Annotated in this window: 114 protein-coding genes and 4 tRNA genes (2 of these 118 running past the window's edge); 65 read left to right on the top strand and 53 right to left on the bottom strand. The window is 60.9% G+C overall.

Annotated elements, in window-relative coordinates:
- On the top strand, positions 1–668 hold the final stretch of the coding sequence (locus tag ROS217_RS18010) for an OmpA family protein (protein WP_009819229.1). It extends 1240 nt beyond the left edge of the window; only the last 668 of its 1908 coding nucleotides appear in the window; its start codon lies off the left edge, out of view; it ends in the stop codon at positions 666–668.
- Complete coding sequence (locus ROS217_RS18005; protein ID WP_009819228.1) at positions 665–1000, top strand: hypothetical protein; 336 nt, start codon at positions 665–667, stop codon at positions 998–1000. Before ROS217_RS18010 ends, ROS217_RS18005 begins: the two co-directional genes overlap by 4 nt.
- A 319-nt stretch (positions 1001–1319) precedes the next feature.
- On the opposite strand, the gene ROS217_RS18000 is transcribed toward ROS217_RS18005, so the two are convergent.
- The 5 genes from ROS217_RS18000 to ROS217_RS17980 form a co-directional block, all read right to left on the bottom strand.
- Entirely contained in the window at positions 1320–1796 is a 477-nt protein-coding gene (locus ROS217_RS18000; protein ID WP_009819227.1) for a copper chaperone PCu(A)C, read from the bottom strand.
- Positions 1797–1839: 43 nt separating this feature from the next.
- A complete protein-coding gene (locus tag ROS217_RS17995; RefSeq protein ID WP_009819226.1) occupies positions 1840–2166 on the bottom strand; it encodes a hypothetical protein in 327 nt (108 codons plus the stop codon).
- Between the two features lie 125 nt (positions 2167–2291).
- Positions 2292–2582 carry a 50S ribosomal protein L28 gene (gene rpmB / locus ROS217_RS17990; RefSeq protein WP_009819225.1) on the bottom strand — a complete coding sequence of 97 codons (291 nt, stop codon included), beginning with the start codon at positions 2580–2582 and terminating at the stop codon, positions 2292–2294.
- Positions 2583–2885: 303 nt separating this feature from the next.
- Positions 2886–2961, bottom strand: a tRNA-Ala gene (locus tag ROS217_RS17985).
- 84 nt (positions 2962–3045) lie between these two features.
- Positions 3046–3372, bottom strand: coding sequence for a TIGR02300 family protein (locus ROS217_RS17980; RefSeq protein WP_009819224.1), 327 nt, complete (start codon positions 3370–3372; stop codon positions 3046–3048).
- 113 nt (positions 3373–3485) lie between these two features.
- On the opposite strand from ROS217_RS17980, the gene ROS217_RS17975 reads away from it, so the two are divergent.
- Positions 3486–4178, top strand: coding sequence for a M48 family metallopeptidase (locus ROS217_RS17975; RefSeq protein ID WP_009819223.1), 693 nt, complete (start codon positions 3486–3488; stop codon positions 4176–4178).
- A gap of 30 nt (positions 4179–4208) precedes the next feature.
- Positions 4209–4856 (top strand): GntR family transcriptional regulator, encoded by a 648-nt coding sequence (locus ROS217_RS17970; RefSeq protein WP_009819222.1) that lies wholly within the window; start codon positions 4209–4211, stop codon positions 4854–4856.
- A gap of 4 nt (positions 4857–4860) precedes the next feature.
- On the opposite strand, the gene cbiB is transcribed toward ROS217_RS17970, so the two are convergent.
- The 3 genes from cbiB to ROS217_RS17955 are packed head-to-tail and all read right to left on the bottom strand — an operon-like array spanning position 4861 to position 7117.
- Positions 4861–5742 (bottom strand): adenosylcobinamide-phosphate synthase CbiB, encoded by an 882-nt coding sequence (cbiB, locus tag ROS217_RS17965; protein ID WP_040651687.1) that lies wholly within the window; start codon positions 5740–5742, stop codon positions 4861–4863.
- 14 nt (positions 5743–5756) lie between these two features.
- Complete coding sequence (gene cobD / locus ROS217_RS17960; protein WP_009819220.1) at positions 5757–6740, bottom strand: threonine-phosphate decarboxylase CobD; 984 nt, start codon at positions 6738–6740, stop codon at positions 5757–5759.
- Positions 6737–7117, bottom strand: coding sequence for a DUF1636 family protein (locus ROS217_RS17955; protein WP_040650727.1), 381 nt, complete (start codon positions 7115–7117; stop codon positions 6737–6739). Before ROS217_RS17955 ends, cobD begins: the two co-directional genes overlap by 4 nt.
- 488 nt (positions 7118–7605) lie before the next feature.
- Here ROS217_RS17955 and gpmI point away from each other — a divergent pair, with 488 nt between their 5' ends.
- Genes gpmI through ROS217_RS17940 form a run of 3 tightly spaced genes read left to right on the top strand, consistent with a single transcriptional unit; the run spans position 7606 to position 11597 of the window.
- On the top strand, positions 7606–9120 hold the full coding sequence (gene gpmI, locus ROS217_RS17950; RefSeq protein ID WP_009819218.1) for a 2,3-bisphosphoglycerate-independent phosphoglycerate mutase: 1515 nt from the start codon (positions 7606–7608) through the stop codon (positions 9118–9120).
- Positions 9117–10256 carry a murein hydrolase activator EnvC family protein gene (locus tag ROS217_RS17945; RefSeq protein WP_009819217.1) on the top strand — a complete coding sequence of 380 codons (1140 nt, stop codon included), beginning with the start codon at positions 9117–9119 and terminating at the stop codon, positions 10254–10256. The genes gpmI and ROS217_RS17945 overlap by 4 nt, the downstream gene beginning before the upstream one ends.
- Positions 10257–10259: 3 nt before the next feature.
- On the top strand, positions 10260–11597 hold the full coding sequence (locus ROS217_RS17940; protein ID WP_009819216.1) for a S41 family peptidase: 1338 nt from the start codon (positions 10260–10262) through the stop codon (positions 11595–11597).
- 159 nt (positions 11598–11756) lie between these two features.
- Here ROS217_RS17940 and ROS217_RS17935 read toward each other — a convergent pair whose 3' ends face one another.
- The 5 genes from ROS217_RS17935 to ROS217_RS17915 are packed head-to-tail and all read right to left on the bottom strand — an operon-like array spanning position 11757 to position 15864.
- Positions 11757–12371 (bottom strand): hypothetical protein, encoded by a 615-nt coding sequence (locus ROS217_RS17935; protein WP_009819215.1) that lies wholly within the window; start codon positions 12369–12371, stop codon positions 11757–11759.
- A gap of 34 nt (positions 12372–12405) precedes the next feature.
- Positions 12406–12594 (bottom strand): aa3-type cytochrome c oxidase subunit IV, encoded by a 189-nt coding sequence (locus ROS217_RS17930; protein WP_009819214.1) that lies wholly within the window; start codon positions 12592–12594, stop codon positions 12406–12408.
- A gap of 36 nt (positions 12595–12630) precedes the next feature.
- On the bottom strand, positions 12631–13083 hold the full coding sequence (locus tag ROS217_RS17925) for a DUF6173 family protein (protein WP_009819213.1): 453 nt from the start codon (positions 13081–13083) through the stop codon (positions 12631–12633).
- A gap of 19 nt (positions 13084–13102) precedes the next feature.
- A complete protein-coding gene (locus ROS217_RS17920) occupies positions 13103–14146 on the bottom strand; it encodes an MBL fold metallo-hydrolase (protein WP_009819212.1) in 1044 nt (347 codons plus the stop codon).
- Entirely contained in the window at positions 14146–15864 is a 1719-nt protein-coding gene (locus ROS217_RS17915; protein ID WP_040650724.1) for an acyl-CoA dehydrogenase, read from the bottom strand. The genes ROS217_RS17920 and ROS217_RS17915 overlap by 1 nt, the downstream gene beginning before the upstream one ends.
- A gap of 130 nt (positions 15865–15994) precedes the next feature.
- Between ROS217_RS17915 and ROS217_RS17910 the strand changes: the two genes are divergently transcribed.
- Positions 15995–16936 (top strand): L-threonylcarbamoyladenylate synthase, encoded by a 942-nt coding sequence (locus ROS217_RS17910; protein ID WP_009819210.1) that lies wholly within the window; start codon positions 15995–15997, stop codon positions 16934–16936.
- Here ROS217_RS17910 and ROS217_RS17905 read toward each other — a convergent pair.
- The 3 genes from ROS217_RS17905 to hisF are packed head-to-tail and all read right to left on the bottom strand — an operon-like array spanning position 16933 to position 18302.
- Positions 16933–17223, bottom strand: a complete 291-nt coding sequence (locus ROS217_RS17905; RefSeq protein WP_009819209.1) for a Dabb family protein — start codon at positions 17221–17223, stop codon at positions 16933–16935. The genes ROS217_RS17910 and ROS217_RS17905 overlap by 4 nt on opposite strands.
- Before the next feature lie 3 nt (positions 17224–17226).
- Entirely contained in the window at positions 17227–17541 is a 315-nt protein-coding gene (locus tag ROS217_RS17900) for a phosphoribosyl-ATP diphosphatase (protein WP_009819208.1), read from the bottom strand.
- The gene (hisF, locus tag ROS217_RS17895) at positions 17538–18302 is read right to left on the bottom strand and encodes an imidazole glycerol phosphate synthase subunit HisF (RefSeq protein ID WP_009819207.1); all 765 of its coding nucleotides are present in this window, start codon (positions 18300–18302) and stop codon (positions 17538–17540) included. The genes ROS217_RS17900 and hisF overlap by 4 nt, the downstream gene beginning before the upstream one ends.
- A 102-nt stretch (positions 18303–18404) precedes the next feature.
- Here hisF and ROS217_RS17890 point away from each other — a divergent pair, with 102 nt between their 5' ends.
- Entirely contained in the window at positions 18405–18857 is a 453-nt protein-coding gene (locus ROS217_RS17890; RefSeq protein ID WP_040651683.1) for a DUF302 domain-containing protein, read from the top strand.
- Between the two features lie 19 nt (positions 18858–18876).
- Here the strand turns inward: ROS217_RS17890 and hisA are convergent, their stop codons facing one another.
- Positions 18877–19599, bottom strand: coding sequence for a 1-(5-phosphoribosyl)-5-[(5-phosphoribosylamino)methylideneamino]imidazole-4-carboxamide isomerase (gene hisA / locus ROS217_RS17885; protein WP_040651680.1), 723 nt, complete (start codon positions 19597–19599; stop codon positions 18877–18879).
- A 133-nt stretch (positions 19600–19732) separates the two neighbouring features.
- On the opposite strand from hisA, the gene ROS217_RS17880 reads away from it, so the two are divergent.
- Positions 19733–20122, top strand: a complete 390-nt coding sequence (locus ROS217_RS17880) for a DUF2147 domain-containing protein (RefSeq protein ID WP_009819204.1) — start codon at positions 19733–19735, stop codon at positions 20120–20122.
- A gap of 68 nt (positions 20123–20190) precedes the next feature.
- Positions 20191–20625 (top strand): VOC family protein, encoded by a 435-nt coding sequence (locus ROS217_RS17875; protein WP_009819203.1) that lies wholly within the window; start codon positions 20191–20193, stop codon positions 20623–20625.
- Positions 20626–20656: 31 nt separating this feature from the next.
- Here the strand turns inward: ROS217_RS17875 and ROS217_RS17870 are convergent, their stop codons facing one another.
- From ROS217_RS17870 to ROS217_RS17855, 4 genes are all read right to left on the bottom strand, one after another.
- Positions 20657–21607 (bottom strand): glutaminase, encoded by a 951-nt coding sequence (locus ROS217_RS17870; protein WP_009819202.1) that lies wholly within the window; start codon positions 21605–21607, stop codon positions 20657–20659.
- Entirely contained in the window at positions 21608–22246 is a 639-nt protein-coding gene (gene hisH / locus ROS217_RS17865) for an imidazole glycerol phosphate synthase subunit HisH (protein ID WP_009819201.1), read from the bottom strand.
- Between the two features lie 3 nt (positions 22247–22249).
- Positions 22250–22837 (bottom strand): imidazoleglycerol-phosphate dehydratase HisB, encoded by a 588-nt coding sequence (gene hisB, locus ROS217_RS17860; RefSeq protein WP_009819200.1) that lies wholly within the window; start codon positions 22835–22837, stop codon positions 22250–22252.
- Positions 22838–22959: 122 nt separating this feature from the next.
- A tRNA-Gly gene (locus ROS217_RS17855) sits at positions 22960–23034 on the bottom strand.
- Positions 23035–23241: 207 nt separating this feature from the next.
- Between ROS217_RS17855 and ROS217_RS17850 the strand changes: the two genes are divergently transcribed.
- Positions 23242–23568: a DUF1330 domain-containing protein gene (locus tag ROS217_RS17850; RefSeq protein ID WP_009819199.1), complete on the top strand. Its 327-nt coding sequence runs from the start codon at positions 23242–23244 to the stop codon at positions 23566–23568.
- 62 nt (positions 23569–23630) lie between these two features.
- On the opposite strand, the gene ROS217_RS17845 is transcribed toward ROS217_RS17850, so the two are convergent.
- The 8 genes from ROS217_RS17845 to ROS217_RS17810 all read right to left on the bottom strand — a co-directional run bounded on the left by ROS217_RS17845 (position 23631) and on the right by ROS217_RS17810 (position 32824).
- Positions 23631–25202: a GMC family oxidoreductase gene (locus tag ROS217_RS17845; protein ID WP_009819198.1), complete on the bottom strand. Its 1572-nt coding sequence runs from the start codon at positions 25200–25202 to the stop codon at positions 23631–23633.
- A gap of 27 nt (positions 25203–25229) precedes the next feature.
- The gene (locus ROS217_RS17840; RefSeq protein ID WP_009819197.1) at positions 25230–25754 is read right to left on the bottom strand and encodes a hypothetical protein; all 525 of its coding nucleotides are present in this window, start codon (positions 25752–25754) and stop codon (positions 25230–25232) included.
- A gap of 56 nt (positions 25755–25810) precedes the next feature.
- Complete coding sequence (locus ROS217_RS17835; RefSeq protein ID WP_009819196.1) at positions 25811–26206, bottom strand: VOC family protein; 396 nt, start codon at positions 26204–26206, stop codon at positions 25811–25813.
- A gap of 89 nt (positions 26207–26295) precedes the next feature.
- A complete protein-coding gene (locus ROS217_RS17830; RefSeq protein WP_198134900.1) occupies positions 26296–26589 on the bottom strand; it encodes a ribbon-helix-helix domain-containing protein in 294 nt (97 codons plus the stop codon).
- Positions 26590–26722: 133 nt separating this feature from the next.
- Complete coding sequence (locus ROS217_RS17825; RefSeq protein ID WP_009819194.1) at positions 26723–27112, bottom strand: MAPEG family protein; 390 nt, start codon at positions 27110–27112, stop codon at positions 26723–26725.
- Positions 27113–27128: 16 nt separating this feature from the next.
- Positions 27129–27929, bottom strand: a complete 801-nt coding sequence (locus ROS217_RS17820; RefSeq protein ID WP_040650723.1) for a phosphodiesterase — start codon at positions 27927–27929, stop codon at positions 27129–27131.
- Between the two features lie 161 nt (positions 27930–28090).
- Positions 28091–31531 (bottom strand): pyruvate carboxylase, encoded by a 3441-nt coding sequence (gene pyc / locus ROS217_RS17815; RefSeq protein WP_009819192.1) that lies wholly within the window; start codon positions 31529–31531, stop codon positions 28091–28093.
- 153 nt (positions 31532–31684) lie between these two features.
- Positions 31685–32824, bottom strand: a complete 1140-nt coding sequence (locus ROS217_RS17810; RefSeq protein WP_198134899.1) for an alpha-hydroxy acid oxidase — start codon at positions 32822–32824, stop codon at positions 31685–31687.
- 109 nt (positions 32825–32933) lie between these two features.
- On the opposite strand from ROS217_RS17810, the gene ROS217_RS17805 reads away from it, so the two are divergent.
- A complete protein-coding gene (locus ROS217_RS17805; RefSeq protein ID WP_009819190.1) occupies positions 32934–35273 on the top strand; it encodes an ATP-dependent helicase in 2340 nt (779 codons plus the stop codon).
- Positions 35274–35369: 96 nt separating this feature from the next.
- Here the strand turns inward: ROS217_RS17805 and ROS217_RS17800 are convergent, their stop codons facing one another.
- Genes ROS217_RS17800 through ROS217_RS17780 form a run of 5 tightly spaced genes read right to left on the bottom strand, consistent with a single transcriptional unit; the run spans position 35370 to position 39124 of the window.
- Entirely contained in the window at positions 35370–36512 is a 1143-nt protein-coding gene (locus ROS217_RS17800) for a saccharopine dehydrogenase family protein (RefSeq protein ID WP_009819189.1), read from the bottom strand.
- A gap of 14 nt (positions 36513–36526) precedes the next feature.
- A complete protein-coding gene (locus tag ROS217_RS17795) occupies positions 36527–36775 on the bottom strand; it encodes a SemiSWEET family sugar transporter (RefSeq protein WP_009819188.1) in 249 nt (82 codons plus the stop codon).
- Positions 36776–37831 carry a saccharopine dehydrogenase gene (locus ROS217_RS17790; protein ID WP_009819187.1) on the bottom strand — a complete coding sequence of 352 codons (1056 nt, stop codon included), beginning with the start codon at positions 37829–37831 and terminating at the stop codon, positions 36776–36778.
- Between the two features lie 9 nt (positions 37832–37840).
- A complete protein-coding gene (locus ROS217_RS17785) occupies positions 37841–38455 on the bottom strand; it encodes a glutathione S-transferase family protein (RefSeq protein WP_009819186.1) in 615 nt (204 codons plus the stop codon).
- Between the two features lie 18 nt (positions 38456–38473).
- Positions 38474–39124 (bottom strand): histidine phosphatase family protein, encoded by a 651-nt coding sequence (locus ROS217_RS17780; protein ID WP_009819185.1) that lies wholly within the window; start codon positions 39122–39124, stop codon positions 38474–38476.
- A 286-nt stretch (positions 39125–39410) separates the two neighbouring features.
- Here ROS217_RS17780 and fdhF point away from each other — a divergent pair, with 286 nt between their 5' ends.
- The 6 genes from fdhF (at position 39411) to xrtE (ending at position 47017) form a co-directional block, all read left to right on the top strand.
- Positions 39411–42185 (top strand): formate dehydrogenase subunit alpha, encoded by a 2775-nt coding sequence (gene fdhF, locus ROS217_RS17775; RefSeq protein ID WP_009819184.1) that lies wholly within the window; start codon positions 39411–39413, stop codon positions 42183–42185.
- 98 nt (positions 42186–42283) lie between these two features.
- Positions 42284–43333, top strand: coding sequence for a cobalt-precorrin-5B (C(1))-methyltransferase (locus ROS217_RS17770; protein WP_009819183.1), 1050 nt, complete (start codon positions 42284–42286; stop codon positions 43331–43333).
- Positions 43330–44058 (top strand): cobalt-precorrin-6A reductase, encoded by a 729-nt coding sequence (locus ROS217_RS17765; protein WP_009819182.1) that lies wholly within the window; start codon positions 43330–43332, stop codon positions 44056–44058. The genes ROS217_RS17770 and ROS217_RS17765 overlap by 4 nt, the downstream gene beginning before the upstream one ends.
- On the top strand, positions 44055–44684 hold the full coding sequence (locus ROS217_RS17760; RefSeq protein WP_009819181.1) for a DNA-3-methyladenine glycosylase family protein: 630 nt from the start codon (positions 44055–44057) through the stop codon (positions 44682–44684). Before ROS217_RS17765 ends, ROS217_RS17760 begins: the two co-directional genes overlap by 4 nt.
- Positions 44681–45346 (top strand): alpha/beta hydrolase, encoded by a 666-nt coding sequence (locus ROS217_RS17755; protein ID WP_009819180.1) that lies wholly within the window; start codon positions 44681–44683, stop codon positions 45344–45346. The genes ROS217_RS17760 and ROS217_RS17755 overlap by 4 nt, the downstream gene beginning before the upstream one ends.
- A 66-nt stretch (positions 45347–45412) precedes the next feature.
- Entirely contained in the window at positions 45413–47017 is a 1605-nt protein-coding gene (xrtE, locus tag ROS217_RS17750) for an exosortase E/protease, VPEID-CTERM system (protein WP_040650722.1), read from the top strand.
- A 10-nt stretch (positions 47018–47027) separates the two neighbouring features.
- Here xrtE and ROS217_RS24750 read toward each other — a convergent pair whose 3' ends face one another.
- The 3 genes from ROS217_RS24750 to ROS217_RS17740 form a co-directional block, all read right to left on the bottom strand.
- Complete coding sequence (locus ROS217_RS24750; RefSeq protein WP_254656488.1) at positions 47028–47120, bottom strand: VPEID-CTERM sorting domain-containing protein; 93 nt, start codon at positions 47118–47120, stop codon at positions 47028–47030.
- A 284-nt stretch (positions 47121–47404) separates the two neighbouring features.
- A complete protein-coding gene (locus tag ROS217_RS17745) occupies positions 47405–51196 on the bottom strand; it encodes an efflux RND transporter permease subunit (protein WP_009819178.1) in 3792 nt (1263 codons plus the stop codon).
- A complete protein-coding gene (locus tag ROS217_RS17740; RefSeq protein ID WP_040650721.1) occupies positions 51193–52419 on the bottom strand; it encodes an efflux RND transporter periplasmic adaptor subunit in 1227 nt (408 codons plus the stop codon). Before ROS217_RS17740 ends, ROS217_RS17745 begins: the two co-directional genes overlap by 4 nt.
- A 202-nt stretch (positions 52420–52621) precedes the next feature.
- Here ROS217_RS17740 and ROS217_RS17735 point away from each other — a divergent pair, with 202 nt between their 5' ends.
- The 5 genes from ROS217_RS17735 to ROS217_RS17715 all read left to right on the top strand — a co-directional run bounded on the left by ROS217_RS17735 (position 52622) and on the right by ROS217_RS17715 (position 58096).
- Entirely contained in the window at positions 52622–53311 is a 690-nt protein-coding gene (locus ROS217_RS17735) for a hypothetical protein (protein WP_040651677.1), read from the top strand.
- Between the two features lie 48 nt (positions 53312–53359).
- Entirely contained in the window at positions 53360–54703 is a 1344-nt protein-coding gene (locus ROS217_RS17730) for a PQQ-like beta-propeller repeat protein (RefSeq protein ID WP_040650720.1), read from the top strand.
- 48 nt (positions 54704–54751) lie between these two features.
- Complete coding sequence (gene der / locus ROS217_RS17725; RefSeq protein WP_009819174.1) at positions 54752–56215, top strand: ribosome biogenesis GTPase Der; 1464 nt, start codon at positions 54752–54754, stop codon at positions 56213–56215.
- Between the two features lie 121 nt (positions 56216–56336).
- Entirely contained in the window at positions 56337–57350 is a 1014-nt protein-coding gene (locus ROS217_RS17720; RefSeq protein ID WP_009819173.1) for a fatty acid desaturase, read from the top strand.
- 179 nt (positions 57351–57529) lie between these two features.
- Complete coding sequence (locus ROS217_RS17715) at positions 57530–58096, top strand: hypothetical protein (protein ID WP_009819172.1); 567 nt, start codon at positions 57530–57532, stop codon at positions 58094–58096.
- Between the two features lie 224 nt (positions 58097–58320).
- Here the strand turns inward: ROS217_RS17715 and serS are convergent, their stop codons facing one another.
- Positions 58321–59613 carry a serine--tRNA ligase gene (gene serS, locus ROS217_RS17710; protein ID WP_009819171.1) on the bottom strand — a complete coding sequence of 431 codons (1293 nt, stop codon included), beginning with the start codon at positions 59611–59613 and terminating at the stop codon, positions 58321–58323.
- Between the two features lie 160 nt (positions 59614–59773).
- On the opposite strand from serS, the gene yajC reads away from it, so the two are divergent.
- The 9 genes from yajC to ROS217_RS17665 are packed head-to-tail and all read left to right on the top strand — an operon-like array spanning position 59774 to position 66608.
- The gene (yajC, locus tag ROS217_RS17705; protein WP_009819170.1) at positions 59774–60055 is read left to right on the top strand and encodes a preprotein translocase subunit YajC; all 282 of its coding nucleotides are present in this window, start codon (positions 59774–59776) and stop codon (positions 60053–60055) included.
- A 40-nt stretch (positions 60056–60095) separates the two neighbouring features.
- Positions 60096–62732: a protein translocase subunit SecD gene (gene secD, locus ROS217_RS17700; RefSeq protein ID WP_009819169.1), complete on the top strand. Its 2637-nt coding sequence runs from the start codon at positions 60096–60098 to the stop codon at positions 62730–62732.
- Positions 62725–63486 (top strand): sulfite exporter TauE/SafE family protein, encoded by a 762-nt coding sequence (locus ROS217_RS17695; protein WP_009819168.1) that lies wholly within the window; start codon positions 62725–62727, stop codon positions 63484–63486. Before secD ends, ROS217_RS17695 begins: the two co-directional genes overlap by 8 nt.
- A 3-nt stretch (positions 63487–63489) precedes the next feature.
- Positions 63490–63843: an Mth938-like domain-containing protein gene (locus ROS217_RS17690; RefSeq protein ID WP_040650717.1), complete on the top strand. Its 354-nt coding sequence runs from the start codon at positions 63490–63492 to the stop codon at positions 63841–63843.
- A 56-nt stretch (positions 63844–63899) separates the two neighbouring features.
- Entirely contained in the window at positions 63900–64517 is a 618-nt protein-coding gene (ccmA, locus tag ROS217_RS17685; protein ID WP_009819166.1) for a heme ABC exporter ATP-binding protein CcmA, read from the top strand.
- A complete protein-coding gene (ccmB, locus tag ROS217_RS17680; RefSeq protein WP_009819165.1) occupies positions 64514–65170 on the top strand; it encodes a heme exporter protein CcmB in 657 nt (218 codons plus the stop codon). The genes ccmA and ccmB overlap by 4 nt, the downstream gene beginning before the upstream one ends.
- 16 nt (positions 65171–65186) lie before the next feature.
- Positions 65187–65927, top strand: coding sequence for a heme ABC transporter permease (locus ROS217_RS17675; RefSeq protein WP_009819164.1), 741 nt, complete (start codon positions 65187–65189; stop codon positions 65925–65927).
- A complete protein-coding gene (gene ccmD, locus ROS217_RS17670) occupies positions 65924–66082 on the top strand; it encodes a heme exporter protein CcmD (protein ID WP_009819163.1) in 159 nt (52 codons plus the stop codon). The genes ROS217_RS17675 and ccmD overlap by 4 nt, the downstream gene beginning before the upstream one ends.
- Positions 66075–66608: a DsbE family thiol:disulfide interchange protein gene (locus ROS217_RS17665; RefSeq protein WP_009819162.1), complete on the top strand. Its 534-nt coding sequence runs from the start codon at positions 66075–66077 to the stop codon at positions 66606–66608. The genes ccmD and ROS217_RS17665 overlap by 8 nt, the downstream gene beginning before the upstream one ends.
- A gap of 55 nt (positions 66609–66663) precedes the next feature.
- On the opposite strand, the gene ROS217_RS24145 is transcribed toward ROS217_RS17665, so the two are convergent.
- Together ROS217_RS24145 and acnA are read right to left on the bottom strand one after the other, a co-directional pair.
- Complete coding sequence (locus ROS217_RS24145; protein ID WP_157046630.1) at positions 66664–66810, bottom strand: hypothetical protein; 147 nt, start codon at positions 66808–66810, stop codon at positions 66664–66666.
- 202 nt (positions 66811–67012) lie between these two features.
- Complete coding sequence (gene acnA, locus ROS217_RS17660; RefSeq protein ID WP_009819161.1) at positions 67013–69775, bottom strand: aconitate hydratase AcnA; 2763 nt, start codon at positions 69773–69775, stop codon at positions 67013–67015.
- A 247-nt stretch (positions 69776–70022) separates the two neighbouring features.
- On the opposite strand from acnA, the gene ROS217_RS17655 reads away from it, so the two are divergent.
- Positions 70023–70742 (top strand): DUF1223 domain-containing protein, encoded by a 720-nt coding sequence (locus ROS217_RS17655; RefSeq protein WP_009819160.1) that lies wholly within the window; start codon positions 70023–70025, stop codon positions 70740–70742.
- A gap of 64 nt (positions 70743–70806) precedes the next feature.
- On the opposite strand, the gene moaA is transcribed toward ROS217_RS17655, so the two are convergent.
- On the bottom strand, positions 70807–71814 hold the full coding sequence (moaA, locus tag ROS217_RS17650) for a GTP 3',8-cyclase MoaA (protein WP_009819159.1): 1008 nt from the start codon (positions 71812–71814) through the stop codon (positions 70807–70809).
- An 85-nt stretch (positions 71815–71899) separates the two neighbouring features.
- Between moaA and ROS217_RS17645 the strand changes: the two genes are divergently transcribed.
- From ROS217_RS17645 to ROS217_RS17635, 3 genes are all read left to right on the top strand, one after another.
- Positions 71900–72352 carry a hypothetical protein gene (locus tag ROS217_RS17645; RefSeq protein WP_040650714.1) on the top strand — a complete coding sequence of 151 codons (453 nt, stop codon included), beginning with the start codon at positions 71900–71902 and terminating at the stop codon, positions 72350–72352.
- Positions 72353–72427: 75 nt separating this feature from the next.
- The gene (locus ROS217_RS17640) at positions 72428–73093 is read left to right on the top strand and encodes an HAD-IA family hydrolase (RefSeq protein ID WP_009819157.1); all 666 of its coding nucleotides are present in this window, start codon (positions 72428–72430) and stop codon (positions 73091–73093) included.
- Between the two features lie 90 nt (positions 73094–73183).
- Positions 73184–74380, top strand: coding sequence for a DegT/DnrJ/EryC1/StrS family aminotransferase (locus tag ROS217_RS17635; protein ID WP_040650712.1), 1197 nt, complete (start codon positions 73184–73186; stop codon positions 74378–74380).
- A gap of 213 nt (positions 74381–74593) precedes the next feature.
- Here ROS217_RS17635 and ROS217_RS17630 read toward each other — a convergent pair whose 3' ends face one another.
- Positions 74594–75982 (bottom strand): M20/M25/M40 family metallo-hydrolase, encoded by a 1389-nt coding sequence (locus ROS217_RS17630; protein ID WP_009819155.1) that lies wholly within the window; start codon positions 75980–75982, stop codon positions 74594–74596.
- Positions 75983–76215: 233 nt separating this feature from the next.
- Between ROS217_RS17630 and hemA the strand changes: the two genes are divergently transcribed.
- The 4 genes from hemA (at position 76216) to eno (ending at position 81388) form a co-directional block, all read left to right on the top strand.
- On the top strand, positions 76216–77445 hold the full coding sequence (gene hemA, locus ROS217_RS17625) for a 5-aminolevulinate synthase (RefSeq protein ID WP_009819154.1): 1230 nt from the start codon (positions 76216–76218) through the stop codon (positions 77443–77445).
- Between the two features lie 116 nt (positions 77446–77561).
- Positions 77562–78815, top strand: a complete 1254-nt coding sequence (locus tag ROS217_RS17620) for a helix-turn-helix domain-containing protein (protein ID WP_009819153.1) — start codon at positions 77562–77564, stop codon at positions 78813–78815.
- 90 nt (positions 78816–78905) lie between these two features.
- Complete coding sequence (ispG, locus tag ROS217_RS17615; protein ID WP_009819152.1) at positions 78906–80033, top strand: flavodoxin-dependent (E)-4-hydroxy-3-methylbut-2-enyl-diphosphate synthase; 1128 nt, start codon at positions 78906–78908, stop codon at positions 80031–80033.
- Positions 80034–80113: 80 nt separating this feature from the next.
- Entirely contained in the window at positions 80114–81388 is a 1275-nt protein-coding gene (gene eno / locus ROS217_RS17610) for a phosphopyruvate hydratase (RefSeq protein WP_009819151.1), read from the top strand.
- Positions 81389–81620: 232 nt separating this feature from the next.
- On the opposite strand, the gene ROS217_RS17605 is transcribed toward eno, so the two are convergent.
- Positions 81621–81694, bottom strand: a tRNA-Cys gene (locus ROS217_RS17605).
- A 171-nt stretch (positions 81695–81865) separates the two neighbouring features.
- Here ROS217_RS17605 and ROS217_RS17600 point away from each other — a divergent pair.
- From ROS217_RS17600 to ROS217_RS17590, 3 genes are all read left to right on the top strand, one after another.
- On the top strand, positions 81866–82519 hold the full coding sequence (locus ROS217_RS17600; protein WP_009819150.1) for a protein-L-isoaspartate O-methyltransferase family protein: 654 nt from the start codon (positions 81866–81868) through the stop codon (positions 82517–82519).
- Between the two features lie 37 nt (positions 82520–82556).
- Entirely contained in the window at positions 82557–83963 is a 1407-nt protein-coding gene (locus ROS217_RS17595) for a TolC family outer membrane protein (RefSeq protein ID WP_009819149.1), read from the top strand.
- A 72-nt stretch (positions 83964–84035) separates the two neighbouring features.
- Positions 84036–84905 carry a hypothetical protein gene (locus ROS217_RS17590; RefSeq protein WP_009819148.1) on the top strand — a complete coding sequence of 290 codons (870 nt, stop codon included), beginning with the start codon at positions 84036–84038 and terminating at the stop codon, positions 84903–84905.
- On the opposite strand, the gene ROS217_RS17585 is transcribed toward ROS217_RS17590, so the two are convergent.
- The gene (locus ROS217_RS17585) at positions 84890–86356 is read right to left on the bottom strand and encodes a cobyric acid synthase (protein WP_009819147.1); all 1467 of its coding nucleotides are present in this window, start codon (positions 86354–86356) and stop codon (positions 84890–84892) included. The two genes, ROS217_RS17590 and ROS217_RS17585, sit on opposite strands and share 16 nt — an antisense overlap.
- Positions 86357–86510: 154 nt before the next feature.
- The gene (locus tag ROS217_RS17580; RefSeq protein WP_037248548.1) at positions 86511–86831 is read right to left on the bottom strand and encodes a DUF6280 family protein; all 321 of its coding nucleotides are present in this window, start codon (positions 86829–86831) and stop codon (positions 86511–86513) included.
- Positions 86832–87048: 217 nt separating this feature from the next.
- Between ROS217_RS17580 and efp the strand changes: the two genes are divergently transcribed.
- From efp to ROS217_RS17565, 3 genes are all read left to right on the top strand, one after another.
- Positions 87049–87612 carry an elongation factor P gene (gene efp / locus ROS217_RS17575; protein ID WP_009819145.1) on the top strand — a complete coding sequence of 188 codons (564 nt, stop codon included), beginning with the start codon at positions 87049–87051 and terminating at the stop codon, positions 87610–87612.
- Positions 87613–87813: 201 nt separating this feature from the next.
- Positions 87814–88530 (top strand): c-type cytochrome, encoded by a 717-nt coding sequence (locus tag ROS217_RS17570; RefSeq protein WP_083781561.1) that lies wholly within the window; start codon positions 87814–87816, stop codon positions 88528–88530.
- A 76-nt stretch (positions 88531–88606) separates the two neighbouring features.
- On the top strand, positions 88607–89197 hold the full coding sequence (locus tag ROS217_RS17565; protein WP_157046717.1) for a NapC/NirT family cytochrome c: 591 nt from the start codon (positions 88607–88609) through the stop codon (positions 89195–89197).
- Between the two features lie 27 nt (positions 89198–89224).
- Here ROS217_RS17565 and ROS217_RS17560 read toward each other — a convergent pair whose 3' ends face one another.
- Together ROS217_RS17560 and ROS217_RS17555 are read right to left on the bottom strand one after the other, a co-directional pair.
- Complete coding sequence (locus tag ROS217_RS17560) at positions 89225–90832, bottom strand: peptide chain release factor 3 (protein ID WP_009819141.1); 1608 nt, start codon at positions 90830–90832, stop codon at positions 89225–89227.
- 41 nt (positions 90833–90873) lie between these two features.
- Positions 90874–91887, bottom strand: a complete 1014-nt coding sequence (locus ROS217_RS17555) for a Hint domain-containing protein (protein WP_009819140.1) — start codon at positions 91885–91887, stop codon at positions 90874–90876.
- A gap of 213 nt (positions 91888–92100) precedes the next feature.
- Between ROS217_RS17555 and ROS217_RS17550 the strand changes: the two genes are divergently transcribed.
- The 3 genes from ROS217_RS17550 (at position 92101) to ROS217_RS17540 (ending at position 94979) form a co-directional block, all read left to right on the top strand.
- The gene (locus tag ROS217_RS17550) at positions 92101–92880 is read left to right on the top strand and encodes an SDR family oxidoreductase (protein WP_009819139.1); all 780 of its coding nucleotides are present in this window, start codon (positions 92101–92103) and stop codon (positions 92878–92880) included.
- Between the two features lie 136 nt (positions 92881–93016).
- Positions 93017–94384, top strand: a complete 1368-nt coding sequence (locus tag ROS217_RS17545; RefSeq protein WP_009819138.1) for a sodium:proline symporter — start codon at positions 93017–93019, stop codon at positions 94382–94384.
- A gap of 64 nt (positions 94385–94448) precedes the next feature.
- On the top strand, positions 94449–94979 hold the full coding sequence (locus tag ROS217_RS17540; RefSeq protein WP_009819137.1) for a DUF3833 domain-containing protein: 531 nt from the start codon (positions 94449–94451) through the stop codon (positions 94977–94979).
- 283 nt (positions 94980–95262) lie between these two features.
- Here ROS217_RS17540 and ribA read toward each other — a convergent pair whose 3' ends face one another.
- On the bottom strand, positions 95263–96351 hold the full coding sequence (gene ribA, locus ROS217_RS17535; protein WP_009819136.1) for a GTP cyclohydrolase II: 1089 nt from the start codon (positions 96349–96351) through the stop codon (positions 95263–95265).
- Between the two features lie 157 nt (positions 96352–96508).
- Between ribA and ROS217_RS17530 the strand changes: the two genes are divergently transcribed.
- The 5 genes from ROS217_RS17530 to ROS217_RS17510 all read left to right on the top strand — a co-directional run bounded on the left by ROS217_RS17530 (position 96509) and on the right by ROS217_RS17510 (position 100078).
- Positions 96509–97195 carry a response regulator transcription factor gene (locus tag ROS217_RS17530; protein ID WP_009819135.1) on the top strand — a complete coding sequence of 229 codons (687 nt, stop codon included), beginning with the start codon at positions 96509–96511 and terminating at the stop codon, positions 97193–97195.
- Positions 97196–97454: 259 nt separating this feature from the next.
- On the top strand, positions 97455–98243 hold the full coding sequence (locus ROS217_RS17525; protein ID WP_009819134.1) for an exodeoxyribonuclease III: 789 nt from the start codon (positions 97455–97457) through the stop codon (positions 98241–98243).
- A gap of 52 nt (positions 98244–98295) precedes the next feature.
- Complete coding sequence (locus ROS217_RS17520) at positions 98296–99213, top strand: tetratricopeptide repeat protein (RefSeq protein ID WP_009819133.1); 918 nt, start codon at positions 98296–98298, stop codon at positions 99211–99213.
- Positions 99214–99239: 26 nt separating this feature from the next.
- The gene (locus tag ROS217_RS17515; protein ID WP_009819132.1) at positions 99240–99887 is read left to right on the top strand and encodes an LON peptidase substrate-binding domain-containing protein; all 648 of its coding nucleotides are present in this window, start codon (positions 99240–99242) and stop codon (positions 99885–99887) included.
- Positions 99884–100078 (top strand): Trm112 family protein, encoded by a 195-nt coding sequence (locus ROS217_RS17510; RefSeq protein WP_009819131.1) that lies wholly within the window; start codon positions 99884–99886, stop codon positions 100076–100078. The genes ROS217_RS17515 and ROS217_RS17510 overlap by 4 nt, the downstream gene beginning before the upstream one ends.
- On the opposite strand, the gene ROS217_RS17505 is transcribed toward ROS217_RS17510, so the two are convergent.
- Positions 100075–101289, bottom strand: coding sequence for a cytochrome b/b6 domain-containing protein (locus ROS217_RS17505; protein WP_009819130.1), 1215 nt, complete (start codon positions 101287–101289; stop codon positions 100075–100077). The genes ROS217_RS17510 and ROS217_RS17505 overlap by 4 nt on opposite strands.
- A gap of 194 nt (positions 101290–101483) precedes the next feature.
- Between ROS217_RS17505 and fabD the strand changes: the two genes are divergently transcribed.
- The 4 genes from fabD to ROS217_RS17485 all read left to right on the top strand — a co-directional run bounded on the left by fabD (position 101484) and on the right by ROS217_RS17485 (position 106204).
- Positions 101484–102431: an ACP S-malonyltransferase gene (gene fabD / locus ROS217_RS17500; RefSeq protein WP_040651671.1), complete on the top strand. Its 948-nt coding sequence runs from the start codon at positions 101484–101486 to the stop codon at positions 102429–102431.
- Between the two features lie 33 nt (positions 102432–102464).
- Complete coding sequence (fabG, locus tag ROS217_RS17495; protein WP_009819128.1) at positions 102465–103202, top strand: 3-oxoacyl-[acyl-carrier-protein] reductase; 738 nt, start codon at positions 102465–102467, stop codon at positions 103200–103202.
- Between the two features lie 229 nt (positions 103203–103431).
- Complete coding sequence (locus ROS217_RS17490) at positions 103432–103665, top strand: acyl carrier protein (RefSeq protein ID WP_008282321.1); 234 nt, start codon at positions 103432–103434, stop codon at positions 103663–103665.
- 250 nt (positions 103666–103915) lie between these two features.
- On the top strand, positions 103916–106204 hold the full coding sequence (locus tag ROS217_RS17485; protein ID WP_009819127.1) for a glycosyl hydrolase family 28-related protein: 2289 nt from the start codon (positions 103916–103918) through the stop codon (positions 106202–106204).
- A 24-nt stretch (positions 106205–106228) separates the two neighbouring features.
- Here ROS217_RS17485 and ROS217_RS17480 read toward each other — a convergent pair whose 3' ends face one another.
- Positions 106229–106888: a hypothetical protein gene (locus ROS217_RS17480; protein ID WP_009819126.1), complete on the bottom strand. Its 660-nt coding sequence runs from the start codon at positions 106886–106888 to the stop codon at positions 106229–106231.
- A 112-nt stretch (positions 106889–107000) separates the two neighbouring features.
- Here ROS217_RS17480 and ROS217_RS17475 point away from each other — a divergent pair, with 112 nt between their 5' ends.
- The 6 genes from ROS217_RS17475 to ROS217_RS17450 all read left to right on the top strand — a co-directional run bounded on the left by ROS217_RS17475 (position 107001) and on the right by ROS217_RS17450 (position 109923).
- The gene (locus ROS217_RS17475; RefSeq protein WP_009819125.1) at positions 107001–107321 is read left to right on the top strand and encodes an antibiotic biosynthesis monooxygenase family protein; all 321 of its coding nucleotides are present in this window, start codon (positions 107001–107003) and stop codon (positions 107319–107321) included.
- Positions 107318–107605: a DUF5665 domain-containing protein gene (locus ROS217_RS17470; protein WP_009819124.1), complete on the top strand. Its 288-nt coding sequence runs from the start codon at positions 107318–107320 to the stop codon at positions 107603–107605. The genes ROS217_RS17475 and ROS217_RS17470 overlap by 4 nt, the downstream gene beginning before the upstream one ends.
- A gap of 77 nt (positions 107606–107682) precedes the next feature.
- Complete coding sequence (locus ROS217_RS17465) at positions 107683–108090, top strand: universal stress protein (protein ID WP_009819123.1); 408 nt, start codon at positions 107683–107685, stop codon at positions 108088–108090.
- A gap of 82 nt (positions 108091–108172) precedes the next feature.
- On the top strand, positions 108173–108436 hold the full coding sequence (locus ROS217_RS17460) for a TFIIB-type zinc ribbon-containing protein (RefSeq protein WP_009819122.1): 264 nt from the start codon (positions 108173–108175) through the stop codon (positions 108434–108436).
- A 43-nt stretch (positions 108437–108479) separates the two neighbouring features.
- Positions 108480–108806, top strand: a complete 327-nt coding sequence (locus ROS217_RS17455) for a VanZ family protein (RefSeq protein ID WP_009819121.1) — start codon at positions 108480–108482, stop codon at positions 108804–108806.
- A 229-nt stretch (positions 108807–109035) separates the two neighbouring features.
- Positions 109036–109923, top strand: coding sequence for an FAD:protein FMN transferase (locus tag ROS217_RS17450; RefSeq protein WP_009819120.1), 888 nt, complete (start codon positions 109036–109038; stop codon positions 109921–109923).
- A gap of 36 nt (positions 109924–109959) precedes the next feature.
- Here the strand turns inward: ROS217_RS17450 and ROS217_RS17445 are convergent.
- The 3 genes from ROS217_RS17445 to ROS217_RS17435 all read right to left on the bottom strand — a co-directional run.
- A tRNA-Arg gene (locus ROS217_RS17445) sits at positions 109960–110036 on the bottom strand.
- Positions 110037–110192: 156 nt separating this feature from the next.
- Entirely contained in the window at positions 110193–110966 is a 774-nt protein-coding gene (truA, locus tag ROS217_RS17440; RefSeq protein WP_009819119.1) for a tRNA pseudouridine(38-40) synthase TruA, read from the bottom strand.
- 88 nt (positions 110967–111054) lie between these two features.
- On the bottom strand, positions 111055–111566 hold the final stretch of the coding sequence (locus tag ROS217_RS17435) for a replicative DNA helicase (RefSeq protein ID WP_009819118.1). 976 nt of this gene lie beyond the right edge of the window; 512 of the gene's 1488 nt are visible here — the last part of the coding sequence; its start codon lies beyond the right edge, outside the window; it ends in the stop codon at positions 111055–111057.

Raw genomic sequence — 111566 nt, 5'->3', positions numbered from 1 at the left:
GGCTCGAGGTGCTGTCTTATCTGTCCAACGGGGTCGTCACTGTCACCCCCGACAATCTCAGCGTCCAAGGCAACACAGGCCGCAAAAGCGCCAGCGCCGAAATCGCCCAGTTCCTCTCGGACAAATTGGGCGGAGCCGAGAAATACTCGATCGACGTGACCTATAAAAAGGCGCTCGATCCGGTGGCAGGCCTGCCAACGCCAGACGAATGCGAGGCGCAGATCGCCGAGATCCAATCCACCCGCAAGATCAACTTCGAACCGGGATCGGCCACCATCGACGCGCAGGGTGCCGCGATCATGGATGACATCGCCGACATCCTCAAAGACTGCGGCGAAATTCCCATGGTGATCGGTGGCCATACCGACAGCCAGGGCCGCGAAGAAATGAACGAGCAGCTCAGCCTCGCCCGCGCCCGCGCCGTGCTGGATGAATTGCGCCTGCGCCGGGTGCTCACCTCGTCGATCGACGCCAAGGGCTACGGCGAGAGCACCCCCATCGCCGACAATGAGACCGAAGCGGGCCGCGAGACCAACCGGCGCATCGAATTCCGCCTGATCCGGCCCGAGCCGGTGCCAGATGAGCAAACAGCGCTTGAAAGCCTCGAAGAACCGGGGGAAGAAGGGACTGAGGCCGAAGAGACCACGCAGGACCAACCCACCGAATGAACAGAACCGAATTTATCATCGCGACCGCCATCGTCCTCTTTGTGGCGTTTTGCATGGGCTGGTTCGCCAATTGGCTGGTGCATCGCTTCATCCGTGTGCCGGGGTCTGATGTCGGCGAACTCGAACGCATGGCGCAGGAACTTCACGAGGCTGAAGAAACCCGCGATCAGGCGATCACCTATCTGCAACAGCGCGAGGCGGAGCTGACCAACCAGATCAGCCAGACCGAGGCCGAATTGGCCGCCACAATGGACGGTCTGCGCGAGGCCCGCTACGAGGCCGAGCAATTGCGCTCCCATCTCGACAAGGTCGCCGGTCGCGCGGTGGGCTGATCCGCGAGAGTGTCCCGGCGCGCATGGGACTTCTCTGGTCAGTCTCGGCGTGTTGCTGACGATGTCCCCATGCGGTAAGCCGCGCGGTCGCTGGGCCGGGGACTAGCGATGCAACGGCGGCAACTGCCCCTTAATGCAAGCAAACTCCGTATGACTTCAAAGAGATGCACTACATCTCAAAATCGCTAGGCCGCGGGACGGCCCAGCGATCGCGCGGCGCCCTTCGGGCTTGATTCCGCGCATAAGCGCTTGAGGCCAACGTCAGCAACAGGCCCCTCTGCGCCCACTCACCCTTGACGCTCACTCAGGTTGTCGTGGCTCAGTTCCCGGTCCCATGGCCTTTGCCATGACCGTCTTCCGGCTTGCGCGTCAAATCGACAGGCACATCAACCACGATCTCTCCGGACTTTTCAAAGACCAGCGTCAGCGGCACGATCATGCCCTGCTCGAAACTCTCCGTCAGACCCATCATCATCACATGCGCCCCACCACGCTGCAACACCAGCATCTCTCCGGCTGGCACCGCAAAGCCTTCCTCGACATGCACCATCTTCATCACGCCACCCTCTTCGATATGGGTGTGCAACTCCACCTTCTGTGCGGCGGGAGAGGCAGCGCCGATCAAACGATCATCGGCATCGCCGATATTCTCGATCAGCATAAAGGCCGCGCCGGTCTTGGCCGTCGGGCTGGCGCTGCGGGCATAGGTGTCAAGCACGTGAATTTCCTGCGCCAGAGCGGGCGCGGCAAGGGCGGTTGCGGCAAGCGCCGCGAATAGCTTGGATGTGAGAGACATCAGTCGCTCCTTTCAGGTCTGTGTGTCAGTAGTGGCGTGGGGGTCAGACCGCCAAGGGCGGTGCCCGTGCGACGCCCGCAGGCAGGCTGCGTGTCACCACATCCGAGATGACCGTCGTGAGCGAAAGACGCCGCGCGGGCGCGTGCCACTCCGTCAGGACAGGGCGCGCCTCCAGAACCACGGCAAACCCCGGCAGGCAATCCGGGCAGAGATGCGGTGTGACGACGGGCTGGCCCTCACCATCCACTGTGACCGTCACAGGACCAGTTCCGGTGCAGAGCACGATCTCGCCCACGGGCTGTGCGGCCCCGCGCGCCACGGCAAGGCTCTGGCTCGTCAGTGCCAGAAGCAGGCAAAGGCCCAAGGCCATTATCGGGCGATGCTGTCTCATGGGACCGAGATATAGGCCCGCACCGTCACGCTCGGCAAGCGACAAACGCAAACAGCCCCGCCACATTGGGCAGGGCTGCACGCCAGTCTTCTAGATCACAGGCCTCAGGCGACGACGGCCTGTGCCTTTGCAATCTCTTTCTTGACCTTCAGCGCGGTGGCCGACAGCTCGTCGTCCTTGGCCTTGGCCAGAAATGCATCCAGACCACCACGATGATCGACGCTGCGCAGGGCATGCGCCGAGATCCGCAGCTTGATGCCGCGATTCAGGGTCTCGGATTGCAGGGTCACGTCGTTCAGGTTCGGCAGATACCGACGACGTGTCTTGTTATTGGCATGGCTGGAGTTGTTGCCAACCATCGGGCCTTTTCCAGTCAGTTCACAGCGGCGCGACATGGGGTCATCCTCGTTCTTGCTGAGGGCGCGTGCTGGCCCTTCTTAACACAAACGGGCACCACCACAGGCAGCGCCCCGAATTCCGTTTGGGGTCTTTAGGCCCAAACCGCAGGCGCGTCAAGGGATTCTCCCGCCGAATTTCCCGCAATTCCACGTCTTTCGTGGACTGTATTTCAGCGGCTCGCCCCAGACGCGTTTGACGAGAGCGTTTATCGCAGGATGAAACGCAATTGGCAAAGAACCGCCCGCGCGCCTGTGTCGCCCGCTGACTTATGTGCAGAAAAAAGTGTGGAGTTGCGGAATTGGTGGAGCCTAGGGGGATCGAACCCCTGACCTCTTGCATGCCATGCAAGCGCTCTCCCAGCTGAGCTAAGGCCCCAATTCCGTATGGCCCTCAGGCCGTGCGCCGCTCTCTAAGCAAAGCGGCGGGCGGGATCAAGTGGAAAATCCCGCCCCAGGATCATTAAAGATCGTTGTCGTCCGAGGCCACATCGGCGATGTCGTCAAGCGACACATCCTCGTCCTCGTCATCCTCGAGCAGATCATCATCCAACTCGACATCGACGTCATCATCATCCAGCAGATCGCCATCATCATCAATGACGCTCCCGGACTTCAGCTTCTTCGTTTCCGCATCCTCGGCATCGGGTGTCATCGAGCGGGTCTTGCTCGTGGACAGCTCCACAACCTCGCCCGTGTAGGGGCTGACGATCGGGGTCTTGTTCAGGTCGTAAAAGCGTTTGCCGGTGGTCGGGCAGATACGCTTGACGCCCCATTCTTCTTTGGGCATGGGTGATCCCCTTTGAATCTCTGGACTTGTCGATGATCCGCGTCCCCTGCCATAACATTCAACAGCTGTCAAAGCCTTTGACAGAGACACCCGGACCCTAATCAGGAGGTCATATGGGCCATCACGTGCTTGCGGGCAACCCCCCTGTTGAGCTCTGCCTGCGCCGCAGCCCAAGAGCGCGGCGGATTTCGCTGCGCGTATCGGGTCTCGACGGGCGGGTCACGTTGACGATTCCGCGCGGCGTGACCGAGGCCGAGGCACTGGCCTTTGCCCGCTCACGGGCGGATTGGCTGCGCAGCCACCTGTCCGAGCGGCCCGATCACAGGGTCGTGGGGCTTGGCTCCGATCTTCCCGTCGAAGGCGAGACTTTGCTCATCGTGCCCGGCACCGGGCGGCGGGTGACGTGCGCGGCGGCGCAGATCTGCGTGCCCGGCCCGGCTGATACCGTCGCCGCGCGTCTCGAAGGCTGGCTCAAGGCGCGCGCCCGCGACCGGCTTGCGGCGGCCTCGGATCATTACGCGGGCCTCTTGGGGCGGCGCTACACCCGCCTCACCCTGCGCGACACGCGCTCGCGCTGGGGGTCGTGCTCCTCCACCGGCGCGCTCAGCTATTCCTGGCGCCTGATCCTGGCCCCGCCCAAGGTTCTAGAGTATGTGGCCGCCCATGAAGTGGCGCATCTGGCGCAGATGAATCACTCGGCCGCGTTCTGGTCCGAGGTCGCGCGCCTCATGCCCGACTATGAAACCCCGCGCGGCTGGCTGCGCCGCGAAGGCAGCGCGCTGCATCGCTATCGTTTCAGCGATTGACCGACGCGCGATTTGTGATCACATAGCGCTATGTTGCTCCCACCGCGCCCCGATCCCTCTCCCTCGGCCCATGACCGCGTCTATCGCGGCCTGCGCTCGCGCATCATGCATGGCGAGATCGCCCCCGGTCAGGCCCTGACCCTGCGCGGCATTGGTGCCGAATTCGGCGTCTCCATGACCCCGGCGCGCGAGGCCGTGCGCCGCCTCTCCGCCGAGGGGGCGCTCACGATGTCTAGCTCGGGTCGCGTGTCCACACCGGAACTCAACAGCGAGCGGATCGAAGAATTGGCCGCCCTGCGCTCTCTGATCGAGGTGGAGCTGGCCAGCCGCGCCTTGCCACGCGCCCATATCGCGCTCATCGACCGCCTCCAGAGCATCAACGCCCGCGTGTCCGAGGATATCGCCCGTCAGGACGCGGTGGCCTATATCCGCCGCAATCTTGAATTTCACCGCACGCTCTATCTGCGCGCCCAAGCGCCGGCCATGCTGGCTATGGCCGAAACAGTCTGGCTTCAGCTTGGCCCCACCATGCGCGCCCTCTATGGCCGTCTGCGACGCAAGGATCCGCCGCATTATCACCGCCTCATCATCGCCGCGCTCAAGGCGGGGGACGAGCCCAGCCTGCGTCTCGCGGTGCGCTCTGACGTGACCCAAGGGCTCAAGATGCTGATTGGTTGACCGTCTAGATCGCCAGGGCCAGCGCGCCCGCCACCACCACCGCAGCGCCCCATGTCCGCCAGAGCGCACGGCAGGAGGCCTCGATCTCGACGGCCCCGATGTCGCGCTGTCCGTCCGCATTGACATAGGGAAACTCCTGCCGCGCGCCGTGATAAGAGCGCGGGCCGGACAGGGCCACGCCTAGGGCCCGCGCCATCGCCGCCTCTGGCCAACCGGCATTGGGCGAACGGTGGTGCCGCGCCTCCTGCGCGACCTGATCCCACTGCGACCAGATCCCATGCGTCGCAAGAATGAGCCCCGCCGTCAGCCGCGCGGGAACCAGATTGAGCAGATCGTCAAACCGCGCCGCCGCCCAGCCGAACGCCTCATGCCGTGGCGTCCGATACCCGATCATACTGTCAGCGGTGTTGGTGATCTTGTAGAGCAAGAGCCCCGGCAGCCCCCCGATGAGAAACCAGAATGCCGGGGCAATGACCCCGTCGCTCAGATTTTCCGCCGCTGATTCGATGGCTCCGCGCGCCACATCGGACGCCTCCATTGCGCCGGTATCGCGCCCCACGATCTGCGCCACCGCGCGGCGTCCGTCCCCCAAGGAGATCCGCAGATCGCGGGCCACCGCGGCGACATGATCCACCAGCGACCGTTGCGCCAGCACGATCGCAGCGACGATGACCTCCACCACCGGACCCGCTTGCGTAAGGGCCCAGCCCAGTCCGAGAGCCAGCAGTCCGAGGCCGGCCATCGCCGCCACGCCGCGCGCGCGCCGCAGCGCCCCGCGATTGAGCACCCGGTCGCACCAGCCCACCGCCCGCCCCATCAAAACCGCCGGATGCGGCACCCTGTCCCAGAGCAAGCGCGGCTCCCCCAAGGCCGCATCAAGCAGCATGGCCAGCACAAGCGTCACAGCGCGGCCTCAAGCCGCGCCCAGCCATCCGGCCCTGGCAGGCCCAGCCGAATCAGATCCTCCGCATAGGGAAACACCCGGCCCAGAATCCGCCGCTCCGCCAGCCGGGTCTGCCACTGCGCCGCCGACCTCACCCGGTAGAGCCGAAACAGGGCACAGCCGCCCACCGCTTCGGCCCCCGCGCGCCACATCAAGGCATCAAGACGCGCCGCCTCTTCATTCAGCCGCACCCGCGTCTCGCGCGCCCAAGCTGAATCGCAGAGCGCCCGCGTCCCGATCTCCAGCGCCGGACCGGAGACCGCCCAAGGTCCCTGCATCTCTGCCAAACGCTCCAGATCCCCCGGCGTCCCGATGGCAAAGCCGAGCCGCAGACCAGCCAAGCCCCAGAACTTGCCAAAACTCTTGAGCACGATCACCCCCGGCACCGTCGCATGGCGCAGCAGCGACCGCTCCGGGGCCACATCACAGAAGCTCTCGTCGATCACGGTCAGGGCGGCACCCAGATCCTCCGTCCCGTAAAACTGTCCTGTCGGATTGTTCGGATGCACGATCACCCGCGCCTGCACGGGTTCCTCGGTGTGGCGCTCCTCGATCACCTGCCACCCATGGGCGCGAAAACTGGCGGCATGTTCATTATAGGTGGGGCCGGGAATATGCACCACACCCGGCGCGTGCAGCCCCGGCAACCGCGCGATCAGCGCCGAGGCGCCGGGGGCGGCCAACACCGATACCCCGTCCGGCACCTGCCAAAAGTCGCGCGCGGCGCGGATCAGCGCCTCTTGCGCGCTGCGGTCGGGCAGGGCGCTCCAAGCCTCCGAGGATACCTCACCCACCGGATAGGGCAGGGGATTGATCCCGGTCGACAGGTCGAGCCACTCCGCCCGCGTCCCGCCGTATTGCGCCAGAGCCGCATCAATCCCCCCGCCATGATCCCGGCCCACATGGTCCCGGCCCCCATGATCCCGACCCAAGGACGTCATGTCTCGGGCTCAGAGGGCAAGGGCGGGTGGCGGGTCACGAAATGCCCTTTCACGCCCTGCGGCCATTGTTTGTAGCGCACTTGGCCGGTGCTGCTCTCGGCATGCAGGCCGGCATAGGTCACAATCGCCTCCGCCGCCTCGGCGTCAGGGGGGAAATTGCCCAGCGTATAGGCCAGTTTGCCCGCGCCTTGGATGGCCACATTGCACCCTTGCCCACAGCCCATCAGGCAGGAAACCCGCCGTGTGCGAATATCCGCGCGCCCCTGTGCGGCGCGTTCGATCAGTTCGGCCAGATCTTCGCCATGCGGGCGCGCATCTGTGGTGGCGTCCCAATCCTCGCGCTTGCAGGTGTCGCAGATGGTGATCCAGCTTGTCATCGGGCGCCTTTCCTTGTTCGCAGGCCCGTTCAAGCGGAATTCCGCACAATCCGCAAGGTCTCCGCGCTGCAAAGCCTTGCCAGACGATGGCCCGTTCCGCCTTGGTAAACCATGCGAGGGTCATGGCCGGACAGGCGGCGACATCTTCAGGCACGATTGCGTCGCGATCCCGGCGGTCAAGGTCAGACCGGGACCGGGCCGCATAAGCGCAGCCACCCTTTGCCGGGTGGACCGACATCAGCATCAAGACGCCGCAAATCCAGAAGAGGAGAATCGCTGTCATGGTGCCAGCTTGATGGGGTCAGGTTAACATCAGGTTAGCGCGGCGGGCATGGCGCGCTTTTGCCTCGTGGAACGCGGGCTGCCGGATGTGTACAAAACCCGCGTACACAACGGACATCCTGTACACACAGACACAGGGCCGCAAAGCCGCTTCACCCTGCGGTCCCAACAGGCTAGAAGGCGGCAACACCACGCTTGGAGAGAGTATGCCCAAACCCGTCGTTCTGTGTATCCTCGATGGCTGGGGGCTCAGCGATTGCCCCGATGCCAATGCCCCGCATCTGGCAAAAACCCCTGTTTTTGATAGGCTTATGGCCTCATGCCCGCATGCGACCCTGATCACACACGGGCCGGACGTCGGTTTGCCGCGCGGCCAGATGGGCAATTCAGAGGTTGGTCACACCAATATCGGCGCGGGCCGGGTGGTGGCCATGGATCTAGGCCAGATCGACTTGGCGATAGAAGATAAATCGTTCTTTGAAAACAAACAGTTACAAGCCTTTATTCAGAAAATGAAGTCGACCGGCGGGCGCGCGCATTTGCTCGGATTGATGTCGGATGGCGGAGTTCACGGTCATATCAATCACATCGCCGCAGCGGCCAAAGCCCTGACCGACGCAGGTGTTCCGGTGCTCTTGCATGCGCTCACTGATGGCCGCGACGTGGCCCCAAAGTCGGCACGGGTTCAACTTGAAAAACTACGTGAAATCATGCCATTGGAGGTCACAATTGCTACGGTGACCGGGCGCTATTTTGCACTGGACCGCGACAATCGCTGGTCCCGCGTGCAAGAAGCCTATGAGGCCATCGTCTTGGGTCGAGGTCTCCGCTGCGCCGATCCGCGCATGGCGATCAGCAACGCCTACGCCCGCTTTGAGACGGACGAATTCATCTCCGCCACGGTGATCGGCGAGTATCTCGGCGCCCGCGACGGCGACGGTCTCTTCTGCCTTAACTTCCGTGCAGATCGTGCGAGGGAAATCCTCCAAGCTATTGCTGATCCAGAGTTTTCTGCCTTTGAGCGTGGCGCCCGCCCGAACTGGGCGGCCCTTCTGGGGATGGTGGAATATTCCGAGACGCACAACGCGTGGTTCGAAACCGTCTTTCCATCGCGCGACATCGTCAACACTCTTGCAGAGTGGGTAGCGCAGAGCGGGCTGCGCCAGTTTCACTTGGCAGAAACCGAGAAATATCCGCATGTTACCTTCTTTCTGAACGGCGGCAAGGAACATCCCGAACCCGGCGAAGACCGCTATATGGCGCCTTCGCCAAACGTCGCGACTTACGATCTCAAACCCGAAATGTCCGCCGAAGAAGTCACGACCCGACTCGTCGCGGCGATCCGAGGACGCTACGATCTGATCGTCGTCAACTATGCCAACCCCGATATGGTCGGCCACACCGGCGATCTCAAAGCCGCAATGGCCGCCTGTGAAGCCGTGGACAAGGGCTTGGGCCGCGCGATTGAGGCGCTCAATGAGGTCGGGGGCACGTTGATCGTCACGGCCGATCACGGCAATTGCGAGGTGATGGTCGATCCCGAAACCGGCGGGCCCCATACGGCCCATACCCTCAATCCCGTGCCGGTCATTCTGGTGGGCGGACCCAAGAATGCAACTTTACGGCAAGGTGGGCGGCTTGCCGATCTGGCCCCCACGGTTCTCGAACTTATGTGCCTTGAAAAGCCTGAGGAAATGACCGGGGAGACACTTTTGACATGAGGCGCTTTTCGACTGCGCTTGGTCTGTTCCTGCTCTGCAGCTTGGCTGTGCCGACTGCGGCACAGGACCCCGCCGCAGCGGCGCGGTCAGCCGCAGAACAGCTCAATCGCGCCGCAGAGGCTCTTGCGGACGCTGAGGGCGCGCAAAACCGCGTCAAAGCGCTGACACAGGTGATCAAAGCCTACGAGGACGGGCTCGAAGCGATGCGCGACGGGCTGCGCCGGGCTTCCGTGCGCGAGCGTGCCCTTGGCGCTGAATTGCAAGCCCGTGAGGATGAGATCGCTCAGCTACTCGGCGTGCTCTCGACGATGGGAAATGCCCCGGTGCCGGTGCTCCTGATGCACCCCTCAGGTCCGGTGGGTACGGCGCGCGCGGGGATGATCCTGTCCGAAGTCGCGCCAGCTCTTGACTCCCAAGCCCTCGCGTTGCGCGATCAGGTTCAGGAACTGAGTGTGCTGCGCATATTGCAACAAAGTGCCGCCGACACGTTACAAGAGGGTCTCGAGGGTGTGCAAGAGGCGCGCACAGCGCTCAGCACCGCCATGGCGGAACGCACAGATCTGCCACGCCGCTTCACCGAAGACCCGGTTCGGACGGCGTTGCTGATTGCATCGACCGAAACCCTCGAGGGATTTGCCAGTGGTCTCAGTCAGATAGCGGTTGACGAGGCCGTGGGCAGCCTGCCTGATATCACGGCACGCAAGGGCTCCCTGCCACTGCCCGCCGAGGGGATCATCCTGCACCGCGCAGGCGAAGCCGATGCCGCAGGGGTCGTGCGACCCGGCATCCTGCTGGCCACCCGCCCACGCGCGCTTGTGACCGCTCCAAGTGCGGCCACAGTGCGGTATCGCGGCCCCTTGCTCGACTACGGAAATGTGATCATTCTGGAGCCGCAGGCCGGAATTTTGCTGGTGTTTGCAGGTCTCGATGTTGTTTATGGTCAGGCAGGGCAAGTCCTGCCGGATGGAAGCCCGGTCGGCCTGATGGGCGGAGCGGGGACCGAGGGCGATCTGCTGCTTGCCGCCGATGCGCAGGATACGGGTGCCAGACGAACACAAACGCTCTATATAGAGGTCCGGCAAGACAATTCTCCAGTGGACCCGCTCACGTGGTTCAAGACCGATAAGGATGGTTGAGATATGAAAAGATTCCTGATGGCTGCCTCCGTTGGCATTCTGACCGGCGCGGTGGTGACGACGCAGGTGGCCGCACCGCTGCTGGCGCAGGAGGCCGAAACGACAGAAAACGTCTACGAACAGCTTGATCTCTTTGGAGATATTTTCGAACGTATCCGCGCGCAATATGTCGAAGAGGTTGAGACAAAGGATCTGATTGAGGCGGCGATCAACGGAATGCTGACGTCGCTCGACCCACATTCCAGCTACCTCTCGCCTGATGACGCTGAGAACATGCAGGTACAGACGCGCGGCGAATTTGGTGGTCTTGGCATCGAAGTCACGCAAGAGGACGGTTTCGTCAAAGTCGTCTCGCCGATGGATGGCACTCCGGCGGATCAAGCGGGGATTGAGGCGGGTGATTTCATCACCCATGTTGATGGCGCGAGCGTGCTGGGTCTTACGTTGGACGAGGCGGTGGATCTGATGCGTGGCCCAGTGGGCAGCGAGATCATCATCACCGTCGTACGCGAAGAAACTCCAGAGCCCTTTGATGTCTCAATCATCCGTGACACGATCAAGCTTACGGCGGTACGCGCCCGGGCAGAACAGGATGCGGTTGTCCTGCGTGTGACCACCTTCAACGATCAGACCTATGCCAATCTTGAAAGCGGGCTGGCGGAAAAGGTCGAGGAACTGGGCGGCGCGGACAAGGTCAGCGGCATCATTCTTGACCTGCGCAACAATCCTGGTGGTCTTTTGACTCAGGCGATCAAGGTTTCCGATGCCTTCCTCGACAAGGGCGAGATCGTGAGCACCCGTGGACGTAACCCACAGGATGGCGAGCGGTTCAACGCCACGCCGGGCGATCTTGCCAATGGCAAACCCATCGTAGTGTTGATCAATGGCGGTTCAGCCAGTGCCTCAGAAATCGTTGCAGGGGCGCTGCAGGACCACCATCGCGCGATCGTTGTCGGCACGAAAAGCTTTGGCAAAGGGTCGGTCCAGACGGTCATGCCGCTGCGTGGCAATGGCGCGATGCGCTTGACAACCTCACGCTATTACACGCCATCAGGCAGATCCATTCAGGCGCTCGGCGTAAGTCCGGATATCCTCGTGGAACAGCCCCGCCGCGCACCGGAGACGGAAGAGGAAGAGACAAGCACGCCGCCGGGCCGCTCTGAGGCGGATCTGCGTGGACGTCTTAACAACGACAGCCTAACCGAGGATGAGATCAAGCAGATTGAAGAAGATCGTGCCCGCGCCGAACAGGCGTCGAAACTGCGCGAAGATGATTATCAACTGGCCTATGCCATTGATATTCTACGTGGATTGTCCGTGATGGGCGGCGGCCAAAACTAGCCCGTTGCCAACACACGGCAAAACCCCGCCCGAGATAAACGGGCGGGGTTTTTAAGTCTTTCAGGATCAGAGTGCAGGACGATTTTGCCTGCTGGATGTGAATTCATTCACCATAAGACCCGGTCTTGACCCTCGCACGAGATAGAACCATGCCGGGCGCTACTGTGCCTTTGCGCGCTCCGGGTCCCACGCTGCAAGGACGTTTGAATTGTCATCATCATCATATTCGTAGAGCGTTTCCCCGGTAACTCCGGGAACTTTCGCAAACTCGTCAGCTGTTTTGCGCGGCAGCCAAGAGCTGCTCACCTGTCCGGCGAAAAGTTCGGCTAGGATTTGAGACGTTGCCAAAGAACATTGCGCCTGCGGTACAGGACCGGCAGCTTTGACAAGCTGCATAGCGCGTTCGGCCAATTGTGGAGAAACATCAAGACGCTGGATCTGAACCCGGTAGGTCTTGCGCGCGTGATAGCGGGTGTAGACATCCTCGACGGCAGGCGTGATTCCAAAGAGCACATCATTGCGCTCAGGCAAGTGCTTGCCTTTGTTGAAGGACCCAGCAGGATCAAAGATGACGCGTTGCGATCCATTGATCATGAGGGATGTATGCGCACCCGATCCGTTGTTGTTGTTGATCATCGTATAGACAGTCAGGCTCGGGGGACCATCATGGCGATAGGCTGCGCGGGCCACCTCTTCATCCGGCGCCCATACCGATTCCGCGGCACAGCCCGCAAGCGTCAGAGAGGCGGCAACCGCCAAAGCCAAAGACCGCATCACTTCCCCTCGGCCCGGAACCGCTCTTGACCTATCAACCGTTGACCGCAGCAATGAAGAGGAGAACCGCAATACATACCACAGCCGTATAGGTCACCCATTTGATGAAACCATCAAAGGTCTTTTCCTGAACGTCGATATTCATGTCGCCATGTTTATGCTCGGCCATCACGCGCGTGTCCTTTGCTGCTTGCAGTACGAATTCCGCCGTTGGATAGCCCATTTGAAAGACCCTGTCACGTCCCAAGCTGCCGCAGGCTTAGGCTTTGTTCAGATCTTCGGCGAGGCGAAATCCGATACGTTTCGGCTCTGCTGTTTCGATCTGTTTGGGCAGGGCGCGAAGCATCACGCTGAGCTGGCCCACATGTTGCACCAACTGGGTGCGCATGCCCATTTGATCCTGCCCGTAAAAGGTTATGATGTCGGGCTCAAAATACCCCATCCCCTCGATCCGGATCACGCCGCTGTCGCTGCCGGCAAATCCCATCGCGACCTCATGTGCCTCGTCGAGGGATTTCTCGAAATTCTCAATGTAGAGAATCAATCTCTCATAGGCCCATTGCGCCTGACTCTTGCCTGCCATCAGCCCTTGAGAAAGGTCCAGGGCCGCCGTCTGGATACAGGGTTGATTGGGGTCGGAGTGTACCTCATGAACACGGGGCATTGCGTCGGCCTCGGCATGTTCCGCCGTCGTTTGAATCTTGTCGTCCATCGGACAAAAGCCTTCCGAATTAATTGCCCTTCATCTGCCAGAGCCAAGCCTCATCTGCGCGGCGCCAACGCGTTATTTCTCCAGCGTGACGCAAATGATTGAGATGCGCAACGGCCTCGACAAGGGCTAGCCCATAGGTGCCTCCGTCGATCCGACGCTTGAAGAGAAGTGGAAAGCACTCGGCTGCAGTGCGCGGTTCTGTCAGAAAACTGCGCAACCGGTCGAGCGCGCCGTGGTGATTGTCACGCAATTGTTGCATGCGAAAGGGCAAGCCGGTGAAAGGCAGCTTGTGCCCCGGTAAGACCAAATGCTTGTCGCGGGCATGAGCGGCCAGCCGGTCACAGGCAGCGAGCCAGTCGGCCAGCGGATCGGCCTCTGGCTCGGTTGGATATACGCCAATATTGGGACTGATAGATGGGAGAATCTGATCCCCCGCAATGACCAGATTGTCTTCGCGAGACCACAGAGTGATATGCTCGGGTGCATGTCCGCCCCCCATGTGGACGTCCCAATCGCGCCCCCCTGCGCGGATGACCTCACCGTCTTGGACGCGGGTATACCCAACCGGAATTGGGGCGCAAATATCCGAGAAGTTGTAGGGGCGTTCCGCCTTGCGCGTTTCATAGATGTCAGGGTCCATGCCACCTGCACGCGAAAACGCAAGCGCCTGAGGGGTCGGTCGGTCCTCGACGTCAAGGATCAACATGCGCGCCATCAGCCAACTGGTGCGCGATGCCCAGAGCGTGGCCCCGAACCGATCCATCAACCAGCCGGCCATGCCGATGTGATCAGGATGGTGATGGGTCAGGATCACCCGGCTGACAGGGCGACCCTGCAAGGGGCCAACAAGTATATCCTCCCAGAGCGCCACGCTCCGTTTGGAGGAGATGCCCGTGTCGACGATGGTCCAACTGTCACCCTCATCCAAGGCATAGATATTGACGTGATCGAGGACCATGGGCAGGGGCAGTCGTAGCCACAAGACGCCCGGCGCGACCTGTGTAGCGCTGCCGGCGGCAGGGGCATCTTCCCAAGGGCTGTGTATGATCTGTCCGCCATCCATCAGGCTGCAAAATCCTCTGCGGTTAGCGCATAGAGATCATCAGCTCCTTGCGCTGCATGGGCCAGAAGGCCAGCATGTTCGGGCAGTAGCCGCATAATATAGAACCTTGCGAGCCGAGTGCGGGGGCCATCGCCCCCCTCGGCCAGTGCCGCCTTGAGGTGAAAATGTGCGCCTAGGACACGCGCAAACCCGCGCAGAAATGGCGCTGCACCGGCAAAACGGTGGTTCAGATCCTTTTGCCCCAGCATCCATTCCACCGTCTCGCGCAGTGTTTCGGAGGCTTGCCAAACGGGTTCGGCCAGTCCGGGCAGGCTGCTACGGGCCGTTTCGGCCTGCGCTTCGATTTCATCCAGGATTGCGTGCGCAGCCTCGCCACCATCCATCAGCTTGCGGGCAGCCAGATCCATGGCCTGAATACCGTTGGTGCCCTCGTAGATCGCCGTGACACGCACGTCGCGATAATATTGCGCCGCGCCAGTTTCCTCAATAAAACCCATGCCGCCATGCACCTGCACTCCCATTTCGGCCATAGCAATGCCGGTGTCGGTGCCAAATGCCTTGGCAATGGGCGTAAGGAACGCCGCGCGCGAAGACCAATGCGCCTTGCCGGTGGAGGTCTGCATGTCGATGGCCTGCGCGCAGGCCAGTGCGATGGCACGAGCGGCAAAAATGTCGGCTTTCATGGTCGCCAGCATTCGGCGCACGTCGGCATGTTCTATGATGCTACCCGTACCCGCCTCGCTGGGGGTGCGCCCCTGTTTGCGGTCCATCGCATAGGCGAGCGCGTGCTGATAGGCCCCTTCAGCAACGCCGATGCCCTGTCCCCCAACGCCCAGCCTTGCATTATTCATCATGGTGAACATCGCGCGCATGCCGTCATGCGGTTTACCCACCAGCCAACCGGTTGCCCGATCATACTGCATGACTGCCGTAGGGCTGCCATGCAGGCCCATCTTGTGTTCCAGACTGACCACCTTGAGGCTGTTTTGTTTGCCAGGATTGCCGCTTTCATCGGGGATGAATTTAGGCACGAGAAAGAGGCTGATTCCCTTGGTCCCTTGCACGCCATCCGGCAGGCGGGCGAGCACAAGGTGACAAACGTTCTCAGTAAAGTCATTGTCGCCCCAAGAGATATAGATTTTTTGCCCAGTGATCGCGTAGGTTCCATCGGCGTCGGCCTCGGCCTTGGAACGCAATGCGCCCACATCGGACCCGGCCTGCGGCTCGGTCAGGTTCATAGTGCCAGACCATTCGCCACTGACCAGTTTGGGCAAGTAAACCGCCCGTAGTTCGTCAGAGGCGTGATGCTCCAACGCCTCGATTTGCCCTTGCGTCATCAAGGGGTTGAGTTGCAGCGAGAGACACGCAGAGGACATCATTTCGTTGACTGCTGCGGTCACGGTCATCGGAAGACCCATGCCACCATGATCGGGATGCGCACTAATGGACACCCAGCCCCCGTCAGCTATGGCGCGATAGCCCTCGGCATAGCCCGGCGAGGTGCGCACGACGCCATTTTCGAGTCGGGCGGGGTGCAGGTCCCCCTTGCGTTGCAGCGGATAGAGCACTTCTTCACACATCCGCCCCGCTTCGGACAGGATTGCGGCTGTCACGTCCGGTGTGGCTTCGGCAAAGCGATCAGTCGCGACCACCTGAGCAAGATCGACGATATGGTCGAACAGGAACTGATACTCTTCAACCGGTGCGCGATACGGCATTGAAATCTCCTGAGACTGCCGGGGCGTCTTGGCACCATCGCCCGACCCCTGTATGAAATCTATCCTGATCCTAGCGTAATCCATCGCGGCGCACCTTCAACTGCTACGCCGCGTCAGAAAGGCCTCTTCGTTGCAAACGCGCTCTCTTTCCCCCGATCCGGCCGGATTTGCAAGCGCCGCAGAGATCTGGCGCGCAGGCGGTCTCGTAGCCTTTCCAACCGAGACGGTTTACGGTTTGGGGGCTGATGCACGCAACGATCTGGCCGTAGCGCGGATATTCGAGGCCAAGGGACGGCCTAGGTTCAACCCGCTGATCGTGCATGTTGAGAGTGCCGCAATGGCGCAAACATATGTCGAGTGGTCGGATGCTGCGGAAATCCTCGCCTCCGCGTTCTGGCCCGGTCCCCTAACGCTCGTGTTGCCGATTCTGCCCGGTTGTGGGCTTTCCCGCCTTGTGACTGCGGACTTGCCAACGCTCGCAATTCGCGTGCCTGCACATCCCATAGCACATGCTTTGCTGGCAGAGTTTGGTGGTCCTGTGGCGGCGCCCTCTGCAAACCCCTCAGGCCGGATCAGCCCGACTTCGGCAGAACATGTTCTGGCAGGTCTCTCTGGCCGGATTGAGGCCGTGTTAGACGGCGAGGCCTGTCCGGTGGGCGTGGAATCAACCATCGTCGGCCTCGCAGGCGAGCCCACTTTGTTGCGTCCCGGAGGGATCCCAGGCGAAGTGCTCGAAGCGGCTTTGGGCGTGCATCTGGAACTCTATCAAACAGGCGATGCGCCTGTCGCGCCGGGGCAGATGCACTCACATTACGCCCCCGGTGTGCGCGTGCGATTGAATGCGACTGATCGGCAGGAGGGTGAAGTATTGTTGGGCTTTGGCCCGATCGACGCTGATCTCAATCTATCGCCGTCCGGCGATCTGGTAGAGGCTGCGGCCAATCTCTTTGGTCATTTGCATGCGCTGGATGCACTGGATGTCGCGGGTATCGCAGTTTCTCCAATTCCGGACATCGGGCTTGGGCGTGCAATTAATGACCGGCTGCGACGTGCGGCCGCACCGCGGCCCTAGTCAGACTTGAAGTCCGCAGCGATGCGCAATTCGCGCAAGGGGCGAACCAAGGCAATGCAATCGGCGTAAATCGGATCCGCCTTATAGGCGGCGAGGGCCGTTTCATCCGTGAATTCGGCATAGACCACCAAATCAACCCGCTCGGCTGAGATGGCATCGCTCTGAAGGTTGCGCCCCACCTCGAAATGGGTGGAATGCGGAATGCTGGCGAGCATCATCAGACCCTCGCGAATGCGCTCAACGTCATCCGGGTTGGTGGCGGAAAAGAATACGATATGGCGAATCATGTCTTAGTCTTTCGAACGAGAGGCTTTTTCTGCGATTCCAGAGCTGCCCTGACGGCGGTCCAGTTCGACCATCACATCAGATAGGGCGACGTTGCGCGATTGCAGCATGACGAGAAGATGAAATAGGACGTCGGCGGCCTCTGACGTGAGACGGGTTCTGTCGCCTTTAACGGCCTCAATGATTGCCTCAATCGCTTCTTCCCCGAACTTCTCGGCACATTTCTCGGGGCCTTTGGCCAACAGCTTTGCTGTCCAACTGCTCTCGGGATCTGCGCTTGCGCGCGCGGCGATGGTACGGGCGAGATCGTCAAGCGTCATGCGGCCAGCCTCATGGGAATGCCAGCGGCGGCCATATGCGCCTTGGCCTCTGCAATGGTGTAGGTGCCGAAATGAAAGATCGAGGCGGCGAGGACGGCCGAGGCATGGCCTTCGGTCACGCCTTCAACGAGGTGGTCAAGTGTGCCAACGCCTCCTGAGGCGATCACGGGAATATGCACCGCATCGGCAATCGCACGTGTGAGAGGGATGTTGAAGCCGGCGCGTGTGCCGTCGCGGTCCATCGAGGTCAACAGAATTTCACCTGCGCCTTTGGCTGCAACCGTTCGCGCGAAGTCCACCGCGTCAATGCCCGTGGGCCTGCGCCCGCCATGGGAGAAAATCTCCCATCTGCCGGGGGATACGGTCTTGGCGTCGATGGCTACAACGATGCACTGGCTGCCAAACTGATCGGCCGCACGGGCTACGACATCGGGATCAGCCACGGCAGCGGAGTTGAAGCTGACCTTGTCCGCCCCTGCGAGGAGCAGAGCGCGTACATCCTGCGCACTGCGCACGCCGCCCCCTACGGTCAACGGAATATAGCAGTGTTCAGCAGTGCGCCGGACCACATCGAACATTGTGCCGCGATTCTCATGCGTGGCGTGTATGTCCAGAAAGCAAAGCTCATCTGCCCCCGCTGCATCATAGGCACGCGCGGCGTCGACTGGATCGCCTGCATCCCGCAGATCGACAAAGTTTACACCTTTGACCACGCGGCCATCGGCAACATCGAGACAGGGGATGATACGGGTCTTGAGCATTTTACCGCTGTTACAAAGATTTCACGCCGTTGTTTATGGGCAAATCGGTTCACATGCCAGAGGATATGACCCATAAAAGAGTTGCAAATGAAGGAGTTTACCATGAAGCGTTTTCTTGTCGCAGCCGCGATAACTCTCACTGCGTTTCCTGCACTCGGTGATGAAGATGACATCATCAAGGTCAAATCCACCAGTGACGTCGCAACGACCATGGACCGCTTGGAGGCGGCCGTCACCGGTGCTGGGGCCACGGTCTTTGCACGGGTGGATCATGCGGAAGGTGCCGCAAGTGTGGATCTGGCGCTTGATCCTTCACAAGTGTTGATCTTCGGCAACCCGAAAATGGGTACGGCGGCGATGCAGGATGACCCGGTGGCAGGGCTCTTTTTGCCTATGAAAGTGCTGGTTTATCAGGATGGCGCGGGCGAGACATGGCTCGTCTATCAGGACCCCGAGGATATGTTTGAAGACACCGGGATCAACGACGACGCTGACTATATCAAGATGATGACCGGCGCGCTTGGGAAACTGACGGCCAAGGCCGCAGAACAGTAAGCGACAGCCTTGGCCGCGTTCAGCCCCTGAGCGCGGCCAAGGCTGCCGTGAGGTCGAGTGCTCCATCATAGAGCGCGCGACCCGAAATGGCCCCATTCAGCGTCACGCCACAATCGCGCAGCGCGATCAGGTCTTCGAGCGACGATACGCCGCCCGAGGCAATGACCGGGATGCTGACAGAACGGGCAAGCGCCGCCGTCGCCTCGACATTGGGGCCCTGCATGGCCCCGTCGCGGTTGATGTCGGTGTAGATGATCGCCGCCACCCCGGCATCCTCAAAGGATCGTGCCAGATCGGTCGCGTCAACATCGGTCTCGGTGGCCCAGCCCTTGGTCGCCACACGGCCACCCCGCGCGTCAATCCCCACCGCCACCTGCCCCGGAAAGGCGCGCGCGGCCTCGCGCACGAGGGCGGGATTCTCCACCGCTATTGTTCCAAGAATCACCCGGGCCAACCCCTTGTCGAGCCAGCCCTCAATGGTCGCCATATCTCGGATGCCGCCGCCAAGTTGTGCAGGCACTTTGCAGGCGGCCAAGATCGCCTCGACCGGTGCCGCGTTGACCGGCGCCCCGGCGAAGGCACCATTAAGATCCACCAGATGCAGCCATTCGCAGCCCGCGGCGACAAAGTCCAAAGCCTGCGCTGCCGGATCTTCATTGAACACCGTCGCGCGCTCCATATCGCCACGCACGAGACGCACGGCCTTGCCGTCCTTGAGGTCGATTGCAGGATAGAGGATCATCGCGGGGCCTTTCATCTTTGGGTGTCCGGCCTTTGGCATGAGAGCGGGAGAAATGCAACGCGACCCGACGTCAGACTTGATTTGTGCCATGCCAATGGCACAGGTTTCCTGCGGATGTCAGGGAGGAACAGACATGCGTAAACTGGTGATGATGACGGTGGTGTTCACGATGGGGGCCGGGATGGCGATGGCTGAACCGCTCTTGGGAACGTGGCGCACCGCCAAGGATGACAACGGCCATTCCGGGTTGATCGTGGTTGCGCCCTGTGGTGCAAAGCTCTGCGGAACGTTGGTCAAATCTTTTGATGTCGACGGCAAGGAGATGGAAAGCAAGAATATCGGTCGTCAGATCATTTCCGAAACCGCCCCTACTGGCGACGGGGAATACAAGGGCAAAGTCTATTCGCCCGACCGCGACAAGACCTATAATTCCAAGCTGCAATTGACCGGCGAGACGCTCAAGGTTAGTGGCTGCGTTCTGGGTATTTGTCGCGACGGAGGCACTTGGCAAAAGGTCAAGTAAGCGCGACGTCGCATTGCATTCGCGAGGGGACGGTTTGGTCAGATCTGCATCTGCGTTATGATGTCACCATGATGGATCACAACCTTCCCTTCGCCACGCCGCCAGCCGCACTTCTTGAGGCGGCCCTCTACGTGTCGGATATTGACGCGGCAGAGCGGTTTTATGGTGACATCCTCGGGCTCGATCCGATCGTGCGGGTTGGAAATCGCCATGTGTTTTACCGAGTGGGTGCCGGCATCCTGTTGATCTTCAACCCCGAAGAAACGTGTAAACCACCAAACAATCCCGAACTGCCAGTCCCGGCGCATGGCGCCCAAGGGCCGGGCCATTTCTGTTTTGCGGTCGAAGGGCTGGCGCTCGATGATTGGTGTGCACGACTTGAGGCTGCAGGTGTCGAGATCGAGGCGGATTTTCACTGGCCGAACGGGGCACGATCCCTCTATTTTCGCGATCCAGCGGGGAATTCCATTGAAATGGCAGAGCCGCGTTTGTGGGAGAAATAGGCGTTCAGTGGCTGAGTTTTGAGATCGGCCCTTATCCGTCAGTCTGCCGGGTGTCGGGCCCGAAGACCGACCAGCCTGTGCGCGACGCGAGCCGCTCCATTGCTTCGGTGCCAAGCTTGGAGTTGCCGTAGTGATTGAGCCCCGGCGACCAGACCGCAATCGAGGCGATACCCGGCACGATCGACAGGATACCGCCGCCCACTCCGCTCTTGCCCGGCAGCCCCACACGAAAGGCATAGTCGCCTGACCCGTCATAATGCCCGCAGGTCATCATCAACGCATTGATTCGACGGATACGCGCCTCTGACACCAGTCGCGGTGCCCCAGCCCCACCAACCAGAAAGAGCCCTGCATTGGCCAATTGCGCGCAGGTCATCTCGACCGCGCATTGGTGAAAATACGTACCAAGGGTCAAGTCTGGGGCGTTCTTGAGGTTTTCGTGCGAGCTCAGGTAGTGGGCGAGCGCAAAATTGCGGTGACCGGTCGCAATCTCGGATTGCGCGACGCGCTCATTGATGTGAATCGCCTCGTCCCCCGCTGCGGCACGGATGAATCGCAAAAGTGCACCAAGGGCCTCTCGCGGGGTTGACCCTTGCAAGACCGCATCGGTTGTGACGATAGCGCCCGCGTTGATGAACGGGTTGCGTGGATAGCCTTTTTCCAGTTCCAAAAGCAGCATCGAGTCAAACGACAGCCCCGATGGCTCACGTCCGACTCGTGACCAGAGCCTGTCTCCTAGTTTGCCAAGCGCAAGCGCCAGCATGAACACCTTTGACACAGATTGGATGGAAAACGGCACATCCACATCACCCGCAACCAGCGGCGGTTGGCCGGGGCGAGCAACGGCTATGGCGAATTGGTCGGGGTTCACCCCAGCCAGCTCTGGAATGTAGTCCGCCACCTTGCCCCGGTTCTCAGAGGCCCGGGCAATCTCCGTGATCTCATCCAGCACAGTCTGGAGCGCGGCAGCTGCGCGAGGCATTCAAGGTTTCCAGCGCAGGAAATTGGCAATCAGTCGAAGGCCGGTTTGCTGGCTTTTCTCAGGGTGGAACTGCGTGCCGACGATCGTATCGCGTCCGACAACGGCGGTGATTGCCTCAGCATAATCAACATGCGCCAGAAGATGTGCCGGGTCGGTCACGCGGAAGTGGTAGGAGTGCACGAAATAGGCGTGATCGCCGGTACTAACTCCGTCAAAGATTGGGTGCGGGTTGTCAATCACCAGGTCATTCCAGCCCATATGTGGCACCTTGAGCGCGGGATCAGATGGCTCAATGTGCTCGACCGCCCCCCCAATCCAATCGAACCCGGCTGTTTCCTCATATTCCATTCCGCGCGTTGCCAACATCTGCATGCCGATGCAAATCCCCATGAAGGGGCGGGCCTGCGTAATCACTGCGTCCTCTATAGCCTCAAAGACACCGCGGTGATCATAGAGCGCCTTGCGGCATGCGGGAAATGCGCCGTCCCCCGGTAAAACGATCCGGGTTGCGGCGCGGATGACATCGGGGTCTGAGGTGACGATGACAGTGCCCGCGCCGGTCTCGGACGCCATGCGCTGAAACGCCTTTTCAGCCGAGTGCAGGTTGCCACTCTCGTAGTCGACGATGACAGTGGTCATGTGTCAGAGACTGCCTTTGGTAGAGGGAATCGCATCCGCTTTGCGCGGATCGGTCTCAACCGCCTCGCGCAGACTGCGCGCTACCGCCTTGAACGCGGCCTCTGCCATGTGGTGGCTGTTGATCCCGTGCAGCGCGTCCACATGCAGCGTGATGCCGCCATGGGTGCTGAGGGCCTGAAAGAACTCACGCACGAGTTCGGTGTCGAATGTCCCGATCTTGGGCGTGGGCAGGTCCATGTGCCACACCAGATAGGGTCGCCCCGACAGATCAAGTGCCGCGCGCACCAGCGCGTCATCCATTGGCAACAGACAGGCTCCGTAACGGCGGATGCCACGTTTGTCTCCGAGGGCCTGCGAGAGCGCCTGACCGAGAGCGATTCCCACGTCTTCGACCGTGTGGTGATCGTCAATGTGCAGGTCGCCAGCACATCGTATTGTCATGTCGATCAAAGAATGCCGCGCGAGTTGATCCAGCATGTGATCAAAGAACCCCACGCCGGTCTGAGTGTCATAGCGACCGGAGCCGTCAAGATTGACGTCAACGGTGATGTCGGTTTCGGCGGTCTTACGGGTGATTGTGGCGCTGCGCATGGGGCCTCCGTCAAGCTTTTGTGGCTCTATACTGCGCTCTGCGGTGCAGGCCAAGCGCCAAGCGCGGAATGTCACGATCCCCCCGGCGGATCGCCCCAAATTTCTTTAATTGTAAGGAAATTTGGAGCGGGCGAGGCGATTCGAACGCCCGACCCTAACCTTGGCAAGGTTATGCTCTACCCCTGAGCTACGCCCGCATCCTTGGGTGAGGCGTGATCTATAAACTCTGGCGCGCGGCTGCAAGAGGAAAATTGCCAGGGACCGTAAATTTTTGTCGTCAACTTGAATGGGTCAGGTGCGACGTAAGTAGGATGGTCAAAAAGCCCCGTAATTTCCTGGAGCATGCTAGGCTCGCTCGGCGTTTGGGTCGTGGGAAGAGGGCCTGCAATAGGAGGAGGAAACGCATGCCAGCCTATCTAATCGCGCAGGTGAAGATCACGAATGATGCCTGGGTGCCGGACTATGCTGCTAGGACGCATGACATCGCGGCAAAACACGGAGGACGGTATCTGTCGCGTAGCGCCAATATTGAGACCTTGGAAGGACTCGCGCCTGATACCACTCTTATCGCGCTGATTGAGTTTCCGTCGGCTGAGGCTGCGCACGCCTTTGCACATGACCCTGAGTATGCTCCGCTCGCCAAATCCCGTCAGGCGGGGAGCGAGGGACATTTTTGGGTGATAGACGACACGGACGCCGCCGGTTCCATCTCCTATCTTCCAAAAGGCTAAGCCCATTTCCCCCGGCGCCTCGGGGAGAGTCTGAGGCACCGGGGGAGGGACGGGGCAACCGATCAGAGGTTGCCGCGTGTGAGTTCACCTGCAATGTGATCCGCCTGCCGCATCGCAAGAGCCACGATCGTCAGCGTCGGGTTTTCCGCAGCACCCGTGGTGAATTGCGAGCCATCCGAGACGAAGAGGTTGGGGATGTCATGGGTTTGCCCCCATTTGTTCACCACCCCGTCGCGCGGGTTTTCAGACATACGGTTGGTCCCGAGATTGTGGGTCGAGGGATAGGGCGGCGTCGGGAAGGTGCGCGTGGCCCCCACGGCCTCGTATACCGCGATGCCACGGCTATAGGCATGATTGCGCATCGCGACGTCATTGGGATGGTCGGAGAAATGCACATTGGCCACGGGTAGGCCCCACTGATCCTTGACGTCATGGTTGAGCGTGACGCGGTTGGTTTCCTGCGGCATGTCTTCGCCCACAATCCACATACCGGCCATGTTCTCGTATGCGTCGAGCGCGGTGGTGAACTCGCGGCCCCACGAACCGGGGTCGAGGAACGCCGCCATGAAGGGCAGGCCGAGTGCCAGCGTTTCCAGCTCATAGCCGCCCACAAAACCGCGCGAGGGATCGTGCCGCGCTTCGTCCTGAATGATGCCCGCCATGGTCGTGCCGCGCCACATCTTCACCGGCTTGTCAAACACGCCGTAAACCGAGCCGGTCATGTGCCGCATGTAGTTGCGGCCCACTTGACCCGAGGAATTGGCAAGCCCATCGGGGAACATCGACGAGGCAGAGTTGAGCAGTAGCCTGGGCGATTCGAACGAATTGCCCGCGACGCAGACGGCACGCGCCATTTGCATCTGAAGGTTGCCGGCCTCGTCGAAATACTCGACACCCGTCACCTTGCCGCTGTCGTCATGCAGGATACGCGCGACATGCGCCTTGGAGCGGACCTCGAGATTGCCCGTAGCCTCGCCGCGCGGGATGTCTGTGTAGGCCGATGACCATTTCGCGCCCCATTTGCAGCCCTGAAAGCAGAAGCCCGTCTGCTGGCAGGCCATGCGCCCGTCATAGTCCTCAGAGTTGATGGCCATGCGCCCGGTGTGGACTTCTTTGTAACCAAGCGCCTTGGCGCCTGCCTCGAATACCTTGTAATTATTGTTCCCCGGCAGTCCAGCCAGATTGTTGGTGCGGGTCACGCCCAGTTTTGCCTCGGCCTTATCATACCACGGGGCCATTTCGGCCGCGTCGATGGGCCAGTCGAGCAGATTTGCCCCCTGGACGGGTCCGTAATTGGTCTTGGCCTTCCATTCATGGTCCTGAAACCGGATCGAGGCCCCGGCCCAGTGGGTTGTGGTGCCGCCCACCGCCTTGACGATCCAGGCGGGTAGGCCAGAAAAATCCTTGGCCACGCGCCAGTCACCGGACGTTGTGCGTGGATCGAGCCAGGCCAGTTGCCCGAAACTTTCCCATTCGTCGTTGATGTAATCTTCCGGCAGATAGCGCCCGCCCGCCTCAAGCGCCACCACGGACACGCCGCGTTGCGCCAGTTCGTTAGATAGCACACCGCCGCCCGCGCCGGTGCCGATGACGACGATCACAGAGTCGTCGTTAAAATCAAAAGGTGCAGCCATAGTCTTTCCTCCCTCGATGGCTATGGCCTAAAGCCAATTGATGTCGTCAAAGCCGCGGTTGATGTAACCGCCTTGGCTAAAGGACTCGCCCTCATAGCCAAAGAGCGGCCAGACCGCCTTTTGATTATAAAGCCCTGTCACTAGCCCGCCCCGGATCTGTTGAAAGAACGCGCTGTCCTCAATGCTGCGCAGGATGTCCACGCGGTCACGCTCCCAGCCGACGCTGAGATAATCGGCGTGACCTTTGCCCTGTGCTACGGCGTTGAGGCCTGCGATCCCGGCCTCTACGGCTTCGGCCGCCTCTGCCGTGTCATAGCCCTTGACCGCGATGGCGTAGTATTCATCGGCCAGATGGTCATGCGGATAGATATCGCGCGCCATCTGGATCAGCGCCGCCATGGTCTCGGGCTTGAGCGCTTGGGTCTCGAGCGCCCAAGCGGCATCGGTGCTGGCGACAAAGCCCGTTCCGACGACAAAGCTTGCGCCCGCCGCGATAGATCGCGAGAGCAACTCGCGCCGGTTAAGCCCCTTGCGGGGTTTGGTGTCAGTCATGTGTTATCCTCCCATGCAAAAAATGGGCGCGTCCCTCCCCGGACGCGCCCTTGCTCTCATTTGAAACGCCCGCCGCGTTCCAGTACTTCGATTTCGTAACCATCAGGATCTGCGACAAAGAAAAACTTGCCCACGAGTTTGCCGTCAGGGGCGAATTCCACGATCTTACGCGGACTCAATCCCTCTGCCTCGAATCGTGAATGCTCGGCGGCAAGATCTTCCACAAGCACGGCGAGATGACCGTAACCATCGCCACGGTCATATGGCTCGGTGCGTCCCTTGTTGATGGTCAATTCCACCTCAAAGGGGCTTTCGTTATTCGACATGTAGACGAGGGTGAATTTTTCGAAATCCAGCCGGTCCGCAACGCGCAGCCCAAAGGCCCGAGAATAGAAATCAACTGACCGCGCCTCGTCGAGAACGCGAATCATGCTGTGAATGGCTTTGGCCATCATGCCCTCCGAATACTGTATTTGGTTCGGAAAAGTTACCAAAGCAGAGGCAGGGCGGGTAGTAAGGGGATACTACGCCTTGATTTGTCTTACTCCGCCGCCATATGGCGTGCCTCGGCCTCCAGCGGGTTTTCGCGGTGCACTAGGCAGGTACAGCGCAAGAGCGACGTGAAATTGGCAGGCTCGCCGTGCAGTTCCAGCACTTCGGCATGCAGTTTCGACACGAAACCGGGGGTCGTCAGCCCCTCGCTCTCGGCGATTTCGTCGAGGATACCCCAAAAGGATTTCTCCAGACGGATGCTGGTGCTCTGGCCATTCAGGCGCATGCGGCGCGTGACCAACTCATAGCGGTCGGGGTCTTGTCCGGCAAAAATTCGGCACATGATCAGGTCCTCCCTCATCCGGGTCGCGGCAGGGACGCGTGCGACGCGGATCTCAGTACGTTCTAGGATGATGGACGATTTTTGCCAGCAGGGAAAGTCTTCTGCGCCGTCACGGCCTGCACGCTGACATCCGTCATAGCAACGCGTGACCGATATTGGCAAGCGCGCTGAGGATCAGCATGGCAAAGGTCAGCACCACTCCGGCACTGCGCATCGGCATGATCTCTGGCGTGCGCCCAAATCCCACTGCATGCAGCACCCGCCCCAAGAGCAGCATCAAGCCCAGCAGATGAACAACCCATCCCGGCGCGCCCTGAAGTTCGGCCATGCCCAGCAGGATCAGGCCGAGCGGGGCGTATTCGGCGCAATTGGCCTGCATCCGGATGCGGCGGATCAACAACTTCTCCCCGCCATCGCCCAAAGAAACATTGGTTTTAAATCGGGCGGCGATGACCAGCACGCTCAGGAGGACGAAGAGAAGGCCGATGAGGCCCGCGTAAAGAGGGCTGATGGCAAGGGACATGCGCTGTGCTTTCTGGTCAGGAATAGGTTGCGGAACGGGCCGGGGGCAGGGTGAAATCCTCAGTATGGAAAATCACCCCTGTCTCGGTCAGCAACAAGAGGCCATAGGCACCCGGCTCGTCAATTGAGAGGCTCGTGTCCTGAGCGTCCAGCGCCATGGGCATCTGGTGACAGGGGCTCTTGAGGATGGCGGTGGGAATGCCCCCTGCCGACCCCAGCACCGTGCGGTGAACATGGCCCGATACGATCTGAACGACATTACCCGCCGCCTTGAGCCGCGCAATGAATTCGGCCCGGTTGCGAAGGCCAATGGCATCCATCCCGGCAAAGCCCGTGTCGATCGGCGGGTGATGGGTAAAGACAATGACCGGGCGGGTGTCCGCCTCAGCCAGACTGTGCTCCAGCCAGTCAAGCCGCACGGGGCAGAGCCAGCCCGAGTGCAGATCCGAAGCCGTCTCATCCAGTGTGTCGAGACAGATCAGCCGATGTGTCCCGATGTCGGCATGATGCTGGATATGCCCTGTTTCCATGCGCATGGCCTCGGGAAAGGCGTCTAGAAATGGTGCGCGGCGGTCGTGATTGCCCAGCATCAGGCTGACGGGCAGGGGGCAATCCGCGAGTGCCCCGCGCAGGCGAGCGTATTCCTCGGGTGCGGCGCGGTGGGTCAGGTCGCCACAGAGCACGATCCGGGCAGCATCAGGGTGTCGCGTCAGCGCGTGCGCAAGTCCTTGGGTAAAGCGCGCGAAGGGATCGAGGCCGATGATGGACTGGCCTTGGGCAACGATGTGAATATCAGTGAAGACGAGTATTTTCTGCATGGCGCGGCCTGTCACGGGGCATATGGCGCGTAGCATGGCCGAATTGACGGGATTGCAAAAGGGCTTTCGGTGGTGTCGCCTGCCTGTCATCCTCGGGCCTGACCCGGCGATCTCTTGCGGGGAGAGACCCTCGGGACAAGCCCGAGGGTGACAGGGAGGCGTTACTCCAGTTCCACCAGCAGATCCTTCGCGTCGATCTGGCTGCCGGGCTGGACATGCACCGCCTTGACGGTCGCGTCCCGCTCGGCGTGCAGGCCGGTTTCCATCTTCATTGCCTCGATGGTCAACAAGAGATCGCCTGCTTTGATCTTTTGCCCCGCCTTGACCGCGACCGTTGCCACGGCACCGGGCATTGGCGCGCCGATGTGGTTGGCGTTGCCCAATTCCGCCTTGGGCCGGGCAGCGACCTTGTCCTTGATCCGCCGGTCGGGCACGCGCACGGTGCGCGGCTGACCATTGAGTTCAAAGAATACCCGCGCTTCCCCGTCCTCTTGCGTCTCGCTCACCGCGACCAACCGGATCTCAAGGGTCTTGCCAGGGTCGATTTCGGCGGTGATTTCCTCGCCGGTTTCCATCCCATAAAAGAAGGTGCGTGTGGGCAGGGTGCGCACGGGCCCGAATTGAGCGTGACGCTCCATGTAATCGGCGAAAACCTTGGGATACATCAGGCTGCCCATCAGGTCTTCGTTGTCGATCTTCTTGCCAAAACGCTCGGTCAGTTCTGCAAGCCGCGCGTCCAGATCCTCGGGCGGCAACAGCGTGCCGGGGCGCACGGTGATGGGCTCTTCGCCCTTCAGCACCTTCTTGACGATGGCGGGGGGGAAGCCGCCCGGTGCCTGTCCCACATAGCCCTTCATCAGTGTGATCACCGAGTCGGGAAAGCTAACCTCGGTCGTAGGGTCGAGCACGTCCTCACAAGTCAGGCCTTGGCTCACCATCATCAACGCCAGATCGCCCACCGTCTTGGCGATCGGTGTCACCTTGATGACATCGCCGAACATCTGGTTCACATCGGCATAGGTGCGCGCGATGTCGTGCCAGCGGTCCTCCATCCCCATCGAGCGCGCTTGCGCCTTGAGGTTGGTAAACTGCCCGCCGGGCATCTCGTGCAGATAGACCTCGGAGGTGGGCGACTGCATCCCGCTCTCGAAAGCGGCGTAATGGTTGCGCACCGATTCCCAATAGTTCGAGATGTGCCGGATGGCGGTAATATCGAGGCCCGTGTCGCGCGGCGTGTGGCGCAGCGCCTCAATGATCGTGCCAATCGTCGCCTGAGAGGTATTGCCCGAGAGCGAATCCATGGCGCAATCTACCGCATCCACCCCGGCCTCGGACGCCGCAAGGATCGTCGCCCCGGCGATGCCCGCTGTGTCATGGGTGTGGAAATGCAGCGGCAGGCCCACCTCTTCCTTGAGCGCCTTGAAGAGCACGCTCGCCGTGGCTGGTTTCATCAGCCCGCCCATGTCCTTGATGCACAGGATATGCGTGCCTGCGGCCTTCAGATCCTTGGCCATTGAGAGGTAGTATTTCAGATCATACTTGGAACGCGCCGGGTCCAGCATGTCTCCGGTGTAGCAGATCGCGGCCTCCAGCACCTTGCCCGAGTCGAGCACGGCATCCATGGACACGCGCATGTTCTCGGCCCAGTTCAGCGGATCGAAGACGCGGAAAATATCAACGCCGCTCTCGGCCGCTTGTTTGACAAAGGCCGCAACCACATTGTCGGGATAGTTGGTATAGCCCACCCCGTTCGAGCCGCGCAGCAGCATTTGCGTAAGCAGGTTGGGCATGGCGGCGCGAATGTCGCGCAACCGTTGCCAAGGGCATTCGTCAAGGAAGCGGTAGGCCACGTCAAACGTCGCGCCACCCCAGCATTCGACCGAAAACAACCCTGGTAGATCATGGGCGTAATTGGGCGCGATGCCGATCATGTCGATCGAGCGCATCCGCGTGGCCAAGAGCGATTGATGACTGTCGCGCATGGTTGTGTCGGTGATCAAGAGATGCTTTTGCGCCGCCATCCAGTCGGCCACGGCCTGCGCGCCCTTTTGTTCAAGGATCTGCTTTGGGCCATCCTTGATCTCGGGGTTGGTTGGGCGCGGCGCGCGCGGCAGTTTGAGATCGGCGGCTGGGCGGGTGCGCCCCTCGACCTCGGGATGCCCATTAACTGTGATGTCGGCGATATAGCTCAGAACGCGCGTGCCGCGATCCCGCCGCTTGGCGAATTTGAACAGCTCCGGCGTCGTATCGATGAATTTAGTCGTGTAGGTATTGTTCAGGAATGTCGGGTGCTTGAGCAAGTTCTCGACAAAGGCGATGTTGGTGCTCACGCCGCGAATACGGAATTCGCGCAGGGCACGGTCCATGCGGGCAATCGCCTGTTCGGGCGTGGGTGCCCAAGCCGTGACCTTGGTCAGCAGGCTGTCATAATAGCGCGTGATCACACCCCCCGCATAGGCGGTGCCGCCATCAAGGCGAATGCCCATGCCGGTGGCCGAGCGATAGGCGGTGATGCGGCCATAATCGGGAATGAAATTGTTGAGCGGGTCCTCGGTGGTGATCCGGGTCTGGAGCGCGTGGCCATGCAGGGTGATGTCATATTGGCTGGCCTTGCCGGTCGCTTCCATCAGGCTCTTGCCCTCGGCGATCTTGATCTGAGCCTGCACGATGTCGATGCCGGTCACAGCCTCGGTTACGGTGTGCTCGACCTGAACGCGCGGATTGACCTCGATGAAATAAAATTTGCCGGTGTCCATATCCATCAGGAATTCGACGGTGCCCGCACATTCATAGTTCACATGCTTGCAGATCTTGTAGCCAAGTTGACAGATTTCCTCTCGCTGCGTCTCCGACAGATACGGGGCAGGGGCACGCTCGACCACCTTTTGGTTGCGGCGCTGCACCGAGCAGTCCCGCTCAAAGAGGTGATACATATTGCCATGTTTGTCGCCGAGGATCTGAACCTCGACATGGCGCGCGCGCAGGATCATCTTTTCCAGATAGCCCTCGCCATTGCCAAAGGCCGCCTCGGCCTCGCGCCGCCCTTCTCGGACCTTATCCTCTAGCTCGCTCTCGTTCTCGATGGGGCGCATGCCGCGCCCGCCGCCGCCCCAGGATGCCTTGAGCATCAAGGGATAACCGACCTCCTTGGCCTGCTTGCGGATGGCCTTCATGTCGTCGCCCAGAACTTCGGTGGCGGGGATGACCGGCACGCCAGCTTCAATCGCCACGCGTCGCGCACTTGCCTTGTCGCCGAGTGCGCGCATGGTTTCGGCTCGCGGCCCGATAAAGGTGATGCCCGCCGCGTCGCAGGCATCGACAAAGGCCGGGTTCTCGGACAGCAGGCCGTAACCGGGGTGGATCGCATCCGCCCCCGAGAGCTTGGCCACGCGGATTATTTCCTCGATCGACAGATAGGCCTGAACCGGCCCCATGCCCTCGCCGATGCGATACGCCTCATCCGCCTTGAACCGGTGCAGCCCGAGCTTGTCCTCTTCGGCAAAGACAGCGACGGTTTTCTTGCCCATTTCATTGGCGGCCCGCATGATGCGGATGGCGATTTCGCCCCGGTTGGCGATGAGAATTTTCTTGAAGTCGGCCATGCCTGTCCCCCCGGTTTATCAGTTCTGGCGGCGCGACAGTCTATGCCGCATTGCAGCGCTGCATCCTTGTAAGATTTGTGAAAGGTTTGTGCAATCCGGCAAACTGGGTATTCACCGGCAAGGGAAATTTCCTGTCCCGACGGGTGGTCGGCCCTACCCGTTAGGGATCAGCCGCGACCGCACATCCCAGAGCGTGCGCGTGCCCAACTGGCCCATGTTGGCGCGCAGGTCCTCGGCCAGAATATCCGCCAGATGCGCCGGGCCAATCTCGCCCAAGGCACCAAGCGCATAGTGCCAGCCACGCCCCAACATGACGAAATCCGCCCCAAGGGCAATGGCGCGCAGCACATCGAGCCCGCCCTCGATGCCGCCATCCATGATCACGGGCAGGGTGGTTGCGGCGCGCACTTCGGGCAACGCCTCGATGGTGGCGGGGGCGGCGTCGAATTGGCGGCCTGCATGGTTCGAGATCCAGATCGCGTCCACGCCCGCTTTCTCGAGCGCTGCCGCGTCGTCGCCGCGCAGCACTCCTTTGACCACAAGGGGCCCATCCCAAGCATCGCGTAGCCACCGCAGATAGTCCCAGTCGGGCGAGGTGCGCAGCAAATAGCCCGCATGCTTGTTTGACGGCAGGCCCTTGGTCTGGCCAGCGTAATCGTCAATCAGCCGCATGCGCGGCATGCCAAGCCGCGCGGTGCCAAGCGCCCATGTCGGACAGCGCGCGACCTGCGCCAAAAGGCGCGGGGTCAGTTTGGGCGGCTGCGTGAGGCCAGAGCGCACCTGCCGTTCGCGGCGGCTGCCCACGGGCACATCCACAGTCAGCACAAGTACCGAGAACCCGGCGTTGCGGGCGCGGTTCAGCATGTCGGTGCGAATGCCCGTGTCTCGCGGCGGATACATCTGGAACCAGCCATTGCCGTTCAGATGCGGCCCGATATCCTCTGGCTTTTGACTGGCCACGGTCGAGAGGCCATAGGGAATGCCCACCTGCGTTGCCGCCCGCGCCAAGAGCCGCTCGGCATCGGGCCAGATGAGGCCCGACATGCCCACCGGCGCGATGCCTACTGGAAGCGCATGGATCTGGCCCAAGAGAGGGGCCGTGATATCGGGCGTGAATTCGCCGTGCAGGATCGATGGGCTCAGCCGCACCTGATCCAGCATCAGACGGTTGCGCGCCTTGGTCGCCTCGGTGCCGGTGGCACTGTCTAGGTATTCCCAGACGAAATGCGGAATGCGCCGCGCCGCGCGGGCGCGCAGATCAGACAGGGCGGGATAGGTGGCATGCAGGGTCATGGCGCGCATTTGCGCGGGTTTTCAGGGGCTTGTCCAGAGGGCAGATGTGGGTGGAACAATCCCCGAACATCTCTTTAACTCTCGCCGCCTCCGCGCTATTGTCACGGGCATGAACAGATTTGACGAATCCGATGCCTTTGAGGGCGCCAGCCTCTCGGCGCGTGCCATGGCGGCGCGGCCCGCGCCCTATCTTGATGACCTCAACCCCGAACAGCGCCGCGCGGCGGAAACGCTGGATGGTCCCGTGCTGATGCTCGCAGGGGCGGGGACGGGCAAGACCAAGGCGCTGACCACGCGCATCGTGCATCTGATGAACACCGGGCGCGCGGGGCCCGGCGATATCCTAGCCGTGACCTTTACCAACAAGGCCGCGCGCGAGATGAAAGAGCGTGTAGGCCGCCTCTTGGGCCAGCCCGCCGAGGGGATGCCGTGGCTGGGCACCTTTCACTCGATCTGCGTCAAGCTCTTGCGCCGTCACGCTGAACTGGTTGATCTCAAATCGAATTTCACCATTCTCGACACGGATGACCAACTGCGCCTGCTCAAACAACTGGTGCAGGCGTCGGGCATTGACGACAAACGCTGGCCGGCGCGGATGCTGGCCGGGATCATCGATCAATGGAAGAACCGCGCCTGGACGCCCGACAATCTACCCGCCTCTGAGGGGAGCGCCTATGATGGCAAGGGGCCGGCGCTCTACCGGCAGTATCAAACCCGCCTGCGCGAGCTGAACGCGGTCGATTTCGGCGACCTGCTGCTGCATGTGGTCACGATCTTTCAAAAGCACGACGATGTGCTCAGGCAATACCAGCGTTGGTTCCGCTATATCCTCGTGGACGAGTATCAGGATACCAACGTCGCGCAATATCTCTGGCTGCGTCTCTTGGCGGGGGGGCACAAGAATATTTGTTGCGTGGGTGATGATGATCAGTCGATCTATGGCTGGCGCGGGGCCGAAGTGGGCAATATCCTGCGGTTCGAAAAGGATTTTCCCGGTGCGGCGGTGATCCGGCTGGAACAGAACTACCGCTCGACGCCGCATATCCTAGCGGCGGCTTCGGGCGTGATTGCGGGCAATCGGGACCGGCTGGGCAAGGAGCTGTGGACGGAGGCCAAAGAGGGCGAGAAGGTACGCCTGATCGGTCATTGGGACGGCGAGGAAGAGGCGCGCTGGATTGGAGAAGAGGTAGAAAGCATGCGGCGCGGTACACGCGGCATGCGGCCCTATTCGCTGGATGAGATGGCGATTCTCGTGCGCGCCAGCCACCAGATGCGTGCCTTTGAGGATCGGTTTTTGACCATCGGTCTGGCCTATCGCGTGATCGGCGGCCCGCGGTTTTATGAGCGTTTGGAAATCCGCGACGCCATGGCCTATTTCCGTCTTGTGGTATCGCCCGCCGATGATCTGGCCTTTGAGCGGATCGTGAACACGCCCAAACGCGGGTTGGGCGACAAGGCGCAGCAAAAAATTCAGGTGACAGCTCGTCAGAATGGTGTGCCGCTGGTCGAGGGCGCGCGGATATTGCTCGAGGATAAAGGGATAACCGGTAAAGGTGCTGCTGAGTTGCGCCGTTTCATAGACGGGCTTGCGCGATGGGGCCGGATGGTAGGCGATGCCGAGTTCAGCCACATTGAACTGGCTGAAATGATCCTTGACGAGAGCGGCTATACCGAGATGTGGCAACTCGATAAGACGCCCGAGGCACCCGGGCGGCTCGAGAACCTAAAAGAATTGGTGAAGGCTCTGGAAGGGTTCGAGAACCTGCAAGGTTTTCTGGAACATGTGAGCCTCATCATGGACAATGAGGCGGGCGAAGACGGCGAGAAAATCACACTCATGACACTGCACGCCGCCAAGGGGCTGGAGTTTCCGGCCGTGTTCCTGCCGGGATGGGAGGATGGTCTTTTCCCATCGCAACGCTCGATGGACGAAAGCGGCGTTCGCGGGCTGGAGGAAGAGCGGCGGCTGGCCTATGTCGGCATAACCCGCGCCGAAGAGGTTTGCACCATATCCTTTGCGGGTAATCGCCGCGTCTATGGCCAGTGGCAATCGCAAATGCCGTCGCGCTTCATCGACGAATTGCCCGAGGCGCATGTCGAGGTTCTCACCCCACCGGGTCTTTATGGCGGAGCCTATGGTGCCGCCGCCGGCAGTGGGATTGAGAGCCGTGCTGCCGAGGCCAATGTCTACAACAGTCCCGGCTGGCGGCGACTTCAGGCGCGGGGCGGCGAACGGCCCATGAGTCAGCCAAGCGAGGCGAGGCACAGGGTTATTGAGGCTGAGGCGATTAGCGCGCACACGGTCGGCGAGCGCGTCTTTCACCAGAAGTTTGGATATGGCGCCATTATCGGGATCGAAGGCGACAAACTTGAGATCGCCTTTGACAAGGCAGGCACCAAGAAGGTCGTTGCGCGCTTCATCACGGGTGCTGATGACATGCCGTTCTGAGCGGGTGCAGCGGCCGGTTTGAGTATTTTTGCCAAGAAAAAACGACTTGGCTTTTTCTTGGCGCAAATACTCAAGCCTTACCTTGCGCCGAAACGCTCAGCCGACGTGATCCACGACCGTCAGATGCTGTGCCAGCCGTTTGACCTCGTCGAGGTAGCGCGTGACCAGCTTGGGATCATGCGGTGCCGCGCTAACGCCCGCGGGTATTTCCCGCGCCAGCACCGACTCAACGGCAAGTGAGACTGGAATCGAGACCAGCCGCGCCATCGCCGTGCCACGCGCATCGCCCCAAGCGTCCATCACATAGGTTTTATGCCAGACGGGTTTACCGGCTTTTTCCGCCTTGAGATCAACGCAGAGCACCACGCGGTCTGGCTCGCCCTCCTCGTAGGCGTTCTCTTGCCAGAACTGATCCGACATCTCCTTGAGCCGGGCATCGCCCGCGGCACCGTTGAGCGTCTCGATCTCGGCAAAGACCTCCTTCCATGCCTCTGACCAGCCATTCAGACGCAGCGTGCCGCGCACGAAATCCTTGATCCGCCAGTCGGGATCGAACCGGTAGTCGGCGATGAAGGGCAGGGAATCGCGGTTGGGGTAAACCTCGAAGATCTCGGGGTCGGGCAAAGGGGCGTCATAGCTGGAAATCGCGTCCCATGGCCGCGCGACCTTGAGCTCCGAGAAATTCCGGATTGAGCGCGAGGGCGAGCGCAGCGCCTTGAGCACGCCCAAGGGCGACCAGCTGAACTTGTATCGAAATGGGTTGGGCCGTTTCGGCACGCCGCCGCAATAGGAGGTGAAGCAGAGGTCATTGCCTGCGTCAAAGGCTGGGGAGGCGCGATATTCGGCCACCAGATGATGCGCCATCAGATGATCGATGCCGGGATCAAGACCAATTTCATTGACAAAGCGCAGCCCTTTATCGCGCGCCGCCTGATCGAGCGCGCGCATTTCAGGTGCGATGTAGGATGAGGACACAAAATTCGCACCCTTCTCAAGGCAGAGTTCCGCCAGTGGCACGTGCCAGTCACCGGGCAGCATCGAGACGACCACGTCACCGGGTTCGAGCGCCGTCGCCAGTTCATCCTTGTCAAAGGCGTGGATATTGTCGGTCAGATCGCCCACCGCCGCCCGCGCCTTGTGGGTCGAACGGTTCCAGACCGCCACCTCATGCCCCGCCTCGATCAGCCGTCGCAGGCCGGGGATGGCCGATAGGCCGGTGCCGCACCAGTGGATTGTCATGTCCGTCTCTCCTTTTACTTATAACGGAGTTTCGCCGCGACGATGCTCAGCATCGCCAGAACGGCGCAGATATTGGCCAGAATGAGAGGCCAGTCGCCGATTATCAGCCCATAGACCAGCCACAGGGAAACTGTGGTCAGAAAGAGCAGGTTCGACGGGAGCGACAGGCCCGAAGTGTCGCGCGTGGCCCAGGCCTTGATCGCCTGCGGAATCCAGCAGATCGTACCCAGAAAGGCGGCCAGATATCCGACATAGGGTGCCATTCAGATGTCGTTCATATGGGTGTGAAAGGTCTCTGCCGCGCGCCCCCAGACCCCTTGATCCAGCGTGTCGAGGGTCAGCAACGAGGCCAGCAATTGCCCGGCGTAATCCCGTGAGGATTCAACCGGCAAGAGCGAGGGCAGGTTGTCGATCGCCATCACGTCGAGCGGTGGGGCGTCATGCACGCGCAACACCGGGGCTGCCCATGAGGTCGCCGCGTCATAAACTGGCACCGGGTTGTAATCGCTGTCGGGGTCGCAGGCCACATCGCCGATCACGGTCAATTGGCGGGGCTGGTCAAGCGCGGATTTCGGCACGAAAACCGGCGTGCCGGGGCGCGCGAAGATGCAGTTGAGGAAGATATCATGCGCGAGGATTTCCGGGAAAGGCCCCCCCGATGCGGTCTCGGCCATGTCCCAGCGGGTGACGGTGACATCCATCGCTTCGCAGAGATCCGCAGCACCGGTGCCCACGCGCCCCAAGGCCCCAATGACGATGGCGCGCGGGCGGGACGCACCCGTGGCATCCAGCTGGGCGCCAAGATCGGCCAGCAGCGCGTCGCGCCCCGGATAGGTATCGACGGGCGGGCAGATCGCGCCGCCCTGTTGTGCCGTCCATGCCATGAGCGACACCGCCGCCCCCGCATAGCCCGCCCAATAGCCAAACGCGGCGACGCGGCGGCCCGTTTCATCGACGAGGTATTCCAGATCATAGAGCGTGCCGCCCCTGGCCTTGAACCGCTGCAAGAGACGTCGCCCGGCATGCTGTCCCTTGAAGGCGTGGCCGAACATGATGTGCCGATGCGGCAGGGGCGTGTCATCCTCGGGGAGTTCCTTGAGCCCAAAAATGATTGCTTCGGTAGGCGCGGACGGCCAAGAGTTCTCAGTCGCAATTTCGCAGCCCGCTGCGCGATAGCTCTCAATCGGAATGGCGCGGTTGTGGCTCTCTTCGACAGTGACACGAATGCCCTTGGTGATCAGTTGCGCCGCCCCTTCGGGCGTTAGTCCCACGCGTTCTTCATTCGGTCTTTGTTCGGCCCGCACCCAGAGATGTGTCATTACAAATCCTCAGATCATATCGTCCGCAATCACGCGTGCCACTGAGGGCCGGGCACGCATTGCCTGCATGAACGCGGCAATCTTTGGGAACTCGGCCAGCTTTACCCCATCGCCCTCGAGCCAGTTGCAGGCGACATAGAGATATGGGTCGGCGAGCGTTAGGGTGTCGCCTGTAACGAAGGGGCCTGTGATGAGATTATGTTCCACATAGGTCGCGCTGTCGGTCATGGTCTGGACCGATTTGGTTTTCATATCGTCGAAAGAGCTCTGTTGGTCGGCCCAACGGTGGCCGCGCATCTTGTGGGCGTGGTTCACATGCATGGTGGAGGCGATATAATACATGGCCTCACGCATCTTGGCGGCTTGATAGGGATCGGTGGGGCGCAATTCGGCCTGAGGGGCGATGTCGGCAATGTAATCAAGCAATGCGCCGGTTTCGGTCAGGATGCCCCGGTCGGTGACGAGTGTCGGCACTCGTCCCTTGGGATTGATCGCGAGATAGGCGGCACCGGATTGCTCTCCCGCCCGAAAATCGAGGCGCACCGGTTCAAAGTCGAGCCCCGCCTCGTGCAGCGCGATCACCGCCGCAATCGAGATGGTGCCTTTGGCGTAGTAGAGTTTCATGGCGCGTTCCTCTCACTGTCAGATAAAGGTGCGGGCATGCGCCCGGTCAGGTGTGTCGAGATGTGGTGTGGCGTTGAACGTGCCCAGCATCAGCATGTCATGCACATGTTCAAGCCGGTGCAGGGAACTGTTCATCACCTGCAACATGACCTTGGCCATGCCGGGAATATCGAGGCCGAGGACGTGACGCATGACCATGCCAATCACGCCGCCCGAGGTCACGATCAGGATGCGTCCGTTGTGGTGGCAGATGTCGTCGATCAAGCTGGTGATGCGGGTCGTGAAATGCTCGAAACTCTCGGGCACATCGTCAAGATCGCCCCGCGCCCAGTGTTCGATCACCTGCGGCAGGTAGCGGGCAAATTCAGTGGCGTCGGCAGGCGCGGGAATCCCGTGCTGCGCCTCGATGGCGCGGGCGAGGGCAAAATAGCTCAGTTCATCCAACCGCGGGTCTTGCTCGGTAATATGATAGCCCATGGCGCGGGCGGTGCCGACCTGACGATTGAGAGTTCCGGTGATCACATGGTCGAAATGCGGATTTGTCATAGCCAGATGCGTACCCAACCATTCAGCCTGCTGCACGCCGAGTGGAGAAAGCCGATCATAGCCTGCCTCATCCGTGGCATGGCTGTTGGCCTGCCCATGCCGCACCAGAATTAGCTCTGCCAAGTTAAACGCCTCCCGATTTCAGCGCGACGTTAGCGCCGGTTGCCGGAGGGTTAAAGGTGCGGCGTAAAATAATCTGGAACAGCGCCCATCGGCGAGCCGTCGGCAAAGCAAGGTGACGTCTGGACCAGAATGAATTTAGACCAGAATGAATTTAGACCAGAATGAATCGCCAATTCCGGAGCCCCTCGACGAATGTGGCGCAAAAATGGGGTGAGGTGTCGGGATTGACAGCCACTTGGATGCCACTGCATGCTTTAAAAAGGCCCAAAGCTAGGGAGGCGCGCTGATGACCGACAAGATCACATTCGTACTGGACGGCCACGAAGTCGAAGCAGAGGCGGGGCAGACGATATGGGAAGTCGCGAACGGACGCGGGCTGGTCATCCCTCATCTCTGTCACAAGCCGGCACCAGGCTATCGCCCCGATGGCAATTGTCGCGCGTGTATGGTCGAAGTCGAGGGCGAACGGACGCTGGTCGCGTCGTGTATCCGCGAGGCCAAAGCGGGCATGGTGGTCACGACCAACTCCTCTCGTGCGGAAACCGCGCGCAAGATGGTGGTCGAGATGCTGCTCGCAGACCAGCCGGAACGCGAGGTTTCACATGATCGCTCCAGTCATTTGTGGGACATGGCTGCGGCCAATGGCGTATCCGAAAGCCGTTTTCCCAAAGTCGAACGCAGCCGCATTCCCCTGCTCGACGACAGTCACATCGCGATGCGGGTAAATCTGGATGCCTGCATTTCCTGTGGCCTCTGCGTGCGCGCCTGCCGCGAAGTGCAGGTCAATGACGTGATTGGCATGGCAGGGCGTGGGCATGATGCCTACCCGGTGTTTGACTTGGCCGACCCGATGGGTGCGAGTACTTGCGTGGCCTGCGGTGAATGCGTGCAGGCCTGCCCGACTGGCGCCCTGATGCCTGCCACCGTGCTGGATGACGCCCAACAGGGTGACAGCGCGGATTTTGACGAAGAGGTCAAAAGCATCTGTCCGTTCTGCGGCGTGGGATGTCAGGTGTCTCTCAAGGTCAAGAACGGCAAAGTGAAGTATGTCGAAGGAATCAACGGCCCGGCCAATGAAGGACGTCTGTGCGTCAAAGGGCGTTTTGGGTTTGACTATATCCACCATCCGCACCGTCTGACCAAACCGCTGATCCGCCGCGATGATGCGCCCGCCAAGGGCCTGAACGTCGATCCCGGAAACTGGCAGGAAGTGTTTCGGGAAGCTGAGTGGGACGAGGCGCTCGATTTGGCGGCTGGGGCGCTCAAAGGTCTCAAAGACATCAATGGCGGCACCAGCGTGGCGGGTTTCGGTAGCGCAAAATGCACCAACGAAGAAGCCTATCTCTTTCAAAAATTCATCCGTCAGGGCTTTGGTCACAACAACGTCGACCACTGCACGCGACTCTGCCATGCCTCCTCAGTGGCGGCGCTGATCGAGAATGTCGGGTCGGGTGCCGTGACGGCGACCTTCAACCAGATCGAAAATGCCGATGTAGCGATCATCATCGGGGCAAATCCGCTTGAGAACCACCCTGTCGCCGCGACCTATTTCAAGCAATTCACCAAGCGCGGTGGCAAGCTCATCGTCATGGACCCGCGCGGCCAGGGCATGAAGCGCTTTGCCACCCATATGCTGCAATTCCGTCCGGGTGCGGATGTGGCAATGTTGAACGCGATCTGCCATGTGATCGTTGAGGAAGGGCTTTACGACCAGCAATATATCGCTGCCTTCACTGAGAACTGGGAGGCCGAAAAGAAACATCTTGCCCAGTTCCCGCCCGAGAAAATGGCAGCAATCTGCGGCGTTCCCGCCGAGACGTTGCGCGCCGTCGCCCGCGATTTTGCCGGGGCCAAGGCAGGCATGATCTTTTGGGGGATGGGCGTTAGCCAGCATATCCACGGCACCGACAATTCGCGCTGCTTGATCTCTCTGGCGCTGATGTGCGGCCATGTGGGCCGTCCCGGTACAGGGTTGCACCCGCTGCGCGGCCAGAACAACGTGCAAGGTGCCTCGGATGCGGGACTGGTGCCGATGTTCCTGCCGGATTATCAGACCGTGACCGATGATGGCGTGCGACGCGCCTTCACCGAAGTCTGGCAATCGGGCGACTTCTCGAACCAAAAGGGCCTGACCGTGACCGAGATCATGGATGCGGTCCATGAAGACAAGATCAAGGGCATGTATATTCTGGGCGAAAACCCGGCGATGTCCGACCCGGACGTGGAGCACGCCCGCGATGCATTGGCCAAGCTCGAGCATCTCGTCGTACAGGATATCTTTATCACCGAGACGGCAAACTATGCCGATGTGATCCTGCCTGCGAGCGCGTTTTATGAGAAATCTGGCACTGTAACCAATACCAACCGTCAGGTACAAATGGGCCGTTCCGCGGTTTCCCCTCCGGGCGAGGCGCGCGAGGACTGGGCCATCACGGTTGAGTTGGCGAACCGCATCGGGCTTGATTGGTCTTACGACAGCCCGGCCGATGTCTTTGCCGAGATGAAGGTCAACATGCGGTCGCTCGACAATATCACATGGGAGCGGTTGGAGCGGGAAGGGGCTGTGACCTATCCCTGCAAAGGCCCCGATCAACCGGGTGAGGCGGTTGTGTTCGGTGATGGTTTCCCACGTCCCGAGGGACGGGCGAAATTCACTCCGGCGGCCATCATCCCGCCTGACGATGTGCCAGACGCCGACTATCCGATGATTCTGACCACGGGGCGGCAACTTGAGCATTGGCACACCGGGTCCATGACCCGCCGCGCCAGCGTGCTCGATGCAGTCGAGCCAGAGGCGAACTGCTCGATTCACCCCTCGACACTTCGCAAGTTGGGTGTAGAGCCGGGAGGGCTGGTGCAGTTGACCACCAAGCGCGGCTCGATCCGTATCATGGCGCGTGCTGATCGCGCGGTGGCACCGGATATGGTGTTCTTGCCCTTTGCATTTGTTGAAGCAGCCGCGAATATCCTGACCAATCCAGCGGTCGACCCCTATGGCAAGATCCCTGAGTTCAAATTCTCGGCCGTCAAGGTCGAGGCGGCGAATATCGCCGCGGAATGACACAGACAGCGCCCCGCGCGGTTCGCGGGGCGCTGTTGCATGCCCTTGGATTTGGCATTTGGCCTCGGGCGTTGGCGCGCCTATAGTTCCGCGTGAAGATGACCCGCAAACCTGACACTCCTCTGCGCCGTGGCTGGACCACGGGCGCTTGCGCCACCGCTGCGACGCGGGCGGCGCTGAGTTTGCTATGGGGAGAAGGTGCTGTGCGACGGGTGCGCATCACCTTGCCGCGTGGCGAGACGCCAGAGTTTGACATCGCCCATCATGCAAGCGGTGAAGGCTGGGCCGAGGCAGGGGTCATCAAAGATGCGGGCGACGACCCGGATGTAACGCATGGTGCGATGATTATCGCGCGCGTGGCACGGTCTGCGGGGGGCGTGGTATTTCGCGCGGGCGAGGGCGTAGGGCATGTCACCATGCCAGGCCTGCCCATCCCGCCGGGTGAGCCCGCCATAAATCCGGTGCCACGCCAGATGATGGAGGCCACGGTAAGCGACATGGCTGAGCGTCTATGCGAGAGCCCCGATATCGAGATCACAGTATCCGTTCCCGGGGGCGCGTCCCTTGCGCAAAAGACGTGGAATTCGAGGTTGGGAATCAAGGGCGGATTGTCGATCCTTGGCACCACAGGGATTGTGCGACCGTTTTCCTGTGCGGCATGGATCGCTTCCATACATCGCGGAATCGACGTTGCGCGCGGGTCCGGTTTGACCCATGTGGCGGGTTGCACCGGGGCTACCAGCGAACGCGTGGTCCAAGGACTCTATGATTTGCCTGACCACGCCATGTTGGACATGGGGGATTTTGCCGGTGGTTTGCTGAAATACCTTGCAAAACATCCGTTGCCGCGCCTGACCATCGGTGGAGGTATCGGTAAGATGGTCAAACTGGCGCAAGGGGCCCGTGATCTCCATTCGGGACGCAGTCAGGTAGATTTTCAAGGCCTTGCCGACGCGTTGGATTTACCGAATCTAAAGTACATGAATACAGCACTGCAAGCATCTGAATTCGCGGGGGAAAATATGGCAAAATGGGTTGCGCATGAAAGCCGTGATAAGGTGCTTGCGATGCTACCAGAGGGTGTCGAGGTCGATACTGTGGTGATTGACCGCGCCGGTACTATCCTGGCGAGGGCGGGCAGCCAATGACGCTCTTGCTTCTGGCGGGTACGGCGGAGGCAAGATATTTGGCTCAGGTCTTGGCGTCTGAGAGACGCGCCGCTATTGCCTCGCTTGCCGGTGCCACACGGCGGCCGCGCCCGTTAGAATTGCCGACCCGGATTGGTGGCTTTGGCGGAGAGTCCGGTTTTGTCCGATATCTTGTGGAAGCAGGGATCACAGCGGTCCTTGATGCTACCCATCCATTTGCGTCGCGCATTTCAGAGCGGACAGCGCGGATCTGCGCGACCAAAAACGTGCCATATTGCCAGCTCTTGCGACCGGAATGGGCGCCCATCGCGGGGGATCATTGGACGTTACTAACGGCAGAGGAGGACGCGGCGGCGCATATTCCCAAGGGGATGACCGTCTTTCTGGCTACGGGGCGGCAAGGTGTCACTCGCTTTGCGAATCTGACCGGACGACACCTGATCTGCCGGGTAGTGGATCTGCCAGATGAGGCTTTTCCATTTGAGAATGGAGAGTATCTCGTGGGTCGCCCACCCTTCACCATTGAAGCAGAACGCGGTCTATTTGAGCGCCTTGGCGTGGACTGGCTTGTTGTCAAAAACGCCGGTGGTCGAGATTCTGAAAGCAAGCTCGCGGCGGCGCGCACGCTCGGCCTGCCGGTTGCCATGATCGCTCGCCCGCCCCAACCCATTGCGATGCGGGTCGAAACCGTCTCGGAGGCACTGGATTGGGTGCGGGGCTTATGACGGGGCGGACCATCGAGACAGATCTGGACGTGGCCGCTGGGGCGGCACATCTCGCCGCGATCTGTCCGCGCATGCGTCACGCGCAAGGGTTGACCGGGCCGTTACCTCTGCGGCGGAACCCGGACGGGTTTGCACAACTTCTCAGTGCGATCGTCAGCCAACAGGTCAGCGTCGCCTCGGCCAATGCGATCTGGTCACGGCTTGAGGGGGCCGGGTTTACTGAACCCGAGCGAATTGTCGCGGTCAGTGACGACGACCTGCGCGCGGTGGGCCTTAGCCGACAAAAGGCGCGCTACGCCCGCGCGCTCGCAGAGGCAAGAATTGACTATCCTGCTCTGCGCACGGAACCGACCCAAGACGTGATCGCTACGCTCACACAAGTGCCTGGAATTGGCGTCTGGACGGCAGAAATATACGCGATGTTCAGCCTTGGCCGTGCCGACGTCTTTGCACCGGGCGATCTGGCCTTGCAAGAGGCTGCGCGGCTGCTCTACGACCTTCCCGAGCGACCAAAGGAACGTGCACTGCGTCAAATGGCAGAGGCATGGTCGCCATGGCGGTCCGTTGCGGCGCGGTTGCTGTGGGCCTATTACCGGATCGCCAAGGATAGGGAAGGGATCAGATGACACGGGTTTTGACAGCAGATCGCAAGGAGCCGCTTTCAGGCGAGACACGCTCGGCTGTGGTTTTCTTGCATGGATACGGTGCGAACGGGGCGGACTTGTTGGGGTTGGCGGACCCACTGGCAGACCATTTGCCTGACACGCTCTTTGTAGCCCCTGACGCGCCTGAGAGCATTCCAGGCATGCCCTTTGGGCTGCAATGGTTCCCGATCCCCTGGATCGATGGGTCCAGCGAGGAAGAATCCCACCGAGGGCTGGTGTCAGCAGTAGCGGATCTCAACGCATTCCTTGATGCTCTGATGGTGGACGAAGATCTCCTGCCCGAGCAAGTGGTTCTTTTTGGCTTCTCCCAAGGGACAATGATGGCGCTGCATGTGGCCCCTCGACGCGAAGACGCCTTGGCCGGTGTTGTCGCCTTTTCCGGACGGCTTTTGTCGCCCGAATCTCTTGCGGACGACGTGCAGAGCCGCCCGCCGGTTCTATTGGTGCATGGCGATGCCGATGAGGTGGTGCCGGTGCAGTCTCTGCCACAGGCGGCCGAGGCATTACAGGGCGCCGGATGGCAGGATGTCTACGCGCATATCATGAAGGGAACGGGGCACGGTATCGCACCTGATGGGTTGTCGGTGGCTCTGGCGTTCATGCGCGACAAACTAGGACTATGAAGGCGTCCCGCAAATCGCCCTAGCCTTGCCACATTATCACAGCGTGGATGATCTAATAGCGTGAGGATGACTCAGCAATCTGAAACCCTGACCTTGCCTAGACGGGCGATAAACCTTGGCGCGCTTTATATCGCCGAGATGGCGCTACTTGTTCTGGGGTATCAGGTTTTCAGCGATCTGGAATGCCGAGCTACGGGAATCGAGGACGCTTGCCGAGGGCTGCGGTTGCTGGCGCTTTGGTTGGTCTGTTCCAGTTCACTTATGGGGATTTATCTCTGGGCGCGGCCTGCGGCGCAGGTTGACTTTGCACGAGCCACCGCACATGCGCCAGGTGGGCGTCGATGGGCGGTTTTGCACGGCGCTGGTGTTTTTTGCATGATAGCCCCATTGCTCCTGATTTCGCCTGAAGACCTAAGCGCGCAGTTCAAGGGAATATTTCCGTTGGCTGGTTTGGGCGCAATGATGGCAGCCTTTGGCGGAGTCTTCTGGCTTATGCGAATTGAGGCATGGTCTGAGTGGTTGCATGGGCGTCGCCGGTCGTTGCTTGCAATTGCGATCTTTGCCGCAGCGCTTCCGGGAGCGGTGGTTCTGGCGGGGCCTCTTTGGACTGTGCAGGCTGTGACCGATGTCACGTTCATCACCGTGTTCCTGTTGCTGCGTTTATTTTCGGAAGACGTCGTTGTTGATCCCGCAAGCTATGTAATAGGTACGCCAGAGTTTCAGGTTATGGTGGCCGACAGCTGTTCCGGCATAGAAGGTCTGGTGTTGATCACCGCCTTTCTGGCTCTTTACGGAGTGCTCTTTCGCGATGAGTTACGGCTACGTCGGTTCGGTCTCGTGATCTGGCCGTTGGCGCTGTTGGTCAGTTGGCTGTTCAACGCCGTCCGGATCACGGTTTTGATCCTACTCGGCGTGCATGTGTCGCCCGAACTGGCGGTCAATGGCTTTCACAGCTTTGCCGGTTGGCTCATGTTCACGGCTCTGTCGATCGGGGTCCTCGTCGTGGTTGGACGCAGCGGCTATGCGCTTCAGGCGATATCTGGACTACACTTGCGAACGTGCTCTCCGCTGGCAGAGGACGATACGGCAGGGCGTATTCTGCCTTTTATCGTCTTCGCGATCTCTGGTCTGATTGCACAGGCCTTCTGGACAGAACCGACCCTTGCCTACCCGCTACAAGTGGGAATGATGCTCACTGCCTTGTGGTGGGTTCGAGGGACGCTCGCGCGCTACGTTGCGTGGCCTTCAATGTTGTCAGTGTTCGCGGGTCTCATTGTCGGGGTGGCTTGGATCGCTACGGCCCCTCCGTCTGCGCCTCCCGTTGAGGCGCTTCTCAATCTGAGCGGAATGGCATTCGCCGCATGGGCCACTCTGCGCATTCTCGGAACAGTCGCTCTGGTTCCCGTGATCGAGGAATTGCTATTTCGGGGTTATGTTCAGGCGCGTCTGGATCGTGGAACGGTAGTGAGCCGAGTTGTCGCGGTTGCCGTCTCCGCTGGCCTCTTCGCCCTTGTCCATGGACGCTGGATCGAGGCGGCTTTGGCAGGTGTTCTTTTTTCTCTCCTTTACATGCAAAAAGGGCGGCTGGCTGATGCCATTGCCGCCCATTCTGTTGCCAATGCTGTTATCGCCGCCGTCGCCCTTTGGAGGGGGGATTGGGCGCTGATCTGACCTAAACTGTTCAGTTCCGCGCGCGACGGCGTTTGATTTCCCAAGCTAGCACAAGCGCGGCAAGCACGACTGCAATTGCGAGTGTGCCGCTCGCCGCGTCCATTTCAGGAACAGAGGAAGCAGAGGACGATCCGTCTATTGATGTTGTGCCGACCCATCCGTTCCAAAACCAGTCAAACATTTAAAGTCTCCCCAAGAATATGCGTCTAATTCAAGCCTGAGTTATGCCAGATTTTCGACATATTTCAAGCATTGCGCTAAGCGAAACCCTGTAATGGAAACGATCTGGCGCAAATGGTCGCTTTGTTTCCTGTAGCCATAGATGCTTGCCGGAAATTAGGGCAGAATGCTTCCGATGTCTTCGGTTCAGCCTGCAATTTCACGGAATCACTCTGCGGCGCGTAGGGGCGACCCGTCGCCACGCGTGTCTTGAACGGGCTCAATGTCTTTCAGTCGCGGAGTCTCGGTCTCTGCGTGTTTGCCGTAAGGAGAGGGCGTCATAGTTTCGTCCGGCCACACGATATCGGCCTGCTGCATTTGCCGGGCTGACGCTGCGAGCGCCCAGTCCCGTGCCGCACGGCTGGTACGACCCATTGAGAGTTTGGCCAGCAATTGAGCCCCCCAGAGCAGATAGGTCCCTGCCCAGATCCTGAGTGCCAGCATCGCGGGTGTGAAAATCAACGTCAGAACCGTGGCAATGCCGAGACCAAAAACCACCGCTGTCGCAAGCTGCTTCCACCATAAAGCTGTAGGACTATCAAAGGCATAGCCGCCATTCACAAAGTCAAGGCTGAGCCCAAACATCATTGGCGCAAGGCCTGCCATGGTGGTGATCGTCGTTAGCAGGACTGGGCGGATGCGATCCTGAGCCGTTCGGGTTATGGCTTCGATTTTTGGCATGTAGCGGGCGTAATCTTGGTAGGTGTCGATCAAGACAATGTTGTTGTTCACGACAATCCCTGCGAGGGCCACGATGCCGGTGCCGGTCATGATGATCGAGAAAGGCTGATCCATCACCAGCATGCCAATGAGGACGCCGGTGGTCGACAGAACGACTGCCAAAAGAACCAGTACAGCATTGTAAACACTGTTGAATTGCGCCAGTAGAATGATGAACATCAGGCCAAGCGCGCCCGCAAAGGCCTGTTGCAGGAAGGCGCCGGATTCCTCTTGATCCTCGGCGTCGCCGGTCCATTCATAGCTGATCCCGGGCGGCAGAACGCCCGAGTCCAACCATTCGGTTAGATGCTCTGTTCGCTCATTTGCGGTGATCGGGACCTTACGTTCTGTAACATCTGAGCCGGATATGTTACGAAATAATCCATCCTCAACGGCGGCCTTTATGTCAAAGAAACGCGTCTGGTCGATGCGGTCGATCTGGGCCAATTGCTTGACCGGTTTGCGGGTGATGAAATTCGAGAGCGGCACAAGTCCGTCGTCTGTGCGCACCTTCAGACTGTCGAGGGTCGAGAGCACGCGGTCCTCGTCGGGCAGGCGCACGCGAATTTCGATTTCCTCGTCGCTGCTGTCCACGCGCATCGTGTCGAGTAGGATGCCGCGCGTGACAAGTTGGACCATAGCGCCCACGGTCGCGACATCTGCGCCGAATCGACCGGCCTTCTCGACATCAACGTCGATCTGCCAGTCGATGCCGGGCAGGGGCAAGGTATCCTCGATCTGATGCAGGCCTTGCGTCGCTTCGAATTTCTGCCGCGCCACTTCTGTGAAGGCGATGAGATCGTCCCAGTTGTCGCTCTTGATGCGCAGGTGCAGCGGTTTGGCAGAAGCGGGACCACGGGACTGCGCGAGGATTTCGATCTTGATGCCGGGGATCTGTTGCATCTCGGCTGTCAGTTCGGAGATCACAGCGTCGCCGTCAAACTCGGCGGCAACAACGTCTCGCGACACTGCCACATTGAGCAGCGGGATTGTAAACCATGTCTCGCGGGACTGTGGGCGATCCTCCCATGGGATCGTTTCAAACTGCACCTGGCCGATTGTGTCGCGCGGAGGCTGAGCGCCGCCGGTATTGGTGTTGAGCCCACCATCTCCGGCAAAGGCAAAGGCCGTTTGAATACCGGGATGCGCGCGGATGATATCTTCGACCTGATTGACCAATTGGTCTTTTTGTTCAATCGACAGGTTACCGCGACCGCGGACATAGACAACGCCCCGTTCGGGTTCGCTGTCCACAAAGAATTCGGTGCCGTTGCTGTTGTTGATGTAGAACATCAAAACAGAACCCACGAGCACGAAGATCGCCGCAAAAGCCAGAAGTGGCGCGATGGGATTGCCGGTGATCATATGGATCACCCAGCCAAAGGCCGACCGTTGATAGCCACTTTGAACCCGCGGTTTGCGCGGCGGAAAGAGTTGCCTACGTTTTGCTCGCAGGAGATTGCCTGCCCGGCGTGGAAATGCCAGCAATGAGAGGAGTGTGGCGATGACCCCGGCAAGCCCACAAGCGGCCAGAAGTGACACCCCCAAGAGCAAGCCAAACACCGTGATCAGCACTGGCACGACCGACCCGATGATCTGTCCGCCGTCCATGCCTGCGAATTGTGCGCTGACCTCTTTCAAGAGTGCAGGTAAAGTCTGACCGGCCAAAAGCACCACTGCGATTGCACCCGGCAAGAGCAGCACGTGCCAGAGCCAGTAGCCGGCGGCAATCTGTTCGGTGCGATCATTGAGCCACCGCTCCAATCGACCCGTGACGCCGCCCATGACAGGTAAATAGACCAGTGCCACCAAGAGCGAGGCTGACAGCACGAAGATCAGCGTGACCGGCAGCATGCCCATGAACTGACCCGGAATCCCTGGCCAAAAGAGCATCGGAAGGAAGGCGCAAAGCGTCGTCGCGGTTGAACTGACCACAGGCCAAAACATGCGCTTGGCCGCCCCCACATAGGCGTGCATCGGGCCTTCGCCTTCGGAGATGCGTTTGTCGGCGTATTCCACCACCACGATTGCGCCGTCCACCAGCATGCCCACGGCGAGAATCAAGCCGAACATGACGATATTGGAAATCGCGACGCCCATCACGGCCAGGAGAGCGAAACACAAGAGGAATGAGGTGGGAATCGAGAAGCCAACGAGCAACGCTGGCCGAATGCCCAAGGCAGCCAGCGTGACAATCATCACGAGTGCGATTGCTGTCAGAACAGAGCCTTCGAGTTGGCTGACCATCGAGGCCACGGTGCGCGACTGATCATTCGATGTGCCGACATTGACTGCAACCTGCAACTCTTTCGGCCATGTCTTTTCGGCCTCGGCCACCACTTTGCGCACCAGATCTGCGGTCTCGATGATGTTGAAGCCTTTGCGTTTTACAACTTGCAGTGCGACCGTGGTCTCTCCGTTAAAGCGCGCCGTGCCGAGACGATCCTCGAAGGTCAGGTTGATCGTGGCCAAGTCGCCAAGCCGCACGACACTGTCGCCATTGGTTTTGACCGGCAGGTTGTAGAAATCGCTGGTATCCTCAAAGGACGACGGGATCTTGACAGCGAAGGCCCCTTGGACGGTATCCACCTCGCCTGCCGCAATAAGCTGGTTGTTGTTGCGCACGACATTGATGAGATCAAGGGCCGTGACGTTATAGGCTTCAAGGCGCAGGGGGTCGATGATGACCTCGAGCATCTCTTCACGATTGCCCGCGATTCCCGCCTCCAGAACCGGCTCCAACCCCTCGAGCGTGTCTTGCAGATCATTGGCGAGTCGCGACATGGTGCGTTCTGGCACCGGGCCGGACAGATTGACGATGATGATCGGGAATTCGCTGAAATTCACCTCGTTCAGGGTGTATTTCTCGGCCCCTTCGGGAAAATCCGCCTCGGCAGTGTCCATCGCGTCGCGCACATCGGCGAGGGTCTTGGTCTTGTCCCAGCCGAATTCGAATTCGAGCGCCACGCCGCCGTAATTTTCGGCGGCGGTGCCGGTCATTTTTTTGAGCCCGTCAAGGTCGCTCAACTCGGTTTCCATCACCTTGACGAGCAGTTTCTCGCTGTCCTCGGCGGAAATGCCGGGAAAGGGAACCGAAATGAAGAGAGCGGGCACCTCGATGTCTGGCTCGCCCTCTTTGGGCAGACCGATATAGGCCATGGTCCCCGCAAGGATCGAGAGCGCGATAAAGGCCAGCACCATGCGCGCGCGGGCAGCGGCCCAGTCGACAAGGCCGGTCATTGGCCCAGTTCCTGATAGACAGGTTCGACGAGAACACCGTCGGTCACATATTCCTGTCCGATTATGATGACATCCGCCTCATCCGGCAAGCCGGTCACCCAGACGCCAGAGGGGCTATCCCGCAAGAGGGTGACGGCTGTGAATTGCGCGCGTTTTTCTGTGTCTACGATCCGGAGACCCAAGGTCCCCTCGTCATTCAGGGTCAAGGCCGATTGCGGGAGCAAATGGGCAATCCGACCTTCGGCGCCGATCATGATCTCGGCGGTCTCGCCATCGCGCAGGCTGATGTCCGGGTTTGGCACCTTTACTTCGATACGAAAGGTCCGGGTGGTGTCATCGGCGGACCGGGAGACAAAGGTCACGCGCCCTTCGACCTCGCGACCGGAGGCCATGCGAGCACTCGCGGGCGCGTCCAGTTCCACACGGGCCACCTGCATCTCGGAAACGAAGCCCACCAAGGTGATCGGGTCTAGTTGCAGTACTGTGGCACAAAGCGCGCCGGGTTGCAGCAGGCTGCCGATTTCGGCGGTGTCGGTGTCAAGCACGCCAGCGAAGGGTGCGGAGATGGTCAGGCGCTCGATCTCCTGTTCAGCGGCGGCGACAGCGGCGCGGGCGGATTCGATCCCGGCGCGCGCCGCCTCAAGGCCAGAGGTCGCCGATTGCACCGCCGCCTGGGCAGAGCTGACAGCTGCACGGGTTGCGGCGACGCGGGTCTGTGAGGCATAGCCGTCCTGCACTAGGTTTTCGGCGGCGTTGGCATTGATCTGCGCCTCTTCCAGTTGCGCGCGGGCCTCGTTGGCACGCGCTTCGGATTCGGGAACACGGCTTTGCGCCTCGAGGAGGTGGGCGCGTGCCTCGGCCAAAGTTGCCTCGCGGGCGGCGGGATCAAGGCGACAGAGGAGGTCACCTTGTTCGACCATCGTGCCTTTGCGCCGCGGATCGTTGATCACGAGGCCAGAGGTTTCGGCGCGCAACTCGACAGTTCGGTCCGCTTCGGTCCGGCCGCGCACGACGACGGCGCTGTCCACGTCGCGGCCCACAGATCGGACGGCGACAACGCGCATGATGTCAGTCTCGCTCAATGTGCCGTCCTCGGTGGTTGATGGCGTGACGCTCTCGGCGGCGGAGGTTGGCGGAGTGTCTGTGAAGCGCTCATGCTCGAACACAAGGGTATAGATCAGGGCGGTCACCACCAAGGCTATGAAAACAGGAAGCAAACGCATGTATATACCTTTGGACCGCGGTGGCGTAACGGGGTGTCTGGTACAGGGGCAACAGACATGAACGAGATACGCTAAACTGACCGGTTCAGATTATTCTTTTCCGTTGCGTGCTGCAAGCATGTCTCTGCGTCTGGGGCGCAGCGCCCCTTGGCAGGGCGCAGGCTTCGGGTTAAGAGGGGCAAAACTCCAAAGGGGGCGCGGCGTGAGCAATACCGACAGTTTCATCGACGAGGTCACAGAAGAGGTCCGCCGCGATCGGCTTTTCGCGCTGATGCGTCGATATGGCTGGATTGCGGTTCTGGCGATCCTCATGCTGGTGGGCGGGGCTGCGTGGAATGAATGGCGCAAGGCGCAGGACCGGGCTGCTGCGCAGGCGCTTGGCGATGCGATGCTTGCCGCTTTGGCGACGGAAGACCGCGCTGCGCGCGCCGATGCCCTGAACGCCATCGAGGTGCAGAACCCGCAGACAGAGGCGGTGATTGCGCTTTTGGCTGCGGCAGAGGCGGCGGCGGAGACCCCCGAGACAGCGGCGGAACGCCTGCTGGCGCTTGCCGATCGCCCGGACGTGGATGCGGTATATCGCAACCTCGCCACACTCAAGGCTGTGATGCTGCCGGGGTCTGGGCTTGATGCCGAGGCACGGCGCACGCGGTTGAACGGTTTGGCCCTCAGCGGCGGTGTTTTGCGGCTTTTGGCCGAGGAACAGCTTGCCTTGATTGATCTTGAAACCGGCAATCGCACCGAGGCTGTCGCGCGGCTGACCGCGATCGCCACCGATGCCGAGGCCACGACAGGCTTGCGTAGACGGGTTACACAAGTGATTGTGGCCCTTGGTGAAGACTTGCCCGACTTGCCGGAACCGGTGCAGGGTGCGACGACCGTGGGTGAATAACAGATGCGGCTTCGGGCCAAGGGCTGACGGGGCGGCAGCAGACTAAGCATGAGGGCAAGAGCAGTGAAACCGAACGGATTGATCCTTGGACTGGTTGCAGTCCTTGCCCTTACGGCCTGTAGTAAGAAAACACAGATTCTAAGTGGCGAGCGGGAAGGTATTCGCGAGGTGCTCCAGAGCGAGGCGGCACGCGCGCAGACCGACGTGACCCCGGAAAATCAGGTTCGTCCAGTTGCCTTGCCAGCAGCGACGGTGAATGCAGACTGGCGGCAACGGATCGGCTCGCCTGCAACACGCACGGCGCATCCGGCGCTTGGGCGCGCGCCACAATTGGCGTGGACCGTCAATATCGGTGCAGGCGACGGGCGGCGTGTTCGGATCACGGCAGATCCGGTCGTGGCACAAGGGCGGGTGTTCACCCTTGACGCAGAGGCACAGGTGGCGGCGGTCTCGACCGCTGGACAACTGCTCTGGACAACCGATCTCACTCCGGCGAATGACAACTCGAGCAACGCAAGCGGCGGCGGTTTGGCCTATGGCGACGGCAAGCTCTTTGTTTCATCAGGTTTTGGCCGTTTGACCGCGCTTGATCCTGCAACGGGGGCTGTGGTCTGGCAACAAGAGCTTGGATCGACGGGAACCGGAAATCCTGCCGTGTTGGACGGGCTGGTCTATGTGGTTGCGGGCGACGACGTCGCTTGGGCGCTGGAAACAGATACCGGGCGGATTGCATGGCAGTTGAGCGGCACGCCGGATATTCACAACGTTCTGGGCGGGCCGGCCCCGGCGATTACCGACAAATATGTGGTTTTTGCCTTTGGTGCGGGGGAATTGCAGGGAGCGTTCCGCCAAGGTGGTCTGCGTCTATGGGATGCCCAAATCGCTGGCGAGCGGTTGGGCGTGGCGAGTGCGCGCGTGGATGACATCACCGGCGATCCGGTGGTTGTGGGCGACCGGATTTACACTGGCAGTCACTCTGGCCGCATGGTGGCCCTGAGCCTTGGCAGCGGCAATCGGCTGTGGACGGCTGAAGAAGGTCCGCTCAATCCGGTGTGGCCTGCGGGTGACTCGGTCTTTATGGTTACGGACCGCAATGAATTGGTGCGTCTCTCGACCGAGGATGGCACACGCATTTGGGGCCACGAACTGCCGCTCTTTGCGGATCGCAAACCCAAGCGCCAAGCCGAGATCGTCGGCCATTTCGGACCCATTCTGGCCGGTGGTCAGTTGATTCTGGCTTCTGGTGATGGGCAGTTGCGATTTTTCGATCCGGCCTCTGGTCAGTTGACGGGCGCGCGCAGTCTTCCGGGTGGGGCCACGTCCAATCCAGTGGTGGCTGGCAACACGCTTTACGTCGTATCGAAAAAGGGTCAATTGCTGGCTTTCCGTTGAGCGCGCGATCCTGTATCAGGGCCACTTGATCCGCACCGGAGCCGCAACATGACCTTTTCTCTCGCCATCGTGGGCCGTCCCAATGTTGGCAAATCGACGCTGTTCAACCGTCTGGTGGGCAAGCGCCTTGCTCTGGTTGATAACCAGCCCGGCGTCACGCGTGATCTGCGCGAAGGTGCGGCACGGCTGGGTGATCTGCGGTTCACCGTCATTGATACCGCCGGTCTGGAAGAGGCCACGGACGAGAGCCTTCAGGGTCGCATGCGCAAGCTGACGGAGCGCGCGGTCGACATGGCAGATGTCTGCCTCTTTTTGATTGATGCGCGCGCGGGCGTGACCCCTACCGATGAGATTCTGGCTGAAATCCTGCGCAAACGCTCAGCCCATGTAATCCTTGCGGCCAATAAGGCCGAGGGGTCGGCAGCGGATGCGGGCGTGATAGAGGCCTGGGGTCTGGGGCTGGGCGAGCCTATTCGCCTGTCGGCTGAGCACGGCGAGGGTCTGAACGACCTCTATTCCCAATTGATGCCGCTGTCGGACGCCTTTGAAAAACGTGCCGAGGCAGAAGCGCCCGAAGTTGACGTTGCCCTTGAGGAAGACGAGGACGACGAGGATCTGACTTACCGCAAGCCCACCAAGGCGCGCCCGATGCAGGTCGCGGTCGTGGGGAGACCCAATGCAGGAAAATCGACGCTGATCAACAAGATCCTTGGCGAAGAGCGGCTCTTGACTGGCCCTGAGGCCGGGATCACGCGCGATGCCATCTCACTCCAGATCGACTGGGATGGGTTGCCGGTGCGGATTTTCGACACGGCGGGCATGCGAAAAAAGGCGCGGATTCAAGACAAGCTGGAAAAGCTGTCCGTGTCGGATGGGCTAAGGGCGGTAAAATTCGCCGAAGTGGTTGTGGTTCTGTTGGATGCTGCGATTCCGTTTGAACAACAGGATTTGCGGATTGCTGATCTGGCCGAGCGCGAGGGGCGCGCGGTCGTGGTCGCCATCAACAAATGGGATATGGAACCCGACAAGAGCGACAAGATCCGCGAATTGCGCGAGGCCTTTGAGCGACTCTTGCCGCAGTTGCGCGGTGCGCCGCTGGTGACAGTGTCCGCCAAGACCGGCAAGGGGCTCGACCGGCTGCGCGATGCCGTCTCCAAGGCGCATGAAGTCTGGAACCGGCGTGTGACCACGGCGCAACTCAACCGCTGGCTGGTGGGAATGCTAGAGCAGCATCCGCCCCCCGCACCGGGTGGCAAGCGCGTGAAGCTCCGCTACATGACCCAGGCCAAGACGCGACCACCGGGATTTGTCGTCATGTGCAGCCATCCGGAAAAATTGCCCGAGAGCTATTCGCGCTATCTGGTCAACGGGTTGCGCACGGATTTCGACATGCCCGGCACGCCGATCCGCCTCTATTTCCGCAGTCAGGCGGACAAGAACCCCTACAAGGCCAAAAAGAAGGCGGGCCCGTCGAGCCTACGCAAGCATTTGTCGGGCCGTCCGAGCGACTAGCCGATGCTCCTATCAAGGGGGCATCGAGATGAAAATCGAATTTGCCCTCTTGCATTCGTCGCCGACAAGTTCAAATCCTTGGTACGTAAGACTGTTACCTCTCTGTGGCAAGGAGGCTGACGTGACCGAGACCCCCGATCAGGCTGCACTACGCGCGTTTCTAAAACCCTATACGGCCAAGAGCGACTTGCGCGGCGCAGTGTCGTTGACAGGGACATTCGCGACCTATGCAAGCGCTTTGATCTTTGGAGCGTGGCTCGCGATGCACCAGCAGTGGGTCGGGGCAGGGGTGCTGATCGTAGTGATGGCCTTTGCTTCGGTTCGGCTCTATGTGCTGCAACATGATTGTGGGCATCAGTCGCTGTTTGCCAATCGCCGGATGAATGACGCGGCGGGTCATCTGCTGTCGATCTTTTCCCTGACCCCTTACCGGGTCATGCAATACAATCACAATCAGCATCACGCCTATCTCGGCAATCTGGATCATCGCGAGACGACCGAGGTCTATACGATGACGCTGGCCGAATGGCAGGCCGCACCTTGGTCGCGGCGGCTGTGGTATCGCATGTATCGCAATCCGCTGGTGATGCTGTCGTTGGGCGGGATTTATGCCTATTTCATCGCCTATCGCTGGCCGCGCAACACCCGGCTGGTGGGCGTATGGGGGGTCATCGCGCATAACGTGATGTTGATGGGCTTTATTGGGCTTGTGTGGACCATGTTTGGCGTGACGGGTGTCTTGGTTTGGTGTCTGAGTGCGGTGATTGCTGGGGTGATCGGGGTCTTTTTGGTCTTTCTCCAGCATAATTTCGAAGAGACCTATTGGGACCGCAAACCGTCGCTGGATTTCCGCAAGGCGACGCTTGTGGGGTCAAGCTCGCTTGATCTGGGATGGTTGTGGGATCTGGGGACGGGCAATATCGCTTATCACGACCTGCACCACTACAACCCCGGCATCCCGTCCTACAACCTGCGGCGGTGTCAGAATGATCTACCCGACAGCTTGCGGTCCCATGACGTGATCCGCTGGCCCGAGGCGATCCGCAGTTTCCGGTTGAAGCTCTGGGATGAGGCGGCGGGGCGGCTGGTGCCGTTTCCAAAGGCTGAAACGGCGCGCATGGTGGCGGCGGAGTAGGGGGAGTTGGCAGGTGAGATGACTTTCACGTCATACCGTTGAGCTAAAACCGAAATCGGACATTCGCGCTGGAATGCGGTGGGTCAGGTTTGAGTCCATAGTGCATGATGCTGCGTAATGCGTAATCGGCTGCTATGCTGATCAAATTGACCTGCTAAGTAGCGACAAGTGAGACCCGAATGTCAGACCAAGATCCTGCGATCGAAAGACTTTATGCCGAGCACGGAGATGATATTTCCCGATTAGCCCAAGACGTACAGAACGCTTATTCGTTCTCAAAAGTCTCCTTCATATATGGGCGTCTAAAGAAGCTGGGACCATGGAAGCCAGAAGACTTTAGTATGGAGCTGATCTTCGAAATTGACATGATGCAAGCCGCTCTCGCAGTTGAGTATTCAAGAGTTTTTGTCAGTGGTTCTAGAAAAGTAAGCAACGGTAAGGTTCCGCAGCACCTAAAGTCAGTTCATGAAGAAATAATTCAGCTAAGGAATAAGCGGTATGCGCATGACGGCGCTCACGCATCTGTAGATAACTCAGTAAATATTTTGATTGAAGGAGAACGAGTTACCTTAAAAACTGGCGCGGAAATGGCGATGTGTCTTGGTGCCCCCCCTGAGTGGGAAGAACTTATCAAGTGGCTTGGTCAATTCTTGTTTGAACAAACCGAAAAGCAGTTGAAGCGATTAACGGAAAAGACTGGCCTCGAATGGGTGCAGCCTATGGGGCCGCCGCCGGACTGGCTATAAACCGTGGCTTCTAGAATTTGTACGCACCAGCGCCGAACGGTAGGATTGAGCTTGTTGCGGTCATTGAATGCTTCGAGGCCAATTACAGCCCCGTCCGCTCTCTGGACTTTCGCGCTCGATCGAAACCACATCCGTCCCGGGCTTGACCCGGGACCGCGCCGAGGCCGCGTGGAGGCCCCGGGTCAGGCCCGGGGCGATGCGAGCCGGATCAGACGCAAGCTGCTTTACCCCAGGCTGCCATCCGCGTTGAGGATCGTCTTGCCGCGCAGGTAGGGGTGCAGGGCGTCGGGGATACGGACGGAGCCGTCGGCCTGTTGGCCGTTTTCCAAGACCGCGATCAGGCAGCGACCGACGGCGAGGCCGGAGCCGTTGAGAGTATGGAGGAATTCGGGTTTGCCGCCGCCTTGCGGTTTGAAGCGGGCGTTCATGCGGCGCGCTTGAAAGTCGCCGCAGACGGAGACCGAGGAAATCTCGCGGTAGGTGTTTTGCCCCGGCAGCCAGACCTCGATGTCATGGGTGCGGCGCGCGCCAAAGCCCATGTCGCCGGTGCAAAGCACGATGGTGCGATAGGGCAGGCCAAGCCGCTCGAGGATGCCTTCGGCACAGCCGGTCATGCGGTCTAACTCGGCGCGGCTCTCGTCGGGGTGGGTGATCGAGACCATTTCGACCTTTTCGAACTGGTGTTGGCGCAGCATGCCTGCCGTGTCCCGACCCGCGCTGCCTGCCTCGGAGCGGAAGCATTGGGTGTGGGCCACGTAGCGGCGCGGTAGGGTGGCGGCCTCGACCGTCTCGCCATGCACGATATTGGTGAGCGTTACCTCGGCGGTGGGCACCAGCCACCAGCCATTGGTGGTCTCATAGCTGTCCTCGCCGAATTTTGGCAATTGCCCGGTGCCCAGCATCATTTCGGGGCGCACGAGCACGGGGGTCCATGTCTCTTGCAACCCGTTTTCCTCGATATGGGTGTCGAGCATGAATTGCGCCAAGGCGCGGTGCAGGCGGGCGATGCTGCCAGAGAGGACCACAAAGCGCGCGCCGGAGAGTTTGGCGGCGGTCTCGAAATCCATTCCCGGCTGCACGCCGGTGATCTCGTAATGCTCTTTGGGTTGGAAATCGAAAATGGCGGGCGTGCCCCAACGGCGCAGCTCGACATTGCCGCTCTCGTCTGTGCCGTCTGGCACATCGTCAAAGGGCAGGTTGGGCAGGGCCATCAAGTGATCCGTCAGTTGCATGTCGAGCGCCTTAGCCTCGGCCTGCATTGCGGCCATTTCAGCCTTTTTATCTGCCACCAATGCGCGAAGCCGCTCAAATTCCGCTTCATCGCCGCGCCCTTTGGCGGCACCTGCTTCTTTGCTGGCGCGGTTCTGCTCGGCTTGCGCGGTTTCAGCCGCGTGGATGCGGGTGCGACGGGCCTCATCGAGCGCGAGGATCTCTGGCGTGACCGGGGCCAGACCACGGCGCGCGAGGGCGGCGTCAAAGGCGTCGGGGGTCTCGCGGATGGCGCGGATATCGTGCATGGCCTTGGTCCTTGGAGCTATCGGTGAATCGCTTGGGCGGCGTTATGCACCAGAAACCGGGCCTGCGCCATGCTTTCGCGCCTTGCAAATACCCCCCGCCGCGCCTAGGTTTCCGGGCAATTCGCGGGCAGGTGTCCGCGCCACAGATAGAGGATACCCCATGGAAGCCTTTGGCCAGTTCATCCCGCTCATTCTGATCTTTGCGATCATGTATTTCCTGCTGATCCGTCCGCAACAAAAGAAGCTCAAAGAACACAAGGCGATGGTCGAGGCGCTGCGTCGGGGCGATCAGGTGGTGACGCAAGGCGGTCTGATCGGCAAGGTGTCGAAGGTCAAGGATGACAGTGAAATCGAGGTTGAATTGGCCGACGGCGTGAAGGTTCGCGTCGTGCGCGCCACCATCGCGCAGGTGCTCTCCAAAACCGAGCCCGCCGAGGGCTAAGCCCATCCTACCCGCGCCAAAGCACTGAAAGGGCAGGAAAATGCTGCAAATCGACCTGTGGAAACGCCTCTGCATCTGGGGGCTCGTTGCTCTTGGTCTGATGCTGGCCCTGCCCAACGGCTTTTACGGCAAGGTCGAGCGGCATAACGATGCCGTGGCCGCTGTGGAAGCGGGGGTTGATCCGGCGACGGTGACCGAGGACCTCGCGGTTTGGCCGGAGTGGATGCCGTCCAACCTTGTCAATCTGGGTCTTGATCTGCGGGGCGGCGCGCATCTTCTTGCTGAGGTCAAGGTTGAGGACGTCTATCAGGCGCGCGTCGAAGGCATGTGGCCAGAGGTGCGCGATCTTTTGCGCGAGGAGCGTGATCGGGTCGGACCGATCCGCTTGCAAACGACCGAGGCGCCGGAATTGCGGATTCGTCTTGTGGAGAGGCCCGAGATGGCAGCTGAGGCTGCCGCTCTGGTGCGTGGTATTGCCCGGCCTGTGACCGATACTCTGACCGGTGTCGGGGGCAGCGACATCGATGTGACAAGTGAAGGTGCTGACATCATCGTACGGCTGAGCGAGGCCGAGCGACGCGCCACCGATGATCGCACCGTGCGGCAGGCGCTGGAGATTATCCGACGCCGGATCGACGAGGTGGGCACGCGGGAGCCGACCATTCAACGGCAGGGCGCGGACCGTATCCTCATCCAGGTGCCGGGAATTGGCAGTGCGGCCGAGTTGAAGGCGCTGATCGGCACCACCGCGCAATTGACCTTTCAACCGGTCATAAGCCGCGCGTCGTCTGCGGACGCGCAGGCCGGTGCGGGCAACGAGGTTTTGCCGTCGCTGGATGAGGAAGGCGTGTTCTACATCCTAGAGCGAGCCCCAGTGGTGACAGGTGAGGAACTGGTCGACGCGCAGCCCGATTTCGACCAGAACGGGCGACCAGCGGTGTCGTTCCGGTTCAACCCGACGGGCGCGCGCAAATTCGGTGATTACACGGCTGAGAATATTGGCAATCCATTTGCTATCGTGCTCGATGGCGAGGTGATCAGCGCACCGGTGATCCAAAGCCACATTGCCGGTGGCTCTGGCATCATAACTGGTAATTTCAATGTGGAAGACAGCACCAATCTTGCAGTTCTGCTGCGGGCGGGAGCGTTGCCGGCGGGGCTCGAGTTTCTCGAAGAGCGGACCGTCGGGCCGGAACTCGGGGCGGACAGTATTGAAGCGGGCAAGCTGGCCTGTCTCGTGGCCTTTGCCTTGGTGCTGGTTTATATGGTGCTGAGCTATGGCGTCTTCGGCATCTTTGCCAATATCGCCTTGATCATCAATGTTGGCTTGATCTTTGGTCTTCTCAGCCTGATCGGGTCTACGCTTACCCTGCCGGGTATTGCCGGGATCGTGCTGACCATCGGGATGGCGGTGGATGCCAATGTGTTGGTGTTTGAGCGCATCCGCGAAGAGATGAAATCGGCCAAAGGCGCCGCGCGCGCCATTGATCTGGGCTATGAGAAGGCGATGAGCGCCATCGTTGATGCCAATATCACCACCTTCATGACGGCTCTCATTCTCTATGTGATGGGCTCGGGTCCGGTGCGAGGGTTTGCCATCACGCTTGGGCTGGGGATTATCACCTCCGTCTTTACGGCGCTCTTTGTCACGCGCCTGATTGCGGTCATCTGGTTCGAGCGGCGGCGTCCCAAGACGGTCCTGACAGGACGATACCTTCGAATTGTGCCAGAGGTGACATCACTGGATTTCTTTGGCCGTTGGAAACTTTGGTTGGGAATTTCCGGGGTTATGATCCTCGTGGCGCTTGGCTCTTTTGCAGTGCAGGGGCTGAATTTTGGCATTGATTTCAAGGGCGGCACCACAATCCGCACGCAAAGCGCGCAGGAGGTGGATATCGGCACCTATCGCGAGGCGATTGGCGGGCTGGGATTGGGCGATATCAGCATTACGGAGGTGTTCGATCCAACCTTTGGCCCAGATGAAAACGTCGCGATGCTTCGAATTCAGGCGCAGGATGAGGCCGAAAGTGTCACACCAGAGGTGATTGCAGCGGTGGAGGCGGCGTTGCAGCAGGCCGTGCCGGATATTCAGTTCACCTCGGTTGAAAGCGTCGGGCCGAAGGTGTCGGGCGAACTCATTCAAGCGGCCATGCTGGCGGTGGCGCTCGCCATCGGAGCGGTGCTTGTCTATATCTGGATGCGGTTTGAGTGGCAATTCGCCGTCGGGGCCGTAATTGCCTTGGTGCACGATGTTGCCTTGACGATCGGTGTCTTTTCAGAGCTTCAGATTCAGTTCGATCTGGCGATCATTGCGGCCCTCTTGACCATCGTCGGCTACTCGCTCAACGATACGGTGGTGGTGTTTGACCGGGTCCGCGAGAACCTGCGTAAGTACAAGCAAAAGCCACTGCGTGACGTGCTCAACCTCTCGATCAACGAAACCCTGAGCCGGACCATGATGACCTCGGTCACGACATTGCTGGCCTTGGTCGCGCTCTACTTCTTGGGGGGAGATGTGATCCGGGGCTTTGTGTTTGCCATGATCTGGGGCGTGATCGTGGGAACGTATTCTTCGATTTTCGTGGCAAGCACGGTTCTCATGTGGCTTGGAATCAAGCGCGATTGGTCGAAACCGGATGCCAATGCAGGCACTCAGTTCGCCAATATAGATGCCTGAGGCGCTGAGCGCAGTCGGAGCAACACCAGGCCTGATCTGGCTCCTGCTGGCGATCGGCTTGGCCGGCATTGTCCGGGGATTCACCGGGTTTGGGACCGCGTTGATTTTTGTACCGGTGGCGGGAATATTTCTGCCGCCGCAAATTATCGTTGGGGTGATCACACTTACAGGTATTGCCAGCACCTCTGCGCTCTTGCCGCGCGCCTGGAAGCACGCAGACCGGCGAGAGGTGGCGGTTCTGGCATGTGCAGCCCTTGTGACCGTTCCGGTCGGACTCTGGCTCATGGCGCAGCTTGATCCGGTCAGCATCCGTTGGGTGGTTGCTGGTGTGGGCTCCGTTACCCTTGGTGCCCTGATCACCGGTTGGCGGTTCTCGGGGCATGTGAGTCGACCCGTGCTCGTGGCAATCGGCGGCGTGGCCGGGGTGATTGGTGGCTTGACCGGCCTGACCGGCCCGGTGGTGATCCTCTTTTACCTCGCAGGTCAGTCGGTGGCGCAGTCGGTGCGGGCCAACACGATCTTGTTTCTGGCGGCACTTGATGTGGTGATTGTCGTGAACCTGCTGCTGCGCGGAGCGGTCAACGGTCAGATCTTTCTGCTGGCGCTGGTCCTAGCCGTGCCGTATTTTATCACCTCGCTCATTGGTCAATCGTTGTTTGACCCACGTCACGAGCGGCTTTACCGTTGGGTGGCCTATGCGGTGATCGGCCTTGCGGTTTTGAGCGGCCTGCCAATCTGGAACAAGGGGGTATGAGCCATGCGTATGACTGAGATCAGTTTTTCTGGCGCGACTCCGATTGATGGCTACGGGGCGGGGTTCTTTCGGGTGGCCGGACAGGTGATGGAGGGTGCGATATTGGTCACTCCCACCGGGGCCCGAAGCTGGGGCGGCTATGATGATGTCGATGCATTGCTCGCGCTGGTGGATGATATCGACGTGGTTTTCATCGGCACCGGTTCAGAAGTTACGCATATTCCCAGTGAGTTACGTTCCGCTCTTGATGCGGCTGGAATTGGCGCTGAGACAATGAATTCACCCGCAGCATGCCGGACCTATAATGTGCTCTTGTCCGAAGGGCGCAGGGTGGCGGCGGCGGTGTTGCCAGTGTGACGATCCGCGCAAGGATCGCGCTTTTCGATTATGGTGCATTGGGTTAAGCAAAGCGCATGAAGCTGAAAGTCTCAGACCTGACGATTGCGCGCGGCGGAATTCCGGTGCTGGAAGGGTTGAGCTTTGCGCTGGACTCTGGCCAGGCGCTTGTTTTGCGAGGGCCGAATGGGAGCGGCAAGACCACGCTCTTGCGCACGGTGGCAGGGCTGCAACCGGCGGTGTTGGGGCGCATCGACGTGCCGCCTGAAAGCCTCGTTTATGCGGGGCATGCGGATGGGATCAAACCGACGCTGAGCGTTGCCGAGAACTTGAAGTTCTGGGCGGAGGTATTTGGAAATAAAGACTATTCTCATGCAATTGATGCTTTCAAGCTGGCTCCTCTTGCCGACCGGCCGGCTGGCGCACTGTCAGCGGGGCAAAAGCGCCGTCTCGGATTGGCGCGGCTCTTGGTGACGGGACGGACAATCTGGGTTCTCGATGAGCCGACAGTTTCCTTGGATGCAGAGGCCGTTGCGCTTTTCGCAACCGCTGTGCGCGGACATCTGGCGGCAGGGGGCTTGGCGCTGATCGCGACGCATATCGACCTTGGGCTAAGCGAAGCGCAGGTGCTCGATGTCGGGGGCTATCGTGCCAAGCCTTTGGCAGAGAACGATTTTGATGGGGCCTTCCTGTGATCGCCCTCTTGCTTCGCGATATCCGTTTGGCGATGCGGGCGGGCGGTGGCTTTGGCCTTGGGGTGTCGTTCTTTCTCATAGTCGTCGTGCTCGTTCCCTTTGGCGTCGGGCCACAGAGCGTGCTTCTGGCGAAGATTGCGCCGGGGATGCTTTGGCTGGGGGCGCTTCTGGCCTGCCTGTTGTCGCTCGATCGCATTCTGGCGCTCGATTGGGAGGATGGCAGTCTCGACCTTCTGGCGACGTCTCCGCTGCCGATGGAGGGGGTCGTCAGCGTGAAAGCCCTCGCACATTGGGTGACGACTGGCTTGCCTCTGGTAGCGGTGACACCGGTCCTTGGTCTCCTGCTCAGCCTGCCAGAAGCGGGCTATAAGTGGTTGATTATATCTCTTTTTGTGGGAACGCCTGCCCTGAGTGTTATCGGCACCTTCGGGGCCGCGCTGACCGTGGGGCTCAAGCGCGGAGGCCTGTTGCTGAGCCTGCTTGTGCTACCGCTTTATGTGCCTACACTGATTTTCGGGGCCGAGGTCGCGCGGCGAGGGGCAGACGGGTTTGACACCACGACACCGCTCTTGATGCTGGCGGGGATCACCTGCGGCACCATCGCGCTTTTGCCTTTTGCCTCGGCTGCGGTATTGAGAGTGAACCTGCGCTGATGACACGGGGAAAGCGATGAACCTGAACGCACTCTGGGAATATGCCAATCCCAAGAAATTCATCCAGACCACGGACCGGGTTTTGCCTTGGTTTGCCGGGCTGGCAGCGGTGACGTTGGTGGGGGGGCTGATCTGGGGATTCTTCTTCACGCCTGCCGATTACCGCCAAGGTTCGACCGTTAAAATCATTTATTTACATGTGCCTAGCGCCTTGATGGCGATCAATGCCTGGCTGATGATGTTGGTCACCTCGCTGGTCTGGATCGTGCGGCGGCATCATGTCAGCGCCTTGGCGGCACGGGCTGCGGCACCGGTGGGGATGGTGATGACCGTGATTGCGCTCTTGACCGGGGCAATCTGGGGTCAGCCGATGTGGGGAACATGGTGGGCCTGGGATCCACGACTCACCAGCTTTCTTATCCTTTTTCTCTTTTATCTCGGATACATAGCCCTGTGGGAAGCAATCGAGAACGATGATACGGCGGCGGATCTGACCAGCATTCTGTGCCTTGTCGGATCGGTCTTTGCCCTCTTAAGCCGCTATGCGGTGAATTTCTGGAACCAAGGATTGCATCAAGGGGCGTCGCTCAGCCTCGACAAAGAAGAGAATGTGGCGGATGTGTTTTGGTATCCTCTGCTGGTCTGCATGGCAGGATTTGTTTTTCTTTTCATAGCCTTGGTGCTGATGCGAACGCGCACGGAAATCCGCGCGCGGCGGATGCGGGCGCTCTTGGCGCGTGAGAGGATGGGGGTATGATGCCGGAACTTGGAAAATACGCCGAGGCGGTTCTGTCCTCTTATGCGGTGGCGATTGTGCTGATCGTGGGCCTCATCACGGTCAGTGTGATGCGCTCAAATCGCGTGAAGAAAGAGCTGCAACAGATTGAAAGCAAGGTGAAATCAAATGGCTAAGATCTCACCGTTGATGGTGCTGCCGCTGGTCATTTTCGCGGGATTTGCCGGTCTGGCCTTTGTCGGCTTGCAACGGGACAACCCCAACGAGCTGCCTTCGGCGCTGGCAGGCAAGGCGGCACCCGCGGTGTTGGTGACTCCGCTGGGTGATGGAAAAACGTTCGATGACAATGATTTGCGAGACGGAACTGTCAAACTTGTGAATTATTGGGCAAGCTGGTGTGCGCCCTGTCGGGTGGAGCATCCCAATCTCGAGAAACTCGCCAAGGATGGTGTGGCGATCTATGGGGTGAATTACAAGGATAAGCCGGATAACGCTTTGAATTTCCTTAAAGAACTTGGAAATCCCTATGCCGCGCTAGGGGCGGATGAAACGGGACGGATGGCGCTCGACTGGGGTGTCTATGGCGTGCCCGAGACCTATGTCATTGACGGCAAAGGCAATATCGTGTTGCGCTTTGCCGGACCAATCACCGAACGGGTGATGCAGAACACGATCCTGCCAGCGATCGAGGCGGCGCGCTGAGGTGTACAGGATGCACCTTGTGTACGCGGGTTTTGTACACAGGCGACGGCATCCGTCAGTCAGGAACGTGACAGGTCGCTGATCCGGTGGTCGTTTCGGGCAGAGGACAGGTGTGCCGTGCCGTGCCTTCGCCGAAAGCGCCGTAGACGGCAAGCAGGCTGATCAGACCGGCCTGAGCGAGAATAAGTGCGGTGCTACGCATGATTTACCTTTCTTCAATGTCTTGCCTCCAAGATTGGGGGGCGACACCGTGTTTGAAAGGGGACTCACGTCACAATGACATCAGATCAGCGCGATCGGCAGGGATTGGCCGGAATTTGGGCAGAGGTGGCGAAACCCTGCGCAGGAAATGAAAAAGGCGGCCCGTATGCGGGGCCGCCCTGTCGATGATGCCGTGGACTGAATCAGGCCACGGATTTGGCGAGGTTGCGCAGCACGTAATGCAGGACACCGCCATGTTCGATATATTCGATCTCGATCGCGGTATCGATCCGGCATTTGAGCGTGATCGTCTTGGTCGAGCCATCGGCATAGGTGATGGTGCAGGGCACCTCTTGCAACGGTTTGATCGTGTCGAGGCCCGAGATGGCCACGGTTTCATCGCCGGTAAGGTCCAGCGTCTTGCGCGTGTCACCGCCGGTGAACTCGAACGGGATCACGCCCATGCCCACGAGGTTGGAGCGGTGGATACGCTCAAAGCTCTCGGCGATCACGGCCTTGACGCCCAGAAGCGCCGTGCCCTTGGCCGCCCAGTCGCGCGAAGAGCCCGCGCCATACTGCTCGCCGCCAAAGATCACCAGAGGCGTGCCTGCCTCTTGATAGGCCATGGACGCATCAAAGATCGACGTCTGCGCGCCGTCCGGCCCCTTGGTGTAGCCGCCCTCGACGCCTCCGGTTTCATTGGCCAGCATCTCGTTGCGGATGCGGATATTGGCGAAGGTGCCGCGCATCATCACCTCATGGTTGCCGCGCCGCGAGCCGTAGGAGTTGAACTCGCGCACGGGCACCTGACGCTCGGTCAGGTATTTGCCGGCGGGGGTGCTGTCCTTGAAAGAGCCAGCGGGCGAGATGTGGTCTGTGGTGACCATATCCCCCAAGAGCGCCAGAACGCGTGCGCCCGAGATGTTGGAGATCGTGCCCGGCTCTTTGGCCATGCCTTTGAAATAGGGGGGATTTTGCACATATGTCGATTGCGCGGGCCAATCATAGGTCTCGCCTTCGGAGGTCTCAACGGCTTGCCACATTTCGTCGCCTTTGAAGACATCGGCATATTTCGACTGGAACGCCTCGCGCGTCACCGTGCGTTCCACCAGATCCGCGATCTCTTTCTGGCTCGGCCAGATGTCCTTGAGATGGACCGGGTTGCCGTCCCGGTCGGTGCCCAGCGGCTCGGTCGACAGGTCGATGTTCATGTCGCCCGCGATGGCATAGGCCACAACAAGGGGCGGCGAGGCGAGGTAGTTGGCGCGCACGTCGGGGGAAATGCGACCCTCGAAATTGCGGTTGCCCGAGAGCACGGAGGTGGCCATCAGGTCGCCTTCGGCAATCGCCTCGGAGATTTCCTTTTGCAGCGGGCCGGAGTTGCCGATGCAGGTGGTGCAGCCATAGCCCACGAGGTTGAAGCCGATGGCATCGAGATCTTCTTGCAACCCGGCGGCCTCGAGATAGGCGGAGACCACCTGAGAGCCGGGGGCGAGCGAGGTTTTGACCCAGGGCTTGCGGTTGAGGCCGAGGGCGCGCGCCTTGCGGGCGACGAGACCGGCACCGATCATCACATAGGGGTTCGACGTGTTGGTGCAGGAGGTGATCGAGGCGATCACCACAGAGCCGTCGCGGATCGTGTAATCCTCACCCGTGACCTTGACCGATTTGCGCGGGTCGGAGGCCACGGCGGTGGCCGGTCCCTCGGCGGCCATGTCTGTGGCGGCGGGGCTGGTATCCTTGCCCCGGTATTCGGAGACAACATCGAGGAAGGCCGCCGCGGATTTGTCGAGGGTGACGTAATCCTGCGGGCGTTTCGGACCGGAGATGGCGGGCACGATGGTGCCCATATTGAGGCTGAGCGTATCGGTATAGACCGGCGCGTAATCGGCACCGCGCCAGAAACCGTTGGTCTTGGCATAGGCTTCGACCAATTGCACGCGGGCCTCATCGCGGCCGGTGTTGCGCAGGTAGCGCAGGGTCTCGTCGTCGATCGGGAAGAAGCCGCAAGTGGCGCCGTATTCGGGGGCCATATTGGCGATGGTGGCGCGATCCGCCAGCGGCAGGTGATCGAGACCGGCACCGTAGAATTCGACGAATTTGCCGACAACGCCCTTTTTGCGCAGCATTTCGACGACCTTGAGCACAAGGTCTGTGCCGGTCGTGCCCTCGATCATCCGGCCGGTCAGCTCAAAGCCGACGACCTCTGGGATGAGCATCGAAATCGGTTGCCCCAGCATCGCGGCCTCGGCCTCGATCCCGCCCACGCCCCAGCCAAGCACGGCCATGCCGTTGACCATGGTGGTGTGGCTGTCGGTGCCGACGAGCGTATCCGGGTAGGCCACGACCTCGCCATTCTGGTCGGTGTCGGTCCAGACGGTTTGGGCGAGATATTCGAGATTGACCTGATGGCAGATGCCGGTGCCTGGCGGCACGACGCGGAAGTTGTTGAACGCACCTTGGCCCCATTTCAGGAATTGGTAGCGCTCCATGTTCCGCTCGTATTCGCGGTCGACGTTCATCTGGAAGGCGCGGGGATTGCCGAATTCGTCGATCATCACCGAGTGGTCGATGACGAGATCGACGGGATTGAGCGGGTTGATCTGCTGGGCGTCCCCACCCAGGGCCTTGATCCCGTCGCGCATGGCGGCGAGATCGACGACGGCCGGCACTCCGGTGAAATCCTGCATCAGCACGCGGGCCGGGCGATAGGCCAGTTCGCGGTTGGCGCGGCCACCGTTTTCTGCCCAGTCCGAGAAGGCGCGGATGTCGTCGAGCGAGACGGTCTTGGCATCCTCGAACCGCAGCATGTTTTCCAGCACGACCTTGAGGGCGGCGGGCAGGCGCGAGAAATCGCCAAGTCCGGCCTCTTCGGCGGCGGCGATCGAGTAATAGGCGACCGACTGGTCACCGACGGTGAGGGTCTTGCGGGTCTTGGCGCTGTCTTGTCCGACACTGATGGGCATGGGGCCGTCCTTTCATGGTCGAGGCTGGATCACTTGCCCCTGCTTCTGACCGATTTGAAACGCTCGATCAAGAGGGGTGAAGATAGATTTGTATACTATTGCACACAATTGATGGTTATTTCAAGAAATCACGTCCGACTCTCGAAACGTTGATTGGTTATTGTAGGGCACGCGACCTAGATACGAGCGGTGAGCGATATGATACAGTCGCGGTGTGACAGGGCAGATCCAACGGGAAGCAGACGTTATGCGACAGATGGCAGCGAGCGTGGTCGCGGGACTTTTGTGCCTTTGGGCGGCGCAGGGCGGGGCGCAGGAGCGACCCGATCCTGACAGACCTGTGGTGGTGGAGCTTTTCACGTCGCAGGGATGCGCCTCTTGTCCGCCGGCAGATGCGTTTTTTCTTGAACTGGTGGCGCGGGAGGATGTGGTCGCACTGTCGCTGCATGTGGATTACTGGGATTACATCGGCTGGACGGACAGTTTTGGCAGTCCGGACAATAGCGCGCGGCAGCGCGGGTATGCCAAGACCGCAGAGCGCAAGATGGTCTATACGCCGCAGATGATCATCAATGGCGAGGATCATGTTGTGGGCACGCGCCTCAAGGATGTGGCCGATCTGATCGAAAAGCACCGGGCGCAGGCGACGAATGGCATAGATGTCGAGGTCACGCGCGATGAGAAACGGGTGCAGATCCGCGCCACCGCCGACCCGGCGCGCGCCATGCCGCTGGTGGTGCAATTGGTGCGCTACATTCCGAAGGAAACCGTTGCGATCGAGCGGGGTGAGAATGCAGGCCAAACAATCACCTATGCCAATATCGTGACCGAGATGACGCCTCTGACCGTCTGGGACAGCCGCGAACCGCTGGAACTGGAAGTGGAATTGGCGCGCGAGGATAATGCCGTCGTTCTGCTGCAATACCTGGATCATGGGACGATCGAGGCCGTGGCGCATCTCCGGTGAGCGCGCGGCGGATCGCCCCGTCTGATTTGAGTATTTCTGGAACGATGAGACGCACGGGCGGGCATCAGCCGCCAGTGTGGCTCATGTGGCGCGAGACGCGGCCATCCACGGTCTGACGGGAATAGTCGAAATCATGGCCTTTGGGTTTGCGCGTGATGGCGGCGCGAATCGACTCTTGGAGCAGGACATCGCTGCCGGGATTGTTGCGCAGGGGCGCGCGCAGGTCGGCCATATCCTCTTGACCCAGGCACATGTAAAGCTCGCCGGTGCAGGTGAGGCGCACGCGGTTGCAGCTTTCGCAGAAATTATGCGTGAGCGGCGTGATGAAACCGATTTTCTGCCCCGTTTCCTCGATCCGCACATAGCGGGCGGGGCCGCCCGTGCGCTCGGGCAAATCGGTGAGCGTGAAGCGCTCGCGCAGGCGGGTGCGCAGGTCCGAGAGTTTCCAGTATTGGTCGAGCCGGTCCTCATTGCCGATGTCGCCCATCGGCATGACTTCGATGAAGGTGAGATCCATGTCGCGGGAGGCGCACCACTCGGTCAGGGTGAAGAGCTCGTCCTCGTTGAAGCCTTTGAGCGCGACGGTATTGATCTTGACGCGCAGCCCGGCGTTCTGGGCCGCGTCAATCCCTTTGAGCACCTGCGGCAGGCGACCCCAACGGGTGATATCGGCGAATTTCTGATCATCGAGCGTGTCGAGCGAGATATTCACCCGGCGCACGCCAGCGGCGAAGAGGTCGCCGGCGAAGCGTTCCATCTGGCTGCCGTTGGTGGTGAGGGTCAGTTCCTTGAGCGCGCCCGTTTCCAAATGGCGTGTCATGGCGTCAAAGAAGGTCATGATGCCCTTGCGCACCAGCGGTTCTCCGCCGGTGATGCGCAGTTTCTCGACGCCCATGCGGATGAAGGTCGAGCACATGCGGTCCAGTTCTTCGAGCGTGAGCAATTCACGCTTGGGCAGGAAGGTCATGTTTTCGGACATGCAATAGACGCAGCGGAAATCGCAGCGGTCTGTCACGGAGACGCGCAGGTAGGAGATGGCGCGCTGGAACGGGTCTATCAGAGGTGCTGTCATGGCGTAAATCTAGGCGGGGGGGCGAGGCGGGGCAAGGGACAAGTTGGCCGTTGAAGGGGCAAGTTCAGGTGGGTAGGGTGGACATATGAGACATTTGGCCATGATCTTGGGTGTTTTGGGCGTGGCAGGCGGCGTGACAGGCTGTGCGCAGGTGGAACGGGTGTTCGCGCCGCGCGCGGAGCCCGTGCCCGAAGCGGTGGCACCGATGACACCTGAAACGCTGGACGCCACGACGCCCGCCGAGCGCAAGGCGGCGCGGGTTGAGGCCGCGACTGCGCCGGCGGGGGCGCTGGGAACAACCGTGGCCTCGCTTGGCTCGCCCGCTGAGCCGGGGCTCTGGCTCAAGACGCCTTTGGTCGATGCACCGGGGCGGGGTCGCGTGGATTATGCGCCGACCGGGCAGTCGGTGGCGGTGGACCTCATTCCGCTAGAGGCGGAGCGGGGGGCGGGCAGCCAATTGTCGCTGGCGGGGTTCCGGGCCGTTGGGGCGGCGCTGACGGCGCTGCCGGAACTGCGGGTTTACCGACTGGCAGACTAAGCCTGCGCGTCTTTTCCTTTGTATTTCGGGCAGGCTCGCTCTATCCGCTGGCGAGAGGCGGATAGGGGGCAGGGCATGCGCACGGTTGTTTTCGATCTGGATGGGACGCTGGCCGATACCAGCGGCGATTTGCTGGCGGCGGCCAATGCCTGTTTTCGGGATATGGGCGCGGGCGATCTCTTGACGCTGGAGACCGATACTGGCGTCGCGCTGCGCGGGGGGCGTGCGATGCTGCGGCTGGGGATGGAGCGGTTGGGGCGGGCCGGGGACGAGGCCACGATCGACCGCTATTACCCGGTGCTGCTGGAGGCCTATGCCGAGGCGATTGATGTGCATACCGTGCTCTATCCCGGCGCGATGGCGGCGGTGGCGCAGTTGAGCGGAGATGGCTACCGCGTGGCGGTCTGCACCAACAAGCCCGAGGGTCTGGCGCGTATCCTCTTGGAGCGGTTGGGGGTGTTGGGGGCGTTTCAGGCGCTGACCGGCGCCGATACGCTGGCGGTGCGCAAGCCGGACCCGGAGCATCTGCGCGAAACCGTGCGGCGGGCGGGGGGTGACCCAAACCGCGCCCTGATGGTGGGGGATACGGTCACGGATCACGAGACCGCGCGGGCGGCGGGCGTGCCGTCGGTCCTGGTGGGGTTCGGCCCCGGCGGGGCGGCGGTGGCGGCGCTGAATCCCGAGGCGGTGATCGGGCATTACGACGAGTTGCCCGGCGTTGTGCGGCGTCTTATCGGCTGAGCCGCAGGGCGGTTTCGGATTTTCTGAAGGAAGCCGGGGACGCGCCGCAAAACCATTGACGAGGGCGGGGGAGCGCCCCAAAACATGGGTATGACAGAGAGATTCACAGGCAATTTCACGCAACAGGAGCCGATCCCCGAAGAGGGGATTGCGGCGGCGCTCGAGGTGCTGCGCTCGGGCCGGTTGCATCGGTATAACCTCGTGGGTGAGGAGGCGGGCGAGGTGGCGGCGCTGGAGCGCGAGTTCGCCGCCTATACCGGCGCGCGCTATGCGCTGGCGGTCACATCGGGCGGCTATGCGATGGCCACGGCGCTGCGGGCCTTGGGCGTGGGGCCGGGGGACAGGGTGCTTACCAATGCCTTTACGCTCGCGCCTGTGCCGGGGTCGATTGCCAGCGTGGGGGCGGTGCCGGTTTTCGTGGGTGTCACAGAGGCGCTGACGATTGATCTTGAGGATTTGGCCGCCAAGGTGGGGGAGGCATCGGTGTTGATGCTGAGCCATATGCGCGGGCATCTGGCGGATATGGATGCGCTCATGGCGATTTGTGATGCGGCCGGTGTGACGGTGATCGAGGATTGCGCGCATACGATGGGGGCGGCGTGGCGCGGTATCCCCTCGGGACGCTGGGGCAAGATCGGGTGCTATTCCACCCAGACCTACAAGCATATGAATTCCGGCGAGGGCGGGTTTCTGATCACGGATGATGACGAGGTGATGGCGCGGGCGGTGATGCTGTCAGGGTCCTATATGCTCTATGGCAAGCATGGCACGGTGCCTGCCCCCGAGGTTTTTGAGCGGGTGAAATATGACACGCCCAATGTTTCAGGGCGGATGGATCATCTGCGCGCGGCGATATTGCGGCCGCAATTGCGGGCTCTGGGCGCGCAGTGCGAGAAGTGGAATGCGCGCTACCGCGTGGTTGAGGATGGCTTGCGCGGCACGCCGGGGTTGACGGTGGTGGAGCGGGCCGAGGCGGAGCGCTATGTGGGATCGTCCATTCAGTTCCTGTTGCTGGACTGGGACGGGGGACGGATTGCCGAGGTGTTGAAGCGATGCCTTACGCGCGGGGTGGAGTTGAAATGGTTTGGCGGGGCGGAGCCGGTGGGATTCACCAGCCGTTATGACAGTTGGCGCTATGCGCCGTCGCTGCCGATGCCCGCGAGCGACCGGATTTTGCGTGGGATTGTCGATATGCGCCTGCCGCTGACCTTTAGCCTCGAGGATTGCGCGCAGATTGCGCGGATCATTCGGGCCGAGGTGGGGGCGGTGTATCAGGCGCAGGTGTGAGGGGGCTTGAGCGGACATTGGCCTCAAGCGGTAAGCCGCGCGATCGCTGGGCCGTCCCGCGGCCTAGCGATTACGAGAGGGTGCATACCTCTTTGAAATCATACGGACTTGGCTGACATAAACTGGCAGCCAAGTCCGTCGCATCGTTAGTCGCCGGCCCAGGGATCGCGGGGGTTACTGCTTGAGGCCAATGTCCCCTTCAGCCAACTCTTCTCACTTCGCCAGCGCATCCAGCACCCGCGCCCAGCTTCGGATGCCTTTGTGAAAGCTCTGGACGTTGTATTTCTCATTTGGGGAATGGATGGCGTCATCCTCTTGGGCAAAGCCGATGAGCATGGCGTCAAGGCCGAGCACCTCTTTGAAAAACCCGGCGATGGGGATGGATCCGCCCATGCCGGTAAAGACCGCTTCGCGCGCCCATTCGTCCGAGAGCGCCTGACGGGCGGCCTCGAATTCGGGGCGGTTGATGTTCATCACGGCGGCGGGTGAGCCGTCAAGATCCTGATTCCAGGTGATTTTGGCATCGGGTGAGAGGCGATCCTCGACGTGTTTGCGGACCTTTTTGCGCAATTTATCAGGGTCCATGTCGCCAACAAGGCGGCAGGTCAGTTTGCAATGCGCCTCTGACGGGATCACCGTTTTGGTGCCCGCGCCCTGATAGCCACCCCATAGCCCGTTGATTTCCAGCGTTGGGCGCGCCCATTGCTGGACGAGGGTGGAATAGCCCTCTTCGCCATGCGCTCGGGTCATGCCGACCGACGAGAGATACTCGTGTTCGTCAAAGCCGCAGCTTTCCCATTGGCGCAGGAGGTCGGCGGGCACCTCATGCACGCCCTCGTAGAATCCCTCGACCGCGACGCGGCCCTGATCGTCATGGAAGGAGGCGATGAGGCGCGAGAGTTCACTTAAGGGGTTGAGGGCGGGGCCACCGTAATGGCCGGAGTGCAGGTCGATGCGCGGGCCGGTGATGGTGAACTCGTCCTTGAGCATGCCGCGCAGTTGCGAGGCGATGGAGGGCACGCCGGGGGCCACCATCGAGGTGTCGCAGATCAGCGCCAGATCGGCGGAAAGCTCGGCGGGATTCTCGCGCATAAAGGGGATGAGCGAGGGTGAGCCTGATTCTTCTTCGCCTTCGAAAAAGAAGGTGATGCGGCAGGGCAGGGTGCCGGTCACGTCCCGATAGGCGCGGCAGGCCTCAACAAAGGTCATGAGCTGGCCCTTGTCATCTGACGACCCGCGCGCGCGGATCACTTTTCCGTGCGGCGTGTCCTGAATTTCGGGGGCGAAGGGATCGGTGTGCCAGAGCGCCAGAGGATCGACCGGCTGGACATCGTAATGGCCGTAAAAGAGCAGGTGCGGTCCGGTGCCACCGGAGGGGCCATCGACATGGCCCACCACCATTGCGCGGCCCGGCGTCGCGCGCTTTTCTGCTGTGACGCCAAGAGCTTGCAGCTCTGCAACCAGCCAATCGGCGGCGGCGTCACACTCGCCGGCATAGGCCGGATCAGTGGAGATCGAGGGGATGCGGAGCAAGCCCATGAGCCGGTCGAGGGCGCTGGGCAATTGGTCGTCGATGCGGGAGAGAACGGCGGAAAGCGACATGACTGGCCTTTGGGTTTTGACTATGGATTGTGGCGAGGGTATCAGGCCGGGCGGCACTGTCCAGTGACTTGACCCAAGTCAAGGAAGAGGGGAGCGGCAATTTGTAACCTGTTGTCTCAGAGGGTAGGATTATATATCCATTCTAAATGTTGAATAAGTGGCACAGGATTTGCCACCAAGACCCGAAAGGCGGCTGGCACCGCTCGCCCGTACCGATCAGGAAGGAACAGCCAGTGGATTACACAGCCAAGCTGGATCAAGCGATTGACCGTCTGCATCAGGAAGGTCGCTATCGGACCTTTATTGATATCGAGCGCCGCAACGGCAATTTCCCGCATGCGATCTGGCGCAAGCCCGACGGGGTGGAGCAGCCGATCACGGTCTGGTGTGGCAATGACTATCTGGGCATGGGACAGCACCCGGCTGTGCTGGCGGCGATGCATGAGGCGCTTGATGCCACGGGTGCCGGGTCTGGCGGCACGCGCAACATTTCCGGCACCACGGTTTATCACAAGCGGCTGGAGGCGGAACTTGCCGATCTGCATGGCAAGGAATCGGCGCTGCTCTTTACCTCGGCCTATATCGCCAATGACGCGACGCTGAGCACGCTGCCCAAGCTCTTTCCGGGGCTGATCATCTATTCCGACGCGCTCAACCATGCCAGCATGATCGAAGGCGTGCGCCGCAATGGCGGGGCCAAGCGGATTTTCCGGCACAATGATGTCGAGCATCTGCGCGAATTGCTGGCCGCCGATGATCCAACAGCACCCAAGCTGATTGCCTTTGAGAGCGTCTATTCGATGGATGGCGATTTTGGTCCGATCGAGGCGATTTGTGATCTGGCGGATGAGTTTGGCGCGCTGACCTACATCGACGAGGTGCATGCGGTGGGCATGTATGGCGCGCGCGGGGCAGGGATCAGCGAACGCGACCGGCTGATGCACCGTCTCGACATCATCAACGGCACGCTCGCCAAGGCCTATGGCGTGATGGGCGGTTATATCGCGACCTCGGCTAAAATGTGCGACGCCGTAAGGAGTTATGCGCCGGGATTCATCTTTTCGACATCGCTGGCACCGGCGCTGGCGGCGGGGGCGACGGCATCGGTTGCCTTGCTCAAGACCTCTGAGGGACAAAAGCTGCGCGTGCAGCATCAGACGCAGGCGACCATCCTCAAGACCCGGCTCAAGGGCATGGGGCTCCCGATGATCGACCACGGCAGCCACATCGTGCCTGTGATCGTCGGAGACCCGGTCCATACCAAGAAGTTGAGCGATATGCTTTTGGAAGGCTATGGCATTTATGTGCAGCCGATCAATTTTCCGACCGTGCCGCGCGGCACCGAGCGGCTGCGCTTTACGCCCTCGCCGGTGCATGGGCCCAAGGAGATGGATGCATTGGTGCGTGCGATGGATGAATTGTGGAGTCATTGTGCGCTGAATCGCGCCGAATTGGCCGGCTAGTCTCTCTGCGCGTGCATTATACCTTGCCTTGTGTTACCGTCTGATGAAGAAAAGTTCTGAGTTCGAATCGGGACATTCGGGCAGTTGGGCAAAAGACTCGAGAGGCAGGGACCCGCATGATTGGGCGGCGATTTTCGCGAAAGGCCGACGTGGAAGAGGTTGAGGCCCGTGGCTTTGACGCTTTTGATTTGCGCCTTGGCGATCTGATGCGCGGTGAGCGCGCGACGCTCGGAAAATCCCTGTTGGACGTGGAACGTGAGTTGCGGATCAAGGCCAATTACGTGGCTGCGATCGAGAATTGCGAGCCCTCGGCCTTTGATACCCCCGGTTTCATTCCCGGCTACGTGCGGTCCTACGCGCGCTATCTCGGTATGGATCCGGATCAGGCGTTCAAGACATTTTGTCTTGAGTCCGGCTTTTCCATTGCTCATGGCATGTCTGCGGAGGCGTCTTCGATCCGCAAACCGGGTCCGGCCAAGCAACGCAAGGCGGCGCTGCAAGATCCGCTGATGTCCCCAAACACCCCGTTTCTGCCAGCCTCCGAAAGCTTTTTGTCACGCATCGAGCCGGGGGCTATTGGATCTGCTCTGGTCCTCGTCGCGTTGATCGGCGCTATTGGCTATGGCGGGTGGAGCGTGTTGCGTCAGGTGCAACAGGTGCAACTTGCCCCGGTCGAAAATACGCCGGTGGTCTTGGCCGATCTTGACCCGCTGAGCGGCGCCACTGTGATCCCCGGCGATGTGATCCCCGGAGAGGATGCCGCGTCGGGTGTGTTTCAGCCACCACGCGATGAACGGTTGAGCCGCCTCTATCGCCCCAAGGCGCTGGATGTGCCGGTGATGGTGGCGCGGGATGCGCCGATTTCCACGCTGGACCCGCGCGACGTGGGGACCTTGAGTCCGGTTGCACCGAATGCGGATCGTGACAGCGGTATCGCGCTTGCGCTGAATGAGGCGCAAGGGTTTGAACCGCTTGGCGATGAGCTCCCCGGCCCGAACCGTCCACAGGTTGTGGCCGATACGATGGCGGCTGTGCAAATGGTCGCCGTACGCCCGGCTTGGGTGCGGGTGCGGGCCGCCGATGGCAGTGTGATCTTTGAGGGCATTCTGAACGCGGGTGACACCTATCCGGTGCCTGCGACAGAAGAGCCGCCGACCTTGCGGGTGGGCGAATCGGGAGCTGTTTATTTCGCGGTGAACGGCGCGCATTACGGCCCCGCAGGAGAGCGGGGCGCTGTGACCTCTGGTCTGGCCTTGACTGCGGAAGAATTGACGGGACGCTATGCGCTGGCCAATATCGAGGCGGATCAGGATCTGATGCGCTATGTCGCAGAGGCGCAGATTGCGCCAGAGGCTGCACCGCTGCAATAAGCGGCAATCAGCGTCGCGCGATTGCCCCGACCCCCCTGTCGTATTATCTAGGGGTAACGGTCACTCTCAGATGAAACGGGGCAAGACGCGATGTCGCTCAACCATATCCGCCCGTGGCGCAATATTTATCGCCGCAAATCCCGTCAGATCATGGTGGGCAGCGTGCCCGTGGGCGGCGATGCGCCCATCACGGTTCAGACCATGACCAACACCCTGACCACCGATGTGGCGGGCACGGTGGCACAGGTGCAGGCGGCGGCAGAGGCGGGGGCGGATATTGTCCGGGTCTCGGTGCCCGATGAGGCGAGTGCGAAGGCGCTCAAGGATATCGTGCGCGAAAGCCCGGTGCCGATCGTGGCAGATATTCATTTCCATTATAAGCGCGGGATCGAGGCCGCCGAGGCGGGGGCCGCCTGTCTGCGGATCAATCCGGGCAATATCGGCGATGAGCGCCGCGTGCGCGAGGTGATTGCGGCGGCGCGGGATCATGGCTGTTCGATGCGGATCGGCGTCAATGCCGGGTCATTGGAAAAGCATCTCTTGGATAAATACGGCGAGCCTTGCCCCGATGCGATGGTCGAGAGCGGTTTGGAGCATATCCGTATTCTGCAAGACAATGATTTCCACGAGTTCAAGATCAGTGTGAAAGCGTCGGATGTCTTCATGGCCGCCGCCGCCTATCAGCAATTGGCCGAGGCCACCGATGCGCCGATCCATCTGGGGATCACCGAGGCGGGGGGCCTCATGTCCGGCACGATCAAGAGCGCGATTGGTCTGGGCAACCTGTTGTGGATGGGGATTGGCGATACGATCCGGGTGAGCCTGAGCGCCGATCCGGTGGAAGAGGTCAAGGTTGGCTATGAAATCCTGAAATCGCTGGGCCTGCGGCATCGCGGGGTGAATATCATCTCTTGCCCCTCTTGCGCGCGGCAGGGGTTTGACGTGATCCGCACGGTCGAGGCGCTGGAAAAGCGGCTGGAGCATATCAAGACGCCAATGAGCCTGAGCATCATCGGCTGTGTGGTCAATGGCCCCGGCGAGGCGCTGATGACCGATGTCGGCTTTACCGGCGGCGGGGCAGGCAATGGCATGGTCTATCTGGCGGGCAAGCAGAGCCACCGGATGGATAACGTCCAGATGATCGACCACATCGTCGAACAGGTCGAGCGGCGGGCGGCGGAGATCGAGGCGGAGACGGCGGCGCAGGCGGCGGAGTAGCGCGGGCTTTGCCGCGTTTGCAAAGCGCGGAAAACTTGCTAAGGCAGGCGCGAGCCAATTCCAGCAAAGGATTCCCCGCTATGAGCAGCATCATCGACATTCACGCCCGCGAAATTCTGGACAGCCGGGGCAATCCCACGGTTGAGGTCGATGTGACGCTGGAGGACGGCACCATGGGCCGCGCGGCGGTGCCGTCGGGCGCGTCTACGGGCGCGCATGAGGCCGTCGAGCGGCGCGATGGTGACACGGCGCGCTACATGGGCAAGGGCGTGCTCGAGGCTGTGGCCGCCGTCAATGGCGAGATCGCCGAGGCGCTGGCGGGTATGGATGCGACCGAGCAGGTCTCGCTCGACATGGCGATGATCGAGCTCGACGGCACACCCAACAAGGCGCGGCTTGGGGCCAATGCGATTCTGGGTGTGAGCCTGGCCTGCGCCAAGGCGGCGGCGGATTTTTCCGGCCAACCGCTCTATCGCTATGTCGGTGGCACCTCGGCCCGCGTGCTGCCGGTGCCGATGATGAACATCATCAACGGCGGCGAGCATGCCGACAACCCCATCGACATTCAGGAATTCATGATCCTGCCGGTGGCGGCGGAGAATATTCGCGATGCCGTGCGCATGGGGTCGGAGGTGTTTCACACGCTGAAAAAGGAACTGTCGGCGGCGGGGCTGGCGACCGGCGTGGGCGATGAGGGCGGCTTTGCCCCCAATCTGTCCTCGACGCGCGATGCGCTGGATTTCATTCTGAAGTCGATCGAGAAAGCCGGGTATCGCCCCGGTGAGGAGATTTACCTTGGGCTCGATTGTGCCGCGACAGAATACTACAAAGGTGGGAAATATGAAATTTCTGGCGAGGGTCTGAGCCTGAGCAGCGCCGAAAATGTTGCATATCTGCAAGCTCTGGTGGCGGATTACCCGATCATTTCCATCGAGGACGGCATGGCCGAGGACGATTGGGACGGCTGGCGCGCCCTGACCGACGCGTTGGGCGACAAGGTGCAACTGGTGGGGGATGACCTCTTTGTCACCAACCCCGTGCGTCTGGCGATGGGGATCGAGCGCGGGTGCGCCAATTCGATGCTGGTCAAGGTCAATCAGATCGGCACGCTGACCGAGACGCTGCAAGCGGTCGATATGGCGCATCGCGCGCGGATGACCAATGTGATGTCGCACCGCTCGGGCGAGACCGAGGATGCCACCATTGCCGATCTGGCCGTGGCCACCAATTGCGGGCAGATCAAGACCGGCAGTCTGGCGCGGTCGGACCGGCTGGCGAAATACAACCAGCTGATCCGCATCGAGGAAATGCTGGGCGAGACCGCGATTTACGCGGGACGAAGCATCCTGAAGTAAGTGGTCGCGCGGCATCTTCGGATGCCGTGCCCGCCCCTCTGGTGGCGTGATCCTGCAGGCGCGGCACCGGCAAGACAGGGCCGCGCGGGCGTCTCGGAGCGGTCTGTTGGAGGCGTGCCGGTTCTCTACCTCAACGGCCAGAGGTCATGGCGTCGAACCAGCCGTGCCGGATTAGTTGCGGCCTTATCCTGCCGACGGCGCCGCTATGGGGCAATCATGAAGAGGGGGCCAATGGAGGCGAGTAGGAGAATCGAACTCCTGTTCACGGATTTGCAATCCGCTGCGTCACCACTCCGCCAACTCGCCGCTCCAAGTGGTTGGGGTGAATTATATGATCGGGCGGGGCGGCGCAAGTGGGCAATGCGGTGTTTTGCATGGCCAGATTGCCCGAAGCGCATTGGACCTATTGCCGTTGCCGCCGGGTGGCTTCTGTGCGAAAACCTAAAGGATAGGATTCCGAACGCAAGAGTTTAGACCATGACAGACTATGCCGCGCGGCGCACGATGATGGTGGATACGCAAGTACGCCCGTCTGATGTAACCAAATTCCCGATCATCGACGCCATGCTCTCGGTCCCGCGCGAGGTGTTTGTACCGACCGCGTTGCGCGAGGCGGCCTATATGGGCGAGAACCTCGATCTGGGTGAGGGGCGGGTGATGCTCGATCCGCGCACGCTGGCCAAGATGTTGGACGCGCTGGAGATCGAGGGCGACGATCTGGTGCTCGATATCGGGCCGGCCTATGGGTATTCCGCAGCCGTGATTGCCCGCATGGCCGAAGCGGTTGTCGGGGTCGAGGACACAGCGGCAATGGTCGAAGAGGCACAGCGCACTCTGTCCGAGCAAGGTGCCGACAATGTGGTGATGCATGAGGGGCCGCTTGCGGATGGTGCGCCGGAGCATGGACCCTACGACGTAATTACTGTGCAGGGTGCGGTTGCCCATCTGCCCGAGGCGTTGCTTGCGCAACTCAAGGACGGCGGGCGCATCGCCTGTCTGTTCATGGAGGGGGCCTTGGGTGTGGTGCGGATCGGTTACAAGATCGACGGTCAGATCAGTTGGCGTTACGCGTTCAATGCGGGCGCGCCGATCCTGCCCGGATTTGAAAGGCACGCGGCCTTTACCCTGTGACGGGACGGGCGCGGCAAAAAAAGAGAGAGTGCAGAGCATGAAAACAGGAAACGTGCGGGCCCTCGGCTTTGTGTTTGGACTGACGGTTCTGAGCGTCGTGCCGCTTGCGGTCCGAGCGGAGACCTTGGCTGACACGCTCAAGAGTGCCTATATCAACAGCGGCTTGTTGGACCAGAACCGTGCCTTGCTGCGGTCTGCCGATGAGGATGTGGCGCAGGCTGTGGCCAGCCTGCGGCCGATTATCGACTGGACCTCTGGGATCAGTCTTGATTCAAGTGATACGCGGTCTCAAACGATCAACCGCAATACGACCTCGACCTCGCTCAACCTTGGGATCACGGGGAGCCTGCTGCTCTATGATTTCGGACGCAGTGATTTTTTGACCGAGTCGGCCAAAGAGATCGTTCTTGCGACGCGACAGACCCTGATCAGCGTTGAGCAATTTGTGCTGCTGACCGGCGTGCAGGCCTATATGAACGTGATCCGCAATCAGGAGTTCGTGGCGCTGCGTCAGAATAACTTGCGGCTCTTGCGCGAAGAATTGCGGGCTGCGCAGGATCGCTTTGATGTGGGTGAAGTCACGCGGACCGATGTGGCGCAGGCGGAGTCCGCCGTGGCACTGGCGCAGAGCGGGCTGGCGGCGGCGCAGGGCGACCTGACCAGCGCGATCGAGGAATTCCGCGAGGCGGTGGGGCGCGATCCGGGGCCTTTGCAAACACCGGGGGATTTGCCGCAACTTGGCGAGAATGTCGATGCCGCCAAGGCCGTGGCCGTGCGGCGTCATCCCGACATCTTGCAGGCGCAGCACAATGTTGCGGCGGCAGAGTTGAACATCCGGGCTGCCGAGGCCGCTTTGATGCCCACGGTGAATCTGACGGCGCGGATCGGAGCGTCTGAGGATCTGGATGGGCCCGACATGTCGCGCACCGGCAGCGTCGGGGTCGAATTGCGTGGTCCTATCTATCAGGGCGGGCGTTTGAATTCGGCTCAGCGTCAGGCAATGGCGCAGCGCGATTCGCAACTGGCGCAGCTGCATCTGGCCGGGCTTCAGGTGAAGCAGGACGTGGGCAACTCCTATGCCAATCTGCGCGCTGCGCGGGCAAGCCGCACCGCGAGCCGCGAGGCCGTGCGCGCCGCTCAGGTCGCCTTTGAGGGTACGCGCGAAGAGGCGACGTTGGGCGCGCGCACCACGCTGGACGTGCTGGATTCCGAACAGGATCTGCTGGATGCGCAGGCCAATCTGATTTCGGCCAATGCAGATGTGGTGATTGCGGCCTATTCGGTGTTGGCGTCGATTGGTGAATTGACGGCGCGGGATCTCAATCTGGGTGTGCAGACCTATGATCCAACCGCCTATTACAATCTGGTCAAGGATGCCCCGATCGCCATCAGCCCACAGGGTCGGAAACTCGACCGGGTGTTGCGGGCAATTGGAAAGAACTGAAAAGTTTTTGAATCGGTTGTGCGAGGTCGTCCTGAGGGGTAAACTGCCCTCAGGCAAGAGTGGTATAAAAATATGTCCGACCCCGTGACCAATGTGGAAATCGAGGATGTCCTGTCGTCGATCAGGCGGCTGGTGTCGAACGGTCAATCCGATCGCAGCCCTGAGACGAAAGCCGTGCCGCATGGAGTTTTTGACGCCGGGGCGGAGCGGTTGGTGCTGACCCCGTCCTTGCGGGTGGATGGCACGCGGCGGGCGGACACCGCGCCCGATGTCGCAGAGGTGCCGCTTGCTGAGGAAACTCTGTCGGATCACATGAGCATATGGGAGTCCGAAGCAGATCCCGAGACACCCGTGCAGGACAGCCTGTCCGAGGACACCACACCAGAAGATCTGGAGTCGGACAATCACGAGCCGGAAGCTCTTGTGGTTGAGCAGCCAGAGACCGAGGCGCAGGGTGAGCCCGAAGCCGAGCTGCAACGTGACCTTCAATCCGAGCTGGGCACGCAGGCTGCCGAGTTTGAGGCGCTCGTGGCCGGACGGGACGATCAATGGGAGCCGGATGGTGCATCCGGGGACGATTACGCTGGGGGTCCGGTTTCGGCGATCACCTGGACTGAGGCGGTTGAGCCTTCAGAAGAGGATGAGGCATCAGCCGATCCTGATTGGGCCGAGGCGGATGATCTTGGCTCAGAGCGCCATACGCAAAACTGGCAGGATGCGGAGGACGCGCAGGAGAGCGCGGAGCAATCGTCTGGGGCGGGGCGCACCGATGCTCTGTTTATGGATGATGCGGTTCTGGACGAGGACGCGTTGCGCGATCTGGTCGCCGAGATCGTTCGGCAGGAGTTGCAAGGCGCGTTAGGGGAGCGGATCACCCGCAATGTGCGCAAACTCGTGCGCCGCGAGATTCACCGGGCGCTGACCAGTCAGGATTTCGACTGAGCCGGGATTTCCGCGCTGAGCGACAAGAGCAGATCAAGGTCCATGTGCCGCTCGAGATGTGCGGCCAAGGCATCGAGCGTCGTCTCGACATCGGCCCCATAGCGCAGGTCTGACACGGCACCCAATCCCGCGAGAAACGCAGCGCGAAACGGGTCTGAGGCGAAAAGCCCATGCAGATACGCGCCGCGCACCCGACCACTGGCCGAAGCGGCCCCTTCGGGGCGATCCCCGACGTGAAGCCATGCGCGGGCGCAATCCGGGCCGGTTGTGGTGCCGAGATGGATTTCATAGCCCTCGACGGTCTCGCCGCTGGCGAGATAGGTGGCCTGCGTCAAGGCCAGCCGCTTTTCCGGCTTCATGACAGTGACCACATCGAGATGCCCCAGCCCGGCGACCGACGCGGGCGGGCCTTCGATGCCCTCGGGATCTTCGATCCGTTGGCCCAGCATCTGATAGCCGCCGCAGATGCCCAGCACATGCCCGCCGCGCCGGATATGGGCGGCAAGGTCGATATCCCAACCCTGGGCGCGGAAATGCGCCAGATCGGCGATGGTGGATTTGCTGCCGGGGATCAGTACCAGATCGGCATCCCCGGGCAGGGGCTGGCCTGCGGCGATGATCTCGACGGTGACGTCCGGTTCGCTGCTCAGAGGATCCAGATCGTCGAAATTGGCAATGCGACCCAGTCGGGGGACCACCACTTTGAACGCGCCGCCCTTTGTCGAGGCGATGTCCATCACATCCTCTGCCGGAAGGCGCCAGGCATCGGCGAACCACGGCACGACTCCAAGTGAGGGCCAGCCCGTGCGCGCCGCTATCTCGTGCAGGCCGTCGTCAAACAGGCTGACATCGCCACGAAACTTGTTGATGGCAAACCCCTTGATCCGTGTGGCATCGTCGAGGGGAAGCACGGCTTGGGTGCCGACGATTTGCGCGATGACGCCGCCCCGGTCGATATCGCCGACAAGGATCACTGGAACGCCAGCAGCCTCGGCAAAGCCCATGTTGGCGATGTCACCGGCGCGTAGGTTGATTTCCGCCGGGCTGCCTGCGCCCTCGATCAAGAGAAGATCGGCTGTGGTGGCGAGGCGGTGAAAACTCTCCAATGTCGGAGCGAGCAATTGTGGCTTGGCACGGGCATAATCGCGGGCGCGCAGTGTGGCAAAGCGGCGGCCCTGCACGATCACCTGCGCGCCGATGTCGCTCTCGGGTTTGAGCAGGACCGGGTTCATGTCGGTGTGGGGCGCACGGAAGGCGGCCAAGGCCTGAAGCGCCTGTGCGCGGCCAATCTCGCCGCCATCCACCGTCACGGCGGCGTTGTTGGACATGTTCTGCGGCTTGAAGGGGGCGACGTTCAGGCCGCGTCGGGCAAAGGCGCGGGCGAGCCCTGCGACCAGCATCGACTTGCCCACATTCGAGCCAGCCCCCTGAATCATGATCGCGCGTGTCATTCCGATGTCCCGTTGCTGTCCTTGGGCGGTGATACAAAGTGCCGGGGCGCAGCGGAAGGCAGATCACGTCACAGCGTGCCGTTTTCCCGACCCAAAAGCAAAAGCCCTGCCAAAATTGGCAGGGCCTCGACTATTCGGCGGAGTGTGCTGCCTCTCAGGCGGCTTCGGCCTGTGCGGCGGCATTGCGGCGCTCGCTCTCTTCGCGAGAGAGGGCCACGGAGGTGCGCACGCCTTTGGATACGAAATCCATCAGGCCAGACACAACGCGTTCATTCGGGTCAATTCCGGCGCAGGACAATACTTCGCGTCCATCGCGGGACCGTGCCCAGCGGGCAATCTGCTCGGGGCCGTTGCCATATTTCTTGTCGTCGGAAATGGCATCATCCAGCGCGGCCAGTACGACGGCCGCAAAGAGTTTACGAGCACGGTTGCCCTGTTCGGCATTGAAAGCCGTACCGTCAACGAAATCCTTCATCATTCGTCCTTGTTCTTATTGCTCTTGCGTTTTGGGCGTGACGGACCTTATGGCGGAGTTTTTGTGATTCGGATAGAGCACATATGCATAACTTCTATGCAAATACTGCATATCTCCGCCCGACACGTAACGACATTTCGTTGTCTTGCCACCCATCATCCCTCCAGATATAGGGAGCAACAATCCCTTATCAACCTTTTGTCATGGTTTGAACGCAATGCCCAAGATCAACGGAAACGAAATTCGCCCCGGCAATGTGCTGGAACATAACGGTGGCCTCTGGGCCGCGGTCAAGGTCGATCATGTGAAACCCGGCAAGGGCGGCGCCTTTGCTCAGGTCGAGATGAAGAACCTGCGCAACGGCACCAAACTCAACGAACGGTTTCGCAGCGCCGACAAGGTGGAGCGGGTGCGGCTGGAACAGAAGGACCAGCAATTCCTCTATGAAGAGAACGGCAAGCTGGTGTTCATGGATACCGAAACCTATGAGCAGATCGAACTGCCCGCCGATCTGTTGGGCGAGCGTCGTCCGTTTCTTCAGGATGGCATGACCATCACGGTGGAATTCCACAACAGCGAAGCGCTGCATGCCTCCTTGCCGCAAAAGGTGACTTGCAAGATCGTCGAGACCGAGCCGGTGGTCAAAGGCCAGACGGCTGCCAACAGCTTCAAGCCTGCCATCCTCGACAATGGAGTCAAGGTCATGGTGCCGCCGTTCGTTGGTCCGGATGAGGATATCATCGTCAACACCGAGACCATGGAATATTCCGAACGCGCCTGAGGGCGTATCTCGGCTCTGTAGGCGGTCCGTGGTGGCAGGTCAGATGCGGCCTGTCACGCGACCGCAGTCAAGAGCCTTTGGTTTAACGTGATGATCTGCATCAAGATAAACCTTTTGAGACTGGCATATACTCCGAACGGGGAGGTCATCTGAGAATTGGCTCTCAGGTCCATTCCTCCCTTGTGGTTTTGGAGGAATGCAATGATTTTTCAAGCAAAGACCAAGACGTGTGGTTTGCCAGTGATGTTGGCGGCTCTGTCTATGGTAGCCGGAACTGCGGCCTATGCCGCCGATGAAGGCTCGATCGCGCGGGGTGGCCGGCTCTATGACAAGTGGTATTCGGTAATCGGACAAGACGCACCGGCCGCGTCGCACAAGCTGTATCCCACGGAGGCGGAATACGCCGACAAGCCCGGAACAAATTGGCGCTGCAAGGAGTGTCATGGCTGGGACGGCATGGGTGTGGATGGCGCCTATTCCGGGGGCAAGCATTTTTCCGGGATCAAGGGCATAAATGGCATGAAAGGTGGCGATCCGGCGGCGGTTGTTGCGCTCTTGTCGGCCCCGGCGCATGGATATGGTGACTATCTTGGCGAGCAAGATCTGACTGATCTGGCGAATTTCGTGGTCCAAGGGCAGGACGCCTATGCCGATTACGTCAGCGACAGCAAGATTGTCGGGGACGTCGAGCGTGGCAAGCAGGTCTTTGGCACCGTCTGCGCCAATTGCCATGGAGCAGACGGAAAGCTGCCCAAGGAAATGCCTCCGCTGGCCTCGCTCACCGGCAACCCGTGGGAGTTGATGCACAAGGTGCTGAACGGTCAGCCCAAAGAAGTAATGCCTGCGCTGCGGGCGTTCGATCACCAGAACGCAGCGGATGTGATCGCCTATATCGAGGCGGAATTGCCCAAGGAATAGTGCGCGACCGCGCCACATGAACGACCGGGCGCACATTGATGTGCCCGGCGCAACTCTTTGGGAAGCAACAGTGATGATGAAACGTTTTAAACAACTGTGGCACTGGTTCACACGGCCTAGCGTTCTGATTGGGCAAGGGGTGCTGCTGGTGATTGGTGGGATCGGTGGGATCATCTTTTGGGGCGGATTTCACACCGCCATGGAGGCAACCAATACGTTAGAGTTCTGCGTCTCCTGCCATGAGATGCGAGACACGGTTTATGAGGAATACAAGACCAGCGTGCATTACAAGAATGCGTCTGGAGTGCGTGCCATCTGTTCGGATTGCCATGTCCCGCATGAATGGGGCCCAAAGGTGGTGCGCAAGATCCAAGCCAGCAATGAGCTTTGGCATACGCTGCGCGGAACCATCAACACGCCGGAGAAATTCGAGGCCAAACGCGAGCAGCTTGCCATGCATGTCTGGGCAACGATGAAAGCTACAAATTCGCGCGAATGCCGCAACTGTCACAGTTTCGAAGCCATGGATTTCGACAAGCAGGCACGCCGCGCCCGCGAAAAGATGGAAGTTGTGGCCTTGGAGGGCCATGCGCCAGACGGGTCTTCAACCTGTATAGATTGCCACAAGGGCATTGCCCACTCGCTGCCAAAGGTGGAACGCGATTGAGCGCGGCGCGACGGATGCCGCGCCGGTTCAGACCATCATCTCTTTGGTTGCCGTCAGCGTGACATCGGGGTAATCGCGTGCAACGCGGTCAATGTCCCATTGCAGGCGTGTCAGATAGACGATGTCACCATCATGGTCATGGGCGATGTGTTGCTTGTTGGCGTCAGTGAATTTCTCAACCGCCAGCTTGTCACCCGATACCCAACGGGCAGAGGTGAATTGCGAGCCCTCAAAGCGCACCGGCAGACCGTATTCCAGCTCGATCCGGCTGGCCAGAACCTCGAATTGCAGCGCGCCCACGACGCCGACAATAAAGCCCGAGCCAAAGGCCGGTTTGAAAACCTTGGCGGCCCCCTCTTCGGCAAATTGCATCAGCGCCTTTTCCAGATGCTTTGCCTTCATCGGATCGCCTGCACGCGCCTGTTGCAAGAGTTCCGGCGCAAAGGACGGGATGCCGGTTACGCGCAGGGCCTCGCCTTCGGTCAGGGTGTCGCCGATGCGCAATTGGCCATGATTGGGGATGCCGATGATGTCGCCGGCCCAGGCCTCTTCGGCGAGTTCGCGGTCGGCGGCGAGAAAGAGCACCGGGGCCGAGACCGTCATCGGTTTCTTTGAGCGCACATGCGTGAGCTTCATGCCGCGTTTGAAATGACCCGAGGCGAGGCGGACAAAGGCCACGCGGTCGCGGTGTTTGGGGTCCATATTGGCCTGCACCTTGAAGACAAAGCCAGTGACGGCGGTTTCTTCGGGGGCAATGGCGCGGGGAGTGGCCTTTTGCACCTGCGGTTCGGGACCATAGGTGCCGATGCCGTCCATCAATTCCTTGACGCCAAAGGAGTTGATCGCGGACCCGAACCAGATGGGCGTCATATGACCCTCAAGCACCGATTGCGGATTGAGGGCGGGCAGGAGTTCGCGCGCCATCTCAATCTCTTCGCGCAGCTTTTCGATGAGGTTAGCGGGCACATGCTGGGCCAGTTTTGGATCGTCCAGCCCGTTGATCTTGATCGATTCCGCTACCTTGTTGCGGTCGGCGCGGTCCATCAGTTCGAGACGATTGTTCAGCATGTCATAGCAGCCAACAAAATCGCGCCCCATGCCGATGGGCCAACTGGCCGGGGTCACGTCGATCGCAAGGTTCTGCTGAATTTCGTCTATGATATCAAAGGTATCGCGCGCCTCGCGGTCCATCTTGTTGCAAAAGGTCAGGATCGGCAGATCGCGCAGGCGACAGACCTCAAAGAGTTTCTGGGTCTGGCTCTCAACGCCCTTGGCCCCGTCGATCACCATCACGGCGGCATCGACTGCCGTCAGCGTGCGGTACGTATCCTCGGAGAAATCCGAGTGGCCGGGCGTATCCACGAGATTAAAGCGGAAGCGGCCAAAGTCGAAGGACATGGCCGAAGCCGAGACCGATATGCCCCGGTCCTTTTCCATCTGCATGAAGTCCGAGCGCGTGCGCCGCGCCTCGCCCTTGGCGCGCACTTGCCCGGCCATCTGAATGGCGCCGCCATACAGGAGGAACTTTTCCGTCAGGGTCGTCTTGCCCGCATCCGGATGCGAGATGATCGCAAAGGTGCGGCGGCGGGCAATCTCTGCCGGCAGATCGGGGCGGTTTGAAAGGGTGTCGAACATGGGGCCGGATATAGAGGGCTGGACGGTGCGGCGCAATATGCTCAGCGCGTCGACGCCCGTTTGAGAATGTCGGCAGCATTGGGGTGATTGAGCAAGGCTTGACCGACTTCGAATTGCAGGTGGCTGGGGGCGTTCTTGCCCGCGATTTGCTGGCTCAGCGCCTCTTTGAGATCGGCAGGAAGGGCGGCACTGGTGCGGGGATCGACCAGCAGGGTTTCGGCGGCGATGCCTTCGGCATAGATGATCTGATGCCGATCAAAGAGCAATTGCACATAGTCGACAAAACCGCCGCTCTCGCGGCGCACGGTATCGCCGTTGACCAGATGCCTCGCGCGCACCAGCACCTCGGCGCGGCCAGCGCCCAAGGCATCGGAGCGCTGATAGATGAAGAGCCGGTGGTCGGGGCTGACCAGCAGGTCGTGTTCATTGTGCAGCGCACCCGCCGCGATCCGGATGGGCGCGAAATCACCCACTGCGCGCACTGTCGACTGCCCGACCCAACGGATTGGTCGCACCCCGTCATCGCGGGTCAGGACCATGTCGCCGGGTGCGAGGGTTTCGACCCGGCGCTGTTCGCCTGTCGCCATGGTGATATGGGTGCCGCGCGAAAAGGACACGCAGGCCACCTGCGCAAAACGTTGCAGCACATCGTCAGTGTCGATCCCGACCAGCGCATAGCCGGTCTTGGGCCGCATCTGGGCCAGCGGCATGGCAAAGACCTCGACCACATTGCCCGCGTCATCGACCTCGACCAGAACCAGCATTTCGGTGGTGCGCCCGGTGCCGGACATCAGGGTGAGGCAGCTGTCCAGATGCACCTGAGCGCCGGGGCGGCCCATGTCGGAATTCTGCGCGATGGTAAAGGGAGCGCCCCCCTGAAGCGACAGCGAGAGGCGGAATTGCCGGGCCTGCGCCTGCAATTCGTAGACATCATCGAGATCGAGTTCGGCGGCAAAGGACAGTGCGTCGCCCATATTGGCCCCGTTGACCACACGAAAATCAAGCCCCTGATAGACTGAGATGATGTGATCGGACAGGGCAGTGTCAGAGGTCATTGACGGGGGCGTTTCCAAAAGCTGGGAAAAGAGCGATTTCCATTCAGGTCCGCTAGCTTAGGTGTATGGCCCCATGGCGTCAATGTGGCGGAGAAACCGGGCCTCGGCGGGTGGTCCCCGTCACGTCCCCCTGAGAGGCGGGTTTTGGTAAACATCTGGCCATTCTGACGCGCAGAGTGTTAATTCCGCGTTGAAGCAGCAGGAGGACGCGAGATGGATCTGGGCATCAAAGGCAAGAAGGCGCTGGTCTGCGCCTCATCCAAGGGGTTGGGGCTTGGCTGTGCGCGGGCTTTGGCCGAGGCCGGTGTCGATCTGGTGATGAACGCGCGCGGAGCCGAGGCGCTGGAAACCGCAGCGGCGGCGATTCGCGCCGAATTCGGGGTTGAGGTGAGAACGGTTGCGGCGGATATCACGACCGAGACCGGGCGCGCCGCGGTGCTAGAGGTGGCGCAGGGCGTGGATATTCTGGTGAACAATGCCGGCGGCCCGCCGCCGGGGCTCTGGTCGGATTGGGAGCGGGAGGATTTCATCCGCGCGCTCGATGCCAATATGCTGACCCCCATCGCGCTGATCAAGGCGCTGGTGCCGGAGATGATGGCGCGGGGCTGGGGCAGGGTGGTCAACATCACCTCGCAATCGGTCAAGGCCCCTATTCCAGCACTGGGGCTGTCAAACGCGGCGCGGACCGGGCTCACCGGCTATGTTGCAGGCACCTCGCGACAAGTGGCGGGCAAGGGGGTGACGATCAACAATCTGTTGCCGGGCATTCATGCCACGGACCGTGCCACCTCGCTCGACAAGGGGGTGGCAGAGGCGCAGGGGATCAGCATGGAGGAGGCCCACGCGCGCCGCTGTGCCAGTATTCCGGCGGGCCGTTATGGCACGGCTGATGAGTTCGGCGCCGCCTGTGCCTTTCTGTGCAGCCAGCATGCCGGGTTTATCGTCGGGCAGAACATCCTCTTGGATGGAGGCGGTGTGAACGCGACGCTTTAAGCGGCACCGCAGCTTTGCCCAAGGCACGGGTGCGGGCAGAGAGATCACAAAACTGTAAAGTCGCTGATTTTGGGCTGGTGTCGCGGGGGTTGTGTGGCTAGCGCTAAGGCAACACAACCGGTCGGGGAAAGATAACATGCAAGCATTGGCGATCATTGGCCTCTTTGGGCTGGTCATCTTGGGTAGCCTGCTGGTCGCGCCACGGCGTGCCACCATTGAGGGGTTCTTCAATGGCACGGGGGCGGATGGCCGCGCGCCGGGGCTCTGGGTGCTGGTGCTGAGTCAGGTCACGACGTGGATCTTTGCTCGGTCACTGATGAATTCGGCCATTTTGGGATATTTCTACGGAATCTGGGGCACGCTGGCCTATGCCGCCTATTACGGGTCCTTTGTGACGGGCGGCTTTATCGTGAGCCGTCTGCGCGCCCAAGGGGCGGGATCGGTGCAGGATTGGCTCGGGGGCCGGTTCGGGGCCACGGGCAATGCCTGTTACAATCTGGTGATTGGGCTACGGCTCTTGTCCGAAGTGTTCGCCAATTTGCTGGTGGTGGGGTTGATCTTTGCGGCGGCCCTGCCGGAAATGGGCGTGGCGCGTGATGCGTCGATCCTGATCGTGGCGGTGCTGGGCCTGATCTATAGCGCATGGGGCGGGCTAAGCGCCGCATTGCGCACAGATGTCTTGCAGATGCTGGTGTTTCTCGCGGTCTTTGCGGTGGCTTTTGTCGCGCTCGTGCTCAGCCCCGGGTTTCACATCGGAGCGGTGCTGACGGCACCGGGCACAGCGGGGGCGTGGAACGGGCAGATACTCTTGCTGGTCGCGCTGTTGCAGGTGTTCTCTTATCCGGCACATGATCCTGTGATGATGGATCGCGGCTTTCTTGCTGATCCTGAGACGACGCGCAAATCCTTTCTGCACGCGTTCTGGATCTCGACGCTCTGCATCATAGGGTTTGGGTTTTTCGGGATTCAGGCAGGCTTGATCGGTGCGGAATATGAGGGGGAGTTGATTGGAACCTGGGCGGGCATGTTCCCGGCTTGGCTATTTGTCGCGCTCCTGGTGTCGCTGTTGATCTCGGCGATCAGCACGCTCGATTCCGCGCTGGCCAGTGCGGCGCGGCTGGTGGTGGACGAGCTGAAACTCGGCCAGCGGTCGCTTGCGGGCGGGCGGATGGCGATGGTCGCCTTCATGGTGCTGGGGACTGGCCTCACGCTCTGGGGCAATCAGACATTGTTTGACGCGGTGGCGGTCAGTGGCACCGCGAGCATGTTCCTCACGCCCATCCTGATTGTTGGGCTGGTGATGGGGTGGCGCATTCCGCTCTGGTCGTATCTGGTGGCCTTTGGGGCGGCGATGGTCGGGGCGGTCGTTTATTTCGCGCGCGAGGCGGAGTGGGCCATGGCGATCCTGCCCGAGGCGCATAAATACGAGCAGCTCTTGCTGATCTGCGCCGGAGTGCTGATCGTTGGTTTTGGCGCTGTGCTCTTTGGGGCGCGGCGCGTCTGAACCTTGCTAAGAGGCGACTTCGGCTTAGGTCCTCGGCGGTGATCACCGCAGAGGGCCTTTTCTTATGCGCATTGTCTTTATCCTGTTGTCGCTGGGACTGCTGAGTGCCTGTGCCGGGCGGCCCGATCTGAGTGACGAGCGCCTGTCTGCGCGAGAGTTCAACCTCGAAGAGTTCTTTGACGGGCAGGTGGTGGGCTATGGGCAATTTCAGGATCGGTTCGGCACGGTGCGGCGTCGGTTCGAGGTGCAGGTCGCAGGCGACTGGGATGGGCGCGTCCTGACGCTTGATGAGGATTTCACCTATGAGGACGGAAGCACCGAGACCCGCGTCTGGACCCTGACCAAAACCGGCGATCAGACATGGCAAGGCACGGCACCGGGGGTGATCGGTCTGGCGATGGGGGAAGAACGCGGCGATGCCTTCAACTGGCGCTACACGATTGATCTGCCGGTGCCGGAGGGCACATTGCGCGTCAGCTTTGACGATTGGATGTGGCAGATGAACGAGGGTCGTGTGTTGAACCGGGCCTATATGGACAAGTTTGGCGTGGAAATCGGCGAGGTGATCATCTGGTTTGAGAAGCAGGGATCGTAGCGGGAGGCGTGGCGTCGAGAGATTGGAGGGGACATTGGCCTCAATCTCCAACGCGCGGAATCAAGGTGCCGCAGGCACCGCCGCGCAGCGGTCATGCTGAAGGCATGCCTCTGGCATGGTCCGCCCCCTCGGGCGGGCGCTTTTGCAACGGTGCAGTCTCTTGAAATTGCGGGAGTGTTTGGCCGAGATAAAGTGCCAGCCGACTATGGTGTAGCGCCCACCCGGCGGACCGGCACTGCGCGGCTCACCGCTTGGGGCCACTGTCCGCTCTAAACCCTCTCCGTCAGAGCATATGCCCGGATTTTGCCGCCTTGGTCGCGAGATAGGCATGGTTATGCGCGTTCTCGCCCAGTTTCAGCGGCACGCGCTCGACCACGTCGATGCCGTTCTGGCGCATCATCTCGATCTTGGCGGGGTTGTTGGTCAGCAGGCGCACGGCGGAAAAGCCCATGAGCGACAGAATGCGCGCGCCGATGCGAAAATCGCGCTCGTCATCCTCGAATCCCAAACGGTGATTGGCCTCGACGGTGTCAAATCCCTGATCCTGCAGAGAATAGGCGCGCATCTTGTTGGCAAGGCCGATGCCGCGCCCCTCTTGGTTGAGATAGAGCAGCACGCCCGCCCCTTCGGAGCCCATTTGCGCCAGAGCACCGCGCAATTGCGGGCCGCAATCGCATTTGAGGCTGCCCATCAGATCGCCGGTGAAACAGGCCGAATGAAGCCGCGCCAGAACAGGCGCGGTGCGGTCTGGTTGACCGATTTCGATAGCATAATGTTCCTCACCACCGTCTTCGGGGCGAAAGATGTGCAGACGTCCCGCCTCGGACACCGCCAGCGGCAAGCGGGCGCTGACAACCGGGTGCAGGGGGCTGGTGGCCTCAAGCCCAAGGGCTGCGGCACTGTCGAGCAGCGTCAACCCATTGCGCGCGGCAAAGCCCGCGCCCTCGCTCATGGGCAGAACCAGAGCAGCAGGCAGGAGCCGCGCGGATTTCACCAGCGCCAATGCCAAGCGGTGCAGCTCCACGTTGCCGCCGCGTTCGGAAGTGAGCGGCCCTTTCATCGGGCTCTTGAGATCATCTGCCGGATCGGCAACGCCCAGAACCCAACCCAGCGAGGCATCGGGCGGCACCACAACCCGTGCCAGATCGCCGTCATAGGCGCGCGCCTTGAGTGTGGTGGCGCGGCGTGCTGTAATCGCCAGACTCGGCGCGCCGCCCAGAGCGCGCAGATCGGCCAGACGCTGAGCATCCAGCGTTTCGGCGGCCATGATGAGCGCGGCACCTTGCGGCCCGGCCAGCACAACAGGCACGCCCATACGCAGGTCGCTGCGCGCGCGGGCGGCGATTTCGGTGATATCTGGGGCAAGGCTCATGCGACGCTCCTGTCTTTGGACCAGAGTTAGATATAAGCTTTTGTAACGAATTGAAAGAAACGCTCGCAACGCAACACTTGGGCGTGAATGTGTTGTTGCACATCTTGCCGCCAAGTCGCTTGTACCGCATGCTCTTGTCACGGAAGGGGATACCGAGATGGCACAAGTCAAGAAAATTCTTCTCGTGGATGACGATGATGACCTGCGAGAAGCCTTGGGCGAGCAATTGGTCATGACCGAGGATTTCGACGTGTTCGAAGCCGCCAGCGGGTCCGCTGCGATGGGAAAAATCAAGGACATGATTCATGATCTGGTGATCCTTGACGTGGGACTGCCCGACACGGATGGGCGCGAACTCTGCCGGTTGATGCGCAAGCAAGGGGTCAAGGCACCGATTCTCATGCTGACTGGCCATGACGGCGACGCCGATACAATTCTGGGTCTCGATGCCGGGGCCAATGACTACATCACCAAGCCCTTCAAGTTCCCGGTGCTTCTGGCGCGGATTCGCGCACAGCTGCGCCAACATGAGCAATCCGAGGATGCGGTGTTCCAGCTTGGGCCCTACACCTTCAAACCGGCGATGAAGATGCTGATCACGGATGATGAGCGCAAGGTTCGGCTGACCGAAAAAGAGACAAATATCCTTAAATATCTGTACCGTGCCACCGAAGGTGTGGTGCCGCGCGATATCCTGCTGCACGAGGTCTGGGGTTATAATGCGGGGGTCACAACCCACACGCTCGAAACCCACATTTACCGCCTGCGGCAAAAGATCGAACCTGATCCCGGCAACGCTCGCCTTCTGGTAACGGAATCCGGCGGATATCGCCTTGTGGTTTAAAAACCACGGTTTCTTGACCTGTATCAAAGTCGTATCTGCGCGTGACGTTTAATCTGCTATTATTCAGTATGTGTGCGGTTTCACACATGAACCTCCCTGTTGGACTGCCCCGGCCCCTGTGCCGGGGACTCTTTTTCTGGGGCCGGTTTTGGCGGTCTCGACCTGGGTGGATTATTTAGTCCAGAGGCACGGCAATCGCGGCTGGAAACGCCGGGCGCATCGCTCTACTGTCTGCCCGAACCCAGACAGGAGATGCCGCATGCCCTTTACCCTCGCCACATGGAACATCAATTCGGTCCGCCTGCGCGAAGGTCTGGTGGCGCGGTTGATGCAGGAAGAGATGCCGGACATTCTGTGTTTGCAGGAATGCAAGAGCCCGGTGGACAAGATGCCGCTCGAGGCCTTTGCCGCGCTTGGGTATAGGCATGTCGTGGCGCGTGGACAAAAGGGCTATAACGGCGTCGCCATCCTGTCCAAGCTGCCGATGGCAGAGGTGGGCGCGATGGATTTCGCGGGTCTCGGACATGCCCGCCATATCGCCGGCCAACTCGAGAATGGCACCGTCATCCATAATTTTTACGTGCCGGCCGGTGGCGATATCCCCGACCGGGCGGTGAACGACAAATTCGGCCAGAAACTCGATTACCTCACCGAGATGCGCGACTGGTTTCGGGACAGCCGCCCCGAAAAGTCGATCCTTGTGGGCGATCTCAACATCGCCCCGCGTGAGGACGATGTGTGGAACCACAAGCAACTTCTCAAGATCGTCAGCCACACGCCGGTTGAGGTGGAACATTTGGGTGATGTGATGGAGGCTGGCGGATGGCAGGATGTCACCCGTGCCGATATTCCCGAGGGGCAACTCTATAGCTGGTGGTCCTACCGTGCGAGCGACTGGGATGCGGCGAACAAGGGGCGCAGGCTCGACCATGTCTGGGCCAGCGGTGACATCCGTGCGGCGGCGCATTCCAGCCGTATCCTGCGCGGCGCACGCGGTTGGGACCAGCCCTCGGATCACGCGCCGGTGTTTGCCACATTTGATCTTTGACTCCGCCGGGTGCGCCCACATATAGGGGGCAAATATCATTAGGAGGCTGAACATGCTGGAACTTGGCAAAAGCAACAGCGCCCCTGCGGCGGGCGATTTGATCAAGGATGTGTCCGAGGCCACCTTTATGGCGGATGTGGTGGACGCCTCGCAAACCGTGCCGGTGATCGTCGATTTCTGGGCGCCGTGGTGTGGTCCCTGCAAGACATTGGGCCCGGCGCTCGAGGCGGCGGTGACGCGCGCCAAAGGGGCGGTCAAGATGGCCAAAATCAATGTCGATCAGAATCAAGCGATCGCGGGCCAGATGCGGGTGCAATCGATTCCCACCGTCTATGCCTTTTGGCAGGGTCAGCCGATTGACGGATTTCAGGGCGCCTTGCCCCCTTCCGAAATTGACGCCTTTGTCGCGCGGGTTGTCGCGGCGGCAGGCGGCGAGGCGGATGGCGGTCTGGACGAGGCGCTTGATGCCGCTGATGAGATGCTGGAGGCCGGTGCCGTGGCCGATGCCGCACAGACCTATGCCGCCATCCTGCAAGAAGACCCGGTGAATGCCCGTGGCTATGCCGGGTTGGCCCGTGCGCATATCGCATTGGGAGAGCTGGATCAGGCCGAAGCGATCCTGAACGGTGCCCCGGCCGAGATCAGCCATGCGACAGAGATTGACGCCGCACATGCACAACTGGCGCTGGCACGGCAGGCGCAGGATGCCGGTCCTGTGACCGACTTGCGCGCGGCGGTCGAGGCGGACCCAGCGAATCCGCAGGCGCGGTTCGATCTGGCGCAGGCGCTCTATGCCAATGGGCAGGCGCAAGAGGCGGTGGATGAATTGCTCGACCTGTTCCGGCGTGACCGGGAGTGGAACGACGGGGCGGCCAAGACCCAACTTTTCACCATCTTCGAGGCGCTCAAGCCGAATGATCCGGTCTTGTTGAGTGGGCGGCGTAAATTGAGCTCAATGATATTTGCCTGAGCTCCGGTGCGGGCTAGGTAAGCGGCATGACACATAAGCTCGATCTTCCAGAGATCATTCCCGTCTTTCCGCTGCCCGGTGCGCTGTTGCTGCCGCGGTCGCGCCTGCCCCTGCATTTGTTCGAGCCACGCTATCTGGCGATGCTCGAAGATTGCCTCAAGACACCGGGGCGGTTGATCGGCATGATCCAACCCAACCGGGTGCCGGGCCGCGAGGGCGGCACCGGGCTTCATGCGATCGGCTGTGTTGGCCGGGTGACGCAGTTTTCCGAGACCGAGGACGGGCGGTATATGATCACCCTGACGGGCCTGTCGCGGTTTCGCGTGCAGGACGAGGTCGAGGGGTTCACGCCCTATCGGCGGGCGCGCGTCTCCTGGACCGGGTTCGAGCGTGATATGGGGCCGGTGGACAGTGATCCCGGATTTGATCGGAACGCCTTTCTTGGCCTTCTGGGCCGCTATTTTCAGGCGCGGGAGTTGCAGACGGATTGGGATTCGCTGAAAGAGGCCGAGGATGAGTTGCTGATCAACTCCCTCTCGATGCTCCTTGGGTTTGAGCCGGAGGACAAACAGGCGCTTTTGGAGGCCCCGTCGCTCAGCACACGGCGCGAGACGTTGGTGACACTGATCGAATATGTGCTGCGAGGCGGTGACAATGAGGACATCATGCAATGAGCGATGACATCCAGCTTCCTCCGGCGTTTGATCGTCGTATGCTTGAGGCGCTGATCTGCCCGCAGACTCATGCCACGCTGGAATACGATGTGGCGGCGCAGGAATTGATCAGCCGGTCTGCCGATTTGGCCTATCCTATCCGAAACGGCATCCCGGTGATGTTGATCGACGAAGCGCGCAAGCTGGATTAATTTGCCCGCGTCGCAGTCAGATCAAAGCTGACATCGACCCCAAAGCCGAGCGATTTTTCATCCTTAACCCCGTTACCGACGTTGAAATTGCGGCGGTCCAGCGTGAGCGTGCCCTGTGCGGTGGCCGTGTCGCCTGTGATGGTCAGATCAAAGGGCATCTCGACCGGCACGGATTGATCGCGGATCGTCAGCGTGCCGCGCGCCACCGGGCCGGATTCGGTTGCCATCAGGTCAGCGGCGAAACGCGCGGTCGGAAATTCACTGGTGTTGAAGAAATCCGTGCCCATCGCCTGTTGGGTCACTGATCCAAGGGACAGAGAGGCGATGCCGACGGTCACCTCCACTGTGCCGTGTTGTCCTGCGTCATCGGGGGATTCGGAATAGGCGATATTGGCGGTCCAGTCCGCAAAGCTGCCGGTGACGGCGGAGCCCAATTGCTGGACGGTCACTTGCAACTGGCCGCTCTCGACCTGCCAGTCACTCTCGACCGCGGCCAGTGTTGCGGGACTGCTGGTTTCGGCCGCGCCGAACCAGCCGAGCCAGGTGGCCCCACCGACTGCGCCGAGCCAGATGGCGAGGGCGGCAACGAGGGGCAGGGCGTGATTTGGTTGGTTTGCGGTGGGGATGGCGTCCATGCGCCCCGGCAGCATCCGGCGTAGAGTTGCATCGCCATCGAGCAGGTGATGTTTGAGCGCGCCAGCCACATGCGCGGTTATCGCAGCCGCAAGCACCAGCATCAGCACGAAATGCAGCGTTGAGGCGGTCTCGGACAGAGTTTCGGATTTCGGCACCAAGGGCAGGTTTTGCCCCAGCGGCCACCAGATCGGCGCAAAGCCGGAGGTTGCGGCATGATGCACCCAGCCTGAGAGCGGCACCAGAACCAGCGACCCATAGAGCAGCCAATGCACGGTTTCCGCCGCCCATGCCTCGATCGTCCTGTCACCGTTGAGCAGCCCCGGTTTGGGTTGGCTGATTGCCCAGACAATGCGGGCGAGCGCCACAAAGAAGATGGCGACCCCGAGGGTCTTGTGCAGGGAGAACAAGACTGTCGCGCGTGCGATCAAGTCCTCGGTCGGCGTTGCCTCGATCTGATGCGCAACCTGGGTGGCAAGCCAACCCAGCGGCAGGTTGGACAGGATCAACAAAGCGGTGAGCCAATGAAAGCTCTTGGTGATGCTGCCATAGCTGGTGGCCGAGTTGGTGATTTGCATCGCAGACGTCCTCATGATTGCAGCGCCAATCTAGCTGGATATGCCAGAGGCGCAATGACTGCCCGCGCACAGGGGGGCTGCGTCTTTGCGGGTCTGCACAATCCTTGCGCAAACACTGTGCAATCTCTGGCAAACACGTTGCTTTGGCGGACGCGGCGATGTATCGGGAGGCACTTTTCAAGGGAGGTGAGCAGATGAGCCGAGCATTCGTATTTCCGGGGCAGGGCGCGCAGGTGATCGGCATGGGGGCGGATCTGGCGGCCAACTATCCGGCGGCACGAGCAGTTTTCGACGAGGTGGACGAGGCGCTCGGACAAAAGCTTTCGGCGTTGATCTGGGAGGGCGAGCAGGAGGCGCTGACCCTGACCGAAAATGCCCAACCGGCGCTGATGGCCACGTCGTTGGCGGCCCTGCGCGCGCTTGAGGCCGAAGGCGTGGATCTGGCGCAGGTCGCGGGCCATGTGGCCGGGCATTCCCTTGGGGAATATTCGGCCCTTGCGGCGGCGGGCGCGATCAGCGTGGCAGATACCGCGCGCCTTCTGCGCATTCGGGGACAGGCGATGCAACAGGCGGTGCCGGTGGGTGTGGGCGCGATGGCGGCGCTGTTGGGTCTGGATTTTGAGACAGCCCGCGATGTCGCGCAAGAGGCCGCGCAAGGCGAGGTCTGTCAGGCTGCAAATGACAATGATCCGGGGCAGGTTGTGGTATCTGGCCACAAGGGAGCCGTGGAGCGCGCGCTGGATCTCGCCAAGGCGCGCGGGGCAAAACGGGCGATGCTCTTGCCAGTCAGCGCGCCCTTTCATTGTGCCCTGATGGCACCCGCCGCCGAGGTGATGGCGGCGGCCTTGGCGGATGTCACGATCCATGCACCTGTGGTGCCGCTGGTTGCCAATGTGCGCGCCAGCGCCGTGACGGACCCGGCGGAGATCCGCGCGCTATTGGTGGAGCAGGTCACCGGCTCTGTGCGCTGGCGCGAGTCGGTGATCTATATGGCGGCACAAGGTGTCACCGAGATATGGGAGATCGGGGCGGGCAAGGCGCTCTCGGGTATGATCCGGCGCATTGAGCGCGAGATCACCTGCCGCGCGATTGGCACCTCGGAAGAGGTGAAAGCGACGGCCCAAGTCGTCGCCGATATTTGATGCTGTGCAGCGCTAATGAGAGAAGGACATAAGATGTTTGATTTGACTGGGAAATCCGCGCTTGTGACGGGCGCCTCTGGTGGCATCGGCGCGTCGATTGCGCGCGCGCTGCATGGCGCTGGTGCAACCGTCGGACTAAGTGGCACCCGCGTCGAGCCTCTCGAGGCGCTGGCGGCGGACCTGGGCCAACGCGCGCATGTCCTGCCCTGCAACCTCAGCGATGCCGAGGCGGTCGATGCATTGACCAAGGATGCCATCGCCGCGATGGGCGGGCTCGATATTCTGGTGAACAACGCCGGGATCACGCGTGATCAGCTCTTTATGCGGATGTCGGACAAGGACTGGCATGACGTGCTCGATGTCAACCTGACCTCTGCGATGCGTCTTTGCCGGGGGGCTGTGCGCCCGATGATGAAGGCGCGTTGGGGCCGGATCATCAATATCGGCTCAATCGTCGGGTCGAGCGGCAACCCCGGTCAGGCCAATTATGCCGCTGCCAAGGCCGGGCTGGTGGGCATGACCAAATCCATCGCCGCAGAGGTGGCAAGCCGGGGCATCACCGCCAATGTGGTGGCACCGGGCTTTATCGCAACGCCGATGACCGATAAATTGAGCGAGGATCAGAAGTCCGCGCTTTATGTTCAGATCCCGATGGCCCGTATGGGCACGTCCGAGGAGATTGCGGCGGCTGTTCTTTATCTTGCCAGCCCCGAGGCAGGCTATGTGACAGGCGCCACCCTGCATGTGAATGGCGGGATGTCCATGTACTGAGTCGAGGCTGGTCTCTCTGTCACAATCGACCTGAGTGAAAGCATTTGCCATTGCCCGCGCATATGCTATAGGCCACCGAGATTAGCCGGAGGGATATGCGGATTCTCCCGGTGGCCTTTGTATGAAGGCAGTCGAGAACCGCCCATTGGGGCATAATCATCGCCACTTCCCGGCTTGGGCGGGGGCAGACAACGGGCAAGACTGCCCAAGACAAAACGAGGAACAAGACATGAGCGATATCGCAGACCGCGTTAAGAAGATCGTTGTGGAACACCTGGGCGTTGAAGAGGACAAGGTTGTCGACAAAGCCTCTTTCATTGACGATCTCGGCGCGGACAGCCTCGACACGGTCGAGCTGGTCATGGCATTCGAAGAAGAGTTCGGCATCGAGATCCCCGATGATGCGGCGGACACGATCCAGACCTTTGGCGACGCGGTCAAGTTCATCACCGAAGCGTCCTGATTTCGCTCCCGCGCGATAGTCCCGCGCGAGAGTCAAGAACCCTGCCAATCGGCAGGGTTCTTTGCGTTTCAGGCAAGGTTGGCGTCACAATCCCGTGAGCCTGATCCGTGTGGCGCGTGCTGCCGGGCACCGTGACGGTGCCATGACATACGGTTAATGGTCCGTTGATACATCCCTTTCCCATTGCTCTGGCCCATCGCTCTGGCCACGGGCAGCACGCATGCGGTGCGGCAAAAGGAAAGGGATATCCATGAACAAGGCAATCACCGACGGCATCGTTTTCATGCCGCAACCCTTCGCAATCGGTCTCGACCAATGGTCGCGCGAGGACGGGCGACCCGGCTCTGACACCTATGCCAATGCCGCCGATTCGGCCTTTGTGCCAGCGGATCAGGATTTCGGCGGGGCGCTGGAGTTGCAAAAGACGCAAAGCGTGCAGCGCTTGCGGTACATGGGCGAGACGCCGATTCTGCCCGGGTGTTATCTTCAGATCCGGGTGCGGATCAAGGCGATTGCGGGCAACCTGCCCAGTGTTCGGATCGCGGCCTTTGCCGGAGGCGCGGGCGGCGTGGCGCTGTCCGGCGTCACCGTGACCGGACCGCAGGTCGCGCTCACCACCTATGGCGACGTGGTCGAGGTAACGGCCATCGTGGGCACGGGCACCCGGACCGGCGTTGACATGGCCTGGGGACGCGCCGCGATCTTTGGACATTTCGGTCTCGATTTGACTGGCCCGAGTGGGGGCGTGGTTCGGATCGACGATATCGTCATCGAGGATGTCAGCCGCTTTTTTCTGCGCGGCGTGATCAGCACCGTCGACGTGCGTGACTATGGCGCGCTTGGCAACGGGGTGGCGGATGATCACGCAGCCTTTGAGGCGGCTGATACCGCGGCCGAAGGGCGAGAGATCATTGTTCCGGCGGGGCAGTATGTTCTAGGTCAGAGCACCACGATCCAGAGCCGTATCCGGTTTGAAGGCACTGTCGAAATGCCCGATGCCGCGACCCTTGCCTTGACCAAGAATTTTGACCTGCCCGCCTATATAGATGCGTTCGGCGACAGCGAACTGGCTTTCAAGAAAGCGTATCAGGCGCTCTTGAACAATCCGGATCATGTCACGCTTGATCTGGCCGGCCGCAAAGTGTCGCTGCGCGCACCTGTCGACATGGCGGCGGCGGTGGTCAATCGGACAACCTACAATCAGCGCCATGTGATCCAGAATGGCCAGATCTCAGTTTTTCCGGGTCCGGCATGGGAGACAGAGGTCATGACCTCGCAGGCCAGCTATGACATCGCCAATTCCAAACGCCTGACCAATGTGACGAATGTGGCCAATATTCCTGTTGGCGCGCTGATCGAAGGCAATGGCGTGGGGCGCGAGATCTATGTCACCGCCAAGAACGTAGCGGCCCAGCGGCTCGACATCAGCCAGCCGCTTTTCGATGCGGCAGGCACGCAGGTCTATACCTTCCGACGGTTCAAGTATCTGCTGGATTTCAGCGGCTTCGAGGATGTGTCGCGCATGGTGTTTTCCGAGGTGGACTTTCAATGCACCGGCGATTGCAGCGGGGTGCTTTTGCCGCCGCAGGGGTCCGCCAACCATTTCCGCGACTGTTTCTTTACCCGTCCCAAGGATCGCGGCATCACCAGCCATGGCGAGGGCGATCAGGGGATGATGATCGACCGCTGTCAATTCATCTCCGACGAGGGACCGCTTTTATCGACGGAGCGGCGCTCGATCGGGTTCAACTCAAACGCCAATGACCTCAAGATCCGCGACAATCGGGTGGTTCTCTTTCGCCATTTTGCCGTCATGGCCGGTAGCAGTTCGATCATCTCGGGCAATCATGTGTTTCAGGGCGATAGCGCCACGAACGGTGTGCGTGCGGCGGGGTTGGTTCTGACGCGGATCAACAATCGCGGCACCATCACCGGGAATTACATCGACAACTGCTTTGTCGAATGGGTCAATGAGCATGACGCAGAGCCGGGGTTTGCCAGCGAGTTCTCGTTCAGTGCGCTGAGCATCACGGACAATGTATTTCTGGCCAGTGACATGGCACCTTGGTTCACCTTTCTCGTGGTCAAACCGCATGGGGCGGGGCATTTTCTGGATGGGATGACCGTCACTGGCAATACCTTTCGGACCATAGGGACCATCACGCGGGTCGAGGCGGTCGATACCAGCTTTGCCGATCTTGACTATGACCGGGTGCGCAATGTCACCTTTGCCGACAACAGCTTTCACAATGTGGACATCCCCGTCACGACTCCGCTGGTCATGCAACACACCCAAGCCAGCGCGGCATCGACCTGGGTCGTAGAGCCAGCTCCACGCTTGCCATTCGGCGCCTGGGCGCAGGGGGTCGAGTCGGTCATGGCGGTGGGACCGTTGCGCAATGCGGCGGAGGCAGTGATCCACGCCACCCCCTATTTCGAGGCGCAGCAGGGACCGAACAAGGATCGGATCAATCTGCATTGGCCGAGCCCGGTGGCGGGCTCTGTGATCTTGCGGCTTCGGATCGACGATCCGCTGTGAGGCGGTCCCGTCTCTGGCGACGCGTCAGAACTGTCGCCAGAGACCCAGTTTCACACCACGCTCCCCGCCCCCCGAGAACGGTAAGATCACGCCGAATTCGAGATGCGCGCCGGGTTTGGTTTCGTAGACAAATGACGGGACAAATCGGCTGTAGGCGCGACCAAAGGACGGGCGCCCGGTCTGGAGTTGCAGGATCGCCTTGCTGCGTTGGGTGGTATTGAGGCCAAAGGTGATGTCGCTTTCCAGCGTCATCCGGCTGTCACCAAAGACCACGGCGCGCCCGTCAAATGCCGCCCAGCCATGACGCCCCCAGAGAGTGAGGCCACGCCCCAATGACAGACCGGGGCGCAGCGCCGCAGTCTCGTCCACTTCACCCAGGCCAATCTCAAATGCCAGTCTGACCTTGCGTCCTGCCCGGCCAATCGGCCAGCGGGCAAAGGCAATGCTCTTGGTCATGCGCAGGGTGTCGCCCCCAAGATCCAGCCCCAGCGTCACCCGTTCGGTCAGGCCGTACTCAGCGTAGAGTGTGAAACTCTGTCGGTAGAGACCGAATTCATCCGGCCCCTCCATCTGTCCGGATGTTGCCAGAAAGGTTTGGCCCTTGTCACGCGGCCAGGCACCCGCCTCTGCCGTGGTGATCAGCCAAGGCAGCAGCATGAGTGCAAGGGTAAGACATCTCAGCATGGCTACCTCTGCGTTAACCCTCGTTAAAAAGGGTAAAGCGCGGGTTAAGATCGGCGGGGAATTTACCGTTCGGGAACCGCGTGTTACGCTCGCCTTGCAAAGGAGGTCCGCCATGCCCCAGATCAGTACCGTCACCGACCATCAGACCGTGATCACGACATTCGAGGTGACGCCCGGTACCTGTCAGGATCTCATGGATCTCCTGACTGCCGCGTACCGCGATTTCATCTCGCATCAACCGGGCTTCATCTCGGCCGGGCTGCATGTGAACGATGCGCAGACCCGGATCGCCAATTACTCGCAATGGCGCGCGCGGGCGGATTTTCAGGCGATGCTGCGAAGTGACGACATGCGCGCCCGCAACCGCGAGATCAACGAACTCTGCAAGAGCTTTGAGCCGGTGATGTATGACGTGGTGGCGACCTTCGGATGAGTGAGGACACCGGACCATCCGACGACCTGATGCGCGAAGTGGCGGCGCTGCGCCGCGAGTTGCAGACCCTGAATGCGCATCGATTCATCCGGGTGCACAATTCATTCCCGCGCATGCTGGCCTTCAATCTGGCGCGGGGGCTGGCCGCGGGGTTGGGCACCGTGCTTGGGGCGACTGTGCTGATTTCGGTGATGATCTGGATGTTGAGCCAGATCGAGTTTCTGCCAATCATTGGCGAATGGGCGGCGCAAATCGCGGCGCAAGTGCGAGACATGCAGAACTGATCCGGTCCTGATCTGGATCATGGTGCTTGTGTCGTCACCGTCCCATAATCGGATCAGTCAAAAGGAAAGGAAACGCCATGTATTCTCACATCTTGGTTCCGGTGTCGTTCGATCAGGAACGTGATTCGGAGGCGGCCCTTCGGGTGGCACGGCTCTTGGCCGAGGAGACCGGACATATCAGCCTTTTGCATGTGATCGAGCAGGTGCCGGGCTATGCGATATCCTACCTGCCACAGGGCTATGTCAACGAGGCGCGCAAGGCAATCGAAGCGGAATTGGCCGATATTGCCGCCACTTTGCCAAATGGCTCCTGTCATGTGGTCGAGGGGCATTCGGGTCGCACCATCCTCGACTGGGCCGAGCGGTACACGCCGGATTGTATCGTGATTGCGAGCCACCGCCCCGGTATGCAGGATCTTTTGCTCGGGTCCACCGCGGCCAAGGTCGTGCGCCATGCCAATTGCGCGGTGCATGTGATCCGCTGAGCCGGTCCTTGGGCGCTCTGGGTTGCACAGAGGGCAGGGCATGCCCACATGCCCTCTGACGCACTAAATAAGGAGAGCGCCCATGCAATGTCCGATAGACGGCACGCAACTGATTCTCGCGGAACGCACCGGGGTCGAGATCGACTATTGCCCGCAATGCCGGGGTGTCTGGCTCGACCGGGGTGAGTTGGACAAGATCATCGACCGCGCAGCGGGCACAGCAACGGCACCGCAGGCCGCTCCGGATCATGGAGGCCGTGGGTATTCGGACCGGCGCCATTCGGACCATGGGCAACCCCGGCGGAAAAAGCGTGGCGGATTTCTGGAAGACCTCTTCGACTTCTGAGCCTTTGGGTTGAAGCGGGCCCGTGCGGAGGGTAAGGGCAGGGATGGCCCAAGTTCTCACCTTTCTGCTGGCGCTCGCGATTGGCATAACGACACTGATGCCCTCTTCGACGGGCGTTGCGCCCCCTATGGGGCTCGACAAGGCGGCGCATGTGCTGGCCTTTGGCCTGCTTGTGCTCCCCATGGCCGCGCGTCATCCCAAGCATTGGCGATTGATCTGGCTCGCGGCGCTGACCTATGGCGGCCTGATCGAGATTGTGCAGCCCTATGTGGGGCGTGGTGCCGAATGGGCGGACCTTTTCGCTGACGGTCTCGGGGCTGCCTGCGGCATCGGCCTTGTGCGCCTCTCTCAACGGTGGCGGCCCCTCTGAGGCGACCACCGATTTCGCATTGGGTGTAAAAGAGCCAATTCGAGTAATCTTTTTATGCAATCCCCGGAAACTTTGATTTGGATCAAAAAGCCCCGCTGTCCTAGCCCATAGGTTGTGGTTAAGGCCACTTGTTCGGTGTGATTCTCAGAGGTTCTTTAGTCCCCTTTTTATCCATCCTCTTTGAGTACCTCCGGCATGGCTCTCATAGTCAAGCCCCGGAGTTTTATAAATGAATTTGACCCGCCGCCGCTTTCTGACCATCGCTGCCACAGCCATCGCGGCACCCTCGTTTGCCTTGGCGTCCCAAAGTGCCCGCTGGCAAGGTCGGGCAATGGGTGCGCCCGCCAGCTTGGTTTTGGCAGGACTGAATCCCGAGGCCGCACAGCCTATCTTTGCGGCGTTTGAGGCCGAATTGGATCGGCTTGATCGCTTGTTCAGCCTCTTTCGCCCCGACAGCACTTTGGTTCAGCTCAACCAGACCGGGCGCCTTGTGGCCCCACCGCCCGAGTTCTTTAACGTGATCGACCTGTCGGATCGTCTGAACAAGGCCACAGGTGGCGCGTTCGACCCCACGGTGCAGCCGCTTTTGCAGGCTGGTATGATGGCGCGCGCACGGGCACGGGTCTTCGGGCTCATTGGTTGGGACAAGGTCAAAATTGATGCGCGTGAAATATCCTTTGAGCGCGCCGGCATGGCGCTAACCCTCAACGGAATCGCACGGGGGTATGTGACAGACCGGATCGCCGCGTTTCTGCGCGCCGAGGGTTTGACCGATGTGCTCATTGACATTGGGGAGTTGCAGGCGATTGGGCGGAACCCAATTGGGAATACTTGGAAGGCGAGGATTAACTCTGCTAATGGTGAGTACGATCATCATGTTGCGCTCTGCAACCGGGCGCTCGCCACCACGAAACCGATGGGCGTTAAAAAATCGGATGACGGCGTGTATATCGTCTGCCCGAATGGCCATCGTCCCCGCCACAAGATCGTCAGCGTCTCGTCCCCCTCTGCGGCCGTGGCCGACGGGCTTTCCACCGCGATTGCGCTCATGCGGCGAGAGCATGCGATTGTGGCGGTCGAAAAGTTTCCGGGCACCCGAATCGAAATGATCGCCTGAGACAGCGAACATCGCAGAGAGAATGCGATGCAGACATGGCGACCCCGGGAGGACTTGAACCCCCAACCCCAGACTTAGAAGGTCCGTGCTCTATCCAGTTGAGCTACGGGGCCATATCAGTCTGATAACCGTTCGGAAAACGGTGCGCAACCACGCTCCCCCTGTCCAGCCACCTGTTCTGATTCCTCTTTTCGTTCCGACGGGATGCGCAGGCGCCCACCGCTCCGTCAACCGCGTCACGGGTGCGTCACGGGACCGTTGCGCGGGGATTAATCCGTCTCGAAGGGCTCCCTTTCGTAGACAACATGCGCAAGATAGAGCCCATAGGGCGGGCAAACCGGACCGCAGGCGGCGCGGTCGCGGGCGTCAAGCGCGCCGCGCACCTGATCGGGATGCCACGATCCCGCTCCCACGCGTTCGAGCGTTCCAACGATGCTGCGGACCTGGTTGTGCAAAAAGGACCGCGCCCGCAATTGGAAATGGATCTCCGTTCCGGTGGGCGTGGAATGTTCTGAAATCTCTATCGAGTCCAATGTCTTGATCGGGCTGGCCGCCTGACAGATGGTCGAGCGGAAGGTGGTGAAATCATGCGTGCCGATGAGATGCGCCGCGCCCGCCCGCATCGCGTCGATGTCCAGCATGGGGCGCACATGCCAGACGCGCCCCTGATCGAGTGTGACCGGCGCCCGGCGTGACAGGATGCGAAAGAGATACTGCCGCTCGGTTGCGGAGAATCGCGCGTGCCAGTCCTCGGGGACACGCGCACAGCCAGTGATTGCGACGGGCAGCGGCTTGAGGTGGTAATTGAGGGCCTCTGACAGGCGAAACGTCCCCCAATCCCGCGGCAGATCGCAATGCGCGACCTGCGCCAGCGCATGCACCCCGGCATCCGTGCGCCCGGCGGCGGCGATGGTGTGTGGGCCCGGTTCAATGCGTCCGAGCGCCGCCTCGATTGCGCCTTGAACCGACGGGTGGTCAACCTGCCTCTGCCAGCCGGCAAAGGGCGCGCCGTCATATTCGATCTTGAGGGCATAGCGGGGCATGGTGCGACTTGGCTTGCTTCTGGATTGGGTGTCATCTGGCCCGAAATACCTCGGGGGGCCGGGGGCAGCGCCCCCGTCAACGGGCGGATTAATAGTCGGCGTTGCCGCCCTGTTGCCAGGATTTCACCAGATTGCCGAACCGGGTGAACTGAGCCTCAAAGCTCAACTCGACCGTGCCAATCGGGCCGTGACGCTGTTTGCCGATGATGACGTCCGCCTTGCCATGCAAGCGCGACATCGCCTCTTGCCATTCGGCCATCTTGTCCATTTCGTGATCGCCCGGCTTTTCGCGTTCCTTGTAATACTCCTCGCGGAACACGAACATCACCACATCTGCGTCCTGTTCGATAGAACCGGATTCGCGCAGGTCCGACAATTGCGGCCGCTTGTCCTCGCGGTTCTCGACCTGACGCGAGAGCTGCGAGAGCGCGACCACGGGGATATTAAGTTCCTTGGCTATCGCCTTGAGTCCCATCGAAATTTCGCCAATCTCCTGCACACGGTTGTCGGACGAGCCGCGCACCAGTTGCAGGTAGTCGACGATCAGCAGGTCAAGACCATGGGTCCGCTTGAGCCGCCGCGCGCGGGCCGCAAGCTGCG

It is taken from the genome of Roseovarius sp. 217 (genome assembly GCF_000152845.1).
Taxonomy (GTDB): Bacteria; Pseudomonadota; Alphaproteobacteria; order Rhodobacterales; family Rhodobacteraceae; genus Roseovarius.
The sequence above is the reverse complement of the archived record's forward strand: the minus strand, read 5'-3'. Positions and strand labels throughout refer to the sequence as shown.

Coding starts and splice junctions, on each gene's coding strand:
- ROS217_RS18005 (WP_009819228.1), top strand. CDS start 665: ATGAACAGAACCGAATTTATCATCGCGACCGCCATCGTCCTCTTTGTG.
- ROS217_RS18000 (WP_009819227.1), bottom strand. CDS start 1,796: ATGTCTCTCACATCCAAGCTATTCGCGGCGCTTGCCGCAACCGCCCTT.
- ROS217_RS17995 (WP_009819226.1), bottom strand. CDS start 2,166: ATGGCCTTGGGCCTTTGCCTGCTTCTGGCACTGACGAGCCAGAGCCTT.
- rpmB (WP_009819225.1), bottom strand. CDS start 2,582: ATGTCGCGCCGCTGTGAACTGACTGGAAAAGGCCCGATGGTTGGCAAC.
- ROS217_RS17980 (WP_009819224.1), bottom strand. CDS start 3,372: ATGCCCAAAGAAGAATGGGGCGTCAAGCGTATCTGCCCGACCACCGGC.
- ROS217_RS17975 (WP_009819223.1), top strand. CDS start 3,486: ATGGGCCATCACGTGCTTGCGGGCAACCCCCCTGTTGAGCTCTGCCTG.
- ROS217_RS17970 (WP_009819222.1), top strand. CDS start 4,209: ATGTTGCTCCCACCGCGCCCCGATCCCTCTCCCTCGGCCCATGACCGC.
- cbiB (WP_040651687.1), bottom strand. CDS start 5,742: ATGCTGCTTGATGCGGCCTTGGGGGAGCCGCGCTTGCTCTGGGACAGG.
- cobD (WP_009819220.1), bottom strand. CDS start 6,740: ATGACGTCCTTGGGTCGGGATCATGGGGGCCGGGACCATGTGGGCCGG.
- ROS217_RS17955 (WP_040650727.1), bottom strand. CDS start 7,117: ATGACAAGCTGGATCACCATCTGCGACACCTGCAAGCGCGAGGATTGG.
- gpmI (WP_009819218.1), top strand. CDS start 7,606: ATGCCCAAACCCGTCGTTCTGTGTATCCTCGATGGCTGGGGGCTCAGC.
- ROS217_RS17945 (WP_009819217.1), top strand. CDS start 9,117: ATGAGGCGCTTTTCGACTGCGCTTGGTCTGTTCCTGCTCTGCAGCTTG.
- ROS217_RS17940 (WP_009819216.1), top strand. CDS start 10,260: ATGAAAAGATTCCTGATGGCTGCCTCCGTTGGCATTCTGACCGGCGCG.
- ROS217_RS17935 (WP_009819215.1), bottom strand. CDS start 12,371: ATGCGGTCTTTGGCTTTGGCGGTTGCCGCCTCTCTGACGCTTGCGGGC.
- ROS217_RS17930 (WP_009819214.1), bottom strand. CDS start 12,594: ATGGGCTATCCAACGGCGGAATTCGTACTGCAAGCAGCAAAGGACACG.
- ROS217_RS17925 (WP_009819213.1), bottom strand. CDS start 13,083: ATGGACGACAAGATTCAAACGACGGCGGAACATGCCGAGGCCGACGCA.
- ROS217_RS17920 (WP_009819212.1), bottom strand. CDS start 14,146: ATGGATGGCGGACAGATCATACACAGCCCTTGGGAAGATGCCCCTGCC.
- ROS217_RS17915 (WP_040650724.1), bottom strand. CDS start 15,864: ATGCCGTATCGCGCACCGGTTGAAGAGTATCAGTTCCTGTTCGACCAT.
- ROS217_RS17905 (WP_009819209.1), bottom strand. CDS start 17,223: ATGATTCGCCATATCGTATTCTTTTCCGCCACCAACCCGGATGACGTT.
- ROS217_RS17900 (WP_009819208.1), bottom strand. CDS start 17,541: ATGACGCTTGACGATCTCGCCCGTACCATCGCCGCGCGCGCAAGCGCA.
- hisF (WP_009819207.1), bottom strand. CDS start 18,302: ATGCTCAAGACCCGTATCATCCCCTGTCTCGATGTTGCCGATGGCCGC.
- ROS217_RS17890 (WP_040651683.1), top strand. CDS start 18,405: ATGAAGCGTTTTCTTGTCGCAGCCGCGATAACTCTCACTGCGTTTCCT.
- hisA (WP_040651680.1), bottom strand. CDS start 19,599: ATGATCCTCTATCCTGCAATCGACCTCAAGGACGGCAAGGCCGTGCGT.
- ROS217_RS17880 (WP_009819204.1), top strand. CDS start 19,733: ATGCGTAAACTGGTGATGATGACGGTGGTGTTCACGATGGGGGCCGGG.
- ROS217_RS17875 (WP_009819203.1), top strand. CDS start 20,191: ATGATGGATCACAACCTTCCCTTCGCCACGCCGCCAGCCGCACTTCTT.
- ROS217_RS17870 (WP_009819202.1), bottom strand. CDS start 21,607: ATGCCTCGCGCAGCTGCCGCGCTCCAGACTGTGCTGGATGAGATCACG.
- hisH (WP_009819201.1), bottom strand. CDS start 22,246: ATGACCACTGTCATCGTCGACTACGAGAGTGGCAACCTGCACTCGGCT.
- hisB (WP_009819200.1), bottom strand. CDS start 22,837: ATGCGCAGCGCCACAATCACCCGTAAGACCGCCGAAACCGACATCACC.
- ROS217_RS17850 (WP_009819199.1), top strand. CDS start 23,242: ATGCCAGCCTATCTAATCGCGCAGGTGAAGATCACGAATGATGCCTGG.
- ROS217_RS17845 (WP_009819198.1), bottom strand. CDS start 25,202: ATGGCTGCACCTTTTGATTTTAACGACGACTCTGTGATCGTCGTCATC.
- ROS217_RS17840 (WP_009819197.1), bottom strand. CDS start 25,754: ATGACTGACACCAAACCCCGCAAGGGGCTTAACCGGCGCGAGTTGCTC.
- ROS217_RS17835 (WP_009819196.1), bottom strand. CDS start 26,206: ATGGCCAAAGCCATTCACAGCATGATTCGCGTTCTCGACGAGGCGCGG.
- ROS217_RS17830 (WP_198134900.1), bottom strand. CDS start 26,589: ATGTGCCGAATTTTTGCCGGACAAGACCCCGACCGCTATGAGTTGGTC.
- ROS217_RS17825 (WP_009819194.1), bottom strand. CDS start 27,112: ATGTCCCTTGCCATCAGCCCTCTTTACGCGGGCCTCATCGGCCTTCTC.
- ROS217_RS17820 (WP_040650723.1), bottom strand. CDS start 27,929: ATGCAGAAAATACTCGTCTTCACTGATATTCACATCGTTGCCCAAGGC.
- pyc (WP_009819192.1), bottom strand. CDS start 31,531: ATGGCCGACTTCAAGAAAATTCTCATCGCCAACCGGGGCGAAATCGCC.
- ROS217_RS17810 (WP_198134899.1), bottom strand. CDS start 32,824: ATGACCCTGCATGCCACCTATCCCGCCCTGTCTGATCTGCGCGCCCGC.
- ROS217_RS17805 (WP_009819190.1), top strand. CDS start 32,934: ATGAACAGATTTGACGAATCCGATGCCTTTGAGGGCGCCAGCCTCTCG.
- ROS217_RS17800 (WP_009819189.1), bottom strand. CDS start 36,512: ATGACAATCCACTGGTGCGGCACCGGCCTATCGGCCATCCCCGGCCTG.
- ROS217_RS17795 (WP_009819188.1), bottom strand. CDS start 36,775: ATGGCACCCTATGTCGGATATCTGGCCGCCTTTCTGGGTACGATCTGC.
- ROS217_RS17790 (WP_009819187.1), bottom strand. CDS start 37,831: ATGACACATCTCTGGGTGCGGGCCGAACAAAGACCGAATGAAGAACGC.
- ROS217_RS17785 (WP_009819186.1), bottom strand. CDS start 38,455: ATGAAACTCTACTACGCCAAAGGCACCATCTCGATTGCGGCGGTGATC.
- fdhF (WP_009819184.1), top strand. CDS start 39,411: ATGACCGACAAGATCACATTCGTACTGGACGGCCACGAAGTCGAAGCA.
- ROS217_RS17770 (WP_009819183.1), top strand. CDS start 42,284: ATGACCCGCAAACCTGACACTCCTCTGCGCCGTGGCTGGACCACGGGC.
- ROS217_RS17765 (WP_009819182.1), top strand. CDS start 43,330: ATGACGCTCTTGCTTCTGGCGGGTACGGCGGAGGCAAGATATTTGGCT.
- ROS217_RS17760 (WP_009819181.1), top strand. CDS start 44,055: ATGACGGGGCGGACCATCGAGACAGATCTGGACGTGGCCGCTGGGGCG.
- ROS217_RS17755 (WP_009819180.1), top strand. CDS start 44,681: ATGACACGGGTTTTGACAGCAGATCGCAAGGAGCCGCTTTCAGGCGAG.
- xrtE (WP_040650722.1), top strand. CDS start 45,413: ATGACTCAGCAATCTGAAACCCTGACCTTGCCTAGACGGGCGATAAAC.
- ROS217_RS24750 (WP_254656488.1), bottom strand. CDS start 47,120: ATGGACGCGGCGAGCGGCACACTCGCAATTGCAGTCGTGCTTGCCGCG.
- ROS217_RS17745 (WP_009819178.1), bottom strand. CDS start 51,196: ATGACCGGCCTTGTCGACTGGGCCGCTGCCCGCGCGCGCATGGTGCTG.
- ROS217_RS17740 (WP_040650721.1), bottom strand. CDS start 52,419: ATGCGTTTGCTTCCTGTTTTCATAGCCTTGGTGGTGACCGCCCTGATC.
- ROS217_RS17730 (WP_040650720.1), top strand. CDS start 53,360: ATGAGGGCAAGAGCAGTGAAACCGAACGGATTGATCCTTGGACTGGTT.
- der (WP_009819174.1), top strand. CDS start 54,752: ATGACCTTTTCTCTCGCCATCGTGGGCCGTCCCAATGTTGGCAAATCG.
- ROS217_RS17715 (WP_009819172.1), top strand. CDS start 57,530: ATGTCAGACCAAGATCCTGCGATCGAAAGACTTTATGCCGAGCACGGA.
- serS (WP_009819171.1), bottom strand. CDS start 59,613: ATGCACGATATCCGCGCCATCCGCGAGACCCCCGACGCCTTTGACGCC.
- yajC (WP_009819170.1), top strand. CDS start 59,774: ATGGAAGCCTTTGGCCAGTTCATCCCGCTCATTCTGATCTTTGCGATC.
- secD (WP_009819169.1), top strand. CDS start 60,096: ATGCTGCAAATCGACCTGTGGAAACGCCTCTGCATCTGGGGGCTCGTT.
- ROS217_RS17695 (WP_009819168.1), top strand. CDS start 62,725: ATGCCTGAGGCGCTGAGCGCAGTCGGAGCAACACCAGGCCTGATCTGG.
- ROS217_RS17690 (WP_040650717.1), top strand. CDS start 63,490: ATGCGTATGACTGAGATCAGTTTTTCTGGCGCGACTCCGATTGATGGC.
- ccmA (WP_009819166.1), top strand. CDS start 63,900: ATGAAGCTGAAAGTCTCAGACCTGACGATTGCGCGCGGCGGAATTCCG.
- ROS217_RS17675 (WP_009819164.1), top strand. CDS start 65,187: ATGAACCTGAACGCACTCTGGGAATATGCCAATCCCAAGAAATTCATC.
- ccmD (WP_009819163.1), top strand. CDS start 65,924: ATGATGCCGGAACTTGGAAAATACGCCGAGGCGGTTCTGTCCTCTTAT.
- ROS217_RS17665 (WP_009819162.1), top strand. CDS start 66,075: ATGGCTAAGATCTCACCGTTGATGGTGCTGCCGCTGGTCATTTTCGCG.
- ROS217_RS24145 (WP_157046630.1), bottom strand. CDS start 66,810: ATGCGTAGCACCGCACTTATTCTCGCTCAGGCCGGTCTGATCAGCCTG.
- acnA (WP_009819161.1), bottom strand. CDS start 69,775: ATGCCCATCAGTGTCGGACAAGACAGCGCCAAGACCCGCAAGACCCTC.
- ROS217_RS17655 (WP_009819160.1), top strand. CDS start 70,023: ATGCGACAGATGGCAGCGAGCGTGGTCGCGGGACTTTTGTGCCTTTGG.
- moaA (WP_009819159.1), bottom strand. CDS start 71,814: ATGACAGCACCTCTGATAGACCCGTTCCAGCGCGCCATCTCCTACCTG.
- ROS217_RS17645 (WP_040650714.1), top strand. CDS start 71,900: ATGAGACATTTGGCCATGATCTTGGGTGTTTTGGGCGTGGCAGGCGGC.
- ROS217_RS17640 (WP_009819157.1), top strand. CDS start 72,428: ATGCGCACGGTTGTTTTCGATCTGGATGGGACGCTGGCCGATACCAGC.
- ROS217_RS17635 (WP_040650712.1), top strand. CDS start 73,184: ATGACAGAGAGATTCACAGGCAATTTCACGCAACAGGAGCCGATCCCC.
- ROS217_RS17630 (WP_009819155.1), bottom strand. CDS start 75,982: ATGTCGCTTTCCGCCGTTCTCTCCCGCATCGACGACCAATTGCCCAGC.
- ROS217_RS17620 (WP_009819153.1), top strand. CDS start 77,562: ATGATTGGGCGGCGATTTTCGCGAAAGGCCGACGTGGAAGAGGTTGAG.
- ispG (WP_009819152.1), top strand. CDS start 78,906: ATGTCGCTCAACCATATCCGCCCGTGGCGCAATATTTATCGCCGCAAA.
- eno (WP_009819151.1), top strand. CDS start 80,114: ATGAGCAGCATCATCGACATTCACGCCCGCGAAATTCTGGACAGCCGG.
- ROS217_RS17600 (WP_009819150.1), top strand. CDS start 81,866: ATGACAGACTATGCCGCGCGGCGCACGATGATGGTGGATACGCAAGTA.
- ROS217_RS17595 (WP_009819149.1), top strand. CDS start 82,557: ATGAAAACAGGAAACGTGCGGGCCCTCGGCTTTGTGTTTGGACTGACG.
- ROS217_RS17590 (WP_009819148.1), top strand. CDS start 84,036: ATGTCCGACCCCGTGACCAATGTGGAAATCGAGGATGTCCTGTCGTCG.
- ROS217_RS17585 (WP_009819147.1), bottom strand. CDS start 86,356: ATGACACGCGCGATCATGATTCAGGGGGCTGGCTCGAATGTGGGCAAG.
- ROS217_RS17580 (WP_037248548.1), bottom strand. CDS start 86,831: ATGAAGGATTTCGTTGACGGTACGGCTTTCAATGCCGAACAGGGCAAC.
- efp (WP_009819145.1), top strand. CDS start 87,049: ATGCCCAAGATCAACGGAAACGAAATTCGCCCCGGCAATGTGCTGGAA.
- ROS217_RS17570 (WP_083781561.1), top strand. CDS start 87,814: ATGATTTTTCAAGCAAAGACCAAGACGTGTGGTTTGCCAGTGATGTTG.
- ROS217_RS17565 (WP_157046717.1), top strand. CDS start 88,607: ATGAAACGTTTTAAACAACTGTGGCACTGGTTCACACGGCCTAGCGTT.
- ROS217_RS17560 (WP_009819141.1), bottom strand. CDS start 90,832: ATGTTCGACACCCTTTCAAACCGCCCCGATCTGCCGGCAGAGATTGCC.
- ROS217_RS17555 (WP_009819140.1), bottom strand. CDS start 91,887: ATGACCTCTGACACTGCCCTGTCCGATCACATCATCTCAGTCTATCAG.
- ROS217_RS17550 (WP_009819139.1), top strand. CDS start 92,101: ATGGATCTGGGCATCAAAGGCAAGAAGGCGCTGGTCTGCGCCTCATCC.
- ROS217_RS17545 (WP_009819138.1), top strand. CDS start 93,017: ATGCAAGCATTGGCGATCATTGGCCTCTTTGGGCTGGTCATCTTGGGT.
- ROS217_RS17540 (WP_009819137.1), top strand. CDS start 94,449: ATGCGCATTGTCTTTATCCTGTTGTCGCTGGGACTGCTGAGTGCCTGT.
- ribA (WP_009819136.1), bottom strand. CDS start 96,351: ATGAGCCTTGCCCCAGATATCACCGAAATCGCCGCCCGCGCGCGCAGC.
- ROS217_RS17530 (WP_009819135.1), top strand. CDS start 96,509: ATGGCACAAGTCAAGAAAATTCTTCTCGTGGATGACGATGATGACCTG.
- ROS217_RS17525 (WP_009819134.1), top strand. CDS start 97,455: ATGCCCTTTACCCTCGCCACATGGAACATCAATTCGGTCCGCCTGCGC.
- ROS217_RS17520 (WP_009819133.1), top strand. CDS start 98,296: ATGCTGGAACTTGGCAAAAGCAACAGCGCCCCTGCGGCGGGCGATTTG.
- ROS217_RS17515 (WP_009819132.1), top strand. CDS start 99,240: ATGACACATAAGCTCGATCTTCCAGAGATCATTCCCGTCTTTCCGCTG.
- ROS217_RS17510 (WP_009819131.1), top strand. CDS start 99,884: ATGAGCGATGACATCCAGCTTCCTCCGGCGTTTGATCGTCGTATGCTT.
- ROS217_RS17505 (WP_009819130.1), bottom strand. CDS start 101,289: ATGCAAATCACCAACTCGGCCACCAGCTATGGCAGCATCACCAAGAGC.
- fabD (WP_040651671.1), top strand. CDS start 101,484: ATGAGCCGAGCATTCGTATTTCCGGGGCAGGGCGCGCAGGTGATCGGC.
- fabG (WP_009819128.1), top strand. CDS start 102,465: ATGTTTGATTTGACTGGGAAATCCGCGCTTGTGACGGGCGCCTCTGGT.
- ROS217_RS17490 (WP_008282321.1), top strand. CDS start 103,432: ATGAGCGATATCGCAGACCGCGTTAAGAAGATCGTTGTGGAACACCTG.
- ROS217_RS17485 (WP_009819127.1), top strand. CDS start 103,916: ATGAACAAGGCAATCACCGACGGCATCGTTTTCATGCCGCAACCCTTC.
- ROS217_RS17480 (WP_009819126.1), bottom strand. CDS start 106,888: ATGCTGAGATGTCTTACCCTTGCACTCATGCTGCTGCCTTGGCTGATC.
- ROS217_RS17475 (WP_009819125.1), top strand. CDS start 107,001: ATGCCCCAGATCAGTACCGTCACCGACCATCAGACCGTGATCACGACA.
- ROS217_RS17470 (WP_009819124.1), top strand. CDS start 107,318: ATGAGTGAGGACACCGGACCATCCGACGACCTGATGCGCGAAGTGGCG.
- ROS217_RS17465 (WP_009819123.1), top strand. CDS start 107,683: ATGTATTCTCACATCTTGGTTCCGGTGTCGTTCGATCAGGAACGTGAT.
- ROS217_RS17460 (WP_009819122.1), top strand. CDS start 108,173: ATGCAATGTCCGATAGACGGCACGCAACTGATTCTCGCGGAACGCACC.
- ROS217_RS17455 (WP_009819121.1), top strand. CDS start 108,480: ATGGCCCAAGTTCTCACCTTTCTGCTGGCGCTCGCGATTGGCATAACG.
- ROS217_RS17450 (WP_009819120.1), top strand. CDS start 109,036: ATGAATTTGACCCGCCGCCGCTTTCTGACCATCGCTGCCACAGCCATC.
- truA (WP_009819119.1), bottom strand. CDS start 110,966: ATGCCCCGCTATGCCCTCAAGATCGAATATGACGGCGCGCCCTTTGCC.